109 protein-coding genes, 6 tRNA genes and 1 pseudogene (1 of these 116 running past the window's edge) are annotated in these 112,472 nt (G+C 65.3%); 53 read left to right on the forward strand and 63 right to left on the reverse strand.

The window, feature by feature from the left end; genetic code table 11:
* From DFS13_RS32255 to DFS13_RS32320, 16 genes are all read left to right on the forward strand, one after another.
* The coding region (locus DFS13_RS32255) for a YqaJ viral recombinase family protein (protein WP_146610035.1) at positions 1-414 on the forward strand (414 nt) is incomplete at its 5' end.
* 157 nt (positions 415-571) lie between these two features.
* Positions 572-1,015, forward strand: coding sequence for a hypothetical protein (locus tag DFS13_RS32260; RefSeq protein ID WP_249206006.1), 444 nt, complete (start codon positions 572-574; stop codon positions 1,013-1,015).
* A gap of 157 nt (positions 1,016-1,172) precedes the next feature.
* Complete coding sequence (locus DFS13_RS32265; RefSeq protein WP_111442624.1) at positions 1,173-1,877, forward strand: hypothetical protein; 705 nt, start codon at positions 1,173-1,175, stop codon at positions 1,875-1,877.
* 5 nt (positions 1,878-1,882) lie between these two features.
* Positions 1,883-2,437 carry an HNH endonuclease gene (locus tag DFS13_RS32270; protein WP_181461633.1) on the forward strand — a complete coding sequence of 185 codons (555 nt, stop codon included), beginning with the start codon at positions 1,883-1,885 and terminating at the stop codon, positions 2,435-2,437.
* A 7-nt stretch (positions 2,438-2,444) separates the two neighbouring features.
* A complete protein-coding gene (locus DFS13_RS32275; RefSeq protein WP_146610037.1) occupies positions 2,445-3,494 on the forward strand; it encodes a hypothetical protein in 1,050 nt (349 codons plus the stop codon).
* Positions 3,491-3,817 (forward strand): hypothetical protein, encoded by a 327-nt coding sequence (locus DFS13_RS32280; protein ID WP_212243570.1) that lies wholly within the window; start codon positions 3,491-3,493, stop codon positions 3,815-3,817. Before DFS13_RS32275 ends, DFS13_RS32280 begins: the two co-directional genes overlap by 4 nt.
* Positions 3,810-4,289, forward strand: coding sequence for an HNH endonuclease (locus DFS13_RS32285; RefSeq protein ID WP_181461634.1), 480 nt, complete (start codon positions 3,810-3,812; stop codon positions 4,287-4,289). Before DFS13_RS32280 ends, DFS13_RS32285 begins: the two co-directional genes overlap by 8 nt.
* Positions 4,286-4,849 (forward strand): helix-turn-helix domain-containing protein, encoded by a 564-nt coding sequence (locus DFS13_RS40975; RefSeq protein WP_111442599.1) that lies wholly within the window; start codon positions 4,286-4,288, stop codon positions 4,847-4,849. The genes DFS13_RS32285 and DFS13_RS40975 overlap by 4 nt, the downstream gene beginning before the upstream one ends.
* Entirely contained in the window at positions 4,833-5,282 is a 450-nt protein-coding gene (locus DFS13_RS32295; RefSeq protein ID WP_111442600.1) for a hypothetical protein, read from the forward strand. Before DFS13_RS40975 ends, DFS13_RS32295 begins: the two co-directional genes overlap by 17 nt.
* Positions 5,279-5,587 carry a hypothetical protein gene (locus DFS13_RS32300; protein ID WP_111442601.1) on the forward strand — a complete coding sequence of 103 codons (309 nt, stop codon included), beginning with the start codon at positions 5,279-5,281 and terminating at the stop codon, positions 5,585-5,587. Before DFS13_RS32295 ends, DFS13_RS32300 begins: the two co-directional genes overlap by 4 nt.
* A complete protein-coding gene (locus DFS13_RS32305; RefSeq protein ID WP_111442602.1) occupies positions 5,580-6,065 on the forward strand; it encodes a DUF551 domain-containing protein in 486 nt (161 codons plus the stop codon). The genes DFS13_RS32300 and DFS13_RS32305 overlap by 8 nt, the downstream gene beginning before the upstream one ends.
* Positions 6,062-6,253 carry a hypothetical protein gene (locus tag DFS13_RS40035; RefSeq protein WP_146610039.1) on the forward strand — a complete coding sequence of 64 codons (192 nt, stop codon included), beginning with the start codon at positions 6,062-6,064 and terminating at the stop codon, positions 6,251-6,253. The genes DFS13_RS32305 and DFS13_RS40035 overlap by 4 nt, the downstream gene beginning before the upstream one ends.
* Complete coding sequence (locus DFS13_RS40040) at positions 6,250-6,606, forward strand: hypothetical protein (protein WP_146610041.1); 357 nt, start codon at positions 6,250-6,252, stop codon at positions 6,604-6,606. The genes DFS13_RS40035 and DFS13_RS40040 overlap by 4 nt, the downstream gene beginning before the upstream one ends.
* Positions 6,546-6,815, forward strand: coding sequence for a Lar family restriction alleviation protein (locus tag DFS13_RS41245; RefSeq protein ID WP_111442603.1), 270 nt, complete (start codon positions 6,546-6,548; stop codon positions 6,813-6,815). The genes DFS13_RS40040 and DFS13_RS41245 overlap by 61 nt, the downstream gene beginning before the upstream one ends.
* Positions 6,812-7,144 carry a DNA-binding protein gene (locus tag DFS13_RS32315; RefSeq protein WP_111442604.1) on the forward strand — a complete coding sequence of 111 codons (333 nt, stop codon included), beginning with the start codon at positions 6,812-6,814 and terminating at the stop codon, positions 7,142-7,144. Before DFS13_RS41245 ends, DFS13_RS32315 begins: the two co-directional genes overlap by 4 nt.
* Positions 7,141-7,407, forward strand: coding sequence for a pyocin activator PrtN family protein (locus DFS13_RS32320; RefSeq protein ID WP_111442605.1), 267 nt, complete (start codon positions 7,141-7,143; stop codon positions 7,405-7,407). The genes DFS13_RS32315 and DFS13_RS32320 overlap by 4 nt, the downstream gene beginning before the upstream one ends.
* Positions 7,408-7,630: 223 nt before the next feature.
* Here the strand turns inward: DFS13_RS32320 and DFS13_RS32325 are convergent, their stop codons facing one another.
* The 6 genes from DFS13_RS32325 to ssuD form a co-directional block, all read right to left on the reverse strand.
* Positions 7,631-7,876, reverse strand: coding sequence for a hypothetical protein (locus DFS13_RS32325; RefSeq protein WP_006495306.1), 246 nt, complete (start codon positions 7,874-7,876; stop codon positions 7,631-7,633).
* Between the two features lie 55 nt (positions 7,877-7,931).
* A complete protein-coding gene (locus DFS13_RS32330) occupies positions 7,932-8,129 on the reverse strand; it encodes a hypothetical protein (RefSeq protein WP_111442606.1) in 198 nt (65 codons plus the stop codon).
* A gap of 144 nt (positions 8,130-8,273) precedes the next feature.
* Complete coding sequence (locus DFS13_RS32335) at positions 8,274-8,489, reverse strand: molybdopterin-binding protein (protein ID WP_006476104.1); 216 nt, start codon at positions 8,487-8,489, stop codon at positions 8,274-8,276.
* Between the two features lie 57 nt (positions 8,490-8,546).
* A complete protein-coding gene (locus tag DFS13_RS32340; protein WP_006484157.1) occupies positions 8,547-9,509 on the reverse strand; it encodes an ATP-binding cassette domain-containing protein in 963 nt (320 codons plus the stop codon).
* Complete coding sequence (gene ssuC / locus DFS13_RS32345) at positions 9,506-10,318, reverse strand: aliphatic sulfonate ABC transporter permease SsuC (RefSeq protein ID WP_077190440.1); 813 nt, start codon at positions 10,316-10,318, stop codon at positions 9,506-9,508. Before ssuC ends, DFS13_RS32340 begins: the two co-directional genes overlap by 4 nt.
* Before the next feature lie 16 nt (positions 10,319-10,334).
* Positions 10,335-11,492 (reverse strand): FMNH2-dependent alkanesulfonate monooxygenase, encoded by a 1,158-nt coding sequence (ssuD, locus tag DFS13_RS32350; RefSeq protein ID WP_006495307.1) that lies wholly within the window; start codon positions 11,490-11,492, stop codon positions 10,335-10,337.
* 340 nt (positions 11,493-11,832) lie between these two features.
* On the opposite strand from ssuD, the gene DFS13_RS32355 reads away from it, so the two are divergent.
* Positions 11,833-12,261: a hypothetical protein gene (locus DFS13_RS32355; RefSeq protein ID WP_006484223.1), complete on the forward strand. Its 429-nt coding sequence runs from the start codon at positions 11,833-11,835 to the stop codon at positions 12,259-12,261.
* Positions 12,262-12,393: 132 nt separating this feature from the next.
* On the opposite strand, the gene DFS13_RS32360 is transcribed toward DFS13_RS32355, so the two are convergent.
* Genes DFS13_RS32360 through DFS13_RS32370 form a run of 3 tightly spaced genes read right to left on the reverse strand, consistent with a single transcriptional unit; the run spans position 12,394 to position 14,419 of the window.
* Positions 12,394-13,548 (reverse strand): enoyl-CoA hydratase/isomerase family protein, encoded by a 1,155-nt coding sequence (locus tag DFS13_RS32360; protein ID WP_059723715.1) that lies wholly within the window; start codon positions 13,546-13,548, stop codon positions 12,394-12,396.
* Positions 13,549-13,579: 31 nt separating this feature from the next.
* Positions 13,580-13,912 carry a multidrug efflux SMR transporter gene (locus DFS13_RS32365; RefSeq protein ID WP_373863205.1) on the reverse strand — a complete coding sequence of 111 codons (333 nt, stop codon included), beginning with the start codon at positions 13,910-13,912 and terminating at the stop codon, positions 13,580-13,582.
* Between the two features lie 9 nt (positions 13,913-13,921).
* Positions 13,922-14,419 carry a heme-degrading domain-containing protein gene (locus DFS13_RS32370; RefSeq protein WP_006484123.1) on the reverse strand — a complete coding sequence of 166 codons (498 nt, stop codon included), beginning with the start codon at positions 14,417-14,419 and terminating at the stop codon, positions 13,922-13,924.
* 197 nt (positions 14,420-14,616) lie between these two features.
* On the opposite strand from DFS13_RS32370, the gene DFS13_RS32375 reads away from it, so the two are divergent.
* The 7 genes from DFS13_RS32375 to DFS13_RS32405 all read left to right on the forward strand — a co-directional run bounded on the left by DFS13_RS32375 (position 14,617) and on the right by DFS13_RS32405 (position 19,907).
* A tRNA-Met gene (locus tag DFS13_RS32375) sits at positions 14,617-14,693 on the forward strand.
* A gap of 183 nt (positions 14,694-14,876) precedes the next feature.
* Positions 14,877-15,422: an NUDIX hydrolase gene (locus tag DFS13_RS32380; protein WP_006484214.1), complete on the forward strand. Its 546-nt coding sequence runs from the start codon at positions 14,877-14,879 to the stop codon at positions 15,420-15,422.
* An 11-nt stretch (positions 15,423-15,433) separates the two neighbouring features.
* Positions 15,434-16,198 carry a leucyl/phenylalanyl-tRNA--protein transferase gene (aat, locus tag DFS13_RS32385; RefSeq protein ID WP_006495309.1) on the forward strand — a complete coding sequence of 255 codons (765 nt, stop codon included), beginning with the start codon at positions 15,434-15,436 and terminating at the stop codon, positions 16,196-16,198.
* 33 nt (positions 16,199-16,231) lie between these two features.
* Positions 16,232-17,062, forward strand: a complete 831-nt coding sequence (locus DFS13_RS32390) for an arginyltransferase (RefSeq protein ID WP_006484143.1) — start codon at positions 16,232-16,234, stop codon at positions 17,060-17,062.
* Positions 17,063-17,160: 98 nt separating this feature from the next.
* Positions 17,161-18,198, forward strand: a complete 1,038-nt coding sequence (locus DFS13_RS32395; protein ID WP_012492588.1) for a quinone-dependent dihydroorotate dehydrogenase — start codon at positions 17,161-17,163, stop codon at positions 18,196-18,198.
* Positions 18,199-18,297: 99 nt separating this feature from the next.
* A complete protein-coding gene (locus DFS13_RS32400) occupies positions 18,298-19,092 on the forward strand; it encodes a cystine ABC transporter substrate-binding protein (protein ID WP_006476115.1) in 795 nt (264 codons plus the stop codon).
* 122 nt (positions 19,093-19,214) lie between these two features.
* Positions 19,215-19,907, forward strand: a complete 693-nt coding sequence (locus tag DFS13_RS32405) for an amino acid ABC transporter permease (RefSeq protein WP_006484207.1) — start codon at positions 19,215-19,217, stop codon at positions 19,905-19,907.
* 51 nt (positions 19,908-19,958) lie between these two features.
* Here the strand turns inward: DFS13_RS32405 and DFS13_RS32410 are convergent, their stop codons facing one another.
* From DFS13_RS32410 to rnr, 6 genes are all read right to left on the reverse strand, one after another.
* Positions 19,959-20,945: a Gfo/Idh/MocA family protein gene (locus DFS13_RS32410; RefSeq protein WP_111442608.1), complete on the reverse strand. Its 987-nt coding sequence runs from the start codon at positions 20,943-20,945 to the stop codon at positions 19,959-19,961.
* 104 nt (positions 20,946-21,049) lie between these two features.
* Positions 21,050-21,766: a FadR/GntR family transcriptional regulator gene (locus tag DFS13_RS32415; RefSeq protein ID WP_006484155.1), complete on the reverse strand. Its 717-nt coding sequence runs from the start codon at positions 21,764-21,766 to the stop codon at positions 21,050-21,052.
* 282 nt (positions 21,767-22,048) lie between these two features.
* Positions 22,049-22,744, reverse strand: a complete 696-nt coding sequence (rpiA, locus tag DFS13_RS32420; protein ID WP_048986587.1) for a ribose-5-phosphate isomerase RpiA — start codon at positions 22,742-22,744, stop codon at positions 22,049-22,051.
* A 92-nt stretch (positions 22,745-22,836) separates the two neighbouring features.
* The gene (locus tag DFS13_RS32425) at positions 22,837-23,709 is read right to left on the reverse strand and encodes an N-acetylmuramoyl-L-alanine amidase (protein ID WP_111442609.1); all 873 of its coding nucleotides are present in this window, start codon (positions 23,707-23,709) and stop codon (positions 22,837-22,839) included.
* A 109-nt stretch (positions 23,710-23,818) separates the two neighbouring features.
* Positions 23,819-24,562, reverse strand: a complete 744-nt coding sequence (rlmB, locus tag DFS13_RS32430) for a 23S rRNA (guanosine(2251)-2'-O)-methyltransferase RlmB (protein WP_006484150.1) — start codon at positions 24,560-24,562, stop codon at positions 23,819-23,821.
* A 148-nt stretch (positions 24,563-24,710) separates the two neighbouring features.
* A complete protein-coding gene (gene rnr / locus DFS13_RS32435) occupies positions 24,711-27,185 on the reverse strand; it encodes a ribonuclease R (RefSeq protein ID WP_006484152.1) in 2,475 nt (824 codons plus the stop codon).
* 249 nt (positions 27,186-27,434) lie between these two features.
* Between rnr and DFS13_RS32440 the strand changes: the two genes are divergently transcribed.
* From DFS13_RS32440 to DFS13_RS32480, 9 genes are all read left to right on the forward strand, one after another.
* Positions 27,435-27,521: transfer RNA gene (locus tag DFS13_RS32440), tRNA-Leu, on the forward strand.
* A 187-nt stretch (positions 27,522-27,708) separates the two neighbouring features.
* Positions 27,709-28,698: an aliphatic sulfonate ABC transporter substrate-binding protein gene (locus DFS13_RS32445; protein ID WP_111442610.1), complete on the forward strand. Its 990-nt coding sequence runs from the start codon at positions 27,709-27,711 to the stop codon at positions 28,696-28,698.
* 110 nt (positions 28,699-28,808) lie between these two features.
* Positions 28,809-28,895 (forward strand) — tRNA-Leu (locus DFS13_RS32450).
* A 246-nt stretch (positions 28,896-29,141) separates the two neighbouring features.
* Positions 29,142-29,228 (forward strand) — tRNA-Leu (locus tag DFS13_RS32455).
* A 292-nt stretch (positions 29,229-29,520) separates the two neighbouring features.
* Positions 29,521-30,768 carry an ROK family protein gene (locus tag DFS13_RS32460; protein WP_111442611.1) on the forward strand — a complete coding sequence of 416 codons (1,248 nt, stop codon included), beginning with the start codon at positions 29,521-29,523 and terminating at the stop codon, positions 30,766-30,768.
* Entirely contained in the window at positions 30,755-32,308 is a 1,554-nt protein-coding gene (locus DFS13_RS32465) for a sugar ABC transporter ATP-binding protein (protein WP_034200641.1), read from the forward strand. The genes DFS13_RS32460 and DFS13_RS32465 overlap by 14 nt, the downstream gene beginning before the upstream one ends.
* Before the next feature lie 42 nt (positions 32,309-32,350).
* Positions 32,351-33,388 carry a ribose ABC transporter permease gene (locus DFS13_RS32470; RefSeq protein WP_006485281.1) on the forward strand — a complete coding sequence of 346 codons (1,038 nt, stop codon included), beginning with the start codon at positions 32,351-32,353 and terminating at the stop codon, positions 33,386-33,388.
* A 100-nt stretch (positions 33,389-33,488) separates the two neighbouring features.
* The gene (locus DFS13_RS32475; RefSeq protein ID WP_006485275.1) at positions 33,489-34,433 is read left to right on the forward strand and encodes an ABC transporter substrate-binding protein; all 945 of its coding nucleotides are present in this window, start codon (positions 33,489-33,491) and stop codon (positions 34,431-34,433) included.
* Positions 34,434-34,567: 134 nt separating this feature from the next.
* The gene (locus tag DFS13_RS32480; RefSeq protein WP_111442612.1) at positions 34,568-35,503 is read left to right on the forward strand and encodes a carbohydrate kinase; all 936 of its coding nucleotides are present in this window, start codon (positions 34,568-34,570) and stop codon (positions 35,501-35,503) included.
* Between the two features lie 33 nt (positions 35,504-35,536).
* On the opposite strand, the gene DFS13_RS32485 is transcribed toward DFS13_RS32480, so the two are convergent.
* From DFS13_RS32485 to DFS13_RS32495, 3 genes are all read right to left on the reverse strand, one after another.
* Complete coding sequence (locus DFS13_RS32485) at positions 35,537-37,267, reverse strand: SulP family inorganic anion transporter (protein ID WP_111442613.1); 1,731 nt, start codon at positions 37,265-37,267, stop codon at positions 35,537-35,539.
* A 24-nt stretch (positions 37,268-37,291) separates the two neighbouring features.
* Complete coding sequence (locus tag DFS13_RS32490; RefSeq protein ID WP_006485279.1) at positions 37,292-37,918, reverse strand: ParB-like protein; 627 nt, start codon at positions 37,916-37,918, stop codon at positions 37,292-37,294.
* Between the two features lie 125 nt (positions 37,919-38,043).
* Positions 38,044-38,586, reverse strand: coding sequence for a GNAT family N-acetyltransferase (locus tag DFS13_RS32495; RefSeq protein WP_111442614.1), 543 nt, complete (start codon positions 38,584-38,586; stop codon positions 38,044-38,046).
* A gap of 281 nt (positions 38,587-38,867) precedes the next feature.
* Here DFS13_RS32495 and DFS13_RS32500 point away from each other — a divergent pair, with 281 nt between their 5' ends.
* The 4 genes from DFS13_RS32500 to DFS13_RS32515 all read left to right on the forward strand — a co-directional run bounded on the left by DFS13_RS32500 (position 38,868) and on the right by DFS13_RS32515 (position 43,984).
* Positions 38,868-40,088, forward strand: a complete 1,221-nt coding sequence (locus tag DFS13_RS32500) for an MFS transporter (protein ID WP_006495319.1) — start codon at positions 38,868-38,870, stop codon at positions 40,086-40,088.
* A gap of 215 nt (positions 40,089-40,303) precedes the next feature.
* Positions 40,304-41,125 (forward strand): TetR/AcrR family transcriptional regulator, encoded by an 822-nt coding sequence (locus tag DFS13_RS32505; RefSeq protein ID WP_006485289.1) that lies wholly within the window; start codon positions 40,304-40,306, stop codon positions 41,123-41,125.
* 157 nt (positions 41,126-41,282) lie between these two features.
* A complete protein-coding gene (locus tag DFS13_RS32510) occupies positions 41,283-43,037 on the forward strand; it encodes an AMP-binding protein (RefSeq protein ID WP_111442615.1) in 1,755 nt (584 codons plus the stop codon).
* 29 nt (positions 43,038-43,066) lie between these two features.
* Positions 43,067-43,984 carry a DUF1571 domain-containing protein gene (locus tag DFS13_RS32515; RefSeq protein ID WP_006495322.1) on the forward strand — a complete coding sequence of 306 codons (918 nt, stop codon included), beginning with the start codon at positions 43,067-43,069 and terminating at the stop codon, positions 43,982-43,984.
* Positions 43,985-44,011: 27 nt separating this feature from the next.
* Here DFS13_RS32515 and DFS13_RS32520 read toward each other — a convergent pair whose 3' ends face one another.
* On the reverse strand, positions 44,012-44,296 hold the full coding sequence (locus DFS13_RS32520; protein WP_012492571.1) for a hypothetical protein: 285 nt from the start codon (positions 44,294-44,296) through the stop codon (positions 44,012-44,014).
* A 295-nt stretch (positions 44,297-44,591) separates the two neighbouring features.
* Between DFS13_RS32520 and hfq the strand changes: the two genes are divergently transcribed.
* Positions 44,592-45,161 carry an RNA chaperone Hfq gene (gene hfq, locus DFS13_RS32525; RefSeq protein ID WP_006495323.1) on the forward strand — a complete coding sequence of 190 codons (570 nt, stop codon included), beginning with the start codon at positions 44,592-44,594 and terminating at the stop codon, positions 45,159-45,161.
* 80 nt (positions 45,162-45,241) lie between these two features.
* Here hfq and DFS13_RS32530 read toward each other — a convergent pair whose 3' ends face one another.
* From DFS13_RS32530 to DFS13_RS32595, 14 genes are all read right to left on the reverse strand, one after another.
* Entirely contained in the window at positions 45,242-45,949 is a 708-nt protein-coding gene (locus DFS13_RS32530; RefSeq protein WP_060268012.1) for a DUF2968 domain-containing protein, read from the reverse strand.
* A gap of 54 nt (positions 45,950-46,003) precedes the next feature.
* On the reverse strand, positions 46,004-47,395 hold the full coding sequence (locus tag DFS13_RS32535) for a sigma 54-interacting transcriptional regulator (RefSeq protein ID WP_059723723.1): 1,392 nt from the start codon (positions 47,393-47,395) through the stop codon (positions 46,004-46,006).
* Positions 47,396-47,494: 99 nt separating this feature from the next.
* Positions 47,495-49,516 carry a pilus assembly protein TadG-related protein gene (locus DFS13_RS32540; RefSeq protein ID WP_277626991.1) on the reverse strand — a complete coding sequence of 674 codons (2,022 nt, stop codon included), beginning with the start codon at positions 49,514-49,516 and terminating at the stop codon, positions 47,495-47,497.
* Between the two features lie 11 nt (positions 49,517-49,527).
* On the reverse strand, positions 49,528-49,854 hold the full coding sequence (locus DFS13_RS32545; protein WP_109341272.1) for a DUF3613 domain-containing protein: 327 nt from the start codon (positions 49,852-49,854) through the stop codon (positions 49,528-49,530).
* Positions 49,855-49,874: 20 nt separating this feature from the next.
* On the reverse strand, positions 49,875-50,720 hold the full coding sequence (locus DFS13_RS32550; RefSeq protein WP_109341271.1) for a tetratricopeptide repeat protein: 846 nt from the start codon (positions 50,718-50,720) through the stop codon (positions 49,875-49,877).
* Positions 50,721-50,737: 17 nt separating this feature from the next.
* Complete coding sequence (locus tag DFS13_RS32555) at positions 50,738-51,733, reverse strand: type II secretion system F family protein (RefSeq protein WP_109341270.1); 996 nt, start codon at positions 51,731-51,733, stop codon at positions 50,738-50,740.
* Positions 51,734-51,737: 4 nt separating this feature from the next.
* Positions 51,738-52,733: a type II secretion system F family protein gene (locus DFS13_RS32560; protein ID WP_109341269.1), complete on the reverse strand. Its 996-nt coding sequence runs from the start codon at positions 52,731-52,733 to the stop codon at positions 51,738-51,740.
* Entirely contained in the window at positions 52,726-54,069 is a 1,344-nt protein-coding gene (locus tag DFS13_RS32565; protein WP_109341268.1) for a CpaF family protein, read from the reverse strand. Before DFS13_RS32565 ends, DFS13_RS32560 begins: the two co-directional genes overlap by 8 nt.
* 3 nt (positions 54,070-54,072) lie before the next feature.
* Positions 54,073-55,347, reverse strand: a complete 1,275-nt coding sequence (locus DFS13_RS32570) for a fimbrial protein (protein ID WP_111442626.1) — start codon at positions 55,345-55,347, stop codon at positions 54,073-54,075.
* A 60-nt stretch (positions 55,348-55,407) separates the two neighbouring features.
* Positions 55,408-56,736, reverse strand: a complete 1,329-nt coding sequence (locus DFS13_RS32575) for a type II and III secretion system protein family protein (RefSeq protein WP_109341292.1) — start codon at positions 56,734-56,736, stop codon at positions 55,408-55,410.
* Positions 56,737-56,797: 61 nt separating this feature from the next.
* Positions 56,798-57,727: a Flp pilus assembly protein CpaB gene (gene cpaB, locus DFS13_RS32580; RefSeq protein ID WP_109341267.1), complete on the reverse strand. Its 930-nt coding sequence runs from the start codon at positions 57,725-57,727 to the stop codon at positions 56,798-56,800.
* Positions 57,728-57,814: 87 nt separating this feature from the next.
* Positions 57,815-58,261, reverse strand: coding sequence for a TadE family protein (locus DFS13_RS32585; protein WP_109341266.1), 447 nt, complete (start codon positions 58,259-58,261; stop codon positions 57,815-57,817).
* Positions 58,258-58,758, reverse strand: coding sequence for a prepilin peptidase (locus DFS13_RS32590; RefSeq protein ID WP_111442616.1), 501 nt, complete (start codon positions 58,756-58,758; stop codon positions 58,258-58,260). The genes DFS13_RS32585 and DFS13_RS32590 overlap by 4 nt, the downstream gene beginning before the upstream one ends.
* A 114-nt stretch (positions 58,759-58,872) precedes the next feature.
* Positions 58,873-59,085 (reverse strand): Flp family type IVb pilin, encoded by a 213-nt coding sequence (locus DFS13_RS32595; protein WP_109341264.1) that lies wholly within the window; start codon positions 59,083-59,085, stop codon positions 58,873-58,875.
* Between the two features lie 677 nt (positions 59,086-59,762).
* On the opposite strand from DFS13_RS32595, the gene DFS13_RS32605 reads away from it, so the two are divergent.
* The 4 genes from DFS13_RS32605 to DFS13_RS32620 all read left to right on the forward strand — a co-directional run bounded on the left by DFS13_RS32605 (position 59,763) and on the right by DFS13_RS32620 (position 65,460).
* Complete coding sequence (locus tag DFS13_RS32605) at positions 59,763-61,529, forward strand: collagen-like triple helix repeat-containing protein (RefSeq protein WP_111442617.1); 1,767 nt, start codon at positions 59,763-59,765, stop codon at positions 61,527-61,529.
* A gap of 40 nt (positions 61,530-61,569) precedes the next feature.
* Positions 61,570-62,994 (forward strand): collagen-like triple helix repeat-containing protein, encoded by a 1,425-nt coding sequence (locus DFS13_RS32610; protein WP_034200652.1) that lies wholly within the window; start codon positions 61,570-61,572, stop codon positions 62,992-62,994.
* Between the two features lie 144 nt (positions 62,995-63,138).
* Complete coding sequence (locus tag DFS13_RS32615) at positions 63,139-64,824, forward strand: ShlB/FhaC/HecB family hemolysin secretion/activation protein (protein ID WP_006495336.1); 1,686 nt, start codon at positions 63,139-63,141, stop codon at positions 64,822-64,824.
* Between the two features lie 174 nt (positions 64,825-64,998).
* Positions 64,999-65,460, forward strand: a complete 462-nt coding sequence (locus DFS13_RS32620; RefSeq protein WP_006483501.1) for a DUF2147 domain-containing protein — start codon at positions 64,999-65,001, stop codon at positions 65,458-65,460.
* Between the two features lie 101 nt (positions 65,461-65,561).
* Here the strand turns inward: DFS13_RS32620 and DFS13_RS32625 are convergent, their stop codons facing one another.
* The 6 genes from DFS13_RS32625 to typA form a co-directional block, all read right to left on the reverse strand.
* Positions 65,562-65,972 carry a transposase gene (locus DFS13_RS32625; protein WP_166677910.1) on the reverse strand — a complete coding sequence of 137 codons (411 nt, stop codon included), beginning with the start codon at positions 65,970-65,972 and terminating at the stop codon, positions 65,562-65,564.
* Positions 65,973-66,120: 148 nt separating this feature from the next.
* Positions 66,121-67,218, reverse strand: coding sequence for a cell division protein ZapE (zapE, locus tag DFS13_RS32630; protein ID WP_012492563.1), 1,098 nt, complete (start codon positions 67,216-67,218; stop codon positions 66,121-66,123).
* A 98-nt stretch (positions 67,219-67,316) separates the two neighbouring features.
* Positions 67,317-68,747, reverse strand: coding sequence for a dihydrolipoyl dehydrogenase (lpdA, locus tag DFS13_RS32635; protein WP_006483484.1), 1,431 nt, complete (start codon positions 68,745-68,747; stop codon positions 67,317-67,319).
* Positions 68,748-68,828: 81 nt separating this feature from the next.
* Positions 68,829-70,106 (reverse strand): 2-oxoglutarate dehydrogenase complex dihydrolipoyllysine-residue succinyltransferase, encoded by a 1,278-nt coding sequence (gene odhB / locus DFS13_RS32640; RefSeq protein ID WP_006493538.1) that lies wholly within the window; start codon positions 70,104-70,106, stop codon positions 68,829-68,831.
* A 136-nt stretch (positions 70,107-70,242) separates the two neighbouring features.
* On the reverse strand, positions 70,243-73,107 hold the full coding sequence (locus DFS13_RS32645; protein ID WP_006495342.1) for a 2-oxoglutarate dehydrogenase E1 component: 2,865 nt from the start codon (positions 73,105-73,107) through the stop codon (positions 70,243-70,245).
* A gap of 316 nt (positions 73,108-73,423) precedes the next feature.
* Positions 73,424-75,250 (reverse strand): translational GTPase TypA, encoded by a 1,827-nt coding sequence (typA, locus tag DFS13_RS32650; protein WP_006490690.1) that lies wholly within the window; start codon positions 75,248-75,250, stop codon positions 73,424-73,426.
* Positions 75,251-75,578: 328 nt separating this feature from the next.
* On the opposite strand from typA, the gene DFS13_RS32660 reads away from it, so the two are divergent.
* From DFS13_RS32660 to DFS13_RS32675, 4 genes are all read left to right on the forward strand, one after another.
* On the forward strand, positions 75,579-76,070 hold the full coding sequence (locus DFS13_RS32660; protein WP_034178626.1) for a MarR family winged helix-turn-helix transcriptional regulator: 492 nt from the start codon (positions 75,579-75,581) through the stop codon (positions 76,068-76,070).
* A gap of 87 nt (positions 76,071-76,157) precedes the next feature.
* The gene (locus tag DFS13_RS32665) at positions 76,158-77,654 is read left to right on the forward strand and encodes an efflux transporter outer membrane subunit (RefSeq protein WP_034200654.1); all 1,497 of its coding nucleotides are present in this window, start codon (positions 76,158-76,160) and stop codon (positions 77,652-77,654) included.
* Positions 77,655-77,706: 52 nt separating this feature from the next.
* The gene (locus DFS13_RS32670) at positions 77,707-78,921 is read left to right on the forward strand and encodes an HlyD family secretion protein (protein WP_006490688.1); all 1,215 of its coding nucleotides are present in this window, start codon (positions 77,707-77,709) and stop codon (positions 78,919-78,921) included.
* A 28-nt stretch (positions 78,922-78,949) separates the two neighbouring features.
* A complete protein-coding gene (locus DFS13_RS32675; RefSeq protein ID WP_012492561.1) occupies positions 78,950-80,509 on the forward strand; it encodes a DHA2 family efflux MFS transporter permease subunit in 1,560 nt (519 codons plus the stop codon).
* A gap of 107 nt (positions 80,510-80,616) precedes the next feature.
* On the opposite strand, the gene truB is transcribed toward DFS13_RS32675, so the two are convergent.
* From truB to DFS13_RS32720, 9 genes are all read right to left on the reverse strand, one after another.
* Positions 80,617-81,549 (reverse strand): tRNA pseudouridine(55) synthase TruB, encoded by a 933-nt coding sequence (gene truB / locus DFS13_RS32680; protein ID WP_034200655.1) that lies wholly within the window; start codon positions 81,547-81,549, stop codon positions 80,617-80,619.
* Between the two features lie 13 nt (positions 81,550-81,562).
* Positions 81,563-81,961, reverse strand: coding sequence for a 30S ribosome-binding factor RbfA (gene rbfA / locus DFS13_RS32685; RefSeq protein ID WP_006490681.1), 399 nt, complete (start codon positions 81,959-81,961; stop codon positions 81,563-81,565).
* Positions 81,962-82,076: 115 nt separating this feature from the next.
* Positions 82,077-84,992, reverse strand: a complete 2,916-nt coding sequence (infB, locus tag DFS13_RS32690; RefSeq protein ID WP_006495347.1) for a translation initiation factor IF-2 — start codon at positions 84,990-84,992, stop codon at positions 82,077-82,079.
* Positions 84,993-85,083: 91 nt separating this feature from the next.
* Positions 85,084-86,559, reverse strand: coding sequence for a transcription termination factor NusA (gene nusA, locus DFS13_RS32695; RefSeq protein WP_006495348.1), 1,476 nt, complete (start codon positions 86,557-86,559; stop codon positions 85,084-85,086).
* Entirely contained in the window at positions 86,559-87,017 is a 459-nt protein-coding gene (gene rimP / locus DFS13_RS32700; protein WP_006490686.1) for a ribosome maturation factor RimP, read from the reverse strand. Before rimP ends, nusA begins: the two co-directional genes overlap by 1 nt.
* 430 nt (positions 87,018-87,447) lie before the next feature.
* Entirely contained in the window at positions 87,448-89,199 is a 1,752-nt protein-coding gene (gene rluB, locus DFS13_RS32705) for a 23S rRNA pseudouridine(2605) synthase RluB (protein ID WP_059723746.1), read from the reverse strand.
* 60 nt (positions 89,200-89,259) lie between these two features.
* Positions 89,260-90,297, reverse strand: a complete 1,038-nt coding sequence (gene scpB, locus DFS13_RS32710) for an SMC-Scp complex subunit ScpB (RefSeq protein WP_034200656.1) — start codon at positions 90,295-90,297, stop codon at positions 89,260-89,262.
* Between the two features lie 272 nt (positions 90,298-90,569).
* Positions 90,570-91,772, reverse strand: a complete 1,203-nt coding sequence (locus DFS13_RS32715) for a pyridoxal phosphate-dependent aminotransferase (protein ID WP_111442619.1) — start codon at positions 91,770-91,772, stop codon at positions 90,570-90,572.
* A gap of 74 nt (positions 91,773-91,846) precedes the next feature.
* Positions 91,847-92,749, reverse strand: a complete 903-nt coding sequence (locus tag DFS13_RS32720) for a LysR family transcriptional regulator (protein WP_006495352.1) — start codon at positions 92,747-92,749, stop codon at positions 91,847-91,849.
* A 431-nt stretch (positions 92,750-93,180) separates the two neighbouring features.
* Between DFS13_RS32720 and DFS13_RS32725 the strand changes: the two are divergent.
* Positions 93,181-93,576: pseudogene (locus DFS13_RS32725) on the forward strand (transposase); the annotation flags it as partial.
* Between the two features lie 201 nt (positions 93,577-93,777).
* Entirely contained in the window at positions 93,778-94,029 is a 252-nt protein-coding gene (locus tag DFS13_RS32730; RefSeq protein WP_006495353.1) for a hypothetical protein, read from the forward strand.
* Between the two features lie 194 nt (positions 94,030-94,223).
* On the opposite strand, the gene DFS13_RS32735 is transcribed toward DFS13_RS32730, so the two are convergent.
* Complete coding sequence (locus tag DFS13_RS32735; protein ID WP_006495354.1) at positions 94,224-94,541, reverse strand: hypothetical protein; 318 nt, start codon at positions 94,539-94,541, stop codon at positions 94,224-94,226.
* Between the two features lie 160 nt (positions 94,542-94,701).
* Between DFS13_RS32735 and DFS13_RS32740 the strand changes: the two genes are divergently transcribed.
* From DFS13_RS32740 to DFS13_RS32750, 3 genes are all read left to right on the forward strand, one after another.
* The gene (locus tag DFS13_RS32740; protein ID WP_012492558.1) at positions 94,702-95,418 is read left to right on the forward strand and encodes a YdcF family protein; all 717 of its coding nucleotides are present in this window, start codon (positions 94,702-94,704) and stop codon (positions 95,416-95,418) included.
* Positions 95,419-95,627: 209 nt separating this feature from the next.
* Complete coding sequence (locus DFS13_RS32745) at positions 95,628-95,903, forward strand: hypothetical protein (RefSeq protein WP_006486101.1); 276 nt, start codon at positions 95,628-95,630, stop codon at positions 95,901-95,903.
* Positions 95,904-96,039: 136 nt separating this feature from the next.
* A complete protein-coding gene (locus DFS13_RS32750) occupies positions 96,040-96,297 on the forward strand; it encodes a hypothetical protein (protein ID WP_006486090.1) in 258 nt (85 codons plus the stop codon).
* 47 nt (positions 96,298-96,344) lie between these two features.
* Here DFS13_RS32750 and DFS13_RS32755 read toward each other — a convergent pair whose 3' ends face one another.
* The 4 genes from DFS13_RS32755 to DFS13_RS32770 form a co-directional block, all read right to left on the reverse strand.
* Positions 96,345-96,635 carry a putative quinol monooxygenase gene (locus DFS13_RS32755; protein WP_006486097.1) on the reverse strand — a complete coding sequence of 97 codons (291 nt, stop codon included), beginning with the start codon at positions 96,633-96,635 and terminating at the stop codon, positions 96,345-96,347.
* A 534-nt stretch (positions 96,636-97,169) separates the two neighbouring features.
* Positions 97,170-98,378, reverse strand: coding sequence for an outer membrane protein assembly factor BamC (gene bamC, locus DFS13_RS32760; RefSeq protein WP_012492557.1), 1,209 nt, complete (start codon positions 98,376-98,378; stop codon positions 97,170-97,172).
* A 140-nt stretch (positions 98,379-98,518) separates the two neighbouring features.
* Positions 98,519-98,595: transfer RNA gene (locus DFS13_RS32765), tRNA-Pro, on the reverse strand.
* Positions 98,596-98,726: 131 nt separating this feature from the next.
* A complete protein-coding gene (locus DFS13_RS32770) occupies positions 98,727-99,440 on the reverse strand; it encodes a bifunctional 2-polyprenyl-6-hydroxyphenol methylase/3-demethylubiquinol 3-O-methyltransferase UbiG (protein WP_006495357.1) in 714 nt (237 codons plus the stop codon).
* 319 nt (positions 99,441-99,759) lie between these two features.
* Here DFS13_RS32770 and DFS13_RS32775 point away from each other — a divergent pair, with 319 nt between their 5' ends.
* Entirely contained in the window at positions 99,760-100,638 is an 879-nt protein-coding gene (locus DFS13_RS32775) for a tyrosine-protein phosphatase (protein WP_006495358.1), read from the forward strand.
* Positions 100,639-100,932: 294 nt separating this feature from the next.
* Entirely contained in the window at positions 100,933-103,143 is a 2,211-nt protein-coding gene (locus tag DFS13_RS32785; protein WP_034200660.1) for a lipoprotein, read from the forward strand.
* A gap of 81 nt (positions 103,144-103,224) precedes the next feature.
* Here DFS13_RS32785 and DFS13_RS32790 read toward each other — a convergent pair whose 3' ends face one another.
* The 10 genes from DFS13_RS32790 to DFS13_RS32840 all read right to left on the reverse strand — a co-directional run.
* Positions 103,225-103,638, reverse strand: coding sequence for a MerR family transcriptional regulator (locus DFS13_RS32790; RefSeq protein WP_111442620.1), 414 nt, complete (start codon positions 103,636-103,638; stop codon positions 103,225-103,227).
* 58 nt (positions 103,639-103,696) lie between these two features.
* Positions 103,697-104,083 (reverse strand): integration host factor subunit alpha, encoded by a 387-nt coding sequence (locus DFS13_RS32795; RefSeq protein WP_006486093.1) that lies wholly within the window; start codon positions 104,081-104,083, stop codon positions 103,697-103,699.
* Between the two features lie 72 nt (positions 104,084-104,155).
* Positions 104,156-106,585, reverse strand: a complete 2,430-nt coding sequence (gene pheT, locus DFS13_RS32800; protein ID WP_111442621.1) for a phenylalanine--tRNA ligase subunit beta — start codon at positions 106,583-106,585, stop codon at positions 104,156-104,158.
* A 98-nt stretch (positions 106,586-106,683) separates the two neighbouring features.
* Positions 106,684-107,697: a phenylalanine--tRNA ligase subunit alpha gene (pheS, locus tag DFS13_RS32805; RefSeq protein WP_006486107.1), complete on the reverse strand. Its 1,014-nt coding sequence runs from the start codon at positions 107,695-107,697 to the stop codon at positions 106,684-106,686.
* A 148-nt stretch (positions 107,698-107,845) separates the two neighbouring features.
* Complete coding sequence (gene rplT / locus DFS13_RS32810) at positions 107,846-108,205, reverse strand: 50S ribosomal protein L20 (RefSeq protein ID WP_004192938.1); 360 nt, start codon at positions 108,203-108,205, stop codon at positions 107,846-107,848.
* A gap of 30 nt (positions 108,206-108,235) precedes the next feature.
* Positions 108,236-108,433 (reverse strand): 50S ribosomal protein L35, encoded by a 198-nt coding sequence (gene rpmI, locus DFS13_RS32815; RefSeq protein ID WP_004191477.1) that lies wholly within the window; start codon positions 108,431-108,433, stop codon positions 108,236-108,238.
* Positions 108,434-108,623: 190 nt separating this feature from the next.
* A complete protein-coding gene (infC, locus tag DFS13_RS32820) occupies positions 108,624-109,148 on the reverse strand; it encodes a translation initiation factor IF-3 (RefSeq protein WP_071734130.1) in 525 nt (174 codons plus the stop codon).
* A 49-nt stretch (positions 109,149-109,197) separates the two neighbouring features.
* Positions 109,198-111,105, reverse strand: coding sequence for a threonine--tRNA ligase (thrS, locus tag DFS13_RS32825; RefSeq protein ID WP_006486105.1), 1,908 nt, complete (start codon positions 111,103-111,105; stop codon positions 109,198-109,200).
* A 271-nt stretch (positions 111,106-111,376) separates the two neighbouring features.
* A tRNA-Val gene (locus DFS13_RS32835) sits at positions 111,377-111,453 on the reverse strand.
* 85 nt (positions 111,454-111,538) lie between these two features.
* Positions 111,539-112,472: the final stretch of a bifunctional (p)ppGpp synthetase/guanosine-3',5'-bis(diphosphate) 3'-pyrophosphohydrolase gene (locus DFS13_RS32840; RefSeq protein WP_006486099.1), read on the reverse strand. Its footprint extends 1,301 nt past the window's final position; the window shows 934 of its 2,235 coding nt (coding positions 1,302-2,235); its start codon lies off the right edge, out of view; the stop codon is at positions 111,539-111,541.

Below are 112,472 nucleotides of genomic sequence, written 5' to 3' on the forward strand. Positions count from 1 at the left end.
GAGCCATTCGGCCGCGAGCAGGTCGAGCTCGTGACGGGCCACATCATCGCGCCCGGCGGCTTCTTCACGCACCTGCGTTACGAGTTCCTCGGCGCATCGCCTGACGGCTTAATCGGCGACGACGGCGGCTACGAATCGAAATGCCCGATGGACGAGGCCGTGCATATCAACACGCTGCTGAACGGCATGCCGGACGACCACGTCGCCCAGGTGCAGGGCGGGATGCTTGTCACCGGCCGGCGCTGGTGGCTGTTCGCCTCGTACGACCCTCGCGTGCCCGAGCCGTACAGCCTCTACACGCAGATCGTGCCGCGCGACGACGCGTACATCGACAGCGTGCTGCTGCCTGGCCTGTTGCAGTTCGAGGCCGAGGTGAACGACACGATAAAGCGGCTGCAGCAGCGAGTCGCGTAACCCTCCCCTCACCACCCGGAGCAACCATGTTCGAAATCAAAGACAGCACCTCGCGAAGATCGTCAGCTGCACGAACGTTTCCGAGAAGCACGGCGCCGAGCGCGTTCCCGCGATCTCGGTCGGCCTCTACATCGTCGGCGGCGGCGATCTGCTCGATATGTTCGACCCGGCGCTGCGCGGCATGCTCTACCGCCGGCCGCTGCCGAAGCCCGGCGAACTCGAAATGGAGCACGACGGCCTGACCGAGCTGCGCTTCCCGTTCATGCGCAATCTCGTGTGGGACAGAAATTACGAAGGGTATCTGCTGCGCCTCCACATCGGCGCGACTGGTGCCGAGGACGTGCTGCTCGCCGAGTGCGGCCTGAAGGACATTCGGTTCACCACGCAGGAAGGCGGCTCGGTGGGCGTGCACTTCAAGATCATCGCACACCCAAAGGACGAGGTTGACCACGGGAAGATCGCGACGCGTCTGCAGCAGGAGATCGGCATCACGCTGACGCCTCCGGACAACTACGTCGATCCGGGACTTTTCGGCCATGCGCAGGACGACGACGACCGAGATCCATTCGAAGGCAGCGACCTCGCACACGAAGCGCACTGACCCACCTGCCGCGCGCCCCACTCGCGCGGCAACCCGGCTTCAATGCCGTCCGCGTGGGTGATGGGTGGGCGCCGTCACGCCGGCTTATTCATGTCAACGCTGCCACATGCGAACCGCGCGGACGACATTGATGCTGTTCTACTGATTGAGGATGACGATGAGCAAAGAACGACCGATCCAATTCAGCGGCCCGATGGTGCGCGCTGTGCTCGAAGGACGGAAAACGCAGACGCGGCGTGCGATGACGCCGCAGCCGTTCTTCGATGACCGTGGCCTTCTGTGGTGGCACTGGTCGAAGCACGCGGGCAGCGCCTGCGATCAGCCTGTCGGTGCACCGTCCGACGCGTGGCTCGCGCGCAGCCCGTACGGCGTGCCCGGCGACCACCTCTGGGTGCGCGAGACATTCGTCGCATACGGCCGATGGGAAACGCGATTCAGCGCAAAGAAGGGACGCGACGAGTGGCACTTCGTCGACATGACGCTGGAAACCGGCCGCGAGTACCGCTTCGACAGCGCGGCGCCGAACGCCAAGCGCGGATGCGCGACGCCGGCATGGTGGCGTCGCCCGTCGATCTTCATGCCGCGCGCCGCCGCGCGCATCACGCTCGAGATTGCCGGCGTACGCGTCGAACGGCTGCAGTCGATCAACGAAGCGGATGCCATCGCAGAGGGCGTCGAGCCATATGCGATTTATGGCGGGAAGATCGTGAGCTGGAAAGGCGCGCCTGACATGCTGGCCGCGCACGAGACTGCACGGGACGCCTACTGCGACCTTTGGAACGCGATCAATGCCGAGCGCGGCTACGGCTGGGACGCCAACCCGTGGGTGTGGGTCCTCGAATTCAAACGCATTGGAGTATGACCACCATGACCACCACCGACAATAGCCGCGCTGATGCGCTGACGGCGAGTGCACACGTGTTCGAGTTCTACCGGTTCCTGTTCACGTACAACCCGGAAACGGGTGTCCTGATCCGGAAGAAGATGCCTGACTCGCACGGTGGCTTTCGTGACTGTCACCACGTCGTGCAGTCGACGAACGGCAAGGGCTATCTCGTCGTGCGCGTCAATGGCCACAACCGCCGTGTCCATCGCCTGGTCTGGGAAATGCACTACAGCGTCGATGCGCCGCCTGTCATGGATCACGAAAACCATGTCCGCGGCGATAACCGGATCGCCAATCTGCGGCCTGCGACGCTGTGCAGCAACAACCAGAACGCCATGAGGAAGCCGGGCAGCACATGTCCATACCGCGGCGTGCGATACGAGCGTCACATCGGCAAATACCGGGCGCAGATCACCGTAGGCGGCAAGTACATCAACCTGGGATTCCATGCCGATCCTGAGATCTGCGCCCACCGATACAACCGAGCCGCCATCGAACTGCATGGCGAGTTTGCAATCCTGAATGCTGTTAGCTGAGTCCATGATGAGTGAACAACCGAAGAAATCTGTCGAGCAGCACGAAGCAGCGCCGTGCAACGCGCTGACTGATCTTGTGGAGAGCTACGGTCGAGCGCTTCTTGCTCAACGTACCGATGAGGCTGCAGCTATTCTCGACTGCATCCGTCGAAGCGATGCCTCACCATCCGCCCCGCTCGAAGGCACGGGCAATGGGGCGATCGTGGAACGGTTGCGTCTGCTGATGTCGGGCGATCCGATGCTCTGCAAGACCAATCTCGCCCGTGCCACGCTCGGACAGGCAATCGACGCCCTCTCCCGCACCCCTCGCACTGAGGTGGCGGGAGCGGTGCCGGAAGGGTGGACGCTTGTGCCGGTCGAGCCGACCGAAAAGATGATCTCCGAAGGCTCCTGCGCACAATCGTTGCCCGGCCCGCACTACATCAGCGAGGCGGCCGCCAAGGCATGTTGGAAACACATGATCGCCGCAACGCCTCCCTCCGCAGATGCAGCGGCAGAGGACAAGTACGTCATCGAGCGCCTGAGCACGGTGCTCGCGGGGGTCGCGGCGGCGCTGCTCGGCGAGGAAGCTGACCGCCCTGCCGCTGAAACGCTCCAGAAGCTGCCCGAGGAAGCCGCGAAACTTCGCCTCGAACTTGACCTTTACCGGGCGCAAGCCGCAGATGCAGCGGCAGCGCCGGCAGACGAGCGGGCGCAATGCATCGAATGGGCGACAGCAAACGGGTTCACGAAGTACCACGAGTCCATGTGCGCCGCATGGGAAGAGCGCGCGCGTCGCGCGATAGCGTCGCAGCCCGCAGCGGCAGCGGGGCAAGAGGCGGAGCCGTTCGGATGGGCTCAGCCACGAGGCGGCAACTACTTCACGCGTAACAAATCAAGCGCCGACAGAATCGGGGGATTGATTCCCGTCTACACCGCCCCGCCTGCGCAGGTCGCCACTCGGCAGGGGCTGACGGACGAGCGCATCGAGGCAATGGCAAATGCGTGCGGCTTGCATGGGGCACGGAAGGCGGTGGTTCAGTGCGTCCGCGCCCTTCTCGAAGGAGCCAAGCAATGATGACCCTCTCCCAGTACTTGCTCGTCAAGATCGCGGAGGAAGCCGCCGAGGTCGCGCAGATTGCCCTCAAGACGGCTCACTTCGGCCTGAGCGAGACGCAGCCGGGCCGCGCTGAATCCAACGCGCAGCGTATCTACGCCGAGTTGAACGACCTGAACGCGATGGTGCTGCGGCTGAACGATGTCGCGTTCGGCGAATTCCATTACGAGCCGGACCATATCGCGATGTCGCAAAAGATGGCGAAGGTCGAGCACTACCTCGCGTATTCGCGATCACTCGGGCTCGTTGAAGCGGACACGACAGAGGACGCCAAGCATGACTAAGACGATCAAAACATCCAAGGGCAAGGAAATTGTCGTAGACGCCAGTGATTTTGATTGGCTTTCTTCATTTTGCTGGCACATCGACAACAAGGGATATGCAATCACGAACGTATCCCTCGGAGGTGGCGACCAAGCTCAGGTCAAACTTCACCGGATGGTGGTCGGCCTCTCCAATGGAGATCCGAAAATCGTTGACCACATCAACGGGAATAAGCTCGATAACAGGAAATGCAATCTTCGAGTGTGCACAAAATCCCAGAACGTGTGGAATCAAGGCCCGCAAAAGACAAACACGACTGGTTACAAGGGGGTATGTAAAACAAAACGCGGCAGGTTTGTTGCTCAGATCGGTTGCCACGGTCGCAAATATCATCTTGGTTCGTTCGATACAGCACAAGAGGCGCACGAAGTGTATTGCCTAGCTGCCGATCTACTTCATGGCGAGTTCGCCAATCACGGGAGGCAATCATGAATGTGACACTGACGGACGACCTGCGCGCAGAACTAGAATGGTGCATCGCCGACGGAAACTGCGGGCCGCGCACGCGAGCAATGCTCGTTGCGCTACGCGCCCTCCTCGCCGCTCAGCAGCCGGAGCCACGTGCATCAACCGCGATACCGCGCGTACACGGTGTTGGCCGTGTCGCCGACAATCCGTGCGCCGTGCTCGTCATGCTGAAGGCAGAGCCCTCTGATGAAACGCTTCGCGCGATCCATGACCGCCTGACCGCCGAGCCGGAGCCGCGCGCCGAGGTGACGGAGGAACAGCCGAGCCTCACGAACCCGCTCACGCCGTACGGCATGCTCGTGCGCGCGCTGCGGATCGTCTCGGGTACGACGCTGATGGATATGGCGGAGCACCTTGGCCGCGGCCCCGCAGAGCTGTCGGCCATTGAATTCGGGCGCAAGCCGGTGCGTGATGCTGACATCGTAGACGCGGCGCACTTCTTCGCGTGTGCTGGCATTCAGAGCACAACGCATGCGCTGACGATCGCCGCTCGCGCAGGAGGTCAGCATGCCGATCAAGCCTGAGAACCGCAGCCGCTACCCGGCCAACTGGCCGGAGATCCGCGCGCGCATCCTCGCCCGGGCCAACAACCGCTGCGAGCAGTGCCACGTCGCGAACGGCGACACCATCACGCGCGGCGTCGACAAGGATGCCGGAACGTTCCAGCGCTTCTCGGGAGAAGGAGAAGTCTATGCGGCCGACGACGGCCGCGTGCTCGGCTTCTGCCGGGCATCCGAGTACAGCAGCAACGGCCGGTGGACGACGATCGTGCTCACGATCGCGCATCTCGACCATGTGCCGGAGCACGTGTCCGACGACAACCTGAAGGCGCTGTGCCAGCGCTGCCACCTTGCCTACGACGCGGAGCACCATCGCGCGAACGCCGCCGCGACGCGCCGCTCGCGCAAGGCAATCGGCGATCTGTTCGACGCCGCCCGCACCGGAGCCTCATCATGAACGAGTCGATTCTGTCGCGCGAGGAAGTCGAGGCACTCGCGCATCGCATCTGCGCCCGGTACATCCACTCCGAGAACATCCATCTGCGCCAGTACACGTTCGGGATCACGACGCTGGAGCAGTTCGCGCAAGCCTACGAGGCTGCATTGCTGGAGAAGCTGTGCGGGGAGCCGGTGGCGTGGATGGTTCTCGCCGCGAACACTGGATCGCCGTGCGAGGTGACGCTCCATAAGAGCGAGACGGAAGCGCTGCGGCAAGACTGTGTTATCCCGCTATACAGCATCAAGGAGAAGCACCATGGATGAGCGCGAGATGTTCGAGGCGAAGCTCGTGGAACTGTCGCAGCGCGACGAAGAGACGTTCGATAAGCCGTTCCCGAATGACGACATCAACGTGCTATGGGCGCTCTGGCAAGTCGCCCGCCGCACCACGCCCGACAGGGAGGCGTGGATCAGCATTGAGGATCGATTGCCGGAAGAAGGTCAAGATGTGGCCTTCGTCGTGAAGGCCGCGAAGGGATCGATTCAGGACTATCTCAACGGCCGCGTGTTGGGTGGCGGGTTCATGATCGTGGGCGGCCATCCGACTTTCACCGTGCCTGGTGTTGGATTCAACGCGTCGCACTGGATGCCCCTGCCTACTGCCCCAGGACAAACGCCAACCCCCTCACCCCGCGACACCCTAATCGAAGAAATAGCCGAAATGGTCGACCACATGGGTGAAGGTCGGAGGCTTGAGGAATACGTGGGGGCGATTCGGGAGATGAAGGGAGGGAAATCGTGAGCGATTTTAAGGCACGAATCGGGCGCGACATCCCGAAGGAAGGCGAGACGCGCGCGGTGTTTTCAATCCGTACATCGCGCGGGAATCGCCTAGAAATGTATGGATTGTTCGACGAGGCAATCGTCATGAAAGCATGGCGCGAACTGTGTGCCAATCTGGCAAAGCGAAATGAGGAAGCCAACCGATGATCGACCAAGACAAGATACGGTTCATGGCAACGCGTTTGCGCGCGATGGATCTAACCACATGCGCAGAAGCCGCCGACGCCATCGACCTCCTACTGGCAGAGGTGGAAGCCGCTGCGGCGGATAAGCGGGATGCGACAGCTTTCCGCGATCTGATGGCGAAAGTTATTCGAGAAATCAACCACGGCGAGTACAACCACCCGTATCGCGGAATCGAGAATGCACCGATGCATGGCCACGAGGTTCCTGGAATTTGGGACTCGGACAACGGAGCAAAAGCCGGAACGCCGTGCGCATGGTGCGCTACGTGGAATGCGGCTCGCGCCGCCCTCGCGCAACGACAGGAGGAATCGTGAGCGAACTGAAGCCTTGTCCGTTTTGTGGCGCCACGGCCGCGGTAGAAAAAATCGGGCGAGATTGGTGGAGACTTAAGGCACTCCACGACGATGAATGTGCGCTTGATTCCGATCACATGCTCCAGGCTCCACATACGCCCGAGGGCCGAGCGTGGGTTATTGCAGCATGGAACCGCCGCGCCCCTGCTAGTGAGGGAGAACAGAAGTGACCAACCGACGCATCAACGGAACCGCCGTGCTCGAAGTCCTGCGTACCGGCACGCACACCGCGCGCGAGATCGCAATCGAGCTCCGGTCATCGCCTGCTGTTGTGCAGTGCTTCCTCGACACGCTGTTCTATGCGGGCCGCATCCGCATCGATCGGCGTGTCACGACAGACACGGCATACGAGGTGATGCCGGCCGCAGTGCCGCGCGCGCCACTCGACACACCGGCTGCCGGACCGCGCCTCGCACCCAACCTGCAATCCACGCTCGCCGGCTACGATCGCGAGATCAGCCGCCGTGTCGAGCTCGCTATGACCACGAGGGGAAAATGAAGACCGCTTTCCTGTTGCTCGCCCAGTACGACGGCCAAGCCGTCATCCCGATCGACGACGTGTGCCGGGACTATTTCGCCCCGCTCACGGTCGCGACGCTGCTGCGGAAGGTCGGCGCCGGCGAAATCCGGCTGCCGGTCGTGCGCATGGAAAAATCGCAGAAAGGCGCGAAGGGAGTCCACGTAGAAGACCTCGCCGCCTACATCGACGCGCGCCGGGCGGCGGCCGTCAAAGAATGCGATCAGCTCTGCGGCCAATGTTGACCGGTCCTACGCGAGTGCTACACGGCGCTCAGCATCCCCACGCGCAGCCTTGCTAGTCAAGGCTGCCGCTTCTTTACCCGGTCCAGTCGAGCATCGGCGCGACGGATACACGGCGGGGAGGAAGCGAGGACGGAACGGACATGGAATTCGGGTACAGGCCAAACGGCACGGAAACAACCCGATATTTTACCGCAATACCGGCGATGCCCGCCCGACACGCGCGCTACCCGCCGCCGAGCTCCGCGTCGACCGCCCGGCGCGCCTCGTCGAACACGCGCTCGATCACGCGCCGTTCGGTGAGCAGCATCCCGTCGACCTTGACCCGCCGCCAGTCGATCCGCACGGCATCGCCCTGCAGCACGCGATAGTGCGCGTGCTCGCCGTCCCAGACCTGCTCGGTTTTCACCTCGATCTCGAAGCCGCGGTACGGCTCGCTGAAATCGCCGAGGTCGCTGCCTCTCGGTTCCATCGCACGCTCCGTGGCGACGCCGCGCCAGGCCGCCCGCGCGGCCGGCGCCGCGCGCTCAATCGTATTCGTCGGACAAAAACGACCGGCCATCGGCCGTCAGGTCGACCCGGTCAGCCGTCGCCTGATAGATCAGCCCGTCATTCAGCAACGCATAGACGACGTCATGGAACGCGGCAGGAACCGGCCGGCTGTCGCCGAACTGGTCGATCCATTTCAGCGCCTCGATGGCTTCGGGGGAAAGGATGGGGGTCATGCGTTGGCCTCCGGCATCGGTGTCGTTCCATCCTAGCACTTCGTCAGGAAGTCGAATACCGAGGCAAACGCGCGGCGCGAACGCCAATGCGGCGCCGGCAGGCACGCTGCCCGCCGACGCCGCACGGGTGCGCGGCACATGCGCTCAGAGGCGTGCGATCGAGACTTCCGTCGACTTCACGAGCGCGACGACTTCGGCGCCGACCTTCAGTTCGAGTTCGTCCACCGAACGGGTGGTGATCACCGACGTGACGATGCCGAACGGCGTCTCGACGTCGACTTCGGAAACCACGGACCCGCGAATGATCTCCTTGACCTTGCCCTTGAACTGGTTACGTACGTTGATTGCAGTGATGCTCATCGGGATGATCGCTCCGAAGAAAAAAGTCTCAGAACGGGCGGCCGGGGCCGCCCGGAATTAAACGGCCCAGCGGATCTGCCCGACCGGTCGAACCTTGTCTGCTTGATGCTCGGCGTCGTGATCGGCCGCGCCGGGGCCGCCGGCGAGCACGCGTTTCAGCACGCGGTCCTCCAGCGCCGCGAATGCGGCCGACGCGCGGGCACGCGGCCGGTCGAGCGGCACCGACTGGTCGAGCGCCACCCGCCCCTGCTCGATCAACAGGATGCGGTCGCCGAGCGCAACGGCCTCCTGCACGTCGTGCGTGACGAGCAGCGCGGTGAACCGATGCTCGCGCCACAGGCGCTCGATCAGCGCATGCATTTCGATGCGGGTAAGCGCGTCCAGCGCGCCGAGCGGCTCGTCGAGCAGCAGCAGTTGCGGCCGGTGCACGAGCGCGCGAGCGAGGGCGACGCGCTGCCGCTGCCCGCCCGACAGTTGCGCGGGCCAGTCGTTCGCGCGCTCCAGCAGCCCGACTTCGTCGAGCACCGCGCGGGCCTGGTCGCGCGCGCCGCGGCCGAGGCCCAGCATCACGTTCTGCAGCACGGTCTTCCACGGCAGCAGGCGCGCATCCTGGTACATGATCCGCGTATCGAGCGCGCCGCCGCCCTCGCCGCGCGTCACCAGCGTGCCGCTGCTCGGTTGCTCGAGTCCCGCGACGAGACGCAACAGCGTCGATTTCCCGCAGCCGCTGCGGCCGACGATCGCGACGAAGCTGCCGCGCGCGATGCCGAGTTCGACGTCGTCGAGCACCGTGCGGGCGCCGAAGCGCTTGCTGACGCCCGACAGCGTGACCGCGTCGTCGGGCGCCGGGCTGCCGCCCGCGCGCCGCCGCGCAAGCGGCACGACCGATGCGCTGCCGTCACGTTCGAGGATCGCCGCGTCGCGCGCGTCGCCGTCCGCGACGCGGGCCTGCGCCAGTTCGGCCTCGAGGTCTGCGCCGGCGAGCGGGCCGTAGGCGGCCGCCGAAGTCGTCGCATTCATGCTTTTGCTCCTGATTGATAGGCGGGGTGCCAGCGCAGCGTCACGCGCTCGAGCCATTTCGCCAGCACGTCGGCCAGCTTGCCGAGCACCGCGTACAGCAGGATGCCGACCACCACCACGTCGGTTTGCAGGAATTCACGCGCGTTCATCGTCATGTAGCCGATGCCCGACTGCGCGGAGATCGTTTCCGCGACGATCAGCATCACCCACATCAGCCCGAGCGCGAAGCGCACGCCGACGAGGATCGACGGCAACGCGCCCGGCAGGATCACGTCGCGGTACAGCGCGAAGCCGCGCACGCCGTAGCTCTTCGCCATCTCGATCAGGTTCGCGTCGACCGAGCGGATCCCGTGATACGTATTGATGTAGACGGGGAAGAACACGCCGAGCGCGACGAGGAACAGCTTCGCCTTCTCGTCGATGCCGAACCACAGGATCACGAGCGGGATCATCGCGAGCGCCGGGATGTTGCGGATCATCTGGATCGTCGAGTCGAGCGCGACCTCGGCAGCCTTCGACAGCCCGGTCGCGAGCCCCAGCGCCAGGCCGACGCCACCGCCGATCGCGAAGCCGAACAGCGCACGCCACGTGCTCACTTTCACGTTTGCCCACATTTCGCCCGACGTCACGAGCGACCAGGCCGCGCGCACGACCGCCACCGGCTCGGGCAACACGCGGGTCGACAGCCAGCCGGTGCGCGCACCGACCTCCCACACCACCAGCAACACGAGCGGCACGAGCCACGGCGCGACGCCGCGCCACGCGCGGGTGGCCACGGCGACGCCGGTCGTCGACGGTTTCGTTGTCATCGCAAGCCTCCGTCGCTCAGCTCTGGCTCGTCTTCGGCAGATAGTTGTTGCCGACGATCTCGCCGAACGGCCCCGACAGCGGACCGGCCGCCTTCTCGACACCCTTGCCCTTGATCAGCGGGAACACGAGTTCCGCGAAGCGATACGACTCCTCGAGGTGCGGATAGCCGGACAGGATGAACGTTTCGATGCCGAGATCCGCGTATTCGCGCATGCGTTCCGCGACCTGCTCGGGATTGCCGACGAGCGCCGTGCCGGCGCCGCCGCGCACGAGCCCCACGCCGGCCCACAGGTTCGGATAGACCTCGAGCGCCTCGCGGCCGCCGCGCTTGCCGCCGTGCAGCGCGGCCATCCGGCGCTGGCCTTCCGAATCCATGTTCGCGAACGCCTTCTGCGCACGCGCGATCGTGTCGTCGTCGAGCCGGCTGATCAGCCGCTCGGCGTCACGCCATGCCTCGTCCTCGGTCTCGCGCACGATCACGTGCAGGCGGATGCCGAACTTGATCTTGCGGCCGCGCGCGTCGGCACGAGCGCGAATGTCGGCGATCTTCTTCGCGACGGCCTCGGGCGGCTCGCCCCAGGTCAGGTAGGTATCGATGTGATCGGCGGCGATCGCGTGGGCGGCCGGCGACGAACCGCCGAACCACAGCGGCGGATGCGGATGCTGCACGGGCGGATAAAGCGCCTTGCCGCCCTTCGACTGCAGGTGCTTGCCGATGTAGTCGAACCCGTCGTTGTCGTGCGATGCGGCGAGCAGCCCGCGCCAGATGTTCAGGAAATCGTCGGTGATCTCGTAGCGCGTGTCGTGATCGGCAAAGAGGCCGTCGCCTTCGAGCTCGGCTGCATCGCCGCCCGTGACGACGTTGATCAGCAGGCGGCCGCCCGACAGACGGTCGAACGTCGCGGCCATCCGCGCGGCCAGCCCCGGCGAAGCGATGCCGGGGCGCACCGCGACCAGGAACTTCAGGCGCTGCGTCGCCGGAATCAGGCTCGATGCGACGACCCACGCATCCTCGCAGGAACGGCCGGTCGGCAGCAGCACGCCGTCGTAGCCGAGCGTGTCCGCCGCCACGGCGACCTGCTTGAAATAATCGTAGTCCGCGGCGCGCGCGCCTTCGGCCGTGCCGAGATAGCGGCTGTCGCCATGCGTGGGAATAAACCAGAACACATTCATCTGCTGCTCCTGCTTGACTGTCACTGCCGAAATTTGAAAAAACGTCGCCCTGCTCGCGTCGCGGAGGAGCGACGCATGCATGGTGTGCATTCGAATCGGGATGGCTCGCCGGTCAGGCCGTGCAGCGGGCGAGGACGCGATCGCACGGCTGTTTCTGAGGAATCAGTCTAGGGATCGGTACAGGGCTTTGGAACGATTTTTTTGAGCTTAGGTTTTCCGCTTTCGTGATTAGCACGACGCTGGAGCGAATATCGCCGCGGCCGGGCCCTATAATGGCGCACCTATCCGAATAACTCCGCGCATACGGCTTCGGCCGTGCGCGCCTGCGGTGCACTCATCGATGCAGAAAGTCATCCTGCCCTTCCTGTCCGGCTTCCTGGCCGCACTGTTCTTCCGCGAGGCCACGCTCGCCCTCCTCCACACGGCCGACCTGATCGCCGCAACCGGCTTCTCGACACAGCCGTTCGCGCCGCTCGGCATTCCTGAATTTGTCGCGAATGCGCTGATCAGCGCGTGCTGCGCGATTCCGATGGCGTGGTTGTTGCGCGTGTCGCCGGAACGCGAAGCATCGTGGATCGGCGCGCTCGTGTTCGGCGGTATCGTGCTGACGGCCGCCCGCGTGTTCGCGATCGATCCGCTGCGCGGCATCTGGCCGTCGGGCAACATGATGCCGGTACTCGCGGCCGGCTTCGCGGCGAATGCGGTGTGGGGCTTCGGCGCGCTCGTGTTCATGCGCGCGTTCATGTCGGACGACGCGGGCGACGAGTAACGCCGGCGCGGGCGACACACCCTTCGGGGTCGGCCCGGCCGACATCCCTGCAAAAAGGCCGCGTGCATGTGCACGCGGCCTTTTCGTTTCTGCGTCGCGCGTCGATCGGCCGCGCGGTCGGGCTGAGCGGCGTCAGTCCTGCAGCTTGCGCAGCGGATGCGTGTCGGGCGTCCACGGGCTGTCGAACATCGCGAGCACGTCGGCGCGGTCGACGTCGGCGGCCGACTTGAAACGCCACACCGGCTGGTGATCCTTGTCGACGATCAGCGCGCGCACGCCTTCGATCACGTCGCCGCGCGCAAACGTCGAGCGCGTGAGATCGAGATCGCGCCGCAGGCAATCGGCCATCGTCGCGCCACGCGCGCGTTCGACGACTTCGAGCGACACGGCCATCGACAGCGGCGACAGTTGCTCGCGCATCGCGTGGGTCGCCTTCTCGACCCACCCGTCGACCGCCGCGCAATCCTGCTCGGCGTCGAGCGATGCGAGGATCGCGTTGATGTCCGGCTGCGCGAAATGCCGATCGATTCCGGCGCGCGCATCGGCGAGCGCCGACGTGTCGGGCGTCGGCACGACCTTGTGCGCGGCGGCCGCCTCGGCCACGCACGCGACGGCCTGCGCACCGCTGTCGATGCGCGCGCCGCGCAGCGTATCGAGCAGTGCCGGCAGCGCGGCATCGGGCAGATAGACGTCGGCAAGTTGTGCGTACAGCGCGCCGGCCGCGTCGAGCGTCGCGCCGGTCACCGCGAGATAGCGGCCGATCGCGCCGGGCGTGCGCGCGAGAAACCAGCTCATCCCGACGTCCGGGAACAGGCCGATGCGTGTTTCGGGCATCGCCATCTTCGTCGAGTCGGTCACGACGCGCAGGCCGCCGGTATGCCGCGCCGCCTGCGAAATCCCCATGCCGCCGCCCATCACGACACCGTGCATCAGCGCGATGTACGGCTTCGGATACGTGAAGATCGCATGGTTCAGCGTGTATTCCTCGATGAAGAACGTATCGACCGCATCGCGGTCGCCGCGCTGCCACGCGTCGTGGAAGAAGCGCACGTCGCCGCCCGCGCAGAACGCGCGCGGATGCGGGCTGTGCACGACGACGGCGACGACGTCGGGGTCGTCGCGCCACGCGTCGAGCGCCTGCTGCATCAGCCGGATCATGCCGACCGACAGCGCGTTCAGCGCCTTCGGCCGGTTCAGTTCGAGAAAGCCGATGCGGTTCGCGACATACGCGCGCACGTCGGGCTGGGGGGATTCGGCGGAAACGGCGGCGGAAGTGGAATCGGTCATGAAAGTCGTCCGGCAAACGGCAGTCGCACGCTCAGTGCGCCTGCATCTTCGAGAACAGGTTCAGCACCACGACGCCGGCGATGATCAGCCCGAGGCCGATCACCGCCGGCACGTCCGGCACCTGGCGATAGAGCAGCATCGCGACGAGCGTGATCAGCACGATGCCGGCGCCCGACCAGACTGCATAGATGATGCCGACCGGCATCGTGCGCAACGTGAGCGACAGGCAGTAGAACGCGACGCCGTAACCCGCGAGGACGAGCACCGACGGCCAGAAGCGCGTGAAGCCGTCCGCCGCGCGCAGCGCGGACGTGCCGATCACTTCCGCGACGATCGCGATCGCGAGCCATGCGTAACCGGGCAGTTGCATCGCTCAGCTCCTTGCGAGGGCCAGTACCGCGTAGTCGTGACCGAGCTCCGCGCACAGCGCCTCGACGACGAACTCGTGGTCCGCGCGCTGCGGCAGCCCGGACGCGGTGATCGAGCCGATCACGCCGGCGCCGGCGACGGTCAGCGGAAACGAACCGCCGTGCGACGCATACTCGGCGACCGGCAGCCCGTGCTTGTCCGCGAGCGTCGCGCCGGCCTGCTGCATGCGCAGGCCGATCGCGTACGAACTGCGACGGAAATGCGCGACGACGTTGCGCTTGCGGCGCACCCAGTCGGCGTTGTCGGGGGTCGCACCGGCGAGCGCCGCATAGAACAGCGGCTGGCCGAACGTGGCGATGTCGATCGCGATCGCATGGCCGCGCGACGTCGCGAGCGCATGCATCCGGTTGCCGAGCGCCCACGCGCGGGCCGGGTCGAAATGGGGAAACACGAGCGCCTGTTCCTGCGCGCCGATCGATTGCAGATCGTGAGCGATGTCCATGAATCCGTCGATGCAGTAATGAGAGTCGCAACGGCGCCGATGCGATCGCGCAGGGCCGCTGCCGGGATGACGACACAAACCGCTCGATTCTAGCGCACGTGCCCCCACGTACCGGCCCCACAAGCGCCCGCCACGGGATTGTCAGAAAACACTTGCGCACCTCCGGGCAACCCCATATAATTCATTTCTTCGACGGACGCGGGGTGGAGCAGTCTGGCAGCTCGTCGGGCTCATAACCCGAAGGTCGTAGGTTCAAATCCTACCCCCGCAACCAACCGTCCAGAATTTCGCAAAAAGCCCGGCCTCGCGCCGGGCTTTTTGTTTTCGTGCGTCCGGGCACCGCGCCCGCGTCGCTCACGCACCCGCCATTTCGCACGACGTGCCGCTCCACGCGCAGGCGTTCGAGAATGCCGCGGCCCGGTGATACACTCGCATCACCTCGTCCCTTCCACTCGACATGAAATTCTGCTCCGTCTGCGGTCACGAAGTCCTCGCGCGCATTCCTCCGGGCGACAACCGCGAGCGCTTCGTCTGCGATCACTGCGGCACGATCCATTATCAGAATCCGCGCAACGTCGTCGGCACGGTGCCGGTCTGGGGCGACCAGATCCTGCTGTGCCGCCGCGCGATCGAACCGCGCTACGGATTCTGGACGCTGCCGGCGGGCTTCATGGAAATGGGCGAAACGACGGCGGAAGCCGCCGCGCGCGAAACGCTCGAGGAAGCCGGCGCGCGCGTCGAGGTGCAGAACCTGTTCACGCTGCTCAACGTGCCGCACGTGCACCAGGTCCACCTGTTCTACCTCGCACGGCTCACCGACCCGGCCTTCGAAGCCGGCGAGGAAAGCCTCGAAGTGAAACTGTTCGACGAAGCCGACATCCCGTGGGACGAGATCGCGTTCCCGACCGTCAGCCAGACGCTACGCTTCTTCTTCGCCGATCGCGCCGCCGGCGACTACGGCGTGCACACCGGCGATATCTTCCGCTCGCTGCGCAACGGCTGAGCCCCGCTCCCATGGTTCCCTGGCTCGGCCCGGACGATCCGTTTCCGTCCATCGAACGCGCGCTCGGTCCCGCGACCGGCGCGCCCGGGCTGCTCGCCGCGAGCGCCGACCTGCTGCCGTCGCGGCTCATCGACGCCTACCTGCGCGGCATCTTCCCGTGGTACTCGGACGGCCAGCCGGTGCTGTGGTGGAGCCCCGACCCGCGCATGATCCTCGTGCCGGCCGAATTCAAGGTATCGCCGTCGCTGCGCAAGACGCTGAAGCGCGTGCTGCGCGAGCCGGGCTGGGAAGTGCGCGTCGATCACGACTTTCCCGGCGTGATGCGCGCCTGCGCGCAAGCGCCGCGCCGCGGGCAGCGCGGCACCTGGATCACCGCCGAGATCATCGACGCCTATACGTCGCTCTACCGCTCCGGCAACGCGCACAGCATCGAGACGTGGCACGACGGGCGCCGCGTCGGCGGCCTGTACGGCGTGTCGTTCGGCCGGATGTTCTTCGGCGAATCGATGTATGCGGACGTGACCGATGCGTCGAAAATCGCGCTGGCCACGCTCGTCGCGCACCTTCGCGAGCAGGGGCTGGAGATGATAGACTGCCAGCAGAATACGTCGCATCTAGCGTCGCTCGGCGGCCGCGAGATCGCACGCAAGGCCTTTGTCGCTCACGTGCGCAGCGCGGTAGCCGAACCGCCGATTCCGTGGCAGTTCGACAAGCGCGTGCTCGCCGCGCTGACGAGCCCCGCCGAAACGGCGGCGCCCTCCGGGACCGAGCGCTAGCGCGGCACTCCTTCCCTGCATCGAGAGCTGCCCATGACTCACCCGACTGAGCTGCCGCTTTCACCGCTTTCGGCGCTGCAATTCTATGCAACGGCGCCCTATCCGTGCAGCTATCTGGACGGCCGCATCGCGCGCTCGCAAGTCGCGACGCCGAGCCACCTGATCAATTCCGACATCTACACCGAGCTCGTGAAGGCCGGCTTCCGCCGTTCGGGCGTCTTCACGTACCGCCCGTACTGCGACGGCTGCCGCGCATGCGTACCGGTGCGCGTGCCGGTCGGCGAGTTCGCGCCGACGCGCACGCAGCGCAGGATGTGGAAGCGGCACCGCGCACTCGTCGCGACGGTCTCGCCGCTGCACTACGACGAAGAGCACTACGCGCTCTACATGCGCTACCAGTCCGCGCGCCACGCGGGCGGCGGCATGGACCGCGACAGCCGCGACCAGTACGAACAGTTCCTGCTGCAAAGCCGGATCAACTCGCGCCTCGTCGAATTCCGCGACCTCGACGCACCGGGCGGCGAACCCGGCAAGCTGCGGATGGTCAGCATGATCGACATCCTCGGCGACGGGCTGTCGTCGGTCTATACGTTCTTCGAGCCCGACGACCGGCACACGAGCTACGGCACCTACAACATCCTGTGGCAGATCGAACAGGCGAAGAGCCTCGGGCTGCCCTACGTGTACCTCGGCTACTGGATCCGCGAGAGCCCGAAGATGGCCTACAAGGCGAACTTCCATCCGCTCGAAGGGCTGATCGACGGCCGCTGGAAGACGCTCGATCCGGAGCGCGTCGACCTGCCGCCCGTCGACGCGGCGCTGGCGCGCGCGCCGTTGCCGGGTGGGCATTCCGGCTCGGGCTGACGCACGCCGCGGCGGCTACGAAGCGAAGCGCGCCCGTGCCGCGCAACTCCCGGTAAAATAGCGGGTTGTCATTCATTCCGGCCGTCCGCCCAATTCCCGTGTTCAGTTCCCTCTACCCGCTGGCCCGCGCATCCCTGTTCAAAATGGATGCGGAAGACGCTCACCACCTTACGCTGCGCGCGCTCGGCGCGGCCGGCCGCACGGGCCTCGCCTGCGCGCTGTCGGCCCGCGTGCCCGACGCGCCGCGCACCGTGATGGGGCTCACGTTCCGCAATCCGGTCGGCCTCGCGGCCGGCCTCGACAAGGATGGCGCAGCCATCGACGGCCTCGCGGCGCTCGGCTTCGGCTTCATCGAAGTCGGCACCGTCACGCCGCGCCCGCAGCCCGGCAATCCGCGCCCGCGGATGTTCCGGCTGCCGCAGGCCGAGGCGCTGATCAACCGGATGGGCTTCAACAACCACGGCGTCGACCAGTTCGTGAAGAACGTCCAGGCCGCCCGCTATCGCGGCATCCTCGGCCTGAACATCGGCAAGAACGCCGACACGCCGATCGAGCGCGCCGCCGAGGATTACCTGTACTGCCTCGAGCGCGTGTACCCGTTCGCGAGCTACGTGACGATCAACATCTCGTCGCCGAACACGAAGAACCTGCGCCAGCTGCAGGGCGCGGGCGAGCTCGACGCGCTGCTCGCCGCGTTGAAGGACAAGCAGCAGCGCCTCGCCGATCTGCACGGCAAGCTCGTGCCGCTCGCGCTGAAGATCGCGCCCGATCTCGACGACGAACAGGTCAAGGAAATCGGCGACACGCTGCTGCGCCACAAGATCGAAGCGGTCATCGCGACCAATACGACGCTGTCGCGCGCGGCCGTCCAGGGCCTGCCGCATGCGGACGAAGCCGGCGGCCTGTCGGGCCGCCCGGTGTTCGACGCGTCGAACGAAGTGATCCGCAAGCTGCACGCGGAAGTCGGCAACGACGTGCCGATCATCGGCGTCGGCGGCATTTTCTCCGGCGAGGACGCCCGCGCGAAGCTGGCGGCCGGCGCGGCGCTCGTCCAGCTCTATACCGGCTTCATCTATCGCGGTCCGGCACTCGTGTCGGAATGCGTGAAGGCGATCGCCCGCGAACGCACCGCGTAATATAGCCATAAGCAAACTATATTTAGTCATCGATAGCATTTTTGCTATCATCGACGCATGACCAAAACCATTGACCCCGACAGGGCAAGGACACACACGATGAAATTTTCGCTGCTGAAGAAGCTGCTGGTGGCCGGCGTGATCGGCACGTCGTTCGCTGCGGCGACCGCGCACGCGGCCGACCTCCTCGACCAGGTCAAACAACGCGGCACGCTGCGGGTCGGCCTCGAAGGCACGTTCCCGCCGTTCAACTCGAAGAGCCCGCAAGGCGAACTCGTCGGCTTCGACGTCGACATCGCGAAGGCCGTCGCGGCGAAGCTCGGCGTGAAGGCCGAATTCGTGACGACCGAATGGAGCGGGATCATCGCCGGCCTGCAGGCCGGCAAGTTCGACGTGATCGCCAACCAGGTCGGCATCACCGACAAGCGCAAGGAAACGCTCGACTTCTCGCCGGCGTACACGTACTCGTCCGCGCAACTGATCCAGCGCAAGGACGACACGCGTCAGTTCAAGTCGCTGGAAGACCTGAAGGGCAAGAAGCTCGGCGTCGCGCTCGGCACGAACTACATGGACATGGCGAAATCCGTGCCGGGCATCGACGTGAAGACGTACCCGGGCGCGCCCGAGTACCTGCGCGATCTCGCGGCCGGCCGCCTCGACGCCGCGCTCAACGACCGCCTGATGCTCGCGTACCTGACGAAGAATTCCCAGCTGCCGCTGCGCCCGGGCGCGAACGTCGGCTCGGCGAACCCGTCCGGCATCCCGTTCAAGAAGGGCAACCCGAAGTTCCAGAAGGCGATCGACGACGCGATGGCGCAACTCGAGGCCGACGGCACGTTCACGAAGATCTCGGACAAGTGGTTCGGCATCGACGTGACGAAACCGATCAAGTAAGCACGCCTGCATTTCCCGCCTGACGGCGGGCCGGAAAGGGTGGCATCCGCAACGATGCCGCCCTTTGTTTTATTGGTCCGGTTTATGATTGCGCTTTCGCGCACGCATTCGATTCGTATTCCATGTCGACAACGTCCCTGCTCGTCCAATCGCTGCCGGTGCTCGCCCAGGGTGCCGTACTGACCGTCAAGTTCGCCGTGCTGTCGATGGTGTTCGGCCTGCTTGGCGCGGTCGTGCTCGCGATGATGGGCATCCGGCAAAGCGAGGCGCTCGACGGCTTCGAACGCATCTGGGTCAACGCGCTCGCGTGGCTGGCTCGCGCGTATGTGAGCCTGATGCGCGGCACGCCGCTGCTCGTGCAGATCTTCGTCATCTATTACGGGCTGCCGAGCCTCGGCATCTCGCTCGACCCGACGCCGGCCGGCGTCATCGCGCTGTCCGCGAACGTCGCCGCGTACATGTCGGAAAGCATGCGCGGCGCGATCAACGGGATCGCGCGCGGCCAGTGGCTCGCCGCGTACAGCCTCGGGCTGTCGTGGGGGCAGACGCTGCGCTACGTGATCGGCCCGCAGGCGCTGCGCATCGCGGTGCCGAGCCTGTCCAACAGCCTGATCAGCCTGATCAAGGACACGTCGCTCGTGTCCGTGATCACCGTGACCGAACTGCTGCGCAGCGCGCAGGAAGTGATCGCGGCGACCTATCAGCCACTGCCGCTCTATCTCGCCGCCGCGGCCGTGTACTGGATCCTGTGCCAGATCCTCGAATGGGTGCAGCGCTGGTACGAAAAGCGCCTGTCGCTGCCGTCGCGGCACTGAACCACGCAGTCGCGCCGGGCCGCGCTCGCGGGCCCGGCCCCTCCGTCCCGCCTATTCGCCCGAATAGCGCACGCCGAGCACGGCGCGCGCCGCATCGGTCATCGCGATCATCTGCCGCGAATGATCGTGCGTCATGATCGGACTTTCGGTTTCGCCCGCGCGCAGCAGGTCGCAGAAATGCGCGGTTTCGTAGTTCAGCCCGCCGCCTTCGACCGGCGCATCGAGTTCGACGGTGCGCCCGTCCGCGTAGCGGATCGTTGCACGCGCGGGGTTCCACCACTTCTCGTGAATCGTCACGTGACCGCCCGCCGCCGCGAGCAGCGCGTCGCCGCGCCCCATCACGTCGAGCCCGCAAAAGAGCTGCGCGATCCCGCCGTTCGCATGCACGCTGTTCAGGCTCGCGAACAGGTCGACGCCGGTCGCGCCGACGCGACCGAGCGTCTGCACGTCGCGCGCCGCGCCGAGCCAGTCGACGGCCAGGAACGCCTCGTAGATGCCGATATCGAGCAATGCGCCGCCCGCACGATCGAGGCGATAGACGGAATGATCCTCCGGCACCGACGACGATGCGCAGCCCGCCCGCACGAGCCGGATCTCGCCGATCGGATCGTCGCGCAGATGCGCACGTAGCTGACGGTACAGCGGGAAGAACGGCGGCTTCATCGCCTCCATGAAGAGCAGCCCGGCATCGCGCGCCGCGTGCAGCACCGTGTCGAGTTGCGCGGCGTTCAGCGCCGCGGGTTTCTCGCACAGCACGGCCTTGCCGGCGGCCAATGCGGCCAGCGTGTACTGCGCATGACTGTCATGGAGCGTCGCGATGTAGACGGCGTCGAGATCGCTCGCGAGGAGCGCGTCGAAGCTCGCGGCAGGCGTGCCGCCGTATGTCTCGCAGAAGGCGGCCGTTGCGTCGGCGCGGCGGGCCCAGGCACCGGCGAGCATGGCGCCCGGCACGTGCGCGAGGCTTTGCGCGAAGCGGCGCGCAATGCTGCCTGCACCGACGATGCCGAAGCGCACCGGGCGATGGTCGTTGTCGTTCATCCTGATCTTCCGTGTCGGTCGTATGACGGTAGCCGGCACGCTGCCGGCCGGCCGTCATGATAAACGGCCCGGCGGCACCAGGATGAGCAACGACACGCGCCGCGTCAGGCACGCACCGGCACGTCGACCGAGAAATCGCGCGAAATCTCGTCCGCGCTGAAGTCGATCAGCGCGAGCGAGGCCGCTTCGGCTTCGCGCGGGTCGCGCCGCTCGATCGCATCGACGACGCGCGCATGCGCCTTCACTGCGATGTCGTGCGCGCCTTCCTTCTGCACGACGCGCGGATTCACGAGACGCACGGCCCCGCGCACGATCGCCGCCATCTGCTGGAAGAACTGGTTGCCGCTCGCCTGGACGATCCGCGTGTGCAGCAACTCGTCCGCCGTGTCGTAGCCGGGGTCGCCGGGCTGCAGCACCTTGAACGCGTCGAACGCTTCGCGAATGCCGGCGATATCGGCCGCCGTCGCACGCACCGCCGCCTGCGCGGTCGCACGTGGTTCGATCAGCATCCGGAATTCGATGACGTCGCGCATGAACTGCGGATCGGGCTTTGCCCGAAAGCGCCAGCTCACGACGTCTTCGTCGATCATCCGCCAGTCGCGCATCGGCCGCACGCGCGTACCGACTTTCGGACGCACGTCGAGCATGTCGCGCGCAAGCAACATCGACAACGCTTCCCGCATCACCGTGCGGCTCACATCGAACTCTTTCGACAGCACGTCCTGCGGCGGCAAGATGCCGCCATACTTGTCTTCGACGATACCCGAGACAAGCCCATCCATCACTTTGGCGACCAGTGACCGGTCTTTGCCCTGCTCCATGACACCTCCCCGTGCGTCGATTTGCGAACACCTGCTCCGCAGTTCCGCCGGCCCTGGTTACTACTCTGTTCTTATGATCTATAAGTTGATGAGTTCGAGGATATTTCGCTATCTGGTAAACACCTGACAGGGTTATCCCTCTTTTGAACGGGGTAGATTTATACGGCTAAAAAAAAGGCCCGGGAAGCGCGCCGCGCCTGCCGGACCCCGGTTTACACAAGATTTAAACATTCAATCCATGACGGCGCTACCGCGCCATTACGGACTGCTTCTCATTCAGATTCAAGCAGCCGGATAAACGATCGTTTCAACGCCGTTTTCCGTGCCGAGCAAGCACAGATTCGCGCCGCGCTCGGCGAACAGGCCGACCGTCACGACGCCCGGCCATGCGTTCACCTGCGCTTCGAAACCGCGCGGATCGGCAATCTGCAGGCCCTTCACGTCGATGATCTCGTTGCCGTTGTCGGTAATGTACGGTGCGCCGTCCTTCGTCACGCGCAGCACGGGCACGCCGCCAAGCGCAGTCACGCGCCGGCCGATCGCCGTACGCGCCATCGGCACAACCTCGATCGGCAGCGGGAACGCGCCGAGCACCGGCACGCGCTTGCTGCCGTCCGCGATGCAGACGAACGTGTCGGCCACCGACGCGACGATCTTCTCGCGCGTGAGCGCGCCGCCGCCGCCCTTGATCATCGCGCCGCCGGCGTCGATCTCGTCGGCGCCGTCGACGTACACCTGCAGCGCGTCGATCTCGTTCAGGTCAAACACCTTGATGCCGTGCGATTTCAGGCGTTCGGTCGTGGCGACCGAGCTCGACACGGCGCCGCGATAGCGCGACTTGACGGCGGCGAGCGCGTCGATGAAGCAGTTGGCGGTCGAGCCGGTGCCGACGCCGATCACGGCGCCTTCCGGCACGTTCTGGATCACGTAATCGGCGGCGGCCTGGCCGACGAGGCGTTTGAGTTCGTCTTGAGTCATGGCGTGGTAATGCTGCGGGATTGCGGAAAACCGCCAGTTTACCGGAGTCGGCGGACGCCCCCGCGTTTTTCGGCGTGCGGGGCGTCGCGTATTCAGCGCGTATTGGCCGCCGGCGCGTGGTCCGCCGCTTGCGTGCCGGGGAAGTACTTGTCGAGCAGCGCCTGCGCGATCGCGTCGCTTTCGGCATCCGGATTGCCCGCGTAATCGGACGGCCGGAAATGCATCTGGAACGCCGCGAACACGCGCCGCGTGCGCGCGTCGAGCACGCCGTCGGCCGGCACGTCGTAGCCGTAGCGCGCGAGCTTGAGCTGCAGGTCGCGCACGTCGACCGGCGCATGCGGGTCGCGGCCGCCGAGCCGCGCGGCGACGGTCGCGTCGTCCGGCCATGCGCCCACGCCGGCTTGCGCGAGCGCATGCCATGGGAACAGCGGGCCGGGATCGATCTTGCGTTGCGGCGCGATGTCGCTGTGCCCGACCACGCGCGTCGGCGCAATCCCGTAGCGCGCGACGATGTCCTTCGCCAGGCGGGTCAGCGCGTCGACCTGTTCGGGCGAATACGGCTGCCAGGTGCGATGCTGCGGATCGAGCGGGCCGCGGTTCACGTTCTCGATGCCGATCGACACCGCGTTCAGCTCGGTCGTGCCCTGCCACTCGCTGATGCCCGCGTGCCACGCACGCTGCGCCTCCGGAACGAGCTGGTAGACGACGGGCATGCCACGCTCGGTGCGCGGCTGCGGCGGGACGACGTAATGCACGCTGACCGAATCGCCGGTCAGCGTGCGCAGCGATTTCGTCTCGTCGCTTTCGGTGTAATGCATCACGAGAAAGCGGATCCGCGAATCCGCGCCGCGCGCATGCAGGCTCGTATCGGCGTAGTAGGTGCCGCGTTCGACGAGCGACGGCGACGTGCAGGCCGCCAGCAGGCCGAGCACGGTGCAGGAGACGCCAACGCGGAACAGGGTCATCGGTCGCGGGTTCCGGAGAACCGCGTGCCGCCTTGCTTCGCGGCACGCGTCGTTCGGGTCATTCGACGCCCGCGCATCGCGCGCGGGACGGGTCGGGTCGGCCCCGGGGTCAGCCCTTCACGCGCCGCTGGCGCACGGCTTCGTACAGGCACACGCCGCTCGCGACCGACACGTTCAGGCTTTCGACGCTGCCGGCCATCGGGATGCTCATCACTTCGTCGCAGGTGTCGCGCGTGAGCCGGCGCATCCCTTCCCCTTCCGCGCCCATCACGAGTGCGACCGGGCCGTCGAGCTTCGTTTCGTAGAGCGTCGCCGGCGCCTCGTCCGACGTGCCGATGATCCACACGCCGGCTTCCTTCAGCTCGCGCAGTGCGCGGGCGAGGTTCGTCACCGTGATGTACGGCACCGTATCGGCCGCACCGCTCGCGACCTTGGCGGCGGTCGCGTTCAGCCCGACCGCCCGGTCGCGCGGCGCGATCACCGCGTGCGCGCCGGCCGAATCGGCCACCCGCAGGCATGCGCCGAGGTTGTGCGGATCGGTGACGCCGTCGAGCACGAGCAGCAGCGCGGGCCCGTTGATGCCGTCGAGCAGCTCGGACAGGTTCTGCGCAAGCGGCATGTCCTCGACGCGCGCGACGACGCCCTGGTGACGCTCGGTGTGCGCGAGGCCCCACAGGCGCGTTTCGTCGGCTGCGATCAGCCGCACGCCTGCTTCCTTCGCGGCGTGCAGGAACTCCTGCATGCGGCGGTCGCGGCGCGTCTGGTCGTACAGCACCTCCGCAACCGTCGATGCATCGTGCCGCAAACGTGCGGTCACCGCATGAAAACCGTAAAGAACCTTCAGACGTGACATGACTGGAACAACCTTCGATCAAACGTGCGGTCGCGCGACGTGCGCAGCCGCGATCCATGGAAAAGGAAAGCGCCGCGTGGCCGGCCGATGACCGGTGACGCGGCGTCTCTCGATACTGCAGGGCGTGCGCGTACGCCGCCCCGAACGCTCAATACTTCTTGCGGGCGCGGGTCTTCTTCGCGGTCGGCTTCGCCGGCGCGCCACCACCGCCCTTCTTCTTCGCGGCGCCACGCGCGGCGCGCGCCTCCTGCACCGCGACGCTCGGCGCGCTCGCGGCCTTCTTGCGACGCGGCACGGTTTCCTCGACCGGCGGCAGCGCGCGCACGCGCGGGCCATTGCCGTTGCCGTTGCGATCGACGCCGGCAGCCGGCGCGGGCGACGGACGCGGCGCCTTCACCGGCGTATCGCGCACGAGGCGGAAATCGATCTTGCGCGCATCGAGATCGACGCGGCTCACCTGCACGCGCACGCGATCCGACAGACGATAGCGGATGCCCGTGCGTTCGCCGCGCAGCTCGTTCTTGATCTCGTCGTACTGGAAATAGTCCGAGCCGAGTTCCGTCACGTGCACGAGGCCTTCGATGAACAGCGTGTCGAGCTGCACGAAGATGCCGAACGACGTCACGCCGTTCACCATCCCGCCGTACTCCTCGCCGAGCTTGTCGCGCATGAAGTAGCACTTGAGCCACGCCTCGACGTCGCGCGACGCTTCGTCCGCACGGCGCTCGTTCGCCGAGCAGTGCAGGCCGAGCTCTTCCCAGATCGCGGTGTTCGAGCGCGAGCGGCCGCGCGCTTCGTCGTCGGCCTGCTGCATCGCGCGGGCGCGCGGCGACAACGCGGTGTTCAACTCGAAGCCTTCCGGCGCCTTCGGCGTGTACTTCTTGCCCGACAGGATCGCGTAGATCGCGCGGTGCGTGAGCAGGTCCGGATAGCGACGGATCGGGCTCGTGAAGTGCGCGTATGCCTCGTACGCCAGGCCGAAGTGGCCGATGTTGTCCGGGCTGTAGACGGCCTGCTGCATTGAGCGCAGCAGCATCGGCTGCAGCATCTGCGCGTCCGGGCGGTCGCGGATCTGCGCCATCAGCGCCGCGTAGTCGCTCGCGTGCGGCTTGTCGCCGCCGCCGAGCGACAGGCCCATGCCGCGCAGGAACGCCCGCAGGTTCTCGAGCTTCTCCGGCGTCGGCCCCGCGTGCACGCGGTACAGGCCCGGATGCTTGTTGCGCTTCAGGAAATCGGCCGCGCAGACGTTCGCGGCCAGCATGCATTCCTCGATCAGCTTGTGCGCGTCGTTACGCTGGCGCGGCACGATTTGCTCGATCTTGCCCTGCGAATTGCAGACGATGTAGGTCTCGGTCGTGTCGAAGTCGATCGCGCCGCGCTTCTGACGGGCGGCGAACAGCGACTTGTAGACGCCGTACAGGTCCTGCAGGTGCGGCAGCAGGTCCGCGCGGCGCGCGGCCTCCGGCCCCTTCGTGTTCGACAGCACGGCCGCGACTTCGGTGTACGTGAGGCGCGCCGCCGAATGGATCACGGCCGGGTAGAACTGGTAGGCCTTGATCTCGCCGCGCGCGGTGATCACCATGTCGCATGCGAGCACGCAGCGATCGACCTGCGGATTCAGCGAGCAGAGACCGTTCGACAGCTTCTCCGGCAGCATCGGGATCACGCGGCGCGGGAAGTAGACCGATGTGCTGCGCTCGAGCGCGTCGGCGTCGAGCCCGGTACCCGGCTGGACGTAGTGCGACACGTCGGCGATCGCGACGATCAGCCGGAAGCCGTCGCCGCGGCCGACCTTGACCGGCTCGCAGTAGACGGCGTCGTCGAAGTCGCGCGCGTCCTCGCCGTCGATCGTCACGAGCGGCACGTCGCGCAGGTCGACGCGGAAACGCAGGTCGGCCGGCCGCACCTTGTCGGGCAGCGCGGCGGCTTCGTCGAGCGCCGGCTGGCTGAATTCGTGCGGCACGCCGTACTTGCGCACCGCGATTTCGATTTCCATGCCCGGATCGTCGATATCGCCGAGCACTTCGACGACACGGCCGAGCGGCTGCGAATGGCGGCTCGGGAAATCGGTCAGCTCGACGACGACGACCTGCCCGACCTTCGCCTTCTTCACGTTCTGCGTGATCAGGATGTCGTGGCCGATGCGCTTGTCTTCCGGCGCGACGATCAGCGCGCCGTTCTCGTTCAGCAGACGGCCGATCACGCGCTTGTTCGCGCGGTCCGTGACTTCGACGACATGCCCTTCCGGCCGGCCGCGGCGATCGTAGCCGACGATCCGCGCGAGCACGCGGTCGTTGTGCATCACTTTCTGCATTTCGCCGTTCGGCAAGAACAGGTCGTCCTGGCCGTCGTCGCGGATCACGAACCCGTAGCCGTCGCGATGCCCCTGCACGCGCCCGGCGACGAAATTCGACGGATGGGTCAACTGGTAGTGGCCACGCTTGTCGAGGCGGATCTGGCCGTCGCGCTCCATCGCGGCGACACGCCGGAAGAACCCCTCGCGCTCCTGACGCTTGATCGACAGTGCTTCGGCGATGTCGTTGGCGGCCAGCGGCGCGTCGCTCGTACGCAACACGCCGAGAATCTCTTCACGGCTCGGAATGGGGTACGGATATTTGCTCAAGGGTTTGTCGATGATTGTTCTCGTTGCGTTGACTGATGGTGCACGGCATCAACATAGAGGTGTCCGTCAGACAGTTCTATATTGACGGCGGCGGGTCATTCTATCACCCGCCTGTGTCGCCAAATGACCGGAATGCCGCCGGCGCGGGCGTCGACGGCCGGTTTGCGATGCATCGCAAAAAAGTGTTGACAGGAATAATTGGGGCGCTATAATTTCGCTTCTTTGCAGCAAGCAGCTACTGCAAAACGTGCCCAGGTGGCGGAATTGGTAGACGCACTAGGTTCAGGTCCTAGCGGTGGCAACATCGTGGAGGTTCGAGTCCTCTCCTGGGCACCACTTGATTTATAAAAAAGGTCGGCTTTTGCCGGCCTTTTTTCATTTCGGCGCTTGCGTCGCGAGCATCCGTCCCCTGCCCTTATGTCGGCCGCTCCGATCGATAGCAGAATTTATCGGTTATCAATCGTCGTCCCCGTTGTTACGTTAGCCGCCTCGCTTTCAACGCATCCAACGAGGAGCCCCCTTCATGACGTCGATGAACCGCCGCGCATTCGCGCGCGCGATGCTGGCCGCGGGCCTCACTGCCGCCGGCGTCCGCGCGCACGCCGAGAACGCGCCGGCCACCCTGCGCATCGGTTACCAGAAGTCGTCGACGCTGATCACGCTACTCAAGACGCGCGGCACGCTCGAGCAGGCGCTGACGCCGCTCGGCCTGCGCGTGTCATGGCACGAATTCGCGAGCGGATTGCCGCTGACCGAAGCGCTCAACGTCGGCGCCGTCGACTTCAGCGCCGACGTGGCCGATACGGTCCCGGTCTTCGCGCAGGCCGCGCATGCGCGTTTCGTGTACATCGCGCAGGAGGCGCCCTCGCCGAAGGCGCAGGCAATCGTCGTCAAGCAGGACAGCCCGCTGCGCACGCTTGCCGATCTCAAGGGCCGACGCATCGCGGTCACGAAGGCAGCCGGCAGCCACTACTTGCTGCTTGCCGCGCTCGCCCGCGCGAAGCTCGCGCCTGCCGACGTGGAGATCCATTACCTGACGCCCGCTGACGGCCGCGCCGCATTCGAGCGCGGCAGCGTGGACGCATGGATCACGTGGGATCCCTATGTCGCGTCAGTCGACCGGAATCCCGACGTGCGGATTCTGGCCGACGGCAACGGACTCGCGTCGTACCAGCGCTATTACCTCGCATCGAGCAGCTTTGCCGCGGCGCGCCCCGATGTCGTCCAGATCCTGTTCGACCAGTTGTCGCTGGCCGGTACGTGGCTGCGCGACCATCCGCAGGAGGCCGCGACCACGCTCGCACCGATCTGGGGACTCGATGCCGCGACGATCGCACGTGCGAATGCGCGACGCAGCTACGTCGTCCGCGCGGTGGCCCCGCAAAACTTCGGCGAACAACAGAAGATCGCGGACACGTTCCTGGCGGCCGGACTGCTACCCGCTCGCGTCGATACGGGCCAGGCGCAGCGCTGGAATTTTGCGACGAAGCGCGCGGAGCCGATCGGCGGGTGACGGTCGGCTGCCAAGGCGCGCAGTATTTTTAGCGTGCCGGATGAAATTGTGTTGACAGACTTCGTCAGCACGCTACAATAGCGGTCTTCGCACTGCAGTAAGCGAAACGTGCCCAGGTGGCGGAATTGGTAGACGCACTAGGTTCAGGTCCTAGCGGTGGCAACATCGTGGAGGTTCGAGTCCTCTCCTGGGCACCACTCGATTTGTAAAAAAGGTCGGCTTTTGCCGGCCTTTTTTCATTTCCGGCGCTCAAATAAATATCTGCGCTCGCGTCGACGTATCGCCTCCCAACATCACACTCGGAGGTCGTCGCGGCTCGCACGCCCTCCCGCGCGGGACAATCACGCCGCCAGATTAATATTTTCGTCCGCCCCTCAAATTCTATTGACAGATTCTCCCGGCACGCTAGAATAGCGGTCTTCGCACTGCAGCAAGCGAAACGTGCCCAGGTGGCGGAATTGGTAGACGCACTAGGTTCAGGTCCTAGCGGTGGCAACATCGTGGAGGTTCGAGTCCTCTCCTGGGCACCACTCGATTTATAAAAAAGGTCGGCTTTTGCCGACCTTTTTTCATTTCCGGCGCCCAGCACCGGGCGCGCTTACGGAATCTCCGTATCGCGTATCTTCCCTCTCCCCGCCTCACGTACCGTCGATCGGCACACGACTGCATTCGGCCCCTTCACGTCACTCCGCCCCACGCGAACCCTCCGTCGTAGAAAAACCGGGATTTCCCTAGGCTGACAGGCCGTCCCTCACGCGGTTAAATAAATCAACGTGATTTATTTAATGCGCCGCCGAGCGGTGCGACATGGAAGGAGACGCCATGAGAAGCCCGCACTTCGGCCAGGGAAGCAATTCGGCCAACGTGCGCCGTTACAACGAGCGCCTGCTGCTGAAGACGCTGCGCCGCGCCGGCAGCGCGTCGAAGGCCGACCTCGCGCGTCTCGCGAACATGACGGGCACGGCGGTCGGCAGCATCATCGGGGCGCTCGCCGACGCGAAGCTGATCGAATTCGCGGGTCGCACCGAAGGCCAGCGCGGCCAACCCGCTTCGCTGATCCGCCTCGATCCGCGCGGTGCATTCGGCATCGGCGTCCATCTCGACCGGATGCGCATCGAGACGGCGCTCGTCAATTTCGCGGGCGACGTGCTCGGCCGCCGCTCTCACGACACGCTGCTGCCGCCGCCCGCCGACGTGCTCGAGATCGTCCGTCACGACATCGACGCAATGCAGACCCTGCTCCCCGACCATGAACGCGCACGCCTGACCGGCATCGGCGTCGCGCAGCCATACAACCTCGGCGCGTGGATGCGCGAGCTCGGCCTCGCACCCGACACGTTCCGCGCGTGGGAAGACGTCGACTTCGCGGCCGACCTCGGCCGCACGCTGTCGCTGCCCGTGTTCGGCGAAAACGACGGCAACGCGGCCGCGATCGCCGAACTGTTCTACGGATACGGCCGGCAGTGCGACGACTTCGTCTACCTGTTCATCGGGCCGGCGATCGGCGGCGGCATCGCGATCGACGGCGACTGCCTGCGCGGCGTGACCGGAAATGCGGGCGACATCGCGGTGATTCCGGTGCCGCCGAGCCGGCTGGCCTCCGCGCCGCCGCCGCGCGGCCCGTGGGACATCCTGCTCGCGCGCGCCTCGCTGCATGCGCTCGTGCGCCACCTGCGCCATCACGGCGAGACGGTCGAGAACCGCGCCGATCTCGAAGCCTGCATCGCGCGCGGCCTGCCGGCCGTCGACGAATGGATCGACGACTGCGTCGACGCGCTCGCACCGGCGTTGCGCGCGGTGCTGTGCGTGATCGACGCGCCGGTGGTCGTGCTCGACGCCGACACCGACGCGGGCCTGCTCGACGCGGTCACGAGCCGCCTGCGCGCGGCGCTCGTGGCGACTGCACCCGAAGCGCGCGGCACGCCCGTGCTCGTACGCGGCACGTTCGGCGCCGACGCCGGCGCGATCGGCGCCGCCACGCTGCCGATGTTTTTCAACTTCTCCCCGCGGGCCGGCATCCTCAAGGGCGCCCGCACCGACTCGCAGGAGGTCAACCATGTCGCGATCTGAGTCGCCCCGTCCGTTGCTCGAGATGCGCGGGATCAGCAAGACGTTCCCGGCCGTCCGCGCGCTCGACAACGTCAGCCTGACCGTCTATCCGGGCGAGATCCATTCGCTGATGGGCGAGAACGGCGCGGGCAAATCGACGCTGATGAAGATTCTGTCGGGCGCGTACCGCGCCGACGCCGGCGGCGAGATCCTGATCGACGGTCAACGCATCGACATCGACGGCCCGCTCGCCGCGCGCGATGCCGGCGTCGCGGTGATCTACCAGGAGCTGTGCCTGTCGCCGAACCTGACCGTCGCGGAAAACATCTACGTCGGCCGCGAACTGCGCCGCGGCAACCGGCGCTGGGGCACGATCGACCGCGCGGCGATGGCGCGCGGCTGCCAGGACGTGCTCGCGCGCCTGGGCGCGCCGTTCGGGCCCGACACGCTCGTCGACACGCTGTCGATCGCCGAACAGCAGCTCGTCGAAATCGCGCGCGCCGTACACACCCGCGCCCGCATCCTCGTGATGGACGAGCCGACCACGCCGCTGTCGTCGCGCGAAACCGAGCACCTGTTCCGCCTGATCCGCCAGTTGCGCGAGGAAGGTCTCGCGATCATCTACATCAGCCACCGGATGGCGGAGATCTACGAGTTGTCCGACCGCGTATCGGTGCTGCGCGACGGCACGTACGTCGGCACGCTCGAACGCGCGTCGCTGTCGGCCGAGCGGCTCGTCGCGATGATGGTCGGGCGCGACATCTCCGGTTTCTACAAGAAGGAACACGCGCCGTACGACCCCGGCCACCTGCTGCTGTCGGTCCGCGACGTCGCCGACGGCGCGCGCGTACGCGGCTGCAGCTTCGATCTGCATGCCGGCGAAGTGCTCGGCATCGCCGGCCTCGTCGGCGCGGGCCGCACCGAACTCGCGCGGCTGATCTTCGGGGCCGAGCCGCGCGTGCGTGGCGACGTGAAGCTGGGCGAGCGCACGTTCGGCGCGCACTCGCCGCGCGACGCGATCGACGCGGGCCTCGTCTACCTGACCGAGGACCGCAAGCGCCAGGGCCTGTTTCTCGACATGAGCGTGCGCGACAACATCAACATCTCGGTGTGCAACCGCGATGCGCGGCTCGGCGCGCTCGACCTCGCGCGCGGCGCCGAACGGGCGCGCGACGCGATCGCGTCGCTGTCGATCCGCGTGCCGCACGCCAACGTCAACGTCGGCGCGCTGTCGGGCGGCAACCAGCAGAAAGTGCTGCTGTCGCGCCTGCTCGAGACGAAGCCGCGCGTGCTGATCCTCGATGAACCGACACGCGGCGTCGACATCGGCGCGAAATCCGAGATCTACCGGATCATCAACGAATTGGCCCGTGCCGGCGTGGGCGTAATCGTGATCTCGAGCGAACTGCCGGAAATCATCGGCGTCGCCGATCGCGTGCTCGTGATGCGCGAGGGCGAGATCGCGGGTGAACTCGGCGGACACACGCATACGCCGATCACGCAGGAAGCGATCATCGCGCTCGCCACCGGCTCGCAGGCCGAACTGGCCGACGCGCACTGAGCCCCGCCCTTTTCATTTCACTCTCACTTTCAGGTTACCGAAATGATCAACCCGACCAAGCAGCGGAACCTCGCTTCCGCGACCGCCCATCCGGTCGCCAACCGCACGCCCCTGATGCGCGGCGCCGATCACCGCGCCCGCATGCAATCGCTGATCCGCACGGCCGGCATGCTGCCGGTGCTGCTGGTCCTGTGCGTCGGCTTCGGCTTCCTGACCGATGGCTTCTTCACGTTGCAGAACCTGTCGATCGTCACGCAGCAGGCGTCGATCAACATCGTGCTCGCCGCCGGCATGACGTTCGTGATCCTGACGGGCGGCATCGACCTGTCGGTCGGCTCGGTGCTCGCCGCCGCGGCCGTCGCGGCGCTCATCGCGTCGACCCTTCCCGGCTGGGGCTGGCTCGGCGTGCCGTTCGCGCTCGCGGTCGGCCTCGTGTTCGGCGCGATCAACGGCGGACTGATCTCGTTCCTGCGCCTGCCGCCGTTCATCGTCACGCTCGGCGCGATGACCGCCGTGCGCGGCGTCGCGCGCCTGATCGGCAACGACACGACCGTGTTCAACCCGCAACTGCCGTTCGCGTTCATCGGCAACGGCTCGATCCTCGGCGTGCCGTGGCTCGTCGTGATCGCGTGCGCGGTGATCGCGATCTCGTGGTTCATCCTGCGCCGCACGGTGCTCGGGATGCGGATCTATTCGGTCGGCGGCAACCCGGAAGCCGCACGGCTGTCGGGCATCAACGTACGGGCGATCCAGATGTTCGTGTATGCGGCGTCGGGCCTGCTCGCCGGCCTCGGCGCGGTGATGTCGGCCGCGCGCCTGTATGCGGCCAACGGCCTGCAGCTCGGCCAGTCGTACGAGCTCGACGCGATCGCCGCGGTGATCCTCGGCGGCACGAGCTTCGTCGGCGGCGTCGGGTCGATCGTCGGCACGCTGATCGGCGCGCTGATCATCGCGGTGCTGACCAACGGCCTCGTGCTGCTCGGCGTGTCCGACATCTGGCAGTACATCATCAAGGGGCTCGTGATCATCGGCGCGGTCGCCCTCGACCGCTATCGCCAGCGCGACTCGGCCCGTACCTGACACCGTTCCCTCACCGCGCATTCCTGACCATTCAACCATCGGCGCGCAGGCAGGTCCTCCTGCGCGCGTTCGCCAACAGACCTCACGGAGACACAACGACATGTTCAAGCACACCGCCGCCCTGACCGCCGTCGCCTGCGCACTCGCGTTCGGCGCCGCCGCCGCCCACGCAGCCGACAAGCCGCTGAAATCGATCGGCGTCACGGTCGGGTCGCTCGGCAACCCGTACTTCGTCACGATCGTGAAAGGCGCCGAAGCGCGCGCGAAGCAGCTCAACCCGAATGCGAAGGTCACGGCCGTCTCGGCCGACTACGACCTGAACAAGCAGTTCACGCAGATCGACAACTTCATCTCCGCGCACGTCGACATGATCCTGCTCAACGCGACCGACCCGAAGGCGATCGAGCCGGCGGTGAAGAAGGCGCAGGCGGCCGGCATCACGGTCGTCGCGGTGGACGTCGCGGCGGCCGGCGCGAACGCGACCGTGCAGACCAACAACGTGAAGGCCGGCGAGCTCGCGTGCGACTACCTCGCGAAGAAGCTGAACGGCAAGGGCAACGTGATCATCGAGAACGGCCCGCAGGTGTCGGCCGTGATCGATCGCGTGAACGGCTGCAAGGCCGTGCTCGCGAAAAACGCCGGCATCAAGCTGCTGTCGAGCGACCAGGACGGCAAGGGCTCGCGCGAAGGCGGGATGAACGCGATGCAGGGCTACCTGACGCGCTTTCCGAAGCTCGACGGCGTGTTCACGATCAACGACCCGCAGGCGATCGGCAGCGATCTCGCGGCGAAACAGCTGAACCGCCCGAACATCGTGATCACGTCGGTCGACGGCGCGCCCGACATCGAGGTCGCGCTCAAGTCGAACACGCTCGTGCAGGCGTCGTCGAGCCAGGATCCGTGGGCGATGGCGCAGCAGGCGGTCAACGTCGGCTACGGGATCATGAACGGCCAGAAGCCGGCCAATCCGATGATCCTGATCGAGCCGACGCTCGTCACGCGCGACAACGTGAAGACCTACAAGGGCTGGAGCTCCCCGCGCTGATCGCGCCGAGCGCGCCGCCCGTCTGCGAGCCGGGCGGCGCCGGGCCGCGTCGCCGCGCGCGACGGCCGGTACTGCCGCCTGTTCAGATCAACCGCTGTACGGCCGCGCGCGACGCCGCGGCACAAGGTTTCCACATGACGACGACGTTTCCCCGCCTGATCGTTTTCGGCGAAGCGCTGACCGATTTCATCCGCGACGACGCACAGCACTGGCACAGCGTCGCCGGCGGCTCGTGCTGGAACGTCGCGCGCGTCGGGGCGCGACTCGGCGTGCCGACGGCCTTCGCCGGCACGGTCAGCCGCGACACTTTCGGCGACGAGCTGATGCGCAAGAGCGCCGATGCGGGGCTCGACATGCGCTTCATCCGGCAGGTCGACCGCGCGCCGCTCCTCGCGATGGTCGTATCGAAGCAGCCGCCCCACTATTTCTTCATCGGCGAAAACAGCGCCGATCTCGCGTTCGATCCGGCCGACTTGCCGGCCGGCGCGTTCGACGCGGCCGAGATCGTGCACGTCGGCTCGCTCGGCGTCGTGCGCGAGCCGCTCGCAGCGCGCCTGATCGAACTCGCGCAAGCCGCGCGGGCGGCCGGCAAGCGGATCTCGTTCGACCCTAACTTCCGCGCACCGATGGCCGCGCCGTCGTATCGCGACACGCTGCGCCGCCTGACCGCGCTGGCCGACTGGATCAAGGTCTCCGACGAGGATCTGGGCGGGCTGTTTCCCGAGCTCGACGAAGCGGCCGCGCTCGCGCAACTGCGCGCGTGGGCGCCCGCCGCGACGATGCTCGTCACGCGCGGCGCAACCGGCATGCAACTGCTGCATCGCGATACCGAGCTGTTCCAGCCCGCGTTCCCGACCGCGGTCGCCGACACGGTCGGCTGCGGCGATGCGAGCATCGGCGGCTGGCTCGCGAGCCAGCTTGCTCGGCCCGATGCGTCGGCCGCCGAGCATCTGCGTTACGCGGCCGCGTGCGCGGCCGTCGCCTGCGCGCATGCGGGCGCCTATGCGCCGACGGCCGCGGAAGTGGCCGACATGATCGGTCGCAGCGCCGGCGCCACGCTGTCGCACTAGACGGCGCCGACGCGCCGTGCCGTCATGCAGCCCTCACGCGGCGGCCGTGCCGTCGCTGCCGTCCGGCGGACGGCCGGCCTGCAGCAGTTGCAGGCTCTCGTCGACGCTCAGTTCCGACATCGCATCGTCGTGCAGCGTATCGTCCGCCGCGCGGCGCAGTGCATGCAGCGCGTGCACCTTGAGCCGGACGAGCGCGAGCCGCAGCCCGCGCGCCGCGCATTCGGCCGCGAACGTACGCAACGATTCGATCGTCGTGCCGTCGACATCCGGCGTTTCCTCGAGGCTCAACATCACGGTATGCGTGTCCGGTGCGGTCTTCATCAGCGCCCGCACGCGATTGAGCATCCGGTCCGCATTCGCGAAGAACAGCTGCGCCTCGGGCCGCACGATCAGCACGCCCGGCACCGGCTTCGCATCGGCATGGCTCGCGACGTCGACGAAATCGTGGCTGTCGCGCAGCCGGCCGAGCACGCTGACGTTCGGCTCGGACAGCTTGCGCAGCGTCAGCAGCAGGCTCACGCCAATGGCCGCGAGCAGCCCGTGCAGCACGCCGAGCACGAGCACGGCGAGCAGTGCCGCGATCACGACGAGCCGGTCGCGATGCCAGGCCCAGTACGGCCGGAACACGGACGGATGCAGCGAATGGCTGACCGCGAAGATCACGATGGCCGCGAGCACGGGCTCGGGCGTGCGCGCGAGCTGCGGCAGCAGCAGCCAGACGATCAGCGCGACCACGCCGGCCGCCCACATTCCCGCGAAGCGCGACTGCGCGCCGGCCGCCTCGTTCGCCGACGTTGCCGAATAGCCGGCGCCGACCGGCATCCCGTGCAGCAGGCCCGACACGAGGTTCGCGCAGCCGAGCGCAACGAGGTCGCGGTTCGGCGACACGGTATCGCCATGCTTCAGCGCGAAGTTGCGGATCGATCCGTACGACTCCGCATACAGGATCAGCATCAGCGCGAACGCGAGCTCGACCGTCTGCATCCATGCGTTGCGGCCGAGATGCGGCAACCCGAATTCGAGGTGCCGGAAGTCGATATGGCCGACGATCGCGATTCCGTACCGCTGCCAGTCGATCGCGTAACCCGCCGCGATCGACAGCACGATCACGACGAGCGTCGCGGGCACGCGCGCGCCGCGGCCGAGCACGAACAGCAGCGCGAGCGCGGTCGCGCCGAGCACGACGCTCGCGAGATTCGCGTGCGGCGCGCCGGTGATCAAATCGAGCGCGACGTGGGGCGCATCGCTGTGCTGCACGGCAATCGCGAGAATCTTCGGTAGCTGCTTGATGACGATCGTCAGCGCGAGGCCGAACGTGAAGCCGCGCAGCACGGGCCGCGCGACGAAATCCGACATGCCGCCGAGCCGCGCGACGCCGGCCAGGATGAACAGCACGCCCGTCATCGCGACGAGCGCCGCCGCCAGCGCGAGCTGCGCGGCGAGCGCCATCCCCGACTCGGCGAGCACGGTCGCGGCGAGCACCGCGGCCGACGACGACGTCGACGACACGATCGCGAAGCGGCTGCTGCCCGTCAGCGCATAGACGACGAGTCCCGACAGCAGCGCGATCAGGCCGGCCTGCGGCGGCAGGTTCGCGAGCCCCGCATACGCGACCGCCTCGGGAATCAGCAGGCCGGCAATCGACAGGCCGGCCAGCGCATCGAGGCCGATCCGTTGCGTACGCGGTGCCGGCGGCGTGTCGAGCGCCGCGAAATGGTCCGGATGTTGCGGGCCGGCGTCGGGGCGGATCGGGGCGGTCGTCATGAGGCGGTCGGCGCCGTGGGCCGGTCAGGGTTTGACGGCGATCACGCCCGACCAGCCGGGCAGATAGCGCGCATCCTGGTCGTGCGCACGATGCAGCGCGACATCGAGCGCCTTCGCGAAATTCTTGCGGATCTGGTCGAGCGACACGTGCTGGCGCAGATAGTCGGCCCACAGGAATTCGCTGAACGGCGTCGCGTCCTTCGCGTACCCGCCCGCCGTGCGCAGCTCGCCGGCGAGGCTGCGGTACGGATCGTCCTCGAGCCCCGTCAGCGCCTTCGGCAAATGCGCATAGTCGCGCCGCGAGCCGTCCGGGCCGAACGGATGCACCCACTGGTTGTGTTCCATCATCCGCCAGAAGATCGTGTCGTCGAGCCACGACAGATCCTTCAGCAGCATCGCGTTCACGCGCGACTCGCCCTCCTCGATCAGCGCGAGGCCGAGATGATGGTGATCGGTGATGTAGTGCAGCCCGTCCGGGCCGAGGACGGCCGGGAACCAGTGCGATTCGATCGCGGCCTTGCGGGCGCGCTTGTTCAGCGCCTTCCAGTGCTTGCGCTTCGCCTTGACTTCGCGGTAGCCCACCGTCATCTGGGTCGGACGCAGCGCGTCGAGCCTGACGGGAATGAGATGAACGTCGGTGCCGAGTGCCATGGTCGTACCCCATGTTGCGAAATTCCGGCAACGATACTCCGGATCGCGCGCGCCGTTAATCCGTCATCACCGCGATGCGCGTCCGGTTGACCCTCTCTGACACTTGCCGCACGCACGACGCCGCACTACGCCCGCAAATCGTTGCGTTCGAGGCGGTGACGAATGTAAGGAATGCCGTCGTGCACGACGCTCACGCGCCGCATGCCGAGCTTGCGCGCCACGTTCAGCGAGCCGCTGTTGGCCTCCGCGATATCGGCGATCACGCGCGGCAGGCGCACGGTGTCGAACGCGTGCCGCACGACGGCCGCCGCGGCTTCACTCGCGATGCCGCGCCCCCACGTCGCACGCACCAGCCGCCAGCCGATCTCGACGTCGCGCGATCCGTCCTTGTAATCGGGAATCAGCAGGATCCAGCCGATGAACACCTCGGGCGCGGCCTTCTCGAAGATCGACCAGTAGCCGAGGCCCGGCGGATAGTCGCACGTGATCCGGTGCGTGACGAAGCGACGATGCTCGACGGGGTCGTGCCACGGGCCCGCGATGTGGCGCGTGACCTCGGGATCGCGATCCATCTCGATGCACGCATCGAGATCGGCCAGCACGCGCGGACTCAGCCACAGCCGCGCGGTTTCGAGCACGGGCAGCGGGTCGGCGGAACGGTCGTTCATCTGGACTCCTGATACGGGGGCGATGCGCATCGAGCGCATTACAGAATTGATACAAACAGCCTTCCGGAATGATACAGAGTCCCGACGCGTGCCTCGCGCGGCTCCGTTTCCGTTTCCGAAACAGTGCATTTCGTAGGGATTATTCCCGATTCGGCGCTATCGCGCCCCACATCGCGCGACGCGGAAGCCTACACTCGATCAGTGCCCCCGCGCCGCGCGCGAGCCGGGCCGGCATCCGCATGCACATCGTGAGCGCGCAAGCCAACGAGGAGACCCCGGACATGAGCTGGACCCGCGAGCAACGCAACGTCACGATCGCCGCCTACCTGGGCTGGACGCTCGATGCGTTCGATTTTTTCCTGATGGTTTTCGTGCTGAAGGACATCGCCGCGGAGTTCGCGTCGACGATTCCCGCCGTCGCGTTCGCGCTCACGCTGACGCTCGCGATGCGCCCGCTCGGCGCGCTGATCTTCGGCCGGCTCGCCGACCGCTTCGGCCGCCGCCCGACGCTGATGGTCAACATCGCGTGCTATTCGCTGCTCGAACTCGCGTCGGGTTTCGCGCCGAGCCTGACCGCGCTGCTCGTGCTGCGCGCGCTGTTCGGCATCGCGATGGGCGGCGAATGGGGCGTCGGCTCCGCGCTGACGATGGAAACCGTGCCGACGCATGCGCGCGGCTTCGTGTCCGGGCTGCTGCAGGCCGGCTATCCGAGCGGTTATCTGCTCGCGTCGGTCGTGTTCGGCCTGTTCTACCAATACATCGGCTGGCGCGGGATGTTCATGGTCGGCGTGCTGCCCGCGCTGCTCGTGCTGTACGTGCGCGCGCACGTGCCCGAATCGCCGGCATGGAAACAGATGGAGAAGCGCCCGCGCCCGAGCCTTGGCGCCACGTTGAAACAGAACTGGAAACTCACGATCTACGCGATCGTGCTGATGACCGCGTTCAACTTCTTCTCGCACGGTACGCAGGATCTCTATCCGACCTTCCTGCGCGAACAGCATCACTTCGATCCGCATACCGTGTCCTGGATCACGATCGTGCTGAACATCGGCGCGATCGTCGGCGGCCTGTCGTTCGGCACGATCTCCGAGCGGCTCGGCCGGCGCCGCGCGATCTTCATCGCCGCGCTGATCGCGCTGCCGGTGCTGCCGCTGTGGGCGTTCTCGAGCGGCCCGGTCGCGCTCGCCGCCGGCGCGTTCCTGATGCAGATCTCGGTACAGGGCGCGTGGGGCGTGATACCGGTTCACCTGAACGAGATCTCGCCCGACGAGATCCGGGCCACCTTCCCCGGCGTCGTCTACCAGCTCGGCAACCTGCTCGCGTCGGGCAACGCGACGATGCAGGCATCACTCGCCGTGTCGAACGGCAACAACTACGGCTTCGCGCTCGCGCTCGTGGCCGGCATCGTGGCCGTCGCGATCGCCGTGCTGATCCTGTTCAGCCGCGAACGGCGCGGCATCGACATGACGCAATCGGTCAATACGCGTAGCACCGTCGGGTGAACCCGCGCGTTGCGGCACCGCATCATCGCGCGCGCCCCGCCCCGCCGTGAGCGGGTGCCGCGCTTTCCGCACCTGCACATCGAACTAGAGGAATTGGTCCAGACGCCGCGCTTGCCCGCGCCGCCCGCGTTTTTTTATCTTAATGAAAACGACTGTTTGAATCAGATAATCAAATCACCTGTTCGCGGCCGGGAAACCGGCATGGGAGGCGGAACATGGCAGTAAGTCAGGAGGGGCGGCCATCGGCGGGACGGCCGTCCGGGGCGCGGTCATCCGGCACGCGGCAGACCGGCGGGACGAAGGCGCGCATTCTCGATGCGGCCGAGGATCTGTTCATCGAACACGGCTTCGAGGCGATGTCGATGCGGCAGATCACCTCGCGCGCGGCGGTCAACCTCGCCGCGGTCAACTACCACTTCGGCAGCAAGGAAGCGCTGATCCACGCGATGCTGTCGCGCCGGCTCGACCAGCTGAACCAGGAGCGCCTCGGCATCCTCGACCGCTTCGACGCGCAGCTCGGCACCCACATCACCTGCGAGCACGTGCTCGGCGCGATGTTCATTCCGGCGCTGAAGGCCTCGCGCGATCCCGAACGCGGCGGGCCCGGGTTCCTCCGGCTGATCGGCCGCGCGTATACCGACCCTTCGCCGTTCGTGCGCAACTTCCTGACCGCGCACTACGCGAGCGTCGCGGGCCGCTTCTTCGATGCGTTCCAGCGCGCGCTGCCGCACCTGCCGCGCACCGAACTCGGCTGGCGGCTGCACTTCGCGATCGGCGCGCTGTCCGGCGCGCTCGCGGGTGCCGAAACCGAAAGCCTGATCGACGAATTCTCGCAAGGCCGCACGATGAACGACGTGCAGATGATCGCTCGGCTGTCGTCGCTGATCGTCGCCGCGCTGAAGGCGCCGATGCCCGACAGCGCGCAACTGTCGATCTTCGCGGCGGTGCTCGACGATGCCGGCGCCAGCGAAGCGTTCGGGCTGCCGCAGTCGGGCGCGACGGCCGCCGAGGCGGCAACGCTGCATTCCACGAGCTGAACGCGCGAGGCCACGCGCGGCTTCCTGTTCACGATTTGATTGATACGCGCGGTCAGGCGCGGCGTCGAGACGCCCGCGCCGGCCGGCCGCGAAGCACGGGGCATGGGCTGGCGCTGACGCGCCGACCCGCGCCGAGCGCCAAGACCGGAGACACGTCATGTCATCATCCGCAGCAACCACCTCGGCCCAGCTTCCGCCGAACACCGACGCCATCTGGTACGCGTCGTACCCGCCCGGCGTCCCGCACGAGATCGACGTCACGCAATACGCGTCGCTCGTGCAGTTCTTCGACGAATGCACGACCCGCTTCGCCGACCGCGTCGCGTATGTCAGCGCCGGCGCGTCGATGACCTATCGCACGCTCGCGCAGAAGGTCGACGCATTCGCGTCGTATCTGCAAAGCCTCGGCGTGAAGCCCGGCGACCGCGTCGCGATCATGCTGCCGAACACGTTCCAGTATCCGGTCGCGCTGTTCGGCACGCTGAAGGCCGGCGCGATCGTCGTCAACGTGAATCCGCTCTACACCGCGCGCGAACTCGCGCACCAGTTGAAGGACAGCGGCGCGCAGACGATCGTCGTGTTCGAGAACTTCGCGCGCACGCTGCAGGACGCGCTGCCGGAAACGCAGGTGAAGCACATCGTCGTCACCGCGCTCGGCGACCTGCTCGCCGACGGTTTCAACGCGAAAGGACGCCTGATCAATTTCGTGCTGAAGCACGTGAAGAAGCTCGTGCCGGACTACCACCTGCCGCAGGCGATCCGGCTGCGCTCCGCCCTCGCGCTCGGCGCGCGCGGCACGCCGCAACCGGTGCAGATCACGCGCGACGATCTCGCGTTCCTGCAATACACCGGCGGCACGACCGGCGTCGCGAAAGGCGCGATGCTCACGCACGGCAACCTGATCGCGAACCTGCTGCAGGCGAAGGCGTGGATCGCCGACCAGGTGTCGGGCGACGTCGAAACCGTGCTCACGCCGCTGCCGCTCTATCACATCTATTCGCTGACGGTGAACGCGTTCATCTTCATGGGGCTCGGCGGGCGCAACATCCTGATCGCGAACCCGCGCGACATGAAGATGGTGATGAAGATCATCCGCCACGAGACGTTCACGGGCATCACCGGCATCAACACGCTGTACAACGCATTCCTCGACAACGAGGAATTCCGCAAGCGCGACTTCTCGAAGCTCAAGCTCGCGATGGCGGGCGGGATGGCGATGCAGCGCGCGGTCGCCGAGCGCTTCCAGCAGGTGACGGGCCGGCCGGTGGTCGAAGGCTACGGCCTCACCGAGTGCTCGCCGATCGTCACGATGAACCCCGTGGACCTGAACGACATGGCCGCGTTCAGCGGTTCGATCGGCCTGCCCGCGCCATCTACCCTCGTGCGCTTTCGCCGCGAGGACGGCACCTGGGCCGCGATCGGCGAGCCGGGCGAGCTGTGCGTGCGCGGCCCGCAGGTGATGCGCGGCTACTGGCAGCGCCCCGACGAGACCGCCAAGGTGATCGACGCCGACGGCTGGCTCGGCACCGGCGACATCGGCGTGATGGACGAGCGCGGCTTCATCCGCCTCATCGATCGCAAGAAGGACATGATCCTCGTGTCGGGCTTCAACGTGTATCCGAACGAGATCGAGGAAGTGCTGGTGATGCATCCGGGCATCAGCGAAGCCGCGGCGATCGGCATTCCCGACGAGGTGCAGGGCGAACGGATCAAGGTGTTCGTCGTGCGCCGCGACCCGTCGCTGACGGCCGAGGACGTGCTCGCGCACTGCCGCAAGAACCTGACCGGCTACAAGATGCCGAAATTCGTCGAGTTCCGCGACGCGCTGCCGCAGACGAACGTCGGCAAGATCCTGCGCCGCGCGCTGCGCGACGAGGAACTCGCCAAACTCAACGCCGCGAAACAAGGCTGAACGATCCATCGCTCCGGGAGACGCTGTCGATGAACGAAGGAATGAAACGCCGCGCGCGGCATGCCGCCGCGGCGGCGCTCGCGTGCGTGCTGTCGCTCGCACAGGCGGGCCTGCATGCACAGGAAACGGCGAGCGCCGCGAGCGCGGCACCGGCCGTCGCGCTGCCCGCGGATCTCGCGAAGGTCACGCACGAGCCGCTCGCGCAACAGGCGCGCTGGCTGCGCACGGCGGCCCAGCGCGGCACGCTCGCGCAACTCGACGACGCGACGCTCACCGCGCTCTTCAAGGCGCTCGATCCGCTCGCCGTACCGCTCTATATCCGCAACGGCCCGAACGGCTATCCGGCCTACCAGTTCACGATGGTGCGCCAGGAGCGCATCAGCGGAAAATGGTCCGACACGCCCGACCGCATGCTCGTGAAGACGACCCGCGAGCCGCTGCGGGTGTATGCGAAATGGCTGCCGGGCGGCGCGCATGCCGGACAGGAGACCATCTACGACACGACCCAGCGCAAGGACGAGATGTATGGCCATCTCGGCGGCCTGCTCGGCAAGATTCCGCTGTGGACGGCGATCGACGGCGCGCTGGCGCGTGCCCAGTCGAATCACCAGGTGAAGGATCTCGGCACCGAGTTCATCACGAACCTGTACCTGACCGAAGGGAAGAAATACCTGGAAGCCGGCGTGCAGCGGCCGACCGACGTGCAGGCCAAAACGATCGACGGCGTGCGCGTCGTCGCGCTCACCTACGAAACGCCGACCGGCCGGCCGCAGTTCTATGCGAAAAAGGAAGTGCTGGGGCTCGACCTGCACGCCCCCTATTTCCGGACCGTCGAGTCCTATGACAACGACGGCAAGATCTTCGAGCGGATCGTCATCGAGAAAATCGCGCCCGCGACCCTCGACGACACCGCATTCGACCCGAAAAACCCCGACTACGCGTTCTGACACGCGCTGACGGGGCCGATCACGGGCTCAATCGTCATCGTCGTCGCCGTGGTGCCGATGCCAGTGCTTGTAGTAGTGCTTGCGCCACTTGCGGTAGCGATCGTCGTCGTCATCGCCGTAATAGCCGTATCCGTAGCCCGGATAGGCGACGACGGCGGGCTGCGGCGCCACATAGACCGGCGCCGGTTCGACATAGACCGGTGCGACCGGTACGCCGATGCCGACCGACAGGTCGACATGCCCCGCCATTGCACTACCGGAAACGAGCAACGCCATGCCCCCGATTACCCCTGCCACTTGCCTCTTGTTCATGCTCCGGATCCCTGATAAGCCGGCCCGCCCGGCTCACGCAACCAATGTAAGCGCGCCGCCCGCGCCGAGGTGATACGGGGCTGCGAGAGTCGTAACGCGACGTAACGAAACGGCTTTGGCCATTCGGCCGGATCGCGAAAATGCGCCGGAACGTCTATAGTGGGTTACGGTTCGACACAATCACGACTGCGCGCTCCCCTATCGAACAGGGTAGAATTCCGCCAAACGGCTTGTGGACGAACACGCCACACACACGCACAACATATTCTCTGACGCAGGCTCCTGCCGCACCTCAATGGCCAATCCCGCAGAATCCCATCCGCAAAACGACTTCATCAATTCGGCGCGCAAGGAACGTAAGCGTGTTGAAATCTATCTCGTCAACGGCATTCGTCTGACGGGGTGTATCGAGTCGTTCGACCAGTATCTGGTGATGCTGCGCACCCCCGTGGGTCTGCAAGGCATCTACAAGCGTGCGATTTCCACGATCCAGCTCGACACGGGCGGTTCGCGCCCGGGCGGCGGCGGCCCCCGCGGCCCGCGCACCGGCGGTCGCCCCGGCGGCCGTGAAGGCGGCGGCCACAGCCCGTACGGCTCGCACGGCGGTCCGCGCGAATCGCGCGGCGACGGCGGCTACGGCTCCCGCGAGCCGCGTGAAGGCTACGGTTCGCGCGAACCGCGCGAGGGCTACGGCTCGCGTGAGCCGCGCGAAGGCTACGGCGCACCGCGTGAACCGCGCGAAAGCTACGGCGCGCCGCGCGACACCGGCGACGCATCCGGCAACGCCGCGCCGTCGGATTCCCGCGGCGGCAACGGGCCGGTCATCGTGACGCGCCGCCGGCGAATCGTGCCGGACGGCCAGTAAAACAAAAGGGCAAGCCAACCGGCTTGCCCTTTTCACTTGTACGGCCGGCGCGGCATGTCGCCGCACCGCCGTTACCGAATTCAGCGTGCCGTCGTCGGCAAGCCCGCGTCGGCCTCGCGCTGCAGCGAACGCACCTGCTGCTGCAACGCCCGCAATTGCGACTGGAGCTGCGCCTGTTGCGCCTGCAACGCCGCCGTTTCGCTCCGCACGCTCTTCTGGCGATCCGCCACCGCCGCCTGCTGCTGGCGGGCGATCGAGATGTCCGCCTGCAGACGCCGCGCGCGGTCCTGCGTGACTTCGATCTGCTTGTCCATTTGCGCCTTCTGCGATTCCAGCTTCGCCGCCCGCAGTTCGTTGACGGCCAGCCGCTCCGCCTGATGCGAGAAATCGCGATAGATCGCTTCCGCGCGCGTTTCGTCGTAAGTCTTGATCACGCGCCAGAACGCCTTTTGCTGGAACAACGCGACGAAATACGCACCGTCCTTGACGTTGAACAGCAGGCTGGCGCCGTAGCTGCCGTTGTAGCTCGTGCGCATTTCCGTCAGCGAGTGCGCCTGGATCTGGCGCTGCAAATCGTCGACCGTGCTCGGTCCCGTCGTCTCGCCGGCCTGCGGCTGCACCGACGTCTGCGCCTGCGAATCGATCACCGGAATCGCGGCCACCGGCGCCGATGCCTGCTGCACCGCCGACGGATCGCTGCCTGCCAGCCCCTGCGCGAACACGCCTTGCATGCCTCCCACCAGGGCGAGCATTACGCTCACCCGCCCCAACCCCGTCATATGGCTCATGAAGTTTTATTCCCGCCCGAGTCGTTGTAATTCACTGCGATTTTATCTCATTAATTACTCGCTTTCGCGGGTCTCGGGCTCTTCGTCGAAGATCTGATATTTGCGCATTTTTTCCCACAACACCTTGCGGCTGATGCCGAGCTGCTGGGCCGTGTCCTGACGCCGCCAACCGTTTGCGTCGAGCGCCGCGATCACGCGGTTGCGCTCGTTCATGTCCCACTTGCTGCGATCGACGAACACCTCGGCCGCACTCTCAGCCGGCACCGGCTGGGCCGCGCTGCGCGCGTGCGCGATCAGTCGCTGCAGTCGCGCGGCATCCCAGCCGCCCGTCTGTCGCACCGTCACGCCGACGCGCTCGGCGAGGTTGCGCAGCTCGCGCACGTTGCCGGGGAAATAGCTGTCCGCGACCGAATCCGTGAGCCAGTACGGCAGGTCGGACAACTCGGCGAGCCGCTCCTCGCCCACCACCTGGGCGACGAACGACTTGAACAGCGCGATCTTGTCGACCGCACCGCGCTCTTCCAGCGACGGAATGCTCAGCTCGATCACCGCGAGCCGGTAGTAGAGATCGGCGCGGAACAGTCCCTCCTTCACGAGCTGCGGCAGCTTCTTGTTGCTTGCCGCGACCAGACGGAAATCGACCTTGACCGGCGCCGTCGCGCCGACGCGCAGCACCGCGCCGTCCTCGAGCACGCGTAGCAGCTTGACTTGCTGGTACAGCGGCAGATCGCCGACTTCGTCGAGGAACAGCGTGCCGCCGGCCGCCTGCTCGAAATAGCCTTTATGCGCAACAACCGCGCCCGTGAACGACCCTTTCGCATGGCCGAAGAACAGCGATTCGAACAGGCCGTCCGGAATCGCGCCGCAGTTCACCGGCACGAATTCGCCGTGCCGGTAGCGTGAATGCTTTTCGTGCAGCAGTTGCGCGATGCGCTCCTTGCCGACGCCGGTTTCGCCGTGCAGCAGCACGTTGGTGTCGCAGTCGGCGAACGTATCGACTTCGTGCAGCAGCGCCTGCATCGATTCGGAGTGCGCGACGAGTTCCGACGGCTGCAACGTCTCGGCTGCGTGCGCACGCAGTTGCGTGACGAGCTTGCCGATCATGCCGCGCAGTTCGGCGCACGTGAAGTCGAGCGGCAGGATATGCGAATACTCGGGCGGATACTGCGACGCGTCGTGGTCGCGCGCCGCGCCGACCCAGACCACCGGCATGCCGATGTTGGCCTGCCAGTCGCGCAGGAATGCCGCGCCGCCTTCGATCATCGTCACGCTGATGATCGCCAGCGAGCGCCGCAACGCGGCGCGCTCGGGCGAGACCGCCGCGTTGTCGGCGCGGATCACTTCGACGTCGAAGCTCGCCATGCACCGGGCGACGCGGTCGACGATGTCCGCCTTGCCTTCCCAGACGTACAGGTCGAGCTCTTCGATTGCGGGCGTGGTTCTCATGTTTCGGGTGCGGCTTCAGTAATTGACGGGTTGCTTGGTATTGCAAATCGATGATCATTTATGAGCGAAAGCGAAACCGCCCGCTTCGGTAACACCATTTTATTGAACCAGTATGGGATTGCCGCATTTAATCCAATCCGGTGCGTTCGTGACAGAGGCATTCCCCAGGCTTAGGCCAAGCAGCCCTGTGACCGCGGTCAAGAGCGAATCGACCGGTTGCAGGAGCAGCGGAACGAGCGCGCTTCCGAGCGCACTCAGAAGCGGCCCAGTCAGGATATTCAGCACAGGACTCAAGATGCCTGCCAGAACCTTAATCAGACCACCCTGCGCTGACAACGAGAACGATATGCCACTATTCGCTATTCCCTGGACAGCGGGTGCCAGAAACTGAGTCGTCGGCGTACTCAGTGTGTACGGCGGCGCCGGACTCGGGGAAACGGATGACCCCGGTCCAGGATACTTAAATGTCAGCGCGGTTTGACCTTGATTGGCGACAGGAATCGTCACCTGCCCTGGCTGTATGTTGATGTTGACCGTAATCTGATTCAGGTTGATGAGCCCCAGAGTCAGAACTTTGAGCGAACTCGTCACGACACCAAGGCCCAGCAGGTCGAGTAGACTCTGCAGGTCGACGGACACCAGCGGAATCGGGGTTGCGCTGCTGTCGGGCATATATCCGGACGGCGCGTTGAGGTTCCAGGTACTCGGTGCGCCGCCAATATATACGGCAGCCACCCCCGTCTGCACGTTCACTGTCGCGCTTTTCGTACCGTCCGCAGAACACGTGACGGATGCCAGGCCAGCGACCGCTGGCGCCACATACGCGGAAATCGGCAATTGAACGCCGGCAAGCGGCGTTGGACTACCCGACGGGCAACTACCGCCCGGAAAGACCAACCCGCCGGTTGGGCAGCTCGACAGCAGCGATATCGACGTATTGAGGAGAATGGTTCCCTGCCGGGTCGATGCGGTGGTCGTGCAATTGGACGTCCCGCAATTCGGCGGCCCAGGGGGACCGCTTGCGATAGACGGCGGATTAGCCCCCAGCTTGACGGAACCCGACACGATCACATTCAGTAACGGTGCAAGCGGCGCAGGCGTCTGAATCTTGACGGTGGGGATGCTGACCGAGCTCGTACCGTTCGCTATCTGCAACGCCGTTGACAGCAATCCGAGTGCATTGACGCTGGCATCGACTGCAGAACTACCGGTAGCAGTTGCGGCGGAAACCAATGGGCCGAGTGCGATCTGCGGCCCACTGCAGACACTACCGGAACAAAGCGCAGCGACAATCGCGTTCAGGACATTCAAGTTCACGCCGACCAAATTCTGCTGCGTCGCCGCCTGCACAGCAGCGTTGGCCAACTGGCCTAACGTCACGGTACCGTCCAATACACCTGTGGTCGTGCCAACCGGCAGATTGGCGAGAATGCCACCCAGTTTCAAATTGACTTGTGCAAGCCCCTGATAGTCGACAAGCTGAAGATTGAGCGGATTTTTCGCGCCTGTCAGCGCTTGGAGCAGTTGATTGGCCACTCCGCCGTCCAGCGATCCAACCGACGTGGTCAACGTAAACGTATCGGTCGGCACGCTCTTGGCGATGGCCGACGCGCTGATCGTTGCGCCGTTGATGAAAATTCCGCTCACGCGCTCGGAAACAGTCACACAAACGGCGTTGACCGATTGACCTGCACTGACGACGCCGGCCGACAGCCCGGCACATTGGTTATTGGCAGGAAGCGCAGCCCCCGACGTGCGGGTGAACTGCGCGCTGGCGCCGCTGGTTGGCGGCGGGCTCCAGATGCCGCACGTCACGGTAGCCGTCGATGTTCCCGACAGCAAGCTTGCCGGCACGTTCGTCACTTGATTGACCGCAGTCGTTGCTGCCGTGCAAGTGGCGTCGCTGGCGGCCTGCGTAACAGCAGAAAGCGCGGCCAAATCGGCAGCCGACTGCATATGGCGTCGTTCGGCATAGTAGCGTCCGATATCCGTCGCCCCCAGCACAATGACCGCTATCGCCAGGAAGATCGTCGCCATGATCCCGGCGCCGCCGCGCTGCTGACGTCTGCGCGAGCAGCGGGCCCGGCGCCGCCGAACCGTGTGTGATTGAATCGAGCGCATCGCCGTCTCGCCTACTGCGCAGCTTGCCCGCCGCCCGACATGCCGCCGGCAGAGCCGAGCTGCGAATTCATCGTGTCCGGAATCTTGTTCTTGAACGAGTCGAGATAGCGCTGATAGACGAGCGATGCAACATCTCCGAGCACCGGCTGCGCGGGCGCCGCCACGCGATTGTCGCGCTGCATCGCGAGCCATTCCCTCGCCGAGCGTTCGATGTCGGACGCATGCGGCTCATCGACATTCTGCGCGGACGCGACAACCGGGCTCGCTAGCATCCAGACGATCGCGGCCAGCGCCGCGATCCGGCCGACGTGCATGTTTCGGTGACGTTGGTTGTTCATGTCGCTCCCCGGATGTCTGTTCATTGTGCAAAGCGTTGCAGCAGCGGTACGGTCTGGTCGTAGCCGAAATTGTTCGCCATCGGTGTAATCGGCGTCGCGATGGCGGGACGCGATACCACCGGCGGCGTCGCGATTGCGCGCTGCTGCGCGTGTACCGCTGCCATCACCTTTGCAGCGTCGCCATTGATGTCCTTGCGGATATCCGCCGGCAGATGCTGCTGGTTCATCAAGCGTTGCGCATCCTGCGCGCGCCCGGCCGTAATCAAATAAAGCGCAAGATTGCTGACGATCTTGGGATTGCGCTGATCCAGTTCGGCCGCCTTCATCAGCGGCACACGTGCCCCGACGACGTCGCCGCTGCGCAACTTCGCATACGCAAGATCGGACAGCAGCGATGCGTCGGTCGGCGCGAGGCTCGACGCTTGCGCGAGCGCCTGCGCTGCCTGGTCGAAATTCCCTGCTGCCCCCGCGATCAAGCCGAGCCCGCGATAACCGCGCGCGGCAAGCGGGGTTTTCAATAGCTGCGTGTAGGCGGCCGAACTCGCGGCCGGCTGGTCGGTCATGCGCAGTGCGTCCGCGCGCAGCAGGATCGACTCCGGAATCACACCATATGTCTTGTCGTATGAGTCGATATGTGCGAGCGACGCAAAGTAGAGTCCCTGCGCCTGCATCCGCTGGATCAGGCCCAGGTACATCCCCGGCGTATCGGGCACCGACTGCTTCTGATCGGCTGCCTGCATCAGCGCCGCGCGTTCCGTCTGCGCGCTGACACCGTACCCGTTGTCCTTGGTCGCGCACGCACCGAGCAGCAGCGTCGCTGCCGCCACCACACCCGCTCGCACCGTCCTTTCGCTGATCCGCTTCATCGTCCTTCCTTCCGCCTTCAATGACGCGCCGACAGCGCATGCGTCACTGCCAACAAACCCGGCCCTGCCGTCACGATCAGCAACGCCGGCAGCAGCGTCAACACCATCACGCCGGTCATCTTCACAGTCAAACGGCCGATCCGTTCACGCAACATTGCACGACGCGTCTCGCGCAACCGGTCGCCGAACTGCTTGAGCGGTTCCTGCACCGCGCCGCCATGTTTGTCGACCTGGATCATCAACCGCACGATCGCGCGCAGATCCTCGTTGTCGAATCCGCTGGACAACCGCTGCAACGACTGTTCGCGCGTGCGGCCGGCCGCGAACTGGCGCTGGGCGATGCCCATTTCCGACGACAGTACCGGCATCATTCCGCGAAAATCGTTCGTCACGACCTGCAGACTCTGATCGAGCGACAACCCGACGCCCTGCAGCAAACGCAGCATGTCGACGAGCAACGGCAGTTCGTCGATCACGCTTTGCCGCCGCTTTGCCGCACGGCGTTGCACATACAGCTTCGGCAGCATGAAGCCGAGCCCGAAAGCGGCAAACATGCCAACCATCCACATACCGCCCTTCATCCGCCCGCTCGCGAAAATCGCGAACAACAGCGGCAGGCCGATTCCGCACGCGACCCGCGCGCTCAGGAACAGCCCACGCGTGCGGGTATCGACATAACCGCATTGCTCGAGCAGGCGGCGATCCTCTTCCGCGACAGCGTATTTACCGAGTCCGGTATCGAGCCAGCGCACGCCGATCGTCGACAGACGATCGAGAATGCGTTCGACACGCTGCCCCCGACGTACGTCGGATTTCGCTGGCGCCTCACCGCCGTCCGGCCCGGTCCGTGCTTTCGCTGCTTCGAGCATGGCCATGCGTCGGTCGAGCGCATCGACAAGCGCGCGCTCGGCACGCGCCGCAGCACTCGCGCGCAGCAATGCCATCATGCCCAACAGCAGCACGCCGAGTGCACCGATCGCCACGGCAATCGCTCCGATCTGAGTTGCTGTCATAGCGTCACCTGAGCCGAGCCATTCGATACAGCCAGACACTGCCGGTCAATTGCAACAGGAACGCGAGCATGAGGAGCATCCGTCCGCCTGGATCGTTCCACATCCCGTACAGATACTTCGGATTGTTTAAGACAATGAAGCTGCCGATACCGATCGGCAACATCACGAGTACGAACGCCGACAAGCGGGTCTCCGCCGACATCGCAGTCAATTCTCGCTCTGCCTGTTCGAGATCTCGCATGAACACTGCCATGCGTTCGAGCATCACGTCCGCCCGGCCGCCATACTTGACCGACAATCGCAACACGGAACCGACCAGCTCGAACTCCTCGGTCCTGTAAATCTTCGCGATGTGTACCATTGCGCGATCGATTTCGACACCACCACGCAGCATTCGCGACACGTGGTCAAGACAGCCGCGCAGCGGCTCCTCGGTCGTCAACAGCGCCGACTGGAATGCCGCCGGCACGCTGTTGCCCAGCGTCACGAGACGCACGATCCCGTCGAGGAAGGATGGGATCTGCCGGACGATCTTTAACCTGCGCCGCTGAATTCTCGACGCAAGCCAGACGCCGAGTATCGAGCCGCCGCACGCCAGCGCCGCAAAGCACGCAAGCGCACCACCGCGACTGCCCGCGAACGCGGCGACAACCGCCATCACGGCAAGGGCGGCGAGCGTCTTTCCGCGTGCGTCCGCAATCCCTGCGCGACTCGCAAGATTCGACAGATATTCGGATGCCGTCGCGTACCAATGCGCCCACAATGCGTCGGACGATACATTTCGCACTGCCGGCTGCGGCATGGAGCGCGCAGCGCCTGTCGGTGTCGGCCGCACTGCCTGCGCGACGGCACCACCACGTGCAGTCGGTTCGAGCCGGCTGTCGATGAAGCGCTTCGCGTCGGTCTGCACGCGTCGCGTCTCGGCGTGGCGCCACAGCATCAGTGCCGCCGCGACGCACAGCATCGCTATCGCCAGCACCCATACCATCGCGCTATACATTGAAGCCCCCACCGCCGCGGCCGAACCCACCACCGCCAAACCCACTGCTCGTCAACGTCTGACGGAAGCGCGCGAGCTTCGGCGAATGCGGATGAATGCCGAGCGTCTCCCAGTGGTCGACTTCCTCACCCTCGGGCGTCACGCGCGCTTCGTAGCGGTAAAGCTCCTGCGTCGCGATGATGTTGTCGGATAGCCCGGTCACTTCGGTGATCGACAGGATCCGGCGCCGACCGTTTGACAGGCGTCCGATCTGCACGATGAAGTCGATTGCATTCGCGATCTGCCGGCGCAAGCTCGACTCGGTCCCCTGGAAGCCCGCAAAGCCCGCCAGCATCTCGAGACGGTACAGACACTCGCGCGGCGAACTCGCGTGCACGGTGCCCATCGACCCGTCGTGCCCCGTGTTCATCGCCTGCAGCATTTCCAGCACTTCGCCGCCGCGCACTTCGCCCACGATGATCCGGTCCGGACGCATCCGCAACGTATTGCGCAGCAAATCGCGAATCGACACGACACCGGTACCGTCGAACCCGCCCGGCCGGCTCTCGAGCCGCACGACGTGGGGATGGTTCAGCGATAACTCGGCCGTATCCTCGATCGTCACGACACGCTCGATCTCCGGAATATGGAAGGCGAGCGCGTTGAGCAGCGACGTCTTGCCGGAACTCGTGCCGCCCGACACGAGAATGTTGCAGCGCGCCTCGACTGCTGCCTGAAGCAACGTGTTGATCTCTTCGTTGAACGTTCCGTTGCCGAGCAGGTCGGACGGCTTCAGCGGATCCTTGCGGAACTTCCGGATCGACACGACCGGGCCGTCGATCGACAGCGGTTCGATCACGACGTTCACACGGCCGCCGTCGGGCAGCCGTGCATCGACCATCGGATTCGACTCGTCGAGACGGCGGCCAATGGGTGCGAGAATTCGCCGCACGATCCGCAGCAGGTGCGCGTTGTCGGTGAAGCGCACGGGCAACTTTGCGAGGATCCCGTGACGGGACACGTACACGTCGTTGTAGCCATTGATCAGGATGTCTTCGACGGCCGGATCCGCGAGCAGGTCCTCGATCGGCCCGAAGCCTGCAAGCTCCTTCGTCAGGGCCTCCGCGATCGTCCGTACTTCGTTCTCGTTGAGCGGAATGCGACGCAGGCGCACGAAGCTGTCGATCTCGAGGTCGACGAACTGGTTGATCGCCTGTCGGGACCATCGACCGAACTCGGCACCCAGTTCTTCGATACGCGTCAGCAAATGTTCATGCGCGGCATTCTTGATGTCGTGGAATTGCTGCGTCTGGGAGAACGGCGCTGCGCCGTCGGCAAATTGAATGTCGTGTGCCATCGCTTACGACCGCTTGGACGAGGGTTGAATAAAACGCTTCAGCGCGGACAGGCCAGACGTCGGACGCGGTGCAGCCGAACGAATCGACACGCCCGGCAGCCGCGCGGCGAGCGACTCGAGAGCACGCACGTACGGGTCGCGCTCCGCCATATCGACGATGAGCCGGCCCTGGTTTGCCGCATGACCGATCACGATCCGGCGCGCCGGCAACGTGCCAGCCAGCGCCAGCCCGAGGCGCTCCGCAATCTGTGCGGGCGTCAGATCGAGTGCGGGGTCGTACTGGTTGACGACGAGCCGTATGCGATCGGTCTCGACACCCGCATCGCGCAGCCCGGTGAGCAGATCGGCCGCCGATACGATTGACGCGACACCCTGATCGCAGACGAGCCACGCTTCGTCGGCCGAACTCGTAATCTGTGCAACGAACTCGCGGTTCGAAAAACCGCCGAGGTCAACGATCTGCTGATCGAAGAATGCGCGAAACCGGTTCAGCAAACCGGCGCACGACGCGTACGACACGTCGCGCAGCCCGCCGAGATCCGCCGGCAGCGTCGTCAAGGCGACGCCGCTCTCATGCCGGGTCAGCGCGGTATTCACGAAGGTCCGGTCGATGCGGCGCAGGTTGTGAACCGCATCGATGAAATGGAATTCGCAGCGGGTATTCAGGAACAGCGCGCCATCGCCTGCCGGCAACCCGAGATCGACGAGTGCGGTCTGGCGACCGGCCGGCGTCCCGCCGTTCGGCACGCCGCTCCCCTCGGGGCTCACTGCGCGCTTCTGCAACCATACGGCCAGATTCGCTGCTAGCGTGCTCACCCCCATACCCGCACGCGCGCCGAGCAATGCAACGAGCTTGCCGTGGCGGCTCGCCGGCTCGCCGACGTTCGCCAGCAACCCACGCGTCGTGCGCAATGCATCCTCCGCCGGTGCCGACACGTCGATGAAATCGCGGACGCCGGCGCGCAATGCAGCGAGCGTGCTCTCCGGCTGTGCGAGCAAACCCAGCGCGACAATCGGCAGACCCGGATGCGTGGCGCGAATCGCAGCCGCGGCAACGCTCGCCGCCGTGCTGCCGTCCGAGAAATCGATGAAGACAAGCGCCGGATTGAGGCCCGTAATGCGCTGCGCCAGCACACCCGGCTCGAGCGATGCGGCCTCGACCGCGCCGGCCGCTACGAGCGTATCGGCCAGCCAGCGAACATGCGCCTCGTGCTGCGACGCACACACGAAATAGTCGGTCACGGCGGGTTCACACAAGGATTGAATTCGCGCATTCATGTTGAACACCCCCGATTGCGCAAGGCGTACCGAAGCACCGCAACGCGCGATGCCTCGCACTCATTTCGAAAACCCCGGTGCGGCGTCAGGCGATGCAGCGCCGCCCAGGTATGACTGCCAGACCGGCCCATTACGCTGTTCGGACAGTTCCCCTGGTGTAGCAGGCAGCACCGCACCCTTCGCGATCGGCGCAACGAGATGCGGCGTCACGATGAACAACAACTCCTTGTCGTTTTGCTGATAGTTCAGATTCTTGAAGAACGTACCGATGATCGGCAAATCACCGAGTAGCGGCACTTTGTTCACGTTCGACATCGTCTGGCGATCGATCAGGCCGCCAATCACGAAGCTTTCGCCGTCGCCGAGTTCGACCGTCGTGTCAGCACGGCGCGTCGTGATCCCCGGCACCGCGACGCCGCTGATCGTCACGCTGTTCACGTAATCAAGCTGGCTCGATTCGGGCGCAACCTTCAACGCAATCCGCTGCGGGCTCAGCACCGTGGGCGTCAGCGACAGTCCGACACCGTACTGCTTCCACTGGATCGCGGTCGAGCCAAGCCCTTGCGGTGACGGCACCGGAATCTCGCCGCCGGCGAGGAAGCTTGCGCTCTGACCGGACAACGCGACGAGTGTCGGCTCCGCGAGCACGCGGGCGAGATTGTTCGCCTCGAGCAGCGACAGGTCAGCGAAGATCCCGCGTCCCGCAGCATTCACGACCAGATTGAACGCGGACGAAACAGGCGAGCCCAGCGTCGGAATGTAACTCGCCGAACCGGGGGATCCACCGTTATACGATTGCACGCCGCCCGGCGAGAACGATCCGAACGAAAAACCGTTGCTCTGTTTGAAGAAATTGAATCCGACCTGCTTGAGCACCGAGCGGCTGAATTCGACAACCCGCACGTCGACTTGCACGACACTCTTGCCCCCCAACGTAGAGCGATCGATCACGGTGCCCTTCCCGCTCATGTTCTTGGCGACCGCGGCCGCACGTGCATGAGCATCGAGCGACGCCGACGAGCCCTGCAGCACGGCGGTGCCACCATATGCATTCACGCGCGGCGTAGAGCCGTCGAGCACCGCCTGCGCAGCCGCATCGACGACCTCGACGTTCCAGACCGTCGGTTCGTCGCGACCGCGCTCCCACAACATCACGTTCGTCGCGCCAGGCGCTTTCGCCGTCAACAGCACGGAACCCGACCGGCTGCCCTTCATGATCAGCACGTCGGCGATTGCCGGATCACCGACTGCGACGCGCTGCAGTATCCGGCCCGCCGAAAGCTGCCGCTGCGCGCCGACCGCAAGCTCGATCGTGCCATTCGCGCTCGCAAACGAGGCGAAAGCCATGGTGCAAATAGCAATCCCGAATGCAATCAGTGTGTTTTTCATTGTTTGGTAGACCGTCACGCGGCCCTTTACTTGTCGTCGCTGATATCGATGGCCGTCGATGTCAATAGGCAACCGTTTCCGACCGGCCGCCACGGATTACTTCGATGCCACCGCCGCCACCGCCCGCCCGCACCGTCGGCGGCAGGCGCGATGGCAGTGGCGGCAAGTTCACGTTAGCCACCGGAGTTCTCGGCGTGCCGGACAGTTGCTGCAGCGAGACGCCCGCGGCGGCGAGCGCCGACGGCGACAGCTTGTTGTCCGTGCGCACCGCGACCGTCTGTATCGCAAGCTCGTCGTCGCGCGGGTTGCGCAACGCGAAAGTCAGGCGCCCGCTCGCCTCGCCGAGCGTCAGCGCATCGACTTGCGCGGTCGGCACCGCAAGCACCGCGATGCGGACGCCGGACGGTTGACCGTTGTTGCCGTTGGCGGCGTTGCCGCTGTCTCGATCGGGTGTCGCGTCGCCAAACGACAACACACGCACCTTCGACAACAGCAGCCGCGCCTGCGTCTGCGAAACTTCGCCGTCAAGCATCGTGCCGCCGCCTTCGCGCTTCAGGTTCAGAAATACGTCGACGAAATTGCCGGGCCGCAGTCGGTTGCCGACTGCATTGGTTTCGTCAACCCGTACAGCGACCGCACGCTCGCCCGGCTGGACATCCTCGGCAAGCCCCGACACCAACGCCCCCGCGACAACCGGCGACGAAGCCGGAATATCCGCGGCTGGCACCCGGCCAACGAGCACGGACGGATCGGCAAATGCGCCCGTCGGCACCGGCGTGGTCTGTCGGATTTTCAGTGCGTCGGCCGTGATGGGCTGACCCGCGGGCAACACGCGCGTCGCGATCACGACCGGAACCGGACTTGCTGCAACGGGTTGCTGGACTGGAGCTGCATTCTGCGTACTGCGTCCAAGCATCCACGCGTAGATTCCGAGCAATACCGCGATCGCAATCAGCAGCCCCGCTATGATCTTCGTTAAATTGTTGGCCATGTTGTTGTGTAGATGCCGGAATGGAAGTCCGATAAGTTCTTTACCCGATTCGCGTATCGGCGTGCTCGCCGCGTCAAGATGCGCACCTCACAAGATCGACTGCGGAATTTGCACGACAGCCGTGCTCGTCAATGGTTGAGTCAATATCGTCCCCAGGAACGGCATGTTTGTTATCCAGCTCTGCGGACTGTAGTTCACCGTGACCGACAGGCAGTACAACGCCGGCGGAGTCGATTTGTCATAACTGCACTGCTGCGCCGCGACCTTCGGCGTGCCGACATTCAGCCAGGCCACGACATTCTGCGCGGTCGTGGTAGCGTTCGTGACCCGCGCGGCAAGGCTAGGGGCGTAACTCAACCCGGCCCGCGCACCTTCGCTGGCGGCAAACGTCAAGCTCTGCTGAATCGTGAAAATCATCCCGAAACTAACGATGCCGTAGAAAATCACGAACAGCAGCGGAAACACGATTGCAAACTCGACAGCCGTCGCGCCGCGCTGCCGCCGTCGTCCCCATCGCTGTTTCTGCGGGTTCATCGCGAGCCCCCCGTAACGACAAGAAAGACGACCCATGCAGCAGCAGGAGCCGCGAGGCATGCCGCATAGGGAGTTGCCCGGTACCTGCCAAGCGTGAGTGCCGGTTTGTCGCGACGCCACAGCCCGCCGACCGACGTACGCGACAGCAGCATCACGGCAAGCGCGTGAATACCTGCGGCAAGACTGGCGGCGATCCAGATCCACAGCAGCGCATTCACGCCGCACCAGGCACCGATCACGGCAAAGATCTTGACGTCCGCCGCGCCCATGACGCGCAGCAAAAAAAGCGGGAAAAAGGCGATCAATCCGACCAGCAGGCCGAGGACTGCCTGCGCCGGAAGAAGGCCGAACGGACTGGCGTTCAAATACGCTGCGCCCAAGGCGCAGGCCAACCCCGCCAGGACGAGCGAATTCGAAACGCGCCGAAACCGGATGTCACTGGCTGCGACCAACGCCGCCCAGACCAGGAACACCCCGCTGAAAATGAAATGTGCCATCGCACCGCAACCCGCGATAAACGTCACGGAGGGCGGACTGCCAATGACAATCCGCCCGCCGCCACACCAAGACGACTCAATGTTTCGAGGTCGTGCTGACTAACGTCAGGTGGGTTACTTACCACTAAAGATGGTGGTAGCCGTGCAGTTCGCGCCGCTCGGAGTCGTGAGACATGTCCCGAGATTCGTGAACATGTTGCCGAGATTAGTGCCGATTGTGGAAGCACCGGCCAGGATCGCGACAGCGATCAGACCCGCGATCAGCCCATACTCGATCGCGGTAACCCCGTCGTTTTCCTTAAGGAAACGCTTGATGATTGCTTTCATTTTATTCCTCGTGCCTGTATTTACGTTTTCTGGCCTTTTATACGTATACGTCCCCGCATATCTGGCCGTTTGCCCCGACCGTTCGCCACATCTGCTGTAACGACAACCGGGTGCGCTTTCTTTATAGGTCGCCCCGAAGGGCATTGCTCACGATTTGATGCAAGTTAACATTCGCGATAGCGCTCCTCCTCGAACGTAGTGTACCGAACCGTACATTTGCTTACATCTGCTCCCGATTCTATATCCGTTCCCATTTAAATTCCAACCTCTTTTAACCACTCTGGCGGAAAAAAATGACCGGGAGCACAACGTATTTGTACGGCGTTTCGGTACGACTTACACATAGGATTTACGATAGGTTAGATGTGCACACCTAATCCATCAGTAAAACAATTGCCTCGTCCAGCAAGCCTCCCGGGCCCCCACGTTACGCCGCACGCGTAACGCCAATGTTGTGACGTTACGTTACGAAACGGCCGAAACCGTTCTCATTCATCCGCACTTAAACAGATTCAACAATCTTTCAATATCCGTAACTTCCTTTTCCGACAAGGAATTGCCTCGTTTAAAACCTGTTGTCGAACCGTCGGCCATCGAAATGGCACGACAGTTGCAGAGTAGTCCTCGCACCACTCAACACAACGCAGTTCACAACACATTTTTAATGCGAGGAAGAAATGGACATTAAGGTTATCCCTCATGGCGTGTTCCGGACGACTCTGATCGCGGCCACCGTTGCAGCCATGCTTTCCCTCTCCGCGTGCGGCGGCTCCGGCTCCATCAGCCAGGGTCTCGGCGGCGGCGGTTCGAGCTCCGGCGGCGGCGATACGATCTCCACGTCGGGCGGCAACGGCTCGAGCGGCACCTCGGGTACGAGCGGTACCTCCGGCACCAGCGGGACTTCGGGCACGAGCGGCACGTCCGGTACGTCCGGCACCAGCGGAACCTCTGGTACGAGCGGCACGTCGGGCACCAGCGGCACCTCGGGCACGAGCGGGACGTCCGGCACCTCGGGTGTGTCATCGAACGCAGTGGGAACTGTCCTCGCAAGCAGCAGCAACATCATCACGAATGCCGGCAGCACCGTCTCCGGTCTCGGCTCCGTCATCGGCAGCCAGACGCTGCCGGGCGTCAATCCGGCCACCACGCAAGCCGCGGGCGGCATCGTGCAAAGCGTCGGCGGTGCGGTCACCGCACTGGGCAACGGCCTCGGCAACGGGCTCGGCCAGCTCGGCGCGACGAAGGACCCGGTCGGCACCACGGTCGCCAGCACCGGCGGCGTGGTCAATCAGCTCGGCGGCGCAGTCACGCAAACGGGCAACCTGGTCACGAGCCTCGGCAGCGGCCCGCTGTCGCCGCTCGCGCCGGTCACCGGCGCCGTCGGCGGCCTCGTCACGACGCTCGGCGGCGCCGTGTCGAACGGCGGCACCACGCTCACCAATGTGCTGTCGACCGGCCCTATCCAGCAGGTCACGCAAACGGTCAGCTCGGCCATCACGCCGATCACGACGATGGTCGGCCAGACGACCCAGACGATCGGCACCGCAACCGGCCTCGGCGCACCGGTCAACACGCTGCTGGGCACCGTTGGCAACGGGCTGAACCAGGCCGGCGCCCTGCTCGCATCGACGGGCGGCAACCCGGTCACCACGGGTCTCGGCAACACCGTCTCGTCGACGGGCAACACCGTGAAAGCAGTCGGCGGCCTGCTCACGGGCGGCACCGGCGGCGTGACCAACCCGCTCGCCCCGCTCACGGGCCTCGTCTCGACGGTTACCGGCGCGCTCGGCGGTGCAGCAGGCGGCGGCAGCGGTCCTCTCGCACCGGTCACGGGCCTCGTCTCGACGGTCACCGGCGCACTCGGTGGCGTAGCAGGCGGCGGCAGCGGCCCGCTCGCTCCGGTCACGGGCCTCGTCTCCACGGTCACCGGCGCGCTCGGCGGCGTAGCAGGCGGCGGCAGCGGTCCGCTCGCACCGGTCACGGGCCTCGTCTCCACGGTCACCGGCGCACTCAGCGGCGCAGCAGGCGGCGGCAGCAGCCCGCTCGCACCGGTTACGGGCCTCGTCTCCACGGTCACCGGCGCACTCGGCGGCGTAGCAGGCGGCGGCAGCAGCCCGCTCGCACCGGTTACGGGTCTCGTGTCGACGGTCACGGGCGCACTCGGCGGCGCAACGGGTGGCGCAGGCAGCGCAAATCCTCTGGCGCCCGTCACCGGTCTTCTCGGCGCAGTCACGGGCGCCCTCGGCGGAGCGACGGCTGGCGCAGGCGGCAGCAGCCCGCTCGCCCCGGTGACGAACGTCGTCTCCACGGTCACGAGCACGGTGGGCGTACCGGCACTGAGCGGCGGCACGGGTGCCGTCACGAATTCGGGTTCGTCGTCGAATCCGCTGGCACCCGTCACGTCGCTGATCGGCGGCCTGCTCGGCGGCACGCACGGCAAGTAATCCGACATCCATTCATCGAAAAGACAGCGAGGAGTCCATCATGTCCCAGCAACGTTCCCTCCCGACGGTCGCCCTGCGCCATTGGCGCGCGCCCCTCACCGCCTTCGCCGCGGCGTGCCTGCTGGCCGCCTGCGGCGGTGGCGGCGTCAGCTCGCCGCCGACCAGCAGCAACGACAACAACAATCCGAGCACGAGCGGCACGTCCGGGACGAGCGGCACCAGCGGCTCGTCGACCGGCACCAAGGGTGTCATCAGCACGGTCGGCCAGACGGCCACCGACCTCGGCAGCACGGTCGGCAACATCAGCCTGCCGGGCCTCGGCGACGGCGTGCCGAAGGGTATCGGCAGCACGCTGTCCAGCACCGGCACGATCGTCGGTGCGGCAGCCGATGCGGTGAGCAACGGGCTGGGACAGATCGGTTCGACCAAGGACCCGGTCGGCACCACGGTGGCCGGTCTCGGCAACGTCGTCGGTGCGACCAGCAACACGGTGTCCGGCCTGAGCTCGACGGTCAAGGCGCTGGGCACGGGCCCGCTGGCCCCGCTCGCGCCGGTCACGACGCCGGTCGGCACCGTGCTCGACACGGTCGCCAACGGCCTGACGGCCGCCGGCACGACGATCGGCTCGACGCTGTCGTCGGGCGCCGTGCAGCAGGTCACGCAACCGATCAGCTCGGCGATCACGCCGCTCGTGATCACCGCCGGCCAGGTCACGCAGCAGGTCGGCACGACGACCGGCCTCGGCCAACCCGTCTCGGGCCTGCTCGGCCAGATCGGCGGCGCGATCAGCTCGGCCGGCAAGCAGGTCGGCGGCACGTCGAGCCAGCCGCTCGTCGGCGACGTCGGCCAGCTCGTGACGGCAGTCGGCAACACCGTGACCAACGCGGGCGGCCTCGTCAATCCGAACGGCCCGAATGGCGCGGCGCCGATCCCCGGCCTGATCACGAGCCTCGTCGGCGGCTCGACGGCAACCGTCCAGAACGGCTCGTCGTCAGGTTCCGGTTCGACGAACCCGCTCGGCGGCTTGTTGTCGGGTCTGGGCTCGACGCCGCTCGGCTCGCTCACGGGCGCGCTCGGCGGCGCAGCAGGCGGCTCGGGCAGCGGCCCGCTCGCGCCGGTGACCGGCCTGGTTTCCACGGTGACCGGCGCACTGGGTGGCGCAGCAGGCGGCAGCAGCGGCCCGCTCGCACCCGTCACGAATCTCGTGTCGACGGTCACGGGCACGCTCGGCGGCGCCACGGGTGGCGCAGGCAGTGCAAACCCTCTCGCGCCCGTCACCGGTTTGCTGAATACTGTCACCGGAGCAGTTGGCGGTGCGGCAGGGTCCGGGGGGGCGAGCCCGCTCGCGCCGGTCACGTCGCTGGTCGGCAGCGTGTCGGGTACGGCATCGTCGAGCAGCGGTTCGACGGGCCTGCTGGCACCGGTCACGGGGTTGCTGGGTACGCTGGGTAGCGTTGGCAAGTAAGGAGGACGGTCGCGTCATCGCAGCCGGAGCGAATGGCGCGGCCGTACAAACACAACCGGCATTGCGGCACGCGGCGCGCGACACCCCGGTGTCGCGCGCCGGCATTACAAAGAAGACGAAAAGCAAGGCCTACGAGGAAGAACAATGAAATCCAGACTCGACAGATGGATGATGCTGCTCGCCATCGCGGCAGCAGGTACGGCACAGGCACAAACGCGCGTCGGCGGTAACCCGCTCGACTCCCTTCCCCAGATCAACGCGCCGAAGACGGGCCCGAACGTCACCGTGCAGGTCGCGCCGCAGGCGCCGCAATTGCAGGAGCTGCTGTCGCGGCACCTGACGCCGAAGACGTTCCAGGTCGAAGGCGTGAAGTCGATACCGTTCGAAGAAATCACGCGCCGCTTCACACCGCTCGTCGGCAAGGACATCACGATCGGCGAACTGATCGAAACCGCCAACGGCGTGACGACGCTGTACCAGGAACGCGGCTACGCGCTGTCGTTCGCGTTCGTCCCCGCGCAAACGTTCGAGAACGGCGTCGTGCGCATCACGGTGGTCGAAGGCTATGTGTCGGACGTCAAGGTCACCGGCAAGCCCGGCGCGATGGAACCGAAGATTCGCGCGATTGCCGCGCACATCACGGCCGATCGCCCGCTGCGCCGCGCGACGTTCGAGCGTTACGTGAACACGTTCGGCCTGCTGCCCGGCCTCACGGTGAAGGCGAATGTCCCGCCGCCGCAGACCACCGACGGCGCGACGACGCTCGAGCTCGCGGTCGATCGCAAGCCGTTCAACGTCAGCACGGGTATCGACTTCAACCACCCCGGCGTGCAGGGCCTCATCACCGCGACCGAAAACGGCCTGACGCGGTTCGGCGAGCAGTTGAGCATCTCGGCGCTCGCGCCGCCGGGACGCGACAAGCAAACCTATTTCGCGTTCAGCGGCGCGGTGCCCGTCGGCAGCAGCGGCCTGATCACGCGCCTCGACGCCAGCACGTATCGCGGCAAGCCGACCGACAACCCCGGGCTGCCGTCGTACGTCGAACGTACGGTGAAGAACGAAAAACTCGGTCTTTCGGCTTCCTATCCGTTGCTGTTGAACAACCAGCGCAGCCTGCTCGGCACCGTGTCGGGCTATGCGTCGCACAACGAGGACCGCTACCAGAACCAGATCAACGGTGCGAGTCTCGATACGCGCTCGCAGGTCCGCGTGCTGCAGATGCAGCTCGACTACACGAGCGTCCAGCCGAAACAGGTACAGAAGCTGAGCGTCAACGTCGCGAAAGGCTTCAACATCCTCGGCGCATCGAAAGCGCAGGACATCACCGTCGGCACGACCACGACCTCGGTGGACAGCCCGATCTCGCTGACCTTCGTGCGCACCGGCGCGACCTTCACGCAGACGAACGAATGGCCGTTCCGGATCGGCACGTCGGTCTCGCTGACCGGGCAATACAGCCCCGACTCGCTGCCGACGTCCGAACAGATCTCGTTCGGCTCGACCCGTTACGCGCTCGGCTACCAGCCGGGCGAGACATCGGGCGACTCGGGCTGGGGGATGTCGCTGGAGGTCAACCGCGGCTTCACGCCGGGCTGGACGTATCTGAAATCGATCACGCCGTACATCGCATACGACATGGCGCGCGTGTATCTGCACTCGGGCACGCCATCGCCGAACCGCATGTCGTCGGTCGGCATCGGCGTGCGGCTCACGGACAGCCGTTACTACAGTCTCGACCTGAACGTCGCCAAACCGGTGGGCGACGCACCGGTCGAAAGCGCATCGCGTAGCCCTCGGATCAATGCGGCGTTCTCCTATCAGCTCAACTGATCGGCCACCCAAGTCACGAAACAGCCCGCGTCACGCGGGCTGTTTCGATTAGAGTCCCCTCTATCAAACGTGGCGCGCGGTTTCACGTATTCTGGCGAAGCTCGCAACATGCCCGCCCCATGCAGACGGTCGTGCGGGCGAATCGAACAGACATGCAAAACAAGGAGGATGACAATGATTCAACTGACCCGCCCGTTGCGTGCAATCGCCATTGCCGGCGCCCTGCTCGCGTGCGCAGCCCCCACGTTCGCGCAAGCCGATAGCCCCATCGGCATGTGGCAGACGATCGACGACAACACCCATCAACCGAAGGCACTCGTACAGATCGCCGAAGATGGCGACGGCTCGCTGACGGGTAAGGTCGTCAAGGGCCTCGGCGCGAACGATACGCCCGATCGCCGCTGCACCGCGTGCACCGACGAGCGCAAGGATCAGCTCATCAAGGGCATGACGATCATCAAGGCGATGAAGAAGGACGGCGACCACTGGGACGGCGGCAACATTCTCGACCCGGAGAACGGCAAGGTCTACAAGTGCAAGATGACGCTCGAAGACGGCGGCCAGAAGCTCGTGGTGCGCGGCTACATCGGCGTGTCGCTGCTCGGTCGTTCGCAGACCTGGGTTCGCCAGCAATAACGCCGTACGCGCCGAAACGCGCGGCTCAATGAAGAAATCGGCCTGCGACGACGTCGCCAGGCCGATTTCTTTTGGTGCGCGCACAACGAAACGCGACGGCATCACGCCGCGTGCTTCATCGCATCCACTGCATAGCTACCCGGTGCACGATACGCGGGCGCTGCGTTGCTACGCGCCTCCGCCGCCTTCGATTGCGTGTGCTTGCGCATCCGCGCGGACAGTTCATTGCACAGATTCATGCCGGCGTCGCCATAAAGCTCACGCATCACGTTCATCAGCGTACCCGTTTCGTGCCACACCTTGAAGCGGCGATGGCATGTTTGATACGACGGGTAACGGCGCGGCATGGCCGACCATGTTGCGCCACTGTAGATCACCCAGAGCACGCCGTTCAGCACGGCCCGCGTATTGGCTAACGGCCGGCCGCGCAACTCGGTGCGCGGTTGCATTTCGGGCAGAAGCGGCGCGACGCAGCGCCATTCGTGGTCGGTCAAATCGCGATACGGGGTCATGGACATCTCCAGCCTTAATAACCATGACACCACAATATCGGCTCACCTCAACGATGAATATAAGACAAATCCGAAAATACCCGGAGATCGGCAGAATTTAACCGAAATTGACGTTTAAATCCCGCCAATTACCAAGCTCACCATCCGCTCAGGTCAACGACGTATCGACGATGCGGCGCGGTGTTTCGAGATACTCCTTCGACTGCATCTCGACGATGCGCGAGACCGTACGCGCGAATTCGTTGGCCATCGGGCCTTCGACGTACAACTCCTCGGCCGGCACCGCAGCGGACATCAGCAGCTTGACCTTGTGGTCGTACAGCACGTCGATGAGCCACGTGAAGCGGCGCGCTTCGGATGCCATCCGCGGCGACATCTGCGGCACCTCGGACAGCACGATCGCATGGAAGCGGCTCGCCAGTTCCAGGTAGTCGTTCTGCGAACGCGGGCCGCCGCACAGCGTCGCGAAATCGAACCACACGACGCCGTCCGCCTTGCGCAGCGCCTTCAATTCGCGTTTCTCGATATGCAGGATCGGGCTCTCGTCGGGCACCGCCGCGAGCTTGCCGAATGCATGGCGCAGTTCGCGATCGGCCTCCGCGCCGAGCGGCGTGTGATACATCTTCACCTGCGCGAGCGTGCGCTGGCGATAGTCGACCCCCGCATCGACGTTGAGCACGTCGAGCTTTTCCTTGATCAGCGCGATCGCCGGCAGCATGCGGTCGCGATGCAGACCGTCCGGATACAGATCGTCGGGATCGTAATTCGACGTCATCACGAACTGCACGCCGTTGTTGAACAGGCGATCGAGCAGGCGGTACAGGATCATCGCGTCGGCGATGTCCGACACGTGAAACTCGTCGAAACAGATCAGCCGGTAACGCTTCGCGATGCGTCGCGCGAGTTCGTCGAGCGGATCGGCCTGCCCTTTCAGCTCCTCGAGCTCGCGGTGCACTTCGCGCATGAATTCGTGGAAATGCAGGCGCGTCTTGCGCTGCACGGGTACGACTGCGTAGAAGCTGTCCATCAGGAAGCTCTTGCCGCGACCGACACCGCCCCACATGTAGACGCCGCGCGGAAGATCCGGATGATTGATGAGCTTCTTGAAAGCGTTCGAGCGGCGCGCCTTGTATTCGACCCATTCGTCGAAACAGCGCTGCAGGCGATCGACGGCCGCGCGCTGCGCGGGATCGGACTGATAGCCGCGCGTGGTCAGTTCGCGCGTGTAGTATTCGGTGACGTTCATCGGGCAAACCGGAAAGAACGAAGGCGAGCGGGAAACCCCGCCCGCCTTCGTCATGAGACGGCTGCGCCGGCCGACGGCCGGCAGGCGCTACCCCGTGCTCAGCTGTTCAGCGAGCGCTTGTCGACGGCGAGCGCCGCTTCGCGCATCACTTCCGACATCGACGGGTGCGGATGGCAGATGCGGGCGATGTCTTCCGACGCCGCCTTGAATTCCATCGCCACCACGGCTTCCGCGATCAGGTCCGACGCGTTCGCGGCGATCACGTGCACACCGAGCAATTCGTCGGTCTTCGCATCCGCGATCATCTTCACGAAACCGTCCGGCGCGTTCATGCCGAGCGCGCGACCGTTGATCGAGAACGGGAACTTGCCCGTCTTGATCTCGCGGCCTTCCGCCTTCAGCTGCTGCTCCGTCTTGCCGACCCATGCGATTTCCGGGTACGTGTAGATCACCCACGGAATGCAGTTGTAGTCGATGTGCGGCTTCTGGCCGTCGATCACTTCCGCGACCAGCACGCCTTCGTCTTCCGCCTTGTGCGCGAGCATCGGGCCGCGCACCACGTCGCCGATCGCGTACACGTTCGGCACCGCCGTGCGGCAATGGTCGTCCACGTCGATGAAGCCACGCTCGTTCGCCTTCAGGCCGATCGCCTCGAGGCCGAGGTTATCGGTGTTCGGCACGCGGCCGACCGACACGATCAGGCGGTCGGCGTCGAGCGTCTGCGCGTTGCCGTCCTTGTCCGTGTAGGCGATCGACACGCCGTTCGCGGTCGTCTTCACTTCACCGATCTTCACGCCGAGATGGATGTCGAGGCCTTGCTTCTTGAACAGCTTGGCCGCTTCCTTCGCGAGCGCTTCGTCGGCTGCGCCGAGGAATGCCGGCAGCGCTTCGAGCACCGTCACGTCGGCGCCGAGGCGACGCCACACCGAGCCGAGCTCGAGGCCGATCACGCCTGCGCCGATCACGGCGAGCTTCTTCGGCACCGAGTCGAACGTCAGCGCACCTTCGTTGTCCGACACGATCTTGTTGTCGACCGGAATGTTCGGCAGGTGACGCGCCTTCGAACCCGTCGCGATGATCACGTTCTTCGCGGTGACGACTTCGGTTTCACCCTCGCCGCTCACTTCGATCTGCACGCCGGCGTCGGTCTTGCCGGTGAACTTGCCATGGCCCTTCAGCCAGGTGATCTTGTTCTTCTTGAACAGGAACTCGATCCCGCTCGTCATCTTCTCGACGATCGCGTCCTTGCGGCCGAGCATCTTCGCGACGTCGATCTTCACGCCGTCGACGGTGATGCCGTGGTCGGCCAGGTGATGCGACGTGTTCTCGAACTCTTCCGACGACGCGAGCAGCGCCTTCGACGGGATGCAGCCGACGTTCAGGCAGGTGCCGCCGAGCTTCAGCGCGCCGGCCGGGTTCTTCCACTTCTCGATACAGGCAACGGTCTTGCCGAGCTGCGCGGCGCGAATCGCGGCGATGTAGCCGCCGGGGCCGGCGCCGATCACGACGACGTCAAATTCCTTGGACATGACAATCCTTTCTACTTGTACGCCCGCAGGTTCGCGTGTGAGCGCGACCCTGCGGAACGGGTCGATGCAGTGAGACTCGGCTTACAGGTCGAGCAGCAGGCGTGCCGGATCTTCCAGCGCATCCTTCATCGCGACGAGCGACAGCACGGCTTCGCGGCCGTCGATGATGCGGTGGTCGTACGACAGCGCGAGGTAGTTGATCGGGCGGATCACGATCTGGCCGTTCTCGACGACCGGGCGCTCCTTCGTCGCGTGCACGCCGAGGATGGCCGACTGCGGCGGGTTGATGATCGGGGTCGACAGCATCGAGCCGAACACGCCGCCGTTCGAGATCGAGAACGTACCGCCCGTCATTTCCTCGATCGACAGCTTGCCGTCCTTCGCCTTCTGGCCGAATTCGGCGATCTTCTTCTCGATCTCGGCGAGGCTCAGTTGATCCGCGTTGCGCAGGATCGGCACGACCAGGCCGCGCGGCGAACCGACCGCGATACCGATGTCGAAGTAGCCGTGATAGACGATGTCGTTACCGTCGATCGACGCGTTCACGAGCGGGAATTTCTTCAGCGCATGGACGGCGGCCTTCACGAAGAACGACATGAAGCCGAGCTTCACGCCATGTTCCTTCTCGAACTTGTCCTTGTACTTGTTGCGCAGTTCCATGACCGGAGCCATGTTCACTTCGTTGAACGTCGTCAGGATCGCGTTGGTCTGCTGCGATTCGAGCAGACGCTCGGCGATACGCGCACGCAGACGCGACATCGGCACGCGCTGTTCCGGACGATCGTTCAGCCACGTCGCGGCCGACGCCGGCACCTTCACTTCCGGCAGCGACGGCTTCGCAGCGGCGGTCTTCGCCGGTGCGGCGGCCGGAGCGGCCTTCGGTGCGCTGCCTGCAGCCAGCGCGTCGCCCTTCGTGACGCGGCCGTCGCGGCCCGAACCTGCGACGTCGCCCGTCGACAGGCCCTTCTCGGCCAGCAGCTTCGCTGCGGCCGGCGATGCGGCGGCCGAGCTCGATGCGGTTGCGGCGGCCGGCTGAGCGGCCGGTGCGGCGGCAGCCGGCGCGGCGGCCGGCTTGACTTCGGCGGCGCCTGCCGCTGCTTCGGCAGCACCTGCCTTCGCTTCGGTGTCGATCGTCGCGATGATCTGGTCGGCCACGACCGTGTCGCCGTCGTTCTGCAGCACTTGCGCGAGCACGCCCGCTGCCGGTGCCGGTACTTCGAGGACGACCTTGTCGGTCTCGAGTTCGATCAGGATTTCATCCTGCGCGACTGCTTCGCCCGGCTTCTTCTTCCACTGCAGCATGGTGGCTTCCGACACCGACTCCGACAGCTGGGGGACTTTGACTTCTACGATAGCCATGTGATTTTCCTGGATGCTTAATCTGGGGTGTGACGAGGTTCGTGCGATTCCTTCGGCCGGAGCGGCGCGCTACGCGCCCGGCGGGCCAAAAGGGACGGGAAAGCGCCGCGCGCCTTCCCGTTTCGCTTGACGTCGGTTATTTCGCGATCGATGCGCTCTTCAGGCGGCCAAATGCCCCTTCGATCAGGGCCTTCTGCTGCTCGTAGTGCTTCGCGTAGTAGCCAACCGCCGGCGAGGCCGAAGCCGGACGGCCGCTGTATGCCAGCTTCTGCCCTTCCTTCATGCCTTCCTTCAGATGGTGCTCGACGTAGAACCAGGGGCCCTGGTTCTGCGGCTCGTCCTGCACCCAGACCACTTCAGTCGCGTTCTCGTACTTCTTCATTTCGGCTTCGAACTGCTTGTGCGCGAACGGATACAGCTGCTCGATCCGGATGATCGCGACGTCGTTCGCCTTCGCTTCGCGGCGATGTGCAACGAGGTCGTAATACACGCGGCCCGAGCATACCAGCACGCGCTTGACCTTCTTCGCGTCGATGCCGCCGTCGGTTTCGCCCAGCACCGGCTGGAACGACCCCTTCGCCAGTTCGGACAGGTCCGACACGGCTTCCTTGTGACGCAGCAGCGACTTCGGCGTGGCGACGATCAGCGGCTTGCGGAACAGGCGGATCATCTGGCGACGCAGCAGGTGGAAGATCTGCGCCGGCGTCGTCGGCTGAACGACCTGCATGTTGTGGTCAGCGCACAGTTGCAGGAAACGCTCGATACGCGTCGACGAGTGTTCCGGACCCTGGCCTTCGTAGCCGTGCGGCAGCAGCATCGTGAGACCCGACACGCGGCCCCACTTCACTTCGCCCGACGAGATGAACTGGTCGATCACGACCTGCGCGCCGTTGACGAAGTCGCCGAACTGCGCTTCCCACAGCACGAGCGTGTTCGGCTCGGCGGTCGAGTAACCGTACTCGAAGCCCAGCACCGCTTCTTCCGACAGCACCGAGTCGATCACCGTGAACTTCGCCTGACCTTCGGCGATGTTCTGCAGCGGCACGTACGTGCCGTCGTTCCAGCGCTCGCGGTTCTGGTCGTGCAGCACCGCGTGACGGTGCGTGAACGTGCCGCGGCCCGAGTCCTGGCCCGTCAGGCGCACCGAGTAGCCCGATGCGACGAGCGACGCGAATGCGAGGTGTTCGCCCATGCCCCAGTCGAGCGGCTGGTCGCCGCGCGCCATGTTGCGGCGGTCGTTGATCACGCGCTCGACGAGCGGGTGGACCTTGAAGTTTTCCGGGACGGTCGTGATGCGTTCGCCCAGGCGCTTCAGTTCGGCGAGCGGCACGGCCGTATCGGCTGCGTCCGTCCACTTGCGGTTCAGGAACGGAACCCAGTCGACCGCGTACTTGCTCTTGTAGTTCGACAGGACCGGATCGACGGTGTGGTGGCCGTCGTCCATCGCCTTGCGGTACGCCTTCACGTAGTTGTCGGCGTCTTCGGCGGTGATCACGCCCTGCTGCACGAGCTTCTCGGCGTACAGCGCACGGGTGCCCGGGTGCTGCGCGATCTTCTTGTACATCAGCGGCTGCGTGACCGCCGGCGTGTCCTGCTCGTTGTGACCCAGCTTGCGGAAGCAGACGATGTCGATCACGACATCCTTGTGGAACTGCATCCGGTAGTCGATCGCGATCTGGATCGCGAGCACGACGGCTTCCGGATCGTCGCCGTTCACGTGCAGCACCGGCGCTTCGATCATCTTGACGACGTCGGTACAGTACAGCGTCGAACGCGCATCGCGCGGGTCGGACGTCGTGAAGCCGATCTGGTTGTTGATGACGATGTGCAGCGTGCCGTGCGTGCCGTAACCGCGCGTCTGCGCGAGGTTCAGCGTTTCCATCACGACGCCCTGGCCAGCGAAGGCCGCGTCACCGTGGATCTGCACCGGCAGCACTTGCAGGCCGTCTTCGTCACCGCGACGGTCCATCCGCGCCTTCGCGGAACCTTCGACCACCGGGTTCACGATTTCGAGGTGCGACGGGTTGAACGCGAGCGACAGGTGGACCGGGCCGCCTTCCGTCGACACGTCCGACGAGAAGCCCTTGTGGTACTTGACGTCACCGGCCGGCAGGTCGTCGACGTGCTTGCCTTCGAATTCGGCGAACAGGTCGGCCGGCATCTTGCCCAGCGTGTTGACCAGCACGTTCAGACGGCCGCGGTGAGCCATGCCGATGATGATTTCCTGCACGCCGCTCTTGCCCGCGTGCTGGACGACTTCGTCCATCGCCGCGATGAAGCTCTCGCCGCCTTCGAGCGAGAAGCGCTTCTGGCCGACGTACTTGGTGTGCAGGTAGCGCTCGAGGCCTTCGGCGGCCGTCAGGCGATTCAGGATGTGCTTCTTCTTGTCGATCGAGAACGACGGCGTCGCGCGGGTCGACTCCAGGCGCTCCTGCCACCAGCGCTTCTGTTCCGGATCACTGATGTACATGTACTCGGCGCCGATCGTGCCGCAGTACGTGTCGCGCAGACCCTTGACGATGTCGCGCAGCGAAGCCTGGTCGAAGCCGAAGTACAGGTTGCTTGCGCTGTAGGTCTGGTCGAGGTCGCCTTCGGAGAAGTCGTAGAACGCGGGTTCGAGCTCGGGAATGGCCGGGCGTTCGCGGCGCTTCAGCGGATCGAGATTGGCCCATTGCGAGCCGAGGAAGCGGTAGGCGCTGATCAGCGACTGGACGTGCACCTGCTTGCGTGCGGTCGCGAGATTGCTGGTGCTTTCGCGCGGGATGAAGGCATTGGCCTTAGCACGCTCGGCGAACGATTCGACGATCGGGAAATGCGCAACGTCATTGGCGTTGGAGCCGTCCGTTGCAGGCACGTTCTGCAGCGCGTCGAAATACTCTCGCCAGTTCTCCGGCACCGACGCCGGATTGTTGAGGTATGCATCGTACAGTTCTTCAACGTACGAAGCATTGCCGCCGAACAGATAGGAGTTCAGCTGAAACTGCTTCATTACATCTGACATTTTACGCTCACCTTTCTTCGAGCTTCTCGAGAAATAGCGGGTTACTCAACCTTCCGCGACACGGCCTGACCGTTTAGCGGATTGCGAATCAAGTCTTGCTTGGAAGGACCTAAAACTTGCGTGCGCGCAGCATATCACAGAACCGATACCGGAGTTCACGGCGAAATGTGCCTGAAAGCACCGCGCGGCGGGGTTTTGCCGGATTGCCGCGACCTGCGGGAACAGTGTTTTGCAGGCAATCCGGTTGCCCGACGCGCGGATGCAAAAAAGGCTGCCCGAAGGCAGCCTTTTTCGTCGTGTCGGGAACGGCCGATGCTCAGTCGACCGCGCCTTCGCGGCTCGCGCGGCGACGTTCGTGTTCCTTCAGGAAGCGCTTGCGCAGGCGGATCGACTGCGGCGTCACTTCGACGAGCTCGTCGTCGTCGATGAATTCGACCGCGTATTCCAGCGACATCTGGACCGGCGGCACGAGACGCACGGCTTCGTCGGTACCCGACGCACGCACGTTGGTCAGCTGCTTGCCCTTGATCGGGTTCACGACGAGGTCGTTGTCGCGGCTGTGGATGCCGATGATCATGCCCTCATACAGCGCGTCGCCCGGCTTCACGAACATGCGGCCGCGATCCTGCAGCTTCCACAGCGCGTAGGCAACCGCCGCGCCGTCGTCCTGCGAGATCAGCACGCCGTTGCGACGTTCGAAGACCGAACCGTCCTTGACCGGCGCATACGAGTCGAAGATGTGGCTCATCAGGCCCGTGCCGCGCGTGAGCGTCAGGAATTCGCTCTGGAAGCCGATCAGGCCACGCGCAGAGATCTTGTATTCCAGACGCGTGCGGCCGCGGCCGTCCGACGCCATGTCGAGCATTTCGCCCTTGCGGCGGCCGAGCTCTTCCATCACGCCGCCCTGGTGTTCGTCCTCGACGTCGACCGTCAGCAGCTCGTACGGCTCGTGACGCACGCCGTCGATTTCCTGCATCACGACGCGGGGACGCGACACGGCCAGCTCGTAGCCTTCGCGGCGCATGTTCTCGACGAGAATCGTCAGGTGCAGCTCGCCGCGACCCGACACTTCGAACACCGTTTCGTCGCCGGTATCCTTCACGCGCAGCGCGACGTTGTGGTTCAGCTCCTTCATCAGGCGGTCGCGGATCTGGCGGCTCGTCACGAACTTGCCTTCGCGGCCGGCGAGCGGCGACGAGTTGACGAGGAAGTTCATCGTCAGCGTCGGTTCGTCGACGGTGATCATCGGCAGCGCTTCCGGCGTGTCGACCGCGCAGATCGTCGCGCCGATGCCGACGTCTTCAATACCGTTGATCAGCACGATGTCGCCCGCTTCGGCCGACTCGACCTGCACGCGCTCCAGGCCCTTGAAAGACAGCACCTGGTTGATCTTGCGGTTCAGCACGTCGCCTTCCGGGCCGAAGCGCATCACGACCGGCTGGCCCGGCTTGATGCGACCGCGCGTGATGCGGCCGACGCCGATCCGGCCGACGTACGTCGAATAGTCGAGCGACGTGATCTGGAGCTGCAACGGCGCTTCCGGATCGGCCGGGCGAACCGGCACGTGCTCGAGGATCGCCTCGAACAGCGGACGCATGTCGCCTTCGCGGGCCGCCGGGTCGAGCGACGCGTAGCCGTTCAGGCCCGACGCGTAGACGATCGGAAAGTCGAGCTGCTCCTCGGTCGCGCCGAGCTTGTCGAACAGGTCGAAGGTCTGGTTGATCACCCAGTCGATCCGCGCGCCCGGGCGGTCGATCTTGTTGACGACGACGATCGGCTTCAGGCCGAGCGCGAGCGCCTTCTTCGTGACGAAGCGCGTCTGCGGCATCGGGCCCTCGACCGCGTCGACGAGCAGCAGCACCGAGTCGACCATCGACAGCACGCGCTCGACTTCGCCGCCGAAGTCCGCGTGCCCCGGGGTGTCGACGATGTTGACGTGCGTGCCTTCGTATTCGACCGCGCAGTTCTTCGCGAGAATCGTGATCCCGCGTTCCTTTTCGATGTCGTTCGAGTCCATCACACGCTCGGCGACTTGCTGGTTGTCGCGGAAGGTGCCGGACTGGCGAAGCAGTTGGTCGACGAGCGTCGTCTTGCCGTGGTCGACGTGAGCGATGATGGCGATATTGCGAAGGGCGCGGGTCATAGAAACCTGGAAATCGTTTGAACGCGCAAACGCGCGCGCTCGTTTTCACGGGCGCGCGCTGTTGCAGCTTGGAAAGCCACAAATTATAGCACGTGCGCGTGTCGACAGCTGACCCGCACGGTGCAACGCAACAAAACGGGCGCCACCGCCGCCCTTCCCGAACCGGTCGACCGCCCGGCGCGCCGCCATCGAATGACCGAAAAAACCTTATCCCGACAAGGGGCTCTCGCCGGACAAAGCGCGCGTTTTGCCGTTCGATTAACATTTGCCGCGGCAAGCAATTGTGCCTATACTGCTGCCTAGTCAACTATTGCAGCTTCAGGGTTTTATGTCGGATTCTCCTACCCCACCGCCCGTTTCGCCGCTGTCTTCTTACCAGATGAACGACAGCGTCGGTTATCTGATGTCGCGCGTGAAGTCCGTGATGACCAACCTCGTCACGCAACGCACGCAGGAAGAGCTCGGCATCACGGGCACGCAGGCGAGCATGTTGTTCATGATCGCGGTCGGCAAGTGCTCGACGGCCGCCGAACTCGCGCGCGAATACGGGATCGACGCAAGCGCGGTCACGCGCCTGCTCGACCGGGTCGAGAAACGCGGCCTGCTGTCGCGCGTGCGCAGCGTCGAGGACAGGCGCGTCGTGCGGCTCGAGCTCACCGACGAAGGCCGTGCGCTCGCCGAACGGCTGCCGCCGATTTTCCGCAGCGTGCTCGACCAGGTGCTGGACGGGTTTACGCCGGAAGAAGTCGGGTTCCTGAAGAGCATGCTGCGCCGCATTCTCAGCAACTATTGCGAGACGGCCGGCGGTAGCATCACGTAATAGTTGCCATAACAATTACTTTTGACAGATTAATGTAAGGAAATCCTTGCAGTGTCCATCATTCATTCCGAGTCAGGGGTTAGCGCGATGAAAACCTCCCCGTTGTCCGTGCGCGCCGGGTCGTGCCGCGCCGCCGTCGCCGCCGCGGTCGCCGCGCTGGCGCTGGCGGGCTGCGCGAATTACATCGGCATCAAGAGCGACAAGCAGATCGCCCCCGCGTCGCAATTCGAATCCACCCAGAGCCTGCCGGCCCAGGGCGGCCAGTGGCCGGCGCTCGACTGGGCCAGCCAGTTCGGCGATCCGCAACTGCCGAAGCTGATCGACGAAGCACTGCAGGGCAACCCGTCGATCGCGCAGGCGCAGGCGCGCATCGCGAAGGCCTCGTCGTACATCGAATCGTCGCGCTCGAACCTGATGCCGAAGGCCGAAGCCAGCTATTCGTGGACACGCGAGCTGTATTCAGCGAACGGGCTGTTCCCGCCCCCGTACGGCGGCCAGTGGTACAGCGAGAACAACGCGCTCGCGAGCGCGTCGTGGGAACTCGATCTGTGGGGCAAGAACCGCGAACGCCTGCACACGGCCGTATCGCAGGAAAAAGCGGCCGAAGCCGACATGCAGCAGGCGCGCATCACACTCGCGTCGTCGGTCGCGCGCACCTACAACTCGCTCGCGCAGCTCTACGCACTGCGCGACATCGCGCAACGCGAGATCACCAACCGCGAGACGGTCGGCAAGATCACCGACGGCCGCGTATCCGCCGGCCTCGACACCAACGTCGAACGCCAGACGGCGCGCGGCAACATCGCGACGACCCAGGCTTCGCTGTCGGACCTCGACGGCCAGATCACGACGGTGCGCTACCAGCTTGCCGCGCTGCTCGGCAAGGGTCCGGATCGCGGGCTGCAGATCGCGGCGCCCGTGATGAACCCGAGCGGCAACGTCACGCTGCCCGGCAACCTGCCGGCCGACCTCGTCTCGCGCCGCCCCGACATCGTCGCCGCGCGCTGGCAGGTCGAAGCCGCGATGCACGACGTGAAGGAAGCGAAGGCCGAGTTCTACCCCGACGTGAACCTCGCGGCCGGCTTCGGCTTCGATGCGTTCGGCTGGGGCAAATTCCTGAACTTCGCGAGCCGCCAGGCGCAGTTCGGCCCGGCGATCCACCTGCCGATCTTCGATGCCGGCGCGCTGCGCGCGCAGCTCAAGGGCCGCTACGCGGACTTCGACCTGTCGGTCGCGAACTACAACCAGACGCTGATCAGCGCGCTGAACGACGTCGCCACGCAGGTCGCGTCGATCCGTGCGATCGATCGCCAGATGGGCGACGCGCAGCGTGCGCTCGACGCGTCGACGCGCGCGTACGATCTCGCGGTCATCCGCTACAAGGCCGGCCTGTCGCCGCAACTGCAGGTGCTGACGGCGGACAGCAACCGCCTCGCAGCGGAACAGACGGTGACCAATCTGAAGATGCGTCGCCGCGACATGCAGCTCGCCCTGATCAAGGCGCTCGGCGGCGGGTTCGACGCGACCGGCACGCCGCTCGCCGCGCCCGATGCCGCCACGCCGACCAAACAGGCCGCCAACTGAGCCGGCGCCACCACTACGCAGACACTCGAAATAACGGACGGAGAAAATCGCCATGAGCGACCAACAAAACGCCGCCAGCGCGCAGCCGCAGAACAACGGCAAGCGCAAACGAATGATGACGCTACTCGTCGCGGTCATCGTGATCGCGGCCATCGCATACGGCCTGTACTACTTCCTCGTCGCGCGCTTCCATGAAGACACCGACGATGCCTACGTGAACGGCAACGTCGTGCAGATCACGCCGCAGGTCACCGGCACCGTGATCGCCGTGAAGGCGGACGACACGCAGACGGTCAAGGCCGGCGACCCGCTGGTCGTGCTCGACCCGGCCGATTCGCAGGTCGCGCTGCAGCAGGCGGAAGCCAACCTCGCGCAGACGGTACGCCAGGTGCGCGGCCTGTTCGTCAACGACGACCAGTACCGCGCGCAAGTCGCGCTGCGCCAGTCCGACCTGTCGAAGGCCCAGGACGACCTGCGTCGCCGCCTGGCCGTCGCGCAAACGGGCGCCGTGTCGCAGGAAGAAATCTCGCACGCCCGCGACGCGGTGAAGGCCGCGCAGGCATCGGTCGACGCCGCGCAGCAGCAGCTCGCATCGAATCGCGCATTGACCGCGAACACGACGATCGCATCGCATCCGAACGTGATGGCCGCCGCCGCGAAGGTGCGCGACGCATACCTCGCGAACGCACGTAACGTGCTGCCGGCGCCGGTCACCGGCTACGTCGCGAAGCGCTCGGTGCAGGTCGGCCAGCGCGTGTCGCCCGGCAACCCGCTGATGTCGGTGGTGCCGCTGAATGCCGTGTGGGTCGACGCGAACTTCAAGGAAGTCCAGCTAAAGCACATGCGCATCGGCCAGCCGGTCGAAATGACGGCCGACATCTACGGTTCGTCGGTCACGTACCACGGCAAGGTCGTCGGTTTCTCGGCCGGCACGGGCTCGGCGTTCTCGCTGCTGCCGGCGCAAAACGCGACCGGCAACTGGATCAAGGTCGTGCAGCGCCTGCCGGTGCGGATCGAACTCGATCCGAAGGATCTCGACAAGCATCCGCTGCGCATCGGCCTGTCGATGCAGGTCGACGTGGACATCAAGGACGAACGCGGCGACCAGCTCGTCAACGCGCCGAACACCGTCTACGAGACCAACGTGTTCGCGAAATACGGCGACGAAGCCGACGCCGAAATCGCGCGCATCATCGCCGAGAACGCAGGCGGCAACGCGTCGGCGCCGGTCGCGGCGAAGCAGAACAGCGCCGCGAAAATGATGTAACCGTTCCGACTCCGGAAAGACAACCGACATGGCACAGGCTCCTGTCTCCCACCCGCCCTTGCAGGGCGGGCAACTCGTGCTCGGCACGATCGCGGTGTCGCTCGCGGTGTTCATGAACGTGCTCGACACGTCCATCGCGAACGTCGCGATCCCGACCATCTCGGGCGACCTCGGCGTGTCGTCCGACCAGGGCACGTGGGTCATCACGTCGTTCGCGGTCGCGAACGCAATCTCGGTGCCGCTGACCGGCTGGCTGACCGACCGTTTCGGGCAGGTTCGCCTGTTCCTCGCGTCGATCATCCTGTTCGTGATCTCGTCGTGGATGTGCGGGCTGTCACCGAACCTGCCGTTCCTGCTCGGCTCGCGCGTGCTCCAGGGCGCGGTCGCCGGCCCGATGATTCCGCTGTCGCAAGCGCTCCTGCTGTCGAGTTATCCGCGCGCGAAGGCGCCGATGGCGCTCGCGCTATGGGCGATGACGACGCTGATCGCGCCCGTCGCGGGTCCGATTCTCGGTGGCTGGATCTCCGACAACTATTCGTGGCCGTGGATCTTCTACGTCAACATCCCGGTCGGCATCGCCGCCGCCGCCGCGACGTGGGCGATCTACCGTAATCGGGAGTCGGCCGTGCGCCGCGCGCCGATCGACGGCGTGGGCCTCGCGCTGCTGGTCGTCTGGGTCGGCTCGCTGCAGATCATGCTCGACAAGGGCAAGGATCTCGATTGGTTCGCGTCGACGACCATCGTCGTGCTCGCGCTGACCGCTGTCATCGCGTTCGCGTTCTTCGTGATCTGGGAGCTGACCGCCGAGCACCCGGTCGTCGACCTGTCGCTGTTCCGCATCCGGAACTTCACCGGCGGCACGGTCGCGCTGTCGATCGGGTACGGCCTGTACTTCGGTAATCTCGTGCTGTTACCGCTGTGGCTGCAGACGCAAATCGGCTACACCGCGACCGACGCCGGCCTCGTGATGGCGCCGGTCGGGTTGTTCGCCATCCTGTTGTCGCCCCTCACCGGGAAGTATCTGCCACGCACCGATCCGCGCTTCATCTCGACGGCGTCGTTCCTGACGTTTGCGCTGTGCTTCTGGATGCGTTCGCGATATACGACGGGCGTCGACGAATGGTCGCTGACGCTGCCGACGCTCGTGCAGGGCATCGCGATGGCGGGCTTCTTCATCCCGCTCGTGTCGATCACGTTGTCCGGCCTGCCCGGCCACCGCATTCCCGCGGCGTCCGGCCTGTCGAACTTCGTGCGGATCATGTGCGGCGGCATCGGCACGTCGATCTTCCAGACCGCATGGGACCACCGCAACAACTTCCATCACGCGCAACTGGTCGAGCAGGCGAACCCGTACAACCCGACGTTCAACCAGGCCGTCACGCAGATGGGCAATCTCGGGCTGTCGCAGAACCAGGCACACGGACTGATCAACAACATGGCCACGCAACAGGCCGCGCAGCTCGGCGTGAACGACCTGTTCTACATCTCGGCGGTCATCTTCGTGCTGCTGATCGCACTGATCTGGATCACCAAGCCCGAACGCGCGGGCGGTGGCGATGCCGGTGCGGCGGCGTCGGCGGCGCACTGAGCGCTACCGGCACGCCGCATCCCTGCGCGGTCACGCCAAACAAAAAGCCCGGTCGAAATCGACCGGGCTTTTTCATGCCGCTGCATGCACTTGCGTGCACGACTACATCATTGCGCCGTCACGACCAGCCGTTCCGGGGCGAGCACGCCATTCGCCTTGCGCGCCACGCCGAGCAACCGCGTCGCGTCATACACACGCACGCGCTCGCCATCGGCCGCGTCGATCGGCTCCAGCGCCGACAGCGGCAGGCGCTGACCATGCAGGAACCGCTTCGCGGACGCGTCGTCGAGCCGAATGGCCGGGAACGTCGACAGCAACGCATCGACCGGCTGCAGCCATGCATCGCGCGCCGCTTCGGCAGCGTCCGACAGCGCATCGAGCGTCACCGCATGCTCGAGCGTCAGCGCGCCGACGCCCGTGCGACGCAGCATCGTCAGATGCGCGCCGCAACCCAGCGCCTCGCCGATATCCTCCGCCAGCGTGCGCACATACGTGCCCTTGCTGCAGGTCACGCGAAACGTCACGTCGGGCAGCTCGCAGGCGAGCAGATCGAGCGCATGAATCGTCACGTTGCGGCCTTCCCGCTCGACGGTCTGGCCGGCCCGCGCATATTCGTACAGCGGCTTGCCGTCGCGCTTGAGCGCCGAATACATCGGCGGCACCTGCACGATGTCGCCGGTGAAGCGCACGAGCGCGGCTTCCACCGCCGCACGATCGCATTCGACCGGCCGCGTGTCGATCACGTCGCCTTCCGCGTCACCGGTGGCCGTGCGCTGGCCGAGACGCATCGTCGCTTCATACGTCTTGTCGGCGTCGAGCAAGTCCTGCGAGAACTTCGTCGCCTCGCCGAAGCACAGCGGCAACAGGCCAGAAGCCAGCGGATCGAGCGTGCCGGTGTGACCGGCTTTCTTCGCGAGAAGCAGGCGCTTTGCGCGAATCAACGCATCGTTGCTCGACAGGCCGACCGGCTTGTCGAGCAGGAGAACGCCGTCCAGCACGCGCCGGGGCACGCGCGGACGTTGGGGTGCTGCATTCGTCATAGGCCGGTCGAGCTCAATCGTCCTTGGCAGGCGCGCCGGCCTCGTCGTCGTCCTTCGCGCGCGTCGAATTTGCTTCCTTGATCAGGCGCGACATTTCGACGGCCTTCTCGATCGTCTGGTCGTAGTGGAAATGCAGCGTCGGCACCGTATGAATGTGCAGGCGCTTGAACAGCAGGTTGTGCAGGTGGCCCGACGCATGGTTCAGCGCCTCCTGCGTCTTGTCCGGATCGCCGGTGAGCGCCGTGAAGTAGACCTTCGCGTGCGCATAGTCCGGCGTGAGTTCCACGCTCTGGATGGTTACGATGCCGATGCGCGGATCCTTGACCTCGCGCATGATGAGTTCGGACAGATCGCGCTGAATCTGGTCGGCGATCTGAACGTTGCGATTGGGGGAAGTACGTTTCCTGGACATGATCGATCCGTGATCCGTTTATCAGGATGAAGCGGCGGCCATGTTCGGCACGCCACCATGAAAATGGGCGGGACAGGCCCAAGCCTGCCCCGCCCATGAGCCGATTACGCGACGATTACAGCGTCCGCGCGACTTCGGTCACTTCGAAGACTTCGAACTGGTCGCCTTCGATGATGTCGTTGAAGTTCTTCACCGACATACCGCACTCGAAGCCTTGCTTCACTTCCTTCACGTCGTCCTTGAAACGCTTCAGCGATTCGAGTTCGCCCGTGAAGATCACGACGTTGTTGCGCAGCACGCGCACCGACGACGAGCGCTTGACGATACCGTCCGTGACCATACAGCCTGCGACCGTGCCGACCTTCGGTACCTTGAAGACCTGGCGCACCTCGACCATGCCGGTGATGACTTCGCGCTTCTCCGGCGCCAGCATGCCCGACATCGCCGCCTTCACCTCATCCACTGCGTCGTAGATGATGTTGTAGTAGCGGATATCGATGCCGTTCGCTTCGGCCAGCTTGCGTGCCTGAGCATCCGCACGCGTGTTGAAGCCGATGATGACCGCCTTCGATGCCGTCGCGAGGTTGACGTCGTTTTCGCTGATGCCACCGACCGCGCTGTGCACGATCTGCACGCGCACTTCGTCGGTCGACAGCTTGAGCAGCGACTGCACGAGCGCTTCCTGCGAACCCTGCACGTCTGCCTTGATGATGAGCGGCAGGTTCTGCACTTCGCCTTCGCCCATCTGCTCGAGCATGCTTTCCAGCTTCGCGGCCTGCTGCTTCGCGAGCTTCACGTCGCGGAACTTGCCTTGACGGAACAGCGCGATTTCGCGCGCCTTGCGCTCGTCCGGCAGCACGATCACTTCCTCGCCCGCACCCGGCACTTCCGACAGACCCTGGATTTCGACCGGGATCGACGGACCGGCTTCCTTCGTCGGCTTGCCGTTCTCGTCGAGCATCGCACGGACGCGGCCGTAAGCCGTACCGGCCAGCACGATGTCGCCGCGGTTCAGCGTACCGGACTGCACCAGGATCGTCGCGACCGGGCCTTTACCCTTGTCGAGCTTCGCTTCGATCACGATGCCCTTGGCCGGCGCCTCGACCGGTGCCTTCAGTTCCAGCACTTCGGCCTGCAGCAGCACGTTCTCGAGCAGATCGTCGATCCCTGCGCCCGTCTTGGCCGACACCGGCACGAACGGCGAATCGCCACCGTATTCTTCCGGCACGACGCCTTCCGCGACCAGCTCCTGCTTGACGCGATCCGGGTTCGCTTCCGGCTTGTCGATCTTGTTGATCGCGACGACGATCGGCACGCCACCCGCCTTCGCGTGGGCGATCGCTTCCTTCGTCTGCGGCATCACGCCGTCGTCGGCCGCCACCACCAGCACCACGATGTCGGTCGCCTTCGCGCCGCGTGCACGCATTGCCGTGAACGCTTCGTGACCCGGCGTATCGAGGAACGTGATGACGCCACGCGGCGTGTCGACGTGATAAGCGCCGATGTGCTGCGTGATGCCGCCCGCTTCGCCCGCGGCAACCTTCGCGCGGCGGATGTGGTCGAGCAGCGAGGTTTTGCCGTGGTCGACGTGACCCATCACCGTGACGACCGGCGGACGCGGCAGTTGCTCCGCATCGGTACCGGTTTCGCCTTCGACGAGCAGCGCTTCCGGATCGTCCAGCTTCGCGGCGACCGCGCGGTGGCCCAGTTCCTCGACGATGATCATCGCCGTTTCCTGGTCCAGCACCTGGTTGATCGTGACCATCTGGCCCATCTTCATCATCACCTTGATGACTTCGGAGGCCTTGATCGACATCTTGTGCGCGAGATCGGCAACCGACACGGTTTCCGGCACGTGCACTTCACGGACGATCGGTTCGGTCGGCGCCTGGAACGACGATGCGCTGTCCTGGTGACGGCCGCGACCCTTCGGGCCGCCGCGCCAGCCGCGGTCGACGCCGCCGCTCGAGTCGCCGCGCGTCTTGATGCCGCGACGCTTCGACGCGTCGTCCTGCCAGCCGCCCTTGCCTGCGCCCGGCTTCTTGTTGCGGTCGCCCGCGCCTGCCGGCGCTTGCGTCGTGGCCGGTGCCGCGGCGCCGGCCGGCTTCTTCACGGCCGGACGCGCCTGCGCACCTTCCGGCTTCGCCGGCTTGTGCAGCGTGCCCTTCGCTTCGGCCGGCTTCGCCGGTTCCGCCGGCTTCGGCGGCTCGACTGCCTTGACCACGGCCTTGCGCGGCGTGTTCATCATTTCGCGGATCGCACGCGCTTCGGCTTCCGCCGCCGCGCGACGCTTGCTGATCTCTTCCTGCTCGGCGCGCGCCTTGTCGGCCGCCTCGCGGGCAGCGTCCTCGGCCTTCTTCGCCGCTTCGCGCTGCGCCGCACGTTCGGCGGCTGCGCGTGCCTCGTCCTGCGCGGACTGCGTCGGCGCGGTTTCCTGCTCGGCGGCGGCCTGCTGGGCTGCCGCCTGCTGCGCTGCGGCGGCTTCCGCCGCGGCACGCTTCGCAGCGGCTTCTTCCTCGGCGCGACGACGCTCGGCCTCGGCCGCTTCCTCGCGGGCGCGACGCTCGGCTTCCTCGCGTTCGAGGCGTTCCTGACGCTCGCGCAGCTCCTGCGCCTGCTTCTCGAGCAGCTCGGCCTCGCGGCGCGCTTCTTCCTCGCGACGCTTCAGTTCCGCATCGTCGTCCGCTTCGGCGACCTGCGCCTGACCCTGTTCCGCACCTTCGCTCACGTCGTCGCGCTTGACGAACGTACGCTTCTTGCGAACCTCGACCTGAATGGTGCGAGCCTTGCCCGTCGCGTCAGATTGCTTGATCTCCGACGTATGCTTGCGGGTCAGCGTGATCTTGCGCTTGTCGCCGTCGGTTGCGCCGTGTGACTTGCGCAAATGATCGAGCAGACGCGCCTTGTCCGCTTCGGACAGCGCATCGTCTTCACTCGCTTTCTGGACGCCCGCTGCCTGCAGCTGTTCGAGCAGCACACCAGCAGGCATTTTCAGTTCCGCGGCAAATTGGGCTACGTTGTTACTCGCCATTCATTCCTCTTAGTGCAAGGACCGATTCCTTGCGGTTAGCATCGGGTCAGGCCATACGGCCGCCATCAAATCAGTGCGCCATGGTCATTTCTCACTGGAACCAGTGTTCACGTGCTTTCATGATCAACGCCTTAGCGGCATCCTCTTCCATCCCGGTCATGTCGACCAGTTCATCTACAGCCAGCTCGGCGAGATCGTCGCGCGTCTGCACGGCGTGTTCGGCCAGCTTCGCGAGCAGCTCCGGCGTGATGCCGTCGAGGCTCTTGAGATCCAGCGCTGCGTTCTCGACCTTTTCTTCGTTCGCGATGGCCATCGTCAACAGCGCGTCGCGTGCGCGGTTGCGCAGTTCGTGCACGGTGTCCTCGTCGAACGCTTCGATTTCGAGCATTTCGTTGAGCGGCACGTACGCGATCTCTTCGAGGCTCGTGAAGCCTTCGTCGATCAGGATGTCGGCAACTTCTTCGTCGACGTCGAGGCGCGCCATGAACAGTGCACGCAGCCGGTCGCGCTCTTCACCCTGCTTCAGGGCGGATTCGTCCGGCGTCATGATGTTGATCTGCCAGCCGGTCAGTTCGCCGGCAAGGCGAACGTTCTGACCGCTGCGGCCGATCGCGACAGCCAGTTCGTTCTCGTCGACGACGACGTCCATCGAATGCTTTTCTTCATCGACGACGATCGACTGGACGGCTGCCGGCGCGAGCGCGCCGATCACGAACTGGGCGGGATCTTCCGACCATAGCACGATGTCGATGTTTTCGCCACCGAGCTCGTTGCGCACGGCCTGCACGCGCGAACCGCGGATGCCGACGCAGGTGCCGATCGGATCGATCCGCTTGTCGTATGCGATGACGCCGATCTTCGCGCGCACGCCCGGGTCGCGGGCAGCCGCCTTGATCTCGAGCAGGCCCTGTTCGATTTCCGGCACTTCCATCTCGAACAGCTTCATCAGGAATTCGGGCGCCGTACGCGACAGCTCGATCTGCGGGCCGCGCGCGGTGCGGTCGACCTTCGCGATGTACGCACGCACGCGATCGCCCACGCGCAGGTTTTCCTTCGGGATCAGCTGATCGCGGCGCAGCAGCGCCTCGACGCGGCCCGATTCGACGATGAAGTTGCCCTTGTCGAGGCGCTTCACCGTACCCGTCATGATCTTTTCGCCACGCTCGAGGTAGTCGTTCAGGATCTGCTCGCGCTCCGCGTCGCGCACCTTCTGCAGGATGACCTGCTTCGCGGCCTGCGCGCCGATGCGACCGAACTCGATCGACGGAACGGGTTCCTCGACATACTCGCCGACTTCGACGTCGGGCTTCTGCTCACGTGCTTCGAACAGCAGGATCTCGCGATCCGGCTCCTGCAAGCCTGCCTCGTCGGGCACGACGAGCCAGCGACGGAAGGTTTCGTGCTCGCCGCTTTCGCGATCGATATGGACGCGGATTTCGGCGCCTTCGTCGAACAGCTTCTTGGAAGCGGACGCGAGCGCAGCCTCGAGGGCGCCCAGCACCACATCCTTGTCGACGTTTTTCTCGCGCGCCAGCGCATCCACCAGCATCAACACTTCGCGACTCATTATTTGCGGCTCCTAAAGTCAACTTGCGGAATCAGGCGGGCTTTGTCGATATCGGCCAGCGTGAAATCCAGCATGGCTGCCTCGCCCTTCTTCCCCTCAAATTCCAAACCGATCGTTTCGCCATTCGGCGCGTGCAGAATGCCCCGGTACGTCTTGCGCCCGTCCAGCGGCTTTTTCAAGGTCACGGAAACTTCGCTGCCGGCGAAGCGCTCGAAGTCGGCCAGCTTCTTCAACGGGCGGTCGAGCCCCGGGGACGAGACTTCGAGCCGTTCGTAATCGATATTTTCGACCGTCAAGACGTGCTGGAGCTGACGCGTAACCTTTTCGCAGTCATCGAGCGAGATGCCGGCAGGCTGATCGATATAGATGCAAAGCATGCCGCGCCCGGTGCGCTCGAGTTCCACCAGCTCGTAGCCGAGCCCGGTGACCGTGGTTTCTATCAGTTCCGTCAGTTGCACAGTGTCCTCTCAGGTGTTCGCGCCCGCCGCTCGCGATTCACCCGCGGGCGCGCGCCTTAGCCGGCGCAGGAAGCGCTACCCGAGATGCCTAACCGTTTCAGCAAAAAAAAATGGGCGGAACGCCCATCTTCTTACTGGTGGTCGCACCTGAGCCGCACATTGAATCCGTACGCCCAGCGACTCCGCGATTATAGCGATTTTTGGCGCAAACGCCAAGCCAGCCGGTAAAAGCAGCGCGTCGACTGCCTTTACGGACCAAAAATGCGAAATCGGGCTACCCGATCGACCGGCACTTCCGTGCCGCGCCGGTGATCGTCGTTGTCGCGGCACGCGACACGGATCAGCCGAAACGCGTCGACAAAGCCGGCCGGATGCCGGCCTGGCCGACGCGCCAGCGGCCTTGGGCCGACGCACGCCGACCGACAGGCGCTTAGCGGCTGCGCGTACGACTGCGCTGCGGACGCTGACCGCCGCGCGGGCCGCCGTTGCCGCCGCCATCGGCACGATTGCCGTTCGGCGTGCGGTTACCACCGCCCTTGCTGCCGCCGCGCTTGCCGCCCGCGCCATCGCGCTTGGGGCCCGCACCATACGACGCGCGATTGCCGTCGACATCGCGACCACCGCCAGCGCGGTTGCCGTCGCGGCCGCCACCCATGCGGTTGCCGTCACGACCGCCGCCCGTGCGGTTGCCGTAGCCCGACGGTGCAACCGGCAGGCTGCCGTAGCCGCTCAGGCCCGGCAGGCCCGGCGCGCCGCGCCGGCCACCACCGCGACGCGGCTGGTCGAGTTGCCCGTGCGTCGTCAGCACCGGCTCGCGGCCGATGAAACCCATCGACGTCTGCATCGGATCGGGCTGGCGCCGCTCGGTCGGACCGGCACCGCCGCGCTTGCCCTTCTCCTCGGACGGCGCCTTCAGGCCGACGGTCGCCATCAGCTTGCGCACCTGCGCATCGTCGAGCTCTTCCCAACGACCACGCTTCAGGCCGCGCGGCAGCGGAATCGGGCCGTGACGCGTACGGATCAGCCGGCTCACCATCAAGCCGACCGCTTCGAACATCCGGCGCACTTCGCGGTTGCGGCCTTCGGCCAGCGCGACGTGATACCAGTGGTTCGTGCCTTCGCCGCCGCCATCGCGGATGCGCAGGAAATTCGCCGGACCGTCTTCGAGCTCGACCCCGTGCAGCAGCTTCTGCCGCATGCCTTCGGCCAGCTCGCCGACCACACGCACCGCGTACTCGCGCTCGACGCTGTAACGCGGATGCATGAAGCGGTTCGCGAGGTCGCCGGAGGTCGTCAGCATCAGCAGGCCTTCGGTATTGAAGTCGAGGCGGCCCACCGCCAGCCATTTCGCCGTCTTCATCGGCGGCAGGCGGTCGAACACCGACGGACGACCTTCCGGATCCGCGTGGCTGACGATCTCGCCGGTCGGCTTGTGATACAGCAGCACGCGCGGCGGCTTGTTCGGCAGCTTGCGCTTGACCGGCTTGCCGTTGATCCGCACCTGGTCGGTCGGCATGATCCGCTGGCCGATGTGCGCGGGCTCGCCGTTCACCGACACGCGGCCGGCAACGATCAGTTCTTCCATTTCGCGGCGGGAGCCCATGCCCGCTTCCGCCAGCACCTTGTGGAGCTTCGGCGCGTCGTCGTCCGGCGACAGCACGCGCTTGTTCGCCGGCTGGTTGCGGCCGCGACGCAGCATCGGCGCACGCACGCCGCTACCGCCCGCGGAGTTGTCCGCGTCGAAGGCGGGCGACGTCACGTACGCGAACAGTTCGTCCTGGGACGCATCGCCTTCCACGGCCTTCGCCGCGCCACCTTCGGCTTTCGATGCACCGCGACGGCCCTGGCCGCCTTGACCGCCCTTGGCCGCACTTTCGCGCTTGCCGGCCGGCTTGCGACCGCCCTTGGCCGCACCTTCCTTGCGCGGCGCACGCGCCGGCGGCGCATCGGCGGCCTCGGCCGGCTGCGCATCGGCGCCCTCGGCACCCTGCTGCTCGCCTTCGGCGCCCTTCGACTTGGCCGCCGCGCGACGCCGCGCGATCAGGCTGCGCGGGCCGCGCCGCAGACCGCGGCGGGGACGCTCGTCGCCACCCGCGGCCGAAGCATCCTGCTCCGGCGCATCGTCGGCACGCGCTGCCTGCACGGCAGGCGCGGACGATTCAATATCGTGGATATCTGTCAAAACAACCTCAAAATGTCAGGTCTCGCGCCCGGCGCGGGCGCGGCAAGAAGTTGGCCGCGATCAGGCGCGACGCTGTTCGGGTTCTGCTTCGTCGTCCGGCAGCGCGTCGGCGCCGATGGGCGCACTGGCGCTTCGTACGGCATCCGCGAGACTGTCGGACGTGTCGTCCAGCGTCTCGTCGTCCGCGGGACGGGAACGGGAGGCGTCGGCCTGATCGGCCTCGCCGGGCATGTCGCCGGCCGCTTCCGCTCCGTCTCCGGCAGCCGCTTCGGCGGCCGGCTTGCGATCTTCCTCGCTCCAATCCGCTGGCTGCGGCTCGGGCTGCACATCGGTCGGCACTGCTTCGGCGCCAACCTGTTCCGTCTGCTCCGTTTGCCCGCGATCAGCATCGAGCGTATCGCGACTCGGCATTTCCTGCGTCGACGCGACGTCGGCCGCGGCATCGCCGGAGGCCTCGGCCGACTCGCCGGCGGGCACTTCATTCGCCAGTGCCTGCGGTACGTCGCCCGCCGCATCGTCGGCCACCGGCACGTCACCGTCGAAATCCATGGCCTGCTGCGCGAGCAGCGCGGCCTCGATGTTCGCGGCCGGCTCTTCGAGCGCCGGCAGGTCGTCGAGCGCCTTCAGGCCGAGATCGTCGAGGAACTGCTTGGTCGTCGCATACAGCGCCGGACGCCCCGGCACGTCGCGATGACCGATCACCTCGATCCAGCCGCGATCCTCGAGTTGCTTGACCACCTGCGTATTGACCGTGACGCCGCGAATCTCTTCGATGTCGCCGCGCGTGACGGGCTGCCGGTACGCGATGATCGCGAGCGTTTCGAGCACCGCGCGCGAATATTTCGGCGGCTTCTCGGGATGCAGGCGATCGAGATAATGACGCATCGCCGGCTTGCTCTGAAAGCGCCATCCGGTCGCCAACGCCACCAGTTCGACACCGCGACCGGACCAATCCTGTTTCAGATCTTCGAGCAACGTGCGGACCGTGTCAGCCGACACGCCGTCGGCAAAGAGCTTGCGCAAATCGCCGAGCTTCAGCGGTTCCTGCGCGCAGATCAAAGCAGTCTCGAGGACGATCTTCGCCTCTTGGGTATTCATGCAGCTAGGCCAGACCCTGTGGTCAAACGAACCGGATCAACAAACAGACGAAAGGAACGGAAGACGCGCTCGCCCGATTCTGATCGGTCATATTGATGGGAGCACGAACCGGGGGCGGCGAACCAACTTCAGGCCAGGCCCAAACCGGACGGAACAGCACGGCTCAACGACGGAACCGCGTGACTGAGCGCCATATTACGCAAAATTGCCCGGTGCGTAAAGATGAGTGGAACAGGCCGCCGCCCGGGCGGCGCGCCCGCTCCGGCCCCGCTTCAGCGGGCGCCCGTGCCGCGTGCAAGGAACCGGCGCAGCCGCTCGACGCCCGCATCGAGCCGCGCCGGATCGCACGCGTAGCACCAGCGCACGAACCCTTCTCCCTCCGGGCCGAATGCGCGCCCGGGCGCAAGGCCGAGCCCCGCTTCGCGCACCAGCGTCGTGCAGAACGCCAGGCTGTCGGCCGCACCCGGCAGCCGCAGGAACAGGTACATCGCGCCCGGCGGGGGCGGCACCTCGACGCCCGGCAGGGTCCGCAGCGCGGCAACCAGGTGATCGCGCGCGTCGCGCAGCGCCGCGACGAACGACCGCACGAACGGCTCGCCGTCGCGCAACGCGACCTCGGCCGCGGCCTGCACGAAGCCCGGCGCACACGACGTGTTGTATTCGACGAGCTTCGACAGGTCGCCCATCACCGATGCCGGCGCAATCAGCCATCCGAGCCGCCAGCCCGTCATCGCCCACGCCTTCGAGAATGAATTGACGACCACGACGCGCTCGTCGCGCGACGCGATATCGAGGAACGACGGCGCGCCGCCGTCGCCGAATGCAAGCCGCTCGTACACCTCGTCGGCGACCAGCCAGATGCCGTGACGGCGACAATGGGCGAGCACGACCTGCTGATCGTCGCGCGACATCGTCCAGCCGGTCGGGTTGTTCGGCGAATTGATCAGCAGCATCCGCGTATCGGGCGTCAGCGCTGCGAGCAACCGGCCGACATCGAGCTGCCAGCCCGCGTCGCCATAGTCGAGCGGCACGCAGTCGACCTGTGCACCGAGGATCTTCGGAATCTCGACGAGATTCGGCCACAGCGGCGTGATCGCGACGACCCGCTCGCCCGGCCCGACGAGCATCTGCGCAGCCAGCATCAGCGCACTCACACCCGAACTCGTCACGGCCACCGTGTCCACCGGCGTCGCACCGTGACGCGCGCCGACATAGGCTGCGATCGCGTCGCGCAGCGGCGCCGTGCCGAGATTGTGCGTGTAGAAGGTCGCGCCGTCGCGCAGCGCGGCCGCTGCGGCGTCGCGGATGAAGTCCGGCGTCACGCGATCGGATTCGCCGAACCAGAACGGCAGCATGTCCGGCACGCCGAAGCCGGCGTTTGCGACCTCGCGGATCAGCGACGGGCGCAGCGCCTGCACCGCGGCACGCGCCGCCGGCTCGTCGTTTGCCGGGAAAAAACCTGCGGATTGCGTCATCGAGCACCACCGCCGAGGAACACGATCCGCGTAGTGTACCGGCCGGCAAGCCGGACCGCGCACGTTGGCAAGCGTCAGTCGAGATCCTCGGCCCTCGCCGGCATCTGCCGCACGAGCTCCCAGATCGCCTGCGCAGCGGGCGACAACGACCGGTCGCGACGACGCACCAGCTCGACGGTACGCTCGGTGCGCGGCGTGAGCGGCCGTGCGACGAGCGTCGAGCCGGCGGGCAGCGGCAGCGACAGCCACGGCTGCACGCTCACGCCGACACCGGCCTCGACCAGCCCGAACACGGTCGCCGAATGCCCGAGTTCCTGCATGACCGTCGCGTTCACGCGATGCGTGGCCAGCGCCGCATCGATCAGCGGCCGGCTGCCCGACGCATGATCGAGCAGCACGAGGCGCTCGCCGTCAAGCGCCGTCCACGGCACCTCGGCCCGCGCCGCGAGCGGATGGTCGGCGCGCGCGACAAGGCAGAACGAATCGGTCATCAGCGGCTCGCAGACGAGATCGGCGACCGTCAGCGGCCCGATCACGACGCCGAAGTCGACTTCGCTCGACTTCACCTTGCGCAGCACGTCGCTCTGTACGTCGTCGCGCAGGCCGAGCGTCACGAACGGGAACTGGCGCTCGCACGACGCCACCACGCGCGGCATCAGCCTGCATGCGATCGTCGGGCTTGCCGCGACGATCACGCGCCCGCGACGCTGCTCCCCTATTTCGCGAATCTCGCGCAGCGTGTCGTCGAGATCGTCGAGCAGGCGCGACACGCTCGCGATCAGGTTCGCGCCGACGTCGGTCAGTTGAACGTCGCGCGTCGTGCGGTCGATCAGCTTCAGCCCGAGTTCGGCCTCGAGCTCGCGCACGCAGCGGCTGACCGCGGACTGCGTGAGCCCGATCTCGTCCCCCGCCCGACTGAAGCTCCTGAGCCGCGCGACTTCGATGAATACGCGAAGCTGGCGCAGCGTAACGTTCATCTCCTGACCTCATCAATCGTCGATATCGATGCGCGATTTTAATGTGCGAACCCGGCTTCGGCGAACGAATCCGGCACCCGCCGCACATGTTTCGCTGCGGTGCAATACGTTCGCAAACGCACGTGACACGGGCGAATTGCACAAGATTGGTGATTGTCCCGATTTGCTGCCGGGTTATTTTGGCGTCTTATACGCCCCTAGCTGACTTAGCCGTTAGCTCGCTGCCAAGCGGCTCTCGAGGGATTCACCTCCGACATGGCACGCTTCGTGCATTACCTGGCGCACAGGGCACAGGTTTCGTCGGACGGAAGAGCAGAAACGCCGCTGCCGGCCAACCGGACGCCCCCACCCGGCACTCGCCGATCGAGTGCCTGAAGAGTGCGCGGCGCAGGGCAGCGCACCGGAGTTAGCTTCGCTGAGGTGAGGACATGATGCTGTTCGACGATTTGAGAGATAACGAGTGGGCGCTGGTCGAGGGTCTGTTTTGCTCGGAGCCCGCACGGAGTGAGCGGCGCGGCCGTCCCCGCGTGGAAGCCCGGTCGGTGGTCAACGCCGTACTGTGGGTACTGTCGACGGGTGAAGGTTGGTCGAAACTGCCGGGCCGCTATCCGTCCCCGCCGACCTGCCGCCGCCGCTTCGACGAATGGCAGGCCGACGGCACGCTCGCCGAGATCGTGAAGCGACTCGGCACGAGCGGCCGGCAAATCTCGCTGCGCGGACGCATCGGCGCAAGCGCGGCGAAGCCGCCGGCCCCGCCGAGCCGCGACCGGCTGCGCGGCGCCTTCTGGACCAACCCGGAATCCTGGCGCGCGCCCGTCAAGATGGCGTAACGCATGCTCGATCGGGCGGCTTCGGCCGCCCGGTTTCTTTCTGCGATGCGACTTTGTCGCGACGCATGTCTTGCCGTCGATTACCGTTGTCGTGCCGCGAAACATCTATTTACTATTATTTACAGCAAGCCTGCACTCCCACGCTTACCTTAGCGACATATCAACAGGCCGCACGGACGGCTTGAAGGGAGCCCCGCCATGAAAACAATGTCACTGCTCGTTGCATGCGGCATTGTCGTTTCCGTGGCGCTCGCCGCTCCTGTCCATGCCGACGATCGCGTGAAGCCGCCCCATCGCCAGCAGGATCATCGCAACACCCTCCGCCAGCCGCCGTCCGCCAACTCGTCCAGCCGGCAAACCGTGCCGCGCGGCGACTTGCGTGGCGACATCGCGAGCAACGCACGGGCGCGGATCGGCTCGCAGCCGCCGGGCGTGCCGCGTCATCCGTAGTCCTGCCGATTTCGACGTTTCGCCAAAGAAAATGCCCGCATCCGGGAACTGCGCCGCATGCGGCGAGTCACATCGTTGCCATGAGCACAGCGTGGCAGCAGCAAAAGTATCCGGTACGCCCGTATCCTCGCGATACGGGCTTTTTTTGCGTCGCCGGCCTGCCGCGGCGATGCACGGGGCGGGATGAAGAACCGCTACAGGCGGCTTTCGAGAATCGCCACGGCGCTCGCTTCGCTCAATGCGTAGTCGTCCATGCGGCGATCAGTCCAGGACAGTAATTTCTCGTCGCGCTCGAGGCGCGAGAATTCGGCTCGACCGCTGTCGGTCAGTACGGCGATGTCGACCGGTGCATGGAAGCCCGGTGCGGGGGCAACGGTTTTCTGCCTGACCGTGTCCATCAGCCCGAGCGAACGGAGATACTCGAACACGCCCGGGCGGCGTGCCCACGGTACCTGGCGGTACTGCACTCGTCTCAATGCGTCGAGCACCGCTTCGTTGGAATACGTGGCCATCTCGATTCTTTCTTAAAGTGCAGCGACAATGCGAAGCGGCGCGCCGGGCGGGGTCTCCGCCCGCCGAAACCGCCACCGATTCTGGAGGCCGACGTTGTTCGGCGTCGCGTCAGGGCCGGATCGTCAGCCGTCCATAAAAAGACACCATACCCCAATCAAATTGATTCTGTTCGATTCATTTGTACTTCTCTTCATCGGTTTCATGCTCTGCCGCAAGCGGCGTCGAACCATTTCGATCGTCGCCGCTGCGCTGTTCTGGCTGCTCGCGACGGGCTGGCTCGCCGCGCCGCTGATCGCCTGGAGCGAGGCAGGCGTCACGCCGGTCGAGCATCCCGACATGCATGGACGAACCACGCTGATCCTCATCGGCGCCGGCACGCTTCGCACCGATGCCGGATTGCAGCCGCCGCCCGACGGCGCCGCGCGCATCCGCAAGATTGCGGCGCTCTATCGCACGTGCCGGCAGCAGGCCGAACGCTGCACCGTGGTGATGTCGGGCGGCGACCCGCAGCATCACGGCGATACCGAGGCGGCCGTCTACGGGCGCCAGCTCGTCGCGCAAGGCGTGGCGCCGGCCGACCTCGTGCTCGAACCGAACAGCCGTACAACCTACGAAAACGCGAAATTCACTGCGTCTATACTACGCTCACAGTATGACGACGCGCGCATTCTCGTCACGTCGTCGTACCAGATGCGCCGGGCGCTGCTCGATTTCCGCCGCTTCGGCATCGATCCGCAACCCGTTTATGCGAATCTCCGGCGCGCGCAGACGGGGTGGCTGCCGCGCTGGCGCAATGTGGCCAACGCCGAACACGCGCTGCACGAGCTGGTCGGGATCGCGCAATTCCACGTGTATCGTTGGCTCGGCTGGTTTTGACGACCGCATGGAAATCTCCGCACTCCCCTGGATGGCAGGCGCGTGACGAACCGCGCGAAGTGTTGCGCGACTTCAACGGGGCCTTGCGTCGTGCGGCGATCCGGTGCACATTGATCCGTCACTTTTGTTACACTCGACACGCACTCGATTGCAGTCGCCAGACAAAACGGCAACACTCGGGTTCATCACCACTTAGCGGAGGTAAAGCAATGAAGAAGACGTCCCTGGCTATCCTGGTAGCGATGTCGGCGCTGACTGGCGCAGCGTATGCGCAAGAGAGCACGCAGATCCAGACCATCACCGATCCGGCCAAGATCGCCGAGATCGAGCAGCGTGCACAAGCGCTGCAACAGCAGCAAGCGGCCGAAGCGGCTCAGCCGGCGGCGCAGGAAGAGCATCACCACGGCAAGAAGGCTGCGCATCACAAGGCAGCTGCGAAGAAGGCCGGCAAGAAGGCAAAGGCTGCAGACGCTGCCAGCCAGTAAGTTCGGCGGCACCGCATCAGCGAAAAGCCGAATCCGGGCAACCGGGTTCGGCTTTTTTGGTTGCGGCGCCCGCGCGCTGTGCTAAAGTCGCGCACCGAAATTTTCCACCCGTGCGCACCCCGGTGCGGAGGACAGCATGAGCAACATTCAACTCGACATCGAGTGGACCGAAGCCGCCACTCGCAAGATCAAGCAACTGATGCCCCGCGGCTCGGACGACGCGTTCCTCGCGCTGCCGCCGATCGAGTGCCTGCCGATGGAGGGCGACGTGCTGTTCCTCGGCCCGCAAGGCAAGCAGCAACCGTTCATCGTTGCCGAGCGCCAGTATCACCATGACGGCGACGCAGACTGGACGATCATCCTGATTCTCGACGTACCCAGCGCGTCGCACTGACGCGCCGCCGCGACCGGACACGTCCGGTCGCCCCACCCGGCTCAGACTCAGAGGAGCTTCGACAGCACGCGGATTTCGGAACGCTCGATCCAGTCCGCGGCCGCTTCGCGATAAGCGAGAATATGCGCGGAACGCGCATGAGCGGCCAGCGCCTCCTCGCTCTCCCAACGCTCGACGAATACGAACCGCGCGGGCTCCTTCAGATCGCGGTGCAGGTCGTACTGCAACGCGCCGGCTTCGTTGCGGGTCGGCTCGACGATTCCCTCGAGCACGGCGCGCAGTTTTTCCTCGGCCCCCGGCTTCGCCACGATCAGCGCCACGACTGCAATTTCCGCCATTCCCGCCTCCTTCATCCGAAAAAGTCCGAGAATACGCGAATCCCGCGCCGCACATCGGCTACCCGGATACGACATGGCGACGGCACCAAAAAAATAGCCCGCGCTTCAGAGAAGCGCGGGCGAAACCGTCGCCCTACGAGGATAGGCGACGGGGCCATCGAGATCCGCACGCTGGCGCGGACCATCATCTGTTGCGCCGACGCTTGGCGCGTCGGCATGTGAAGGCGTCGATCCCGTTGTTCATGCGCTCGCCGCGCATTCCCGGTCCCTGACGCCATCCTCCCTGTTCTAACGATTCCAACCTATAAAGCAGGTTGCGTGCCAGACATTACACGCGCAATATTCCATTGATTTATAAGGAAAATTTTTTAGATCGGCGACAATGTGACACGTGTTCTGTCGTCGTAACGCGGGGATGTTACGTAACGTCACGAGAAGGGACGGGCCCCGCCGAACAGGCGCACACGCTGGCGAGCGGACATGAAAAAAGCCCGCCGAATGGCGGGCTTTTCAAGGAGTGCGGAAACGCCGGGATCAGCGGAGCTGATTCACGAGCAACCCCATGATCTGGCGAGCGGCCGACGACGAATCGATTGCGCCCGAATCGTCGACGACCGCGACACGCGTCTGATCGGCCGTAAGCGCCTTCACGTTGACGCGATACTGCTTCGCCTGCTTTTCCTTCTTGCCGTGGAACAGCTGGCTCCAGAAGCCCTGCTCGGCCGAGCTCAGATCCTTCGGATCGACATAGCGCACGAAATACAGGCCCTTCGTGCGATCGCGATCGTCGACCGTGAAATTCGCGCGATCGAGCGCGAGACCGACGTGCAGCCACGACCGGTCGTACGGCTCGCCGAGCGTGACTTCGGACGGCACGGCCGCTTCGGCCGCGTCATTGCCTTGCGCCGACGTACGCGAGACGTTCTGCGCAGCGATCGCCGCGGCAGCCTTCGACGACGCGTCGGCATCGGCCTTCTTGTCCTTCGAGACCGCGTTGTCCTTGATGTTCGCGATCGGCGGTTCGCCGTTCTTCGCGCGCTGCTCGTTCTGCGCGAGCACGGCCATCAGCCGCTTCAGGTATTCCGTCTCGAGCGCCGGATCGTTCGGCTTCGGTTCCCACTTGCTCGAATCGTTGTTCGCGCCGGTGATCGCCTCGCGCATGCCCTTCTGGCTGATGAACACGTAGGTGCCGCCGTTCGGCGCCGAATCGAGACGCGTGCGGTACTTGTTGCGCTCGGCCGTCACGTACGAATTGCCCATCGCCTTCGAGATCACGCTGCGGATCAAGCCGTCGTTGATCTGCGGATGGGTTTCGTTCCAGTCGGTTTCCATCACGCCCTTGTCGCGCTGGTCGACGACGAGCAGGAAGCCCTGCTCCTGCCAGAAACGGCGAACCTGCGGCCAGATCGCGGCCGGCTGCTTGCCGTCGATCACGAGCCAGCTTTCGGTGCCGTCGCGCTGGATATGCATGCCGGCGACGGCCGGCGCGACGGTGTCCAGCGCAGGCGCGGCCTGCTGGACCTGCTGGAGCGCGGACAGGGAAGTCGCGCCGCCCTGGGGCGGCAGCGAACGCTGATCGGCCGTCTCGTCGAGCATGTTGGGCGGCACTGCGAGCGACGCTTCCTTCGATTTCGAATCGCTCTTGTAGTCCACTTTCGTGGGCGACGACGTACCGCAACCGGCGACGAGCGCGCCGGTGGCGAGCACTGCAGCGAACCGCATGGTAAGACGAAGATCAGTCATGTTCGGGGAATCCTCTTCCGCTAAATCACGGCGCTTTCCGTGGATCAACCTTGCATTTTACCGGGGCCGCGTTGCGATGTGCAAAAAAGCGGCGGCCAAGAAAAAACCCGCGTCAGCTTGAGCTGACGCGGGTTCTTGTCTGGTCGGGGCGAGAGGATTTGAACCTCCGACCACCTGCACCCCATGCAGGTACGCTACCAGGCTGCGCTACGCCCCGAAAGAAAAAAATTATAACAGACAGTTTCCCGATTTAGAACGGGTCGCATGCATTTTGTGAATGTTCTCGTGCAATTTTTTGGCGTGATGGCGGCGATGCAGGCAATCCGCGGCACTCACCGCGCATCGTCGTCACCGCTTGCGTGCGACGCAGATGACCGTCAGGCCGGCGACGCGATTGAAGCGGAACATCGGCAGCTCGATGCGGCAGATCGTCTTCAGCAAGCCGTTGACGAACGGATGATGACGACGCAGTTGCGACGCAGGCTCGCGCGGCTGCGAACGCGCCCGCTCGCCCAGCCGCAACGCGGCCGCGAGCGGAAACGTGAGGCCGAAATAATAGGCGCCGTGCTCGACGTCGAGCCCGGCACGCCGCACCACGCCCTCGAGGCCGCCGAGCGTATACCTGCGCTTGTGTTCGAGGAAATCGTCGTGGCCGCTCCACAGGAACTGGAACGCGGGCACCGTGATCAGGAACCGGCTGCCCGACGGCGCACCCTGCACGTACTGCGTCAGCAGCCCGACGTCGTCGTCGACATGCTCGAGCACGTCCATCAGCAACACGAGATCGGCATCGAATCGATCGACGGCACGCCGAAAGTGGATGGGCTTGCCGGCCGCCTCGCCGTCGCTGTCGTCAGCATAGCTCGTATCGACACACCACGCTTCCGTCGCTTGCGTGCGTTCGAGCAGATGCTTCGAGAAAAAACCGGAGCCCGCACCGACGTCGAGTATCCGGTTCGCGCCCGACGCGCCCAGAAACCGGCGAATCGCGCTCGCCTTCGACGCGTAGTACCAGTGATCGCCCACCCCCGCACCGAGTACGTCGACTTCCTTCAGGTCCATGGCGCTTCCCCGTGATGGCTGCCGTGTCGTGATATCGAACCCGCCACTGATGCCGATCTTACCTCGCCGCCATCGCCGCGCGTATCGGTCGATGCCCGGGGCCGCGCCGCTACCCGGCATTCGCCCCTAATCGAAAAGGACGATGGCCGCTTCACGGCAAATCGCTACCGTGCGGTAAGCCGGCGCGAGATCGACGTGCCCGGCAAGCCGTCCGACTGCATGCCGATCGATCCGGCTCGCCCCGGCCTTGCCATCTCGCGCGCGGGCAGCGGCACCGCGGTCGCGACGACTGGTAACCGTCTCCGACACAGGGCATCGAATGCATCAGAAAAACGAAATTTCCCGTCGACATTTTCTCCGGCTGGGCGCCGGCACGATCGGCATCGCGCTGGGAAGCGCGTCGCTGCTGTCGGCATGCGGCGGCGACGCGATAGCGGTCGCGCCGGTCACGACGCCGCGGCTGGCGTCCGCGTCGAACTTTCGCGACACGGCCGGGCCGGACGGAACCGGCTACGTGACGACCAGCGGCGCGAAGATGAAGAAAGGCGCGATCTATCGCTCGTCCGCGCTCGCGCTGTCCGCCGCCGACGTCGCGACCGTCGGCACGCTCGGCATCACGCAGGTCGATGACCTGCGCACGCCCGCCGAGATCAAGACGCAACCCGATGTACCGCTCGCCGGCGCCGCCTGGCAAAACCTCAACGTGCTCGGGGCCGCCAGTATCGACCCGATTCCGACGACCGGCGCGACCGCGACGGCATTCATGCTGAGCATGTATCGCGCATTCGTCACGTCGGACAGCGCGCACGCCAGCTACCACGCGCTGTTCACCGGCTTCGCGGGCAGCGGCGACAACCGGGTGTTCCACTGCACGGCCGGCAAGGATCGCACCGGCTGGGCGACCGCCATTCTGCACTCGATCCTCGGCATCTCCGGGCAAACGATTCTGGCCGACTACCTGCTGACCAACGTCTATAGCGCAGCCGATATCGCCGCTTCGGTCGCCCACGCCCGACAAGCCGGCGGACAAAACGCGGCGGACATGATGACCGCACTGCAAGGCGCACACGCCGACTATCTGCAGGCGGCCTTCGATCAGGTCGTGACGTCGTACGGCTCGATGGCGTCGTACCTCGAGAACGGCCTGCAACTCGATGCGGCCACGCAAAACGCGATCCGGGAGCGCCTGCTGGTCTGACCGGCCGTTGCTGTGCGCATCCGGTGAAACCCGCGCCGGCCAAGGCCGGCCGCGGTTTTTCAGGGTTGCCTCGAAAGACGCCGACCGCCGGCCCGCACAAACCAAACGGCCGTTTGATACGGCCGTCCATCCACCGCGAATCCGTTGTCTGGCCGCCCGCCGGCGCCCCGCGTCCGGGCATCCGTTGTTTGGTAACGCCGCTCTAGCGCGCTATGACACACTGCACGGCATCGACGCTCGCGCCGTGCAGTCGCGCGCGCCGCCGTCGATCAAGACAAGACATGGAGACAGACGATGCGGAATGCGGTCCGGCGCGGCCATCGCTCGCCTTTGGCAATTTTCGACTGGTTTTCCGGCCTGCGACGCACGGTCGCCCCGGGATCGCCCACGACGTCCCGCGTGTTCGGCTGCGGCGCGCTGGCGCTTGCAGTCCTCTGCACCGGCTGCGCGGAATCGGCCGCGCAGCGCGACAGCAACACGTCCATCGCATCGACGAAGATCGAACGCACCAAGGCCGAGCGGCTCGCGCGCGAACAGCAGATCGCGCGCACCGTGCCGTCGCTCGCATCGATCAGCCTCACGCAGCCGCGCCCGTTCACGCTGCGCGACTCGGGCCAGAACGGCGCGATGACGTTCCTGCGCGACATCGATTTCCGCATCGTCAACAACCTCGGCTTCTTCATCCACCAGTTGTCGGCCACGCTCGTGCCGACGCAGGCCGGCGCGCCGATCGTCTTCGACGATCCGACGAGCTTCGAGATCGACGTACATGAAGGCACGGTGACGCTCGACAATGCGAAGCTGACCGCCCTCTTCAACACCTACATCTTCGGCTATCGCAACGCGCCGCTGCGCAAGCTCGCAGTGTCGGCCGGCGACGGCGTCATCCATCTGCAAGGCGAGATGCAGCGCGACGGCTGGGTACCGTTCTCGCTGACCGGCACGCTCGCGATCCGCGACGGCAGCCAGCTCGTGTTCCACCCGACCGGCGTACGCGTGTCGGGTATCAACGCGCAGCCGGTGATGCGCGCGGCCAACGTGAAGATGGCCGACCTGCTGAAGGTGCAGACCCCGATCGCGCAACTTGCCGGCGACGATCTCGTGATGGCGGTCGACAAGCTGATGCCGCCACCGCGCCTGAAGCTCACGATCACCGCCGTGCGCGTGACGCCGGCAGGCCTCGACCTGAAGCTCGACGACGGCACGCATGCCGGCTTCGCGATGCCGGCGAATGCCCCGCAGCAGGCGATGTACATCCGCGGCGGCGACGTGAAGTTCATGCGCTCGATGCCGATGAACGCCGACATCCTGATCGGTCCGGTCGATTCGTCGAAGCGCGAGCAGACGTTCGTGTTCGACCTGTATCACTATCGCGACCAGGTGTCGGCCGGTTACTTCAACTTCGACGAAAGCGGCGCGATGGCGATCCGGATGCCTTCGTATACGGGCCCGGCGAGCGGCGCGCTGCTCGGCAACGCGGCGGCGCGCCTGAACGACAGCTTCCTCGCCGCGCAGCAGACTGCGCTGCGCGACGTGCGCCAGCACTGGGAAGCGTACGCGCTCGCGGCGGATGCGATGCGGCCCGGCATGCAGAAGGTCGCGATGCGGCGCACGTCGACGACGCCGTTCAACGAACGGCACGTGTCGAACCGCAACCCGACGATCCATCTGCGCAACGTCGACTTCAACCTGTCCGGCGATATCGGCTTTCATGTCGAGGATCTCGACGTGGAACTCGTGTCGAGACGGCCCGGCGAACCGGTCGATCTCGACGATCCGAACCAGTACGACATCCGCATTCTCGGCGGCACGGTCGTCGAATCGTGGAAGGCGATGTCGGCGCTCTTCAACAACTACCTGCTCGACTATTCGCCGCGTTCGCTGAACGACCTGCAACTGAGCGCGGACGGGCAGAACCTGCGCGTCCAGGGCGGCATCAAGCTGTGGAATCACGTGCCGGGGGTCTGGCTGCCGACCGACATGAAGGGCTCGCTGACGGTGCTCGACGACCGGCACCTCGCCTTCAAGCCGTCGCAGGTGTCGGTGCTCGGCATCCCGCAGGCGACGCTGCTGCGCTCGCTCGGCATCGAGCTCGCGTCGCTGACGCCGTTGCGCCGACGCGGCGCGGAACTGCGCGGCGACACGCTCGTACTCGACCAGTACACCGTGTTCCCGCCGCCCGTGCTGAACGGCAAGCTCGGCCAGGCAACGGTCGAACGCGACGGCTTGCGTCTCACGTTCCGGCGCGCAGCGGGTGCAGCCGCGCCGAAGCGGCCGCAGATCGATGCACCGAGCTACATGTGGATGGAAGGCGGCGACATGAAGATGTTCAACGTGCTCGAACTGAACGTGCGCGCGTTGATCCGGAATTCGGCCGAGGCGGGCCCGATGCGGTTCGACCTGTACGGATACCGCAGCCAGGTCGCGCAGGGCTCGGTGCGGATGCTGCCGGACGGCACGCTGGTCGTCGACATCGGGCAGAAGAATCCGCTCGCATCGCGCTGATCCGCATGCGCGACCCGCATGAAAAAGCCCGGTGGCAGGTCGCCCACCGGGCTTTTTCAATGCTGCCTGCGCGCCGTGCGCTCAGTCGTGTTTCAGTCCGTCGATCACGTCCAGCAACGCCTGCCGCAACGCGATGACGTCGACGGTTGCGCCCGGCTTGGCCGCCCCACGCGCATCGATGGCCTGCGCGTCGGATTCGGCTGGCTCCGCCGCGGCCCGCTCGCTGCCCGGCGAATCGAGCCGGTTGCGCGCGCCGTTGATCGTGAAGCCCTGCTCGTACAGCAATTCGCGAATCCGCCGGATCAGCAGCACTTCGTGATGCTGGTAATACCGCCGGTTGCCGCGCCGCTTCACCGGCCGCAGTTGAGTGAATTCCTGTTCCCAGTAACGCAGCACATGTGGTTTGACCCCGCACAGTTCGCTGACTTCGCCGATCGTGAAGTAGCGCTTCGCGGGAATCGGAGGCAAGACGACTTTCTCAACCGTGGTGGTCATCGTCGGTTAACCGTCGGTAAAGGGTGCGCGGCGGCCGCGCGGGGCGTGGGCGCGCGTCTTACTCCGCGCCGTTTTCGACCAGCGCCTTCAGCTTCTGGCTCGCGTGGAAGGTTACCACCCGGCGGGCCGCGATCGGAATCGCCTCGCCCGTCTTCGGATTGCGGCCCGGACGCTGCGGCTTGTCGCGCAACTGGAAATTGCCGAACCCCGACAGCTTGACGCTTTCACCGTTTTCGAGCGCGTCGCGGATCACTTCGAAAAACGCCTCGACCATGTCCTTCGCTTCACGCTTGTTCAGCCCGACGCTGTCGAACAGCAGCTCCGCCAGTTCCGCCTTCGTCAGCGTCGGCGTCTCGGTGGACGCCGGCGCCGAAGCGTCGCGGTTCATCGCGCTGCGTTGCGCCGTCAGGAGGGCTTCGAATTCACTCGAGGTCATGTCGTTCATATCTGCCATACAGCGCGTTGAATCAAAACTTACGATGGAAAAAAGCCGCCCGCGAACGGGCGGGCCCTCTCCTTAGCCGCGCAGGCGCGCCCCGGCGCGAGCCATCCGCTCGACCAGCGTCTGAATCGCCTGGTCGACGACCTCGTCCTGCAGCGTGCCAGCCGCATCCTGCAGCGTCACGCGGAAGGCAAGGCTCTTCTCGTTCGCGGCAAGACCACCGGAAGTATTTGATTTTGCACGAAATTCGTCGAAGAGTACAACCTTCTGAACGAATCGGCAGGCCTCTTCGGCAAGCGCCTTCTTCATTTCGTCGAAAAGTGCCTGAACCTCGACCGCCTGATCGACGACAACGGCGATATCGCGACGGACCGGCGGGAATTTCGACACGTCGGTCGGCGCGGGCAGCGCACGGGCGATCAGCGCGTCCGCGTCGATCTCGAACATCACCGGCGGGTGCGGCAGCTCGTATTTCTGCATCAGGCGCGGATGCAACTCGCCGATCCAGCCGACCGCGCGACCATCGATTTCGATGCGTGCGCTGCGGCCCGGATGAAGGGCCGGATGCTCGGCCTTCACGAAACGCGCAACCGCCGGCGCGAGCAGCGCTTCGAGATCGCCCTTCACGTCGAAGAAATCGACCGCGCGGGTCGTCACGCCCCACTGCTCGTCGAGTGCCGGACCGTACGCCAGCGCGCCGACGCGCTTGGGCTGCGCATGGCCTTCGACCGCCAGCTCGCCGGCCTTCACCGACGGATCGGCGACGAACACGCGCCCCGATTCGAACACGCGCACGCGATCGGCACGGCGGTTCAGGTTGTGGCGCAGCACGGCGATCAGGCTGCCGAACAGCGTCGTACGCATCACCGAGAGCTGGCTCGCGATCGGGTTCAGCAGGCGGATCGGGTTGTCGTTGCCCGCGAAATCGTGCTCCCACTCCGCATCGACGAAGCTGAAGTTGACGGTTTCCGCGTAGTCGCGCGCGGCCAGCGCGTGACGGATGTCGTGGATCGACCGCCGCGTCTCGTGGGTCGCGCGCATTTCGCTCGTCGCGACCGGCGGCCGGGCCGGGATCTTCTCGAAGCCGTAGATGCGCGCCACTTCCTCGATCAGGTCTTCCTCGATCTCGATGTCGAAGCGATGCGACGGCGGCGTGACGAGGAACGCGTCGTCTTCACGCTCGAACGGCAGGCCGAGGCGCGTGAAGATATCCGCGATCTCGTCGGCGTCGATCTTCACGCCGATGATGCGGTTCGCGCGCGACACACGCATCTTCACCGGCGCGCGCTGCGGCAGGTTCACCGCCTGATCGTCGACCGGGCCGGCCTTGCCACCGCAGATCTCGAGAATCAGCTGCGTGATGCGCTCGACATGCTCGACGGTCGTCGCGTAATCGACGCCGCGCTCGAAGCGATGCGCCGCATCGGTCGAGAAGTTGTACTTGCGCGCGCGGCCGCGGATGCTGTCCGGCCACCAGAACGCGGCTTCCAGATAGATATTGGTCGTATCGAGCGTGACGGCCGTGCTGTCGCCGCCCATGATGCCGGCCAGGCTTTCGACCTGACGGTCGTCCGCGATCACGCCGACCGTTTCGTCGAGTTCGACCGTATTGCCGTTGAGCAGCTTCAGCGATTCGCCGCGCTTGCCCCAGCGCACTTCGATGCCGCCGTGGATCTTGTCGAGATCGAACACGTGCGACGGGCGGCCGAGTTCGAACATCACGTAGTTCGAGATGTCGACGAGCGCGGACACGCTGCGCTGGCCCGAACGCTCGAGGCGCTCGACCATCCACTGCGGCGTCTTCGCATGCGCGTTCACGCCGCGGATCACGCGGCCCGAGAAGCGGCCGCACAGATCGGGCGCGGCGATGCGCACGGGCAGTGTTTCGTCGAGCTCGACGTTCACCGGGCGGATGTCGACCGGCGTCAGCGGTGCGCCGGTGATCGCGGCCGTCTCGCGGGCGATACCGAACACCGACAGGCAGTCGGCCTTGTTCGGCGTCAGCTTGATTTCGAAGATCGTGTCGTCGAGATTGAGGGTCTCGCGGATGTCCTGACCGACCGGCGTGTCTTCCGGCAGGATCAGCAGCCCGCTGTGATCCTCGGACAACTTCAGCTCGCGCGCCGAGCACAGCATCCCCTGGCTCTCCACGCCGCGCAGCTTCGACAGCTTGATCGCGAACGGCTTGCCGCCCTCTTCCGCCGGCGGCAGTTCCGCACCGACCAGCGCGACCGGCACCTTGATGCCGGGCGCCACGTTCGGCGCGCCGCACACGATGTTCAGCGTCGCGCCGGTGCCGGCGTCGACCTGGCAGACATTGAGCTTGTCCGCATCCGGATGCTTGACGACTTCGAGCACGCGGCCCACGACGATCTTCGACGTCGGCTGCGCAGCCTTGCTCAGCGATTCGACTTCGAGCCCCGCCATCGTCAGCGCGTGCGACAGCTCGTCGGTCGTCAGCTGCGGGTCGACAAAGGTTCTCAACCAGGATTCAGGGAATTGCATGGATGTCTACGTTCGAAACAGGTTAGATCGACGCCCGGGCCCCGTCGGAAACGTCCATCGGGGGCGTGCTCGGGCACAGGTCGGCGCGGCGAGCGGCGTTATGCGAACTGGCGCAGGAAACGCAAGTCGTTCTCGAAGAACAACCGGAGATCCTGGACGCCGTAGCGCAGCATCGTCAGCCGCTCGAGGCCGCTGCCGAACGCAAAACCGATGTAGCGCTCGGGGTCGAGGCCCATGTTGCGGATCACGGTCGGATGCACCTGCCCCGAGCCGGAAATTTCGAGCCACTTGCCGGCGTTCTTGCCTTGCTCGAACATCATGTCGATCTCGGCCGACGGTTCCGTGAACGGGAAATACGACGGACGGAAGCGCACGAGGATGTCGTCGCGCTCGAAGAATTTTTTCAGGAAGTCGGTATAGACGCCCTTGAGGTCGGCGAAGCTGATGTTTTCGTCGATCCACAGCCCCTCGACCTGATTGAACATCGGCGAGTGGGTCGCATCGCTGTCGACGCGATACGTGCGGCCCGGCGCGATCACCTTGATCGGCGGACGGTTCATGCGCGCGTAACGCACCTGCATCGGGCTCGTGTGCGTGCGCAGCAGCAGTTGGCGGCCGTCGGCATCCTTGCCTTCGACGTAGAAGGTGTCCTGCATCGAACGCGCCGGATGGTTCTCCGGGCTGTTCAGCGACGTGAAGTTGTACCAGTCGGTCTCGATTTCGGGGCCGTCGGCCACGTCGAAACCGATCGAGCCGAAAATCTGTTCGACCCGCTCCCACGTGCGCATCACGGGGTGCAGGCTGCCGGCGCCGGCGCCGCGGCCGGGCAACGTCACGTCGATCGCTTCGGCAGTGAGGCGCTGATTCAGCAACGCGTCGGCCAGGGCCTGGCGACGGGCGGTGAGCGCGGCTTCAACCTGCTGCTTCGCGACGTTGATGCGGGCGCCTTCGGTCTTGCGTGCTTCGGGATCGAGCTTGCCGAGGCCCTTCAGCAACTCGGTCAGCGCACCCGATTTGCCGAGAAATCGTGCTTTCTCGTTTTCGAGCGTGGTGATGTCGGCAGCCTGTTCGAAGGACTGCTGCGCGTCGGCGACAATCTGGTCCAGATCCATAGATCCCATCATTTCCAACGTCATTCGGTCTTGGCGAGCGAAACCGCCCACCAAACAAAAAAGGGGCTCGGAAGAGCCCCGTTTTCGCTGCAGCGGCCGAGACTACCGGAACCTCGCTGCAACTAACCACGCAGTGCTAATTTCGCAATTAGGCTGCAACGGCGGCTTTCACCTGCTTGACGATCGCAGCAAAAGCAGCCTTGTCGAACACCGCCATGTCGGCCAGCACCTTACGGTCGAGTTCGATCGACGCCTTCTTCAGGCCGTTGATGAACACGCTGTAGGTCATGTCGTGCTGGCGAACTGCCGCGTTGATACGCGTGATCCACAGTGCGCGGAACACACGCTTCTTGTTGCGGCGATCGCGGTACGCGTACTGACCAGCGCGCATCACCGCCTGCTTGGCGATGCGGTAGACGTTATTGCGGCGGCCGCGATAACCCTTGGCCAGGTTGATGATCTTCTTGTGGCGGGCCCGTGCGGTTACCCCACGTTTGACTCGAGGCATGTTTCTCTCCTTGGAGTATCAGTTGAGGGGTTACGCGAACGGGAGCATCGCGCGGACGGAGTTCAGATCGGAATCATGAACTGCCGTTGCGCCGCGCAGATGGCGCTTGTTCTTCGTGGTTTTCTTGGTCAGGATGTGGCGCTTGAAGGCTTGACCGCGCTTGACGGTACCGCCCGGACGCACCACGAAGCGCTTTGCAGCGCTCTTCTTGGTCTTCATCTTAGGCATGACGAACAACTCCAGTTTATTAGATGGCGATGGGTGTGCGGTTGGCTTGCGCCCTTGACCCGCCCTTCGAAACCCAGTCCACTTGTGTACGGCGACCCGCTTGCGCAGCCGCCGTCATTGTTGGCGCGCCGCCCTGACCGGGCAACGCGCCGAACCACTGTCGAACCTGCGCGCGACGCGCGCGGGCCCGTTACTTCTTTTTCTTCGGCGAGAGCACCATGATCATCTGGCGCCCTTCCATCTTCGGCATCTGCTCGACCTGGCCGACTTCCTCGAGATCCGTGCGCAGACGTTCGAGCATCCGCATACCGATTTCCTGGTGAGCCATTTCACGGCCGCGGAAACGCAACGTGATCTTCGTCTTGTCGCCCTCTTCGAGGAAGCGCACGAGATTGCGGAGCTTGACGTTGTAATCCCCGTCATCGGTACCCGGGCGGAACTTGACTTCCTTGACCTGGATGACCTTCTGCTTCAGCTTCGCTTCGTGCTGCTTCTTCGATTCCTGGTACTTGAACTTGCCGTAATCCATCAGACGGCAAACCGGCGGCACCGCTTGCGGCGCGATTTCCACCAGGTCAACATCCAGTTCTTCCGATTTACGGAAAGCGTCAGCGAGTTTTACGATACCGAGCGGTTCGTTCTCGATCCCGACCAGGCGCACTTCCGGCGCAGTGATTTCACCGTTGATGCGGTGCGACGACTTATCAGTAGCGATGTTACGTTTCCTCTAAAAATTAAAAAAACGAGCCGCGCTGCCAGGGCGGTTACTTGAACGAGCGCAGGTCTTCCTGCAGACGCTCAACGAAGGCTTCGACCGGCATTACGCCAAGATCGACGCCGCCACGGGCACGCACGGCTACCGTTTGCGCATCACGCTCCTTATCGCCCACGACGAGGAGATAAGGCACCTTTTCCAGCGTGTGCTCGCGTATTTTATAGCTAATCTTCTCGTTGCGCAAATCGGCCGCCACTCTAACCCCTTGTTTTTGCAACGATTGGGCCAGAGACTGCGCATATTCGGCCTGACTTTCGGCGATATTGAGCACAATTGCCTGATACGGCGCGAGCCAGACCGGCATTGCACCAGCATGGTGCTCGATCAAAATGCCGAGGAAACGCTCCATCGAACCGACGATCGCGCGGTGCAGCATCACCGGCCGGCGGCGGCTGTTGTCTTCCGCCACGTATTCGGCACCCAGGCGCTCCGGCAGCACCATGTCGAGCTGAAGCGTGCCGCACTGCCACGAGCGGCCGAGCGCGTCCTTGATGTGGTACTCGATCTTCGGGCCGTAGAACGCGCCCTCACCCGGCAACTCTTCCCACGTGAGACCACAAGCCGTCAGCGCATCGCGCAAACCTTGCTCGGCACGATCCCAGGTCTCGTCCGTACCGGCACGCTGATCGGGGCGCAGCGACAGCTTGATGTCGATGTGATCGAAACCGAAATCCTTGTACACGCTCATGGCCAGCGTGTTGAACGCGATCGATTCCGAGATGAATTGATCTTCCGTACAGAAGATGTGCGCATCGTCCTGCACGAAGCCGCGCACGCGCATCAGGCCGTGCAGCGCGCCCGACGCCTCGTTGCGGTGGCACGAGCCGAATTCCGCGTAACGCAGCGGCAGATCGCGGTACGAACGCAAGCCGTGCTTGAACACCTGGACGTGCCCCGGACAGTTCATCGGCTTGATCGCGTAGTCGCGTTTCTCCGACTCCGTCGTGAACATGTTCTCGCGATAGTTCTGCCAGTGGCCCGACGCTTCCCACAGCGAGCGGTCCATGATCATCGGCGTCTTGATCTCGAGATAGCCGGCCTCGTTGACGCGGCGGCGCATGTACTGCTCGACCTGCTGCCACAGCGCCCAGCCCTTCGGATGCCAGAACACCATGCCCGGCGACTCTTCCTGCATGTGGAACAGGTCGAGCTGCTTGCCCAGCTTGCGGTGATCGCGCTTTTCCGCTTCCTCGAGCATGTGCAGGTACTGGTCCTGGTCTTCCTTCTTCGTCCAGGCCGTGCCGTAGATGCGCTGCAGTTGCTCGTTCTTCGAATCGCCGCGCCAGTACGCGCCCGCGACCTTCATCAGCTTGAAGACCTTCAGCTTGCCGGTGGAGGGCACGTGCGGGCCGCGGCACAGATCGGTGAAGCCGCCGTGCGAGTACAGCTTGATTTCGTCGCTTTGCGGAATCGATTCGATGATCTCGGCCTTGTACTTCTCGCCGATGCTGCGGAAATAACCGGCCGCCTCGTCGCGCGACACGACACGGCGCGTGACCGGCTCGTCCTTCTTCGCGAGTTCCTGCATGCGCTTTTCGATCTTTTCGAGATCTTCCGGCGTAAACGGGCGGTTGTACGAGAAGTCGTAATAGAAACCGTTGTCGATCACCGGACCGATCGTCACCTGCGCGTCCGGATACAGTTCCTTCACCGCATACGCGAGCAAGTGGGCGGTCGAGTGGCGGATGATGTCGAGGCCGTCGGCATCCTTGTCCGTGACGATCGCGAGCGACGCGTCGCGGTCAATCACCGTCGACGTATCGACGAGCTCGCCATCGAGCTTGCCACCAAGCGCAGCCTTCGCAAGGCCGGGACCGATCGAGGCCGCAACCTCGGCAACTGTCACCGGATGCTCGTATTGTCGAACTGAGCCGTCAGGCAAGCGTATCGAAACCATAGCAATCTCCGTGATGCCGACAGTGGGCGGCAGACCAGGTACGCGAGATCGAACTCACGCGTGAAAAATTCGCGACAAAAAAAATGCGGCCCCGCTTTCGAGGGGCCGCATTCGATACTTCACTCAAACTGAAAGGGCGAAAACGTTCCTCGACTAGCGTCGCTCCGAAGTGGTTTCGGTCAACGTTCGCGGTGTCATAACCGTATTCGCCTTATTCGCGTTGAGTTGTGTACTGCATCGAACACCCGGAGGCCGGGCATTCTCAATTCGTTGGTAGGCTCGATTGGACTCGAACCAACGACCCCCACCATGTCAAGGTGGTGCTCTAACCAGCTGAGCTACGAGCCTAGAGAAGCTAAGATTATATGGAGCCGTTACGGGCTTGGCAAGTGTTTTTATGCGGTCGCAGCAAAATAACGCGGTTCCAACCCCATCACACCTTCCGCCCCGCCCGCACGACGCCCTGCACCTCGCCGAGCAGCGTACATGCGCGCTGCACCTGCGCCGAATTCGATACCTCGACCGTGAACTGCATGAATGCCGCATTGCGGCGGCTCTGCGTCTTCACGCCCACGACGTTGATCTTTTCGCGTGCGAACACTTCGGAGATATCGCGCAGCAACCCTTGCCGGTCGCTCGCCTCGATCATCAGGTCGACCGGATAGACGGACGCGCCGCGCCCGCCCAGCACGTCGGCCGACCAGGTCGTCTGCAGCACGCGTTCCGGCGCACGCTCGACCATCCGGCGAAACGTCGGGCAGTCGGTGCGGTGGATCGACATCCCCTTGCCGCGCGTGACGAAACCGCTGATCGGATCGGGCGGCGCCGGACGGCAGCAGCGCGCCAGTTGCGTCAGCAACGCGTCGACGCCGACCACCAGCACGCCGGTCGACGCGCCGTGCGCGACGCTCGCGCCGCTGCTGCGCTTCTCGAAATCGGCCGGCGCCTCGGGCGCCGGTTCCGGCGGCGGTGCGTCGGACAGCGCGTGCTCGACGTTGCGCAGGCTGAATTCTTCCTTGCCGACGACCGAGAACAGCTCCTCGGGCGACTTGAAGCCGAGCTTCGCGGCGAGGTTGTCCAGGTTGACCGACGTCTTGCCCTCGCGCTGCAGCGTCTTTTCGACCAGCGCGCGGCCATGCGCGACGTTTTCTTCCTGCTCGATCGAGTTGAACCACGCGCGCACCTTCTGCCGTGCACGCGGGCTCTTCAGGTAACCGAGCTGCAGGTTCAGCCAGTCGCGCGACGGGCCGCCTTCCTTCACCGCGACGATCTCGACCGTCTGGCCGTTCGCGAGCGACGTGTTCAGCGGCACCATCACGCCGTCGACGCGCGCGCCACGGCAGCGATGGCCGAGCTCGCTGTGCAGG

The sequence above is a fragment of the Burkholderia sp. 28_3 genome, from assembly GCF_003253915.1.
In the GTDB taxonomy this organism is placed as follows: domain Bacteria; phylum Pseudomonadota; class Gammaproteobacteria; order Burkholderiales; family Burkholderiaceae; genus Burkholderia; species Burkholderia cenocepacia.

What these genes read in the sequence shown, in the direction of transcription:
- DFS13_RS32260 (WP_249206006.1), top strand. Translation starts at nt 572, where the DNA reads ATGTTCGACCCGGCGCTGCGCGGCATGCTCTACCGCCGGCCGCTGCCG.
- DFS13_RS32265 (WP_111442624.1), top strand. Translation starts at nt 1,173, where the DNA reads ATGAGCAAAGAACGACCGATCCAATTCAGCGGCCCGATGGTGCGCGCT.
- DFS13_RS32270 (WP_181461633.1), top strand. Translation starts at nt 1,883, where the DNA reads ATGACCACCACCGACAATAGCCGCGCTGATGCGCTGACGGCGAGTGCA.
- DFS13_RS32275 (WP_146610037.1), top strand. Translation starts at nt 2,445, where the DNA reads ATGAGTGAACAACCGAAGAAATCTGTCGAGCAGCACGAAGCAGCGCCG.
- DFS13_RS32280 (WP_212243570.1), top strand. Translation starts at nt 3,491, where the DNA reads ATGATGACCCTCTCCCAGTACTTGCTCGTCAAGATCGCGGAGGAAGCC.
- DFS13_RS32285 (WP_181461634.1), top strand. Translation starts at nt 3,810, where the DNA reads ATGACTAAGACGATCAAAACATCCAAGGGCAAGGAAATTGTCGTAGAC.
- DFS13_RS40975 (WP_111442599.1), top strand. Translation starts at nt 4,286, where the DNA reads ATGAATGTGACACTGACGGACGACCTGCGCGCAGAACTAGAATGGTGC.
- DFS13_RS32295 (WP_111442600.1), top strand. Translation starts at nt 4,833, where the DNA reads ATGCCGATCAAGCCTGAGAACCGCAGCCGCTACCCGGCCAACTGGCCG.
- DFS13_RS32300 (WP_111442601.1), top strand. Translation starts at nt 5,279, where the DNA reads ATGAACGAGTCGATTCTGTCGCGCGAGGAAGTCGAGGCACTCGCGCAT.
- DFS13_RS32305 (WP_111442602.1), top strand. Translation starts at nt 5,580, where the DNA reads ATGGATGAGCGCGAGATGTTCGAGGCGAAGCTCGTGGAACTGTCGCAG.
- DFS13_RS40040 (WP_146610041.1), top strand. Translation starts at nt 6,250, where the DNA reads ATGATCGACCAAGACAAGATACGGTTCATGGCAACGCGTTTGCGCGCG.
- DFS13_RS41245 (WP_111442603.1), top strand. Translation starts at nt 6,546, where the DNA reads ATGGTGCGCTACGTGGAATGCGGCTCGCGCCGCCCTCGCGCAACGACA.
- DFS13_RS32320 (WP_111442605.1), top strand. Translation starts at nt 7,141, where the DNA reads ATGAAGACCGCTTTCCTGTTGCTCGCCCAGTACGACGGCCAAGCCGTC.
- DFS13_RS32325 (WP_006495306.1), bottom strand. Translation starts at nt 7,876, where the DNA reads ATGGAACCGAGAGGCAGCGACCTCGGCGATTTCAGCGAGCCGTACCGC.
- DFS13_RS32330 (WP_111442606.1), bottom strand. Translation starts at nt 8,129, where the DNA reads ATGACCCCCATCCTTTCCCCCGAAGCCATCGAGGCGCTGAAATGGATC.
- DFS13_RS32335 (WP_006476104.1), bottom strand. Translation starts at nt 8,489, where the DNA reads ATGAGCATCACTGCAATCAACGTACGTAACCAGTTCAAGGGCAAGGTC.
- DFS13_RS32340 (WP_006484157.1), bottom strand. Translation starts at nt 9,509, where the DNA reads ATGAATGCGACGACTTCGGCGGCCGCCTACGGCCCGCTCGCCGGCGCA.
- ssuC (WP_077190440.1), bottom strand. Translation starts at nt 10,318, where the DNA reads ATGACAACGAAACCGTCGACGACCGGCGTCGCCGTGGCCACCCGCGCG.
- ssuD (WP_006495307.1), bottom strand. Translation starts at nt 11,492, where the DNA reads ATGAATGTGTTCTGGTTTATTCCCACGCATGGCGACAGCCGCTATCTC.
- DFS13_RS32355 (WP_006484223.1), top strand. Translation starts at nt 11,833, where the DNA reads ATGCAGAAAGTCATCCTGCCCTTCCTGTCCGGCTTCCTGGCCGCACTG.
- DFS13_RS32360 (WP_059723715.1), bottom strand. Translation starts at nt 13,548, where the DNA reads ATGACCGATTCCACTTCCGCCGCCGTTTCCGCCGAATCCCCCCAGCCC.
- DFS13_RS32370 (WP_006484123.1), bottom strand. Translation starts at nt 14,419, where the DNA reads ATGGACATCGCTCACGATCTGCAATCGATCGGCGCGCAGGAACAGGCG.
- DFS13_RS32380 (WP_006484214.1), top strand. Translation starts at nt 14,877, where the DNA reads ATGAAATTCTGCTCCGTCTGCGGTCACGAAGTCCTCGCGCGCATTCCT.
- aat (WP_006495309.1), top strand. Translation starts at nt 15,434, where the DNA reads ATGGTTCCCTGGCTCGGCCCGGACGATCCGTTTCCGTCCATCGAACGC.
- DFS13_RS32390 (WP_006484143.1), top strand. Translation starts at nt 16,232, where the DNA reads ATGACTCACCCGACTGAGCTGCCGCTTTCACCGCTTTCGGCGCTGCAA.
- DFS13_RS32400 (WP_006476115.1), top strand. Translation starts at nt 18,298, where the DNA reads ATGAAATTTTCGCTGCTGAAGAAGCTGCTGGTGGCCGGCGTGATCGGC.
- DFS13_RS32405 (WP_006484207.1), top strand. Translation starts at nt 19,215, where the DNA reads ATGTCGACAACGTCCCTGCTCGTCCAATCGCTGCCGGTGCTCGCCCAG.
- DFS13_RS32410 (WP_111442608.1), bottom strand. Translation starts at nt 20,945, where the DNA reads ATGAACGACAACGACCATCGCCCGGTGCGCTTCGGCATCGTCGGTGCA.
- DFS13_RS32415 (WP_006484155.1), bottom strand. Translation starts at nt 21,766, where the DNA reads ATGGAGCAGGGCAAAGACCGGTCACTGGTCGCCAAAGTGATGGATGGG.
- rpiA (WP_048986587.1), bottom strand. Translation starts at nt 22,744, where the DNA reads ATGACTCAAGACGAACTCAAACGCCTCGTCGGCCAGGCCGCCGCCGAT.
- DFS13_RS32425 (WP_111442609.1), bottom strand. Translation starts at nt 23,709, where the DNA reads ATGACCCTGTTCCGCGTTGGCGTCTCCTGCACCGTGCTCGGCCTGCTG.
- rlmB (WP_006484150.1), bottom strand. Translation starts at nt 24,562, where the DNA reads ATGTCACGTCTGAAGGTTCTTTACGGTTTTCATGCGGTGACCGCACGT.
- DFS13_RS32445 (WP_111442610.1), top strand. Translation starts at nt 27,709, where the DNA reads ATGACGTCGATGAACCGCCGCGCATTCGCGCGCGCGATGCTGGCCGCG.
- DFS13_RS32460 (WP_111442611.1), top strand. Translation starts at nt 29,521, where the DNA reads ATGAGAAGCCCGCACTTCGGCCAGGGAAGCAATTCGGCCAACGTGCGC.
- DFS13_RS32465 (WP_034200641.1), top strand. Translation starts at nt 30,755, where the DNA reads ATGTCGCGATCTGAGTCGCCCCGTCCGTTGCTCGAGATGCGCGGGATC.
- DFS13_RS32470 (WP_006485281.1), top strand. Translation starts at nt 32,351, where the DNA reads ATGATCAACCCGACCAAGCAGCGGAACCTCGCTTCCGCGACCGCCCAT.
- DFS13_RS32475 (WP_006485275.1), top strand. Translation starts at nt 33,489, where the DNA reads ATGTTCAAGCACACCGCCGCCCTGACCGCCGTCGCCTGCGCACTCGCG.
- DFS13_RS32480 (WP_111442612.1), top strand. Translation starts at nt 34,568, where the DNA reads ATGACGACGACGTTTCCCCGCCTGATCGTTTTCGGCGAAGCGCTGACC.
- DFS13_RS32485 (WP_111442613.1), bottom strand. Translation starts at nt 37,267, where the DNA reads ATGACGACCGCCCCGATCCGCCCCGACGCCGGCCCGCAACATCCGGAC.
- DFS13_RS32490 (WP_006485279.1), bottom strand. Translation starts at nt 37,918, where the DNA reads ATGGCACTCGGCACCGACGTTCATCTCATTCCCGTCAGGCTCGACGCG.
- DFS13_RS32495 (WP_111442614.1), bottom strand. Translation starts at nt 38,586, where the DNA reads ATGAACGACCGTTCCGCCGACCCGCTGCCCGTGCTCGAAACCGCGCGG.
- DFS13_RS32500 (WP_006495319.1), top strand. Translation starts at nt 38,868, where the DNA reads ATGAGCTGGACCCGCGAGCAACGCAACGTCACGATCGCCGCCTACCTG.
- DFS13_RS32505 (WP_006485289.1), top strand. Translation starts at nt 40,304, where the DNA reads ATGGCAGTAAGTCAGGAGGGGCGGCCATCGGCGGGACGGCCGTCCGGG.
- DFS13_RS32510 (WP_111442615.1), top strand. Translation starts at nt 41,283, where the DNA reads ATGTCATCATCCGCAGCAACCACCTCGGCCCAGCTTCCGCCGAACACC.
- DFS13_RS32515 (WP_006495322.1), top strand. Translation starts at nt 43,067, where the DNA reads ATGAACGAAGGAATGAAACGCCGCGCGCGGCATGCCGCCGCGGCGGCG.
- DFS13_RS32520 (WP_012492571.1), bottom strand. Translation starts at nt 44,296, where the DNA reads ATGAACAAGAGGCAAGTGGCAGGGGTAATCGGGGGCATGGCGTTGCTC.
- hfq (WP_006495323.1), top strand. Translation starts at nt 44,592, where the DNA reads ATGGCCAATCCCGCAGAATCCCATCCGCAAAACGACTTCATCAATTCG.
- DFS13_RS32530 (WP_060268012.1), bottom strand. Translation starts at nt 45,949, where the DNA reads ATGAGCCATATGACGGGGTTGGGGCGGGTGAGCGTAATGCTCGCCCTG.
- DFS13_RS32535 (WP_059723723.1), bottom strand. Translation starts at nt 47,395, where the DNA reads ATGAGAACCACGCCCGCAATCGAAGAGCTCGACCTGTACGTCTGGGAA.
- DFS13_RS32540 (WP_277626991.1), bottom strand. Translation starts at nt 49,516, where the DNA reads ATGCGCTCGATTCAATCACACACGGTTCGGCGGCGCCGGGCCCGCTGC.
- DFS13_RS32545 (WP_109341272.1), bottom strand. Translation starts at nt 49,854, where the DNA reads ATGAACAACCAACGTCACCGAAACATGCACGTCGGCCGGATCGCGGCG.
- DFS13_RS32550 (WP_109341271.1), bottom strand. Translation starts at nt 50,720, where the DNA reads ATGAAGCGGATCAGCGAAAGGACGGTGCGAGCGGGTGTGGTGGCGGCA.
- DFS13_RS32555 (WP_109341270.1), bottom strand. Translation starts at nt 51,733, where the DNA reads ATGACAGCAACTCAGATCGGAGCGATTGCCGTGGCGATCGGTGCACTC.
- DFS13_RS32560 (WP_109341269.1), bottom strand. Translation starts at nt 52,733, where the DNA reads ATGTATAGCGCGATGGTATGGGTGCTGGCGATAGCGATGCTGTGCGTC.
- DFS13_RS32565 (WP_109341268.1), bottom strand. Translation starts at nt 54,069, where the DNA reads ATGGCACACGACATTCAATTTGCCGACGGCGCAGCGCCGTTCTCCCAG.
- DFS13_RS32570 (WP_111442626.1), bottom strand. Translation starts at nt 55,347, where the DNA reads ATGAATGCGCGAATTCAATCCTTGTGTGAACCCGCCGTGACCGACTAT.
- DFS13_RS32575 (WP_109341292.1), bottom strand. Translation starts at nt 56,736, where the DNA reads ATGAAAAACACACTGATTGCATTCGGGATTGCTATTTGCACCATGGCT.
- cpaB (WP_109341267.1), bottom strand. Translation starts at nt 57,727, where the DNA reads ATGGCCAACAATTTAACGAAGATCATAGCGGGGCTGCTGATTGCGATC.
- DFS13_RS32585 (WP_109341266.1), bottom strand. Translation starts at nt 58,261, where the DNA reads ATGAACCCGCAGAAACAGCGATGGGGACGACGGCGGCAGCGCGGCGCG.
- DFS13_RS32590 (WP_111442616.1), bottom strand. Translation starts at nt 58,758, where the DNA reads ATGGCACATTTCATTTTCAGCGGGGTGTTCCTGGTCTGGGCGGCGTTG.
- DFS13_RS32595 (WP_109341264.1), bottom strand. Translation starts at nt 59,085, where the DNA reads ATGAAAGCAATCATCAAGCGTTTCCTTAAGGAAAACGACGGGGTTACC.
- DFS13_RS32605 (WP_111442617.1), top strand. Translation starts at nt 59,763, where the DNA reads ATGGACATTAAGGTTATCCCTCATGGCGTGTTCCGGACGACTCTGATC.
- DFS13_RS32610 (WP_034200652.1), top strand. Translation starts at nt 61,570, where the DNA reads ATGTCCCAGCAACGTTCCCTCCCGACGGTCGCCCTGCGCCATTGGCGC.
- DFS13_RS32615 (WP_006495336.1), top strand. Translation starts at nt 63,139, where the DNA reads ATGAAATCCAGACTCGACAGATGGATGATGCTGCTCGCCATCGCGGCA.
- DFS13_RS32620 (WP_006483501.1), top strand. Translation starts at nt 64,999, where the DNA reads ATGATTCAACTGACCCGCCCGTTGCGTGCAATCGCCATTGCCGGCGCC.
- DFS13_RS32625 (WP_166677910.1), bottom strand. Translation starts at nt 65,972, where the DNA reads ATGACCCCGTATCGCGATTTGACCGACCACGAATGGCGCTGCGTCGCG.
- zapE (WP_012492563.1), bottom strand. Translation starts at nt 67,218, where the DNA reads ATGAACGTCACCGAATACTACACGCGCGAACTGACCACGCGCGGCTAT.
- lpdA (WP_006483484.1), bottom strand. Translation starts at nt 68,747, where the DNA reads ATGTCCAAGGAATTTGACGTCGTCGTGATCGGCGCCGGCCCCGGCGGC.
- odhB (WP_006493538.1), bottom strand. Translation starts at nt 70,106, where the DNA reads ATGGCTATCGTAGAAGTCAAAGTCCCCCAGCTGTCGGAGTCGGTGTCG.
- DFS13_RS32645 (WP_006495342.1), bottom strand. Translation starts at nt 73,107, where the DNA reads ATGTCAGATGTAATGAAGCAGTTTCAGCTGAACTCCTATCTGTTCGGC.
- typA (WP_006490690.1), bottom strand. Translation starts at nt 75,250, where the DNA reads ATGACCCGCGCCCTTCGCAATATCGCCATCATCGCTCACGTCGACCAC.
- DFS13_RS32660 (WP_034178626.1), top strand. Translation starts at nt 75,579, where the DNA reads ATGTCGGATTCTCCTACCCCACCGCCCGTTTCGCCGCTGTCTTCTTAC.
- DFS13_RS32665 (WP_034200654.1), top strand. Translation starts at nt 76,158, where the DNA reads ATGAAAACCTCCCCGTTGTCCGTGCGCGCCGGGTCGTGCCGCGCCGCC.
- DFS13_RS32670 (WP_006490688.1), top strand. Translation starts at nt 77,707, where the DNA reads ATGAGCGACCAACAAAACGCCGCCAGCGCGCAGCCGCAGAACAACGGC.
- DFS13_RS32675 (WP_012492561.1), top strand. Translation starts at nt 78,950, where the DNA reads ATGGCACAGGCTCCTGTCTCCCACCCGCCCTTGCAGGGCGGGCAACTC.
- truB (WP_034200655.1), bottom strand. Translation starts at nt 81,549, where the DNA reads ATGACGAATGCAGCACCCCAACGTCCGCGCGTGCCCCGGCGCGTGCTG.
- rbfA (WP_006490681.1), bottom strand. Translation starts at nt 81,961, where the DNA reads ATGTCCAGGAAACGTACTTCCCCCAATCGCAACGTTCAGATCGCCGAC.
- infB (WP_006495347.1), bottom strand. Translation starts at nt 84,992, where the DNA reads ATGGCGAGTAACAACGTAGCCCAATTTGCCGCGGAACTGAAAATGCCT.
- nusA (WP_006495348.1), bottom strand. Translation starts at nt 86,559, where the DNA reads ATGAGTCGCGAAGTGTTGATGCTGGTGGATGCGCTGGCGCGCGAGAAA.
- scpB (WP_034200656.1), bottom strand. Translation starts at nt 90,297, where the DNA reads ATGAATACCCAAGAGGCGAAGATCGTCCTCGAGACTGCTTTGATCTGC.
- DFS13_RS32715 (WP_111442619.1), bottom strand. Translation starts at nt 91,772, where the DNA reads ATGACGCAATCCGCAGGTTTTTTCCCGGCAAACGACGAGCCGGCGGCG.
- DFS13_RS32720 (WP_006495352.1), bottom strand. Translation starts at nt 92,749, where the DNA reads ATGAACGTTACGCTGCGCCAGCTTCGCGTATTCATCGAAGTCGCGCGG.
- DFS13_RS32730 (WP_006495353.1), top strand. Translation starts at nt 93,778, where the DNA reads ATGAAAACAATGTCACTGCTCGTTGCATGCGGCATTGTCGTTTCCGTG.
- DFS13_RS32735 (WP_006495354.1), bottom strand. Translation starts at nt 94,541, where the DNA reads ATGGCCACGTATTCCAACGAAGCGGTGCTCGACGCATTGAGACGAGTG.
- DFS13_RS32745 (WP_006486101.1), top strand. Translation starts at nt 95,628, where the DNA reads ATGAAGAAGACGTCCCTGGCTATCCTGGTAGCGATGTCGGCGCTGACT.
- DFS13_RS32750 (WP_006486090.1), top strand. Translation starts at nt 96,040, where the DNA reads ATGAGCAACATTCAACTCGACATCGAGTGGACCGAAGCCGCCACTCGC.
- DFS13_RS32755 (WP_006486097.1), bottom strand. Translation starts at nt 96,635, where the DNA reads ATGGCGGAAATTGCAGTCGTGGCGCTGATCGTGGCGAAGCCGGGGGCC.
- bamC (WP_012492557.1), bottom strand. Translation starts at nt 98,378, where the DNA reads ATGACTGATCTTCGTCTTACCATGCGGTTCGCTGCAGTGCTCGCCACC.
- DFS13_RS32770 (WP_006495357.1), bottom strand. Translation starts at nt 99,440, where the DNA reads ATGGACCTGAAGGAAGTCGACGTACTCGGTGCGGGGGTGGGCGATCAC.
- DFS13_RS32775 (WP_006495358.1), top strand. Translation starts at nt 99,760, where the DNA reads ATGCATCAGAAAAACGAAATTTCCCGTCGACATTTTCTCCGGCTGGGC.
- DFS13_RS32785 (WP_034200660.1), top strand. Translation starts at nt 100,933, where the DNA reads ATGCGGAATGCGGTCCGGCGCGGCCATCGCTCGCCTTTGGCAATTTTC.
- DFS13_RS32790 (WP_111442620.1), bottom strand. Translation starts at nt 103,638, where the DNA reads ATGACCACCACGGTTGAGAAAGTCGTCTTGCCTCCGATTCCCGCGAAG.
- DFS13_RS32795 (WP_006486093.1), bottom strand. Translation starts at nt 104,083, where the DNA reads ATGAACGACATGACCTCGAGTGAATTCGAAGCCCTCCTGACGGCGCAA.
- pheT (WP_111442621.1), bottom strand. Translation starts at nt 106,585, where the DNA reads ATGCAATTCCCTGAATCCTGGTTGAGAACCTTTGTCGACCCGCAGCTG.
- pheS (WP_006486107.1), bottom strand. Translation starts at nt 107,697, where the DNA reads ATGGATCTGGACCAGATTGTCGCCGACGCGCAGCAGTCCTTCGAACAG.
- rplT (WP_004192938.1), bottom strand. Translation starts at nt 108,205, where the DNA reads ATGCCTCGAGTCAAACGTGGGGTAACCGCACGGGCCCGCCACAAGAAG.
- rpmI (WP_004191477.1), bottom strand. Translation starts at nt 108,433, where the DNA reads ATGCCTAAGATGAAGACCAAGAAGAGCGCTGCAAAGCGCTTCGTGGTG.
- thrS (WP_006486105.1), bottom strand. Translation starts at nt 111,105, where the DNA reads ATGGTTTCGATACGCTTGCCTGACGGCTCAGTTCGACAATACGAGCAT.